Here is a 113,745-nt window from a genome sequence, read left to right on the forward strand (position 1 = left end):
AAGGTCGCGCTGCTGGAGGACCGGCTGCGGGCGGCCGAGGAACGGCTGCGCGGGCGCGAGGCGGAGGTCGTCCACGCGCTGCGGCGGGCCACCGAGCAGGCCGCCGCGCACGCCCTCCCGACGGCCCTGCCCGCCCTGGACGGCCTGGAGGAGGCGTTGCGCGCCGCCGAGACCGCCGCCGCCGTACGTCACGAGCGCCACGCCGACACCCGCACCGCCCACGAGCTGGCCGCGTACGCCGCCGAGACCGCCCGCGAGTACGAGGACCTGGCGGTACGCGCCGTCGAACGAGCGGAGGAGGCGGCGGCGTCGGCCATCAGCCTGGCCGAACGCCTGTCCGCCATCGAACGCGCCGTAAGCTCCGCCGGTGAACCCTCAGCTGGTTCCGCCGTCGAACGCGCGGCGAGGCCCACCGGGGATTCTGCGGCCGGTTCTGGCATTGAACGTGCGGCGGGGCCCGCTGGGGTTTCCGCCGCCGATTCCGCCGTCGAACGTGCAGCAAGGCCCACCGGGGAACCCGCAGTCAGGCCCGTCGTCGAACGTGCAGCAAGGCCCACCGGGGAACCCGCAGTCAGGCCCGCCGTCGTACGTGCAGCGAGGTCCACCGGGGAATCCGTAGCCGGGCACGCCGCCGAACGTGCAGCGAGGCTCGCGGGGGGATCTGCGCCCAAGCTCGCTGCCGAACCCACTACGAACCCCGCTGAGGACCCTGCCGCCGGCTTCGCCGTCGGAGCCACTGCAAGCGCGGCCGGGGACCCCGCCGCCGGGTCCAGGGGCGAGTCCGCCGTCGGCTCCGCGGACGACGCCGGCCGCCTGCGGGTGCTCGAACAGCTTCATGACGTCCAAGCCGCACACCGCTCCTCCCGCCGCCTCGTCAAGTCGCTCAACGAGGGCCTGGCCCGTCTCAACGCCCGCCTCGGCCGCCTCCAGGGCGAGCTGGCCGCGGCCGAGGAGAAGCACGCCGGGGCGGAACACGCGTACGACGCGGCCCGCGCGCGCCTCCACCGCCTCACCTCCGGCCACCTCCCGTACGACGCCGCGCTGCCGCCCGAAGCAACCTCGGACCCCGCCGGTACGCCGGTCGAGGCGGCCCGGCGCCTGGCCGAACACCTCGCCGCGGTGCCGTACGAGCCGCGCCACCTCCGCGAGGCCGAGACCCGCCTGCGGGACGCCGTCCACCACGCCAGGGAGGCCCTGGCCCACCGGGCGACCCTGGAGCTGGTCTGCGACGACGACGTCCAGGTGCTCACCGCGAGCACCGGCGGCGCGCGGACCGGCGTGGCGGCGCTCGCCGACACACTGCGCGCCGAGCGGGACGCGCGCCGGTCGGGCAGCGGCCAGGTGGAGCGGGACCTGTTCGACCGCATGCTCAGCGGCAGCGCCCGCCGGCACCTGGCCGACCGCATCAGGCAGGCGACCGCCCTGGTCGAGGACATGAACCGGCGTCTGGCACGAGTCCGCACCGCCTCCCGGCTCGCGGTCCGGCTGTCCTGGCAGGTGGACCCGGCCCAGCCCGCGACCACCAGGAACGCCCGCGACCTGCTGCTGCGCGACCCGGCCGACCTGGACGAGGCGGCCCGCGAGACCCTGTACGCCTTCTTCCGCGACCGGGTGGAGGAGGCCCGGGCCGACGACTCCCCGGCGAGCTGCTGGGAGGACCAGCTCGCGACGGTCCTCGACTACACCTCATGGCACCGGTTCACCGTCCGGCTCGACCGCGGCGACGGCCAGGGCTGGCAGGACCTCACCAGGAAGCTGCACGGCGCGCTGTCAGGCGGGGAGAAGGCGATCGCGCTGCACCTGCCGCTGTTCGCCGCCGTGGCCGCGCACTACCAGACCGACCCGGGCTGCCCCCGGTTCATCCTGCTGGACGAGGTGTTCGTGGGCGTGGACCGGACGAACCGCGGCCAGGTCTTCGAACTGCTGGTGGACCTGGGGCTGGACCTCGTGCTGACCTCCGATCACGAATGGTGCGAATATCGCGAGCTCGACGGGATCGCCGTCCACCAGCTCATCACCGGCGACGGCGACGACGCCGTGACGACGGCCCGCTTCGTCTGGAACGGCCACCGCACCGCCCCCACCGATCCCAGCCGGCCGTCAGGAACACCTGGTCCCGGCCCGGACGCCGGCGTTCAGCCCGGGGGATCAGGGTGAGTGGTCAGCCGGGTGGCCCAGGGCGGGTCGGCGCCGGGGACTGAGCAGGTCAGGGCGGCTACGCGGGCTGCGAACGTCGCCGCCTCCGCCGCCGTCCCCAGGTCCAGGCCGTCCAGTCGCCCGCCGAGGTGGCCGCCGGCGTGCAGGTGGTGCAGGAGGCCGGCGGTGAAGGAGTCGCCCGCGCCGACCGTGTCCACGACCTCGACCTCGGGGGCGGGCACGGTGGTGCGCTCGCCGTCCAGCGAGACCAGGGCACCCGCGGCCCCCCGGGTGACGATCACCAGGCGGGCACCCGCCTCGTGCCAGGTGTCGCAGGCGTGTTCCTGGGACACCTCGGGCATCAGGAACTCCAGGTCGTCGTCGCTGAGTCTGAGGACGTCCGCCCACGAACACCAGCGCGCCACCTGGTAGTCGTCCTTCGCGGCGAGGCTGGGGCGGACGTTCGGGTCGATCGAGATCGTGGCGTGCGCGGACGCGGCCCGCGCGAACTCCTCGACCGCCGCCCGCCCCGGGGCCCGGACCAGGGCGAGCGATCCGGTGTGCAGGCAGGCGACGGCGCCGCGCCTGGCCGGGGTCAGCTCGTCCCGGCTCCACTGCCAGTCGGCGGCGCCCTCGGCGTAGAAGGTGTAGTCGGCGCGTCCGTCCGCGTCGAGGGCGGCGATGGCGAGCGCGCTCGGCTCGGCGGCCTCGACGCAGCCCGACAGGTCCACGCCCGAGGCCGCCAGATGCCCGCGGAACAGGTCGCCGAAGACGTCGCCGGAGAGGCGGCCGAGGAAGCGCGCCGGGGTGCCGAGCCGGGCCAGCGCCACGGCGGTGTTGGCGGGGCCGCCCCCCGGCAGCACCCGCAGCTCCAGGCCGCGCCCGCCGCCGTCGATGGAGGCGGAGGGGCGGGTGGTGAAGGCGTCTGCGACGCACTCACCCAGGACAGCGATCATCGGGCTGCCTTTCTCACCGGCTAGTGGCGCAGGCCCGTGAACAGGTCCTCCTCGTGGATGGGGGTCCGCACCTTGGACAGCACCCGCTCGAACGCCTCGTGCGAGAACGCCCGCTGCTGGGTCTCCTCCGGCATGCGCAGCAAGAAGATGTTCTCGCCCTGGCTCTCGTGCGCCCGCAGCGCCTTGAGCTTGCGCTCGGTGTAGGGGGCCACGTCGACGACCGTGGTGACCCGCTCGTCGGGGGTGCCGAAGTCGTCGGGGACCTCGAAGTCGCCCACGTCCATGCCGCTGTCGCGCATCAGCTCGAACATCTGCTTCATCGCCGAGCGCGGCATCGCCGTGTAGTAGAACTTGTCGGGGATGCCGGTCGACTCGACGGCCGCCACGGTGATCCGGTGCGTCTGCACGTGGTCGGGGTGACCGTAACCGCCGCCGCCCGTCTCGTCGTACGTCACCACGACCTGCGGCCGGTAGCGCTCGATCAGGGCGGCCAGCCGGCCCGCCGCCTCCTCCACCGGGACGTTGGCGAACGCGTCGGGGTGCCCGTTGCCCGCCCATCCGTCCATGCCGGAGTCGCGGTAGCCGAGCAGCTCCAGGTGGTCGACGCCCAGGTGGGCGACCGATTCGCGCAGCTCGGCCAGGCGGCGGGCGGCCACCGCCGCGTCGTCGTGGCCGTCCTCGCCCGGTTTGACGCCGCCGTCACCGTCGCCTTGCTCACCGTTGGTGCAGGTGACCAGGACGGTGCGGACGCCCTCCTCGGTGTAGCGGGCCAGGATGCCGCCGGTGCTGAGGCATTCGTCGTCGGGGTGGGCGTGGACGACCATGAGCGTGAGTTCCCGATCCATGGGCCGAAACCCTACCCGGCCCCACCGACATTCCCGGCCCGGCGCTCCCGGCCCAGAGACCCCGCCCGTCCCGCCCCAAGCCGGGGCGAGACGGGGCCAACGGGGGTTATCGGGCGTTGAGCAGGTCGGTGACGTTGGCGGCGCGGAGCATCGCCGGGGTGAGCAGGCGGGCGCGGTGCTCCGGGACGCCGCCGGCGCGGGCGGCGGCCGTGAGCGCCGTGCCCAGCCAGGCGGCGTCGAGGGCGCGGCCGTCCGGGCGGCGGATCAGCGGCTCGCCCGCCGGCCGGCTGGCGCACAGGACGCGCAGCAACGGGCGGGCCAGCGGCGTCACCAGGAAGGCGGCGACGTCGTCCCGTCCGTGGTTGACGGTGACGACGGCCGGCTGCCCCACGGTGCCGTCGGGCACGGTGCGCACGTCCTGCCGGGTCAGCCCGGCCAGGGCCTCCACGGCGGCGCCGGTCAGCTCCAGCAGCGCGACGGCCGCCGCCTCCGCGGTGCGGCCGTCCGCCGCGAGGCGGGCGACGCCCTCCCGGAGCAGCCGCCGCTCCTCCGGGGTGACCGCGTGACCGTCGCCCTGGCGGGCCGGCCTGGCCGGCGCGGCGCCGGCGACCTGGTTGTGCCGGACGACGCCGCAGCGCCAGGCGTAGGTGTAGAACGACAGCAGGGCGGCCCGCTTGCGGCTGACCGTCTTGCTGGTCAGCGGCCTGCCGGGGCTTCGGGGGACGCCGCCGGTGCGGGCGGCCTCGCAGAACGCCTCCAGATGGGCGCCGGTGACGGCCAGGAGCTCGACGCCCGGCTCGGCCACCTGCAGCCAGCGCAGGAACGACGCCACCACCTGCAGGGCCACCTGGCGGGCGGCGGCGGACGGCTTGTCGCACAGCCAGGCGGACACCGTACGGCGGGCGAGCGGGTCGAGGGCGTCCACCAGGTCCACGTCGGCGCCGGGCACCTGGCCGCCGTCCTTGGGGCGGCGGCGCGGCCGGAGGCCGGGGATCTGCCCGACGCTCCCCGGCGCGGCGTCCTCCGCCCGGCCGCTGTCCGGGGTCGCGGCCGGTAAGCGGTGGTCGTGCGGCGCGGGGCCGGCGTCCGGCGGCGACGGCGTGATCGGCGCCGTCGCCGCGGCCGGCGTCACGGGCGAGGCCGGCGTGACGCGGGGGACCCCGCGTACGGTCTCCCGTCGCGGCAGGCCGCTCTCCCGGCGGACCGGGGCGTCCTGCTCATCAGCGGAAGCGGGGGAGGAGCTGGTGAGGGGATCGCCTTCGCGCATGGTCAGCATGTGATCGGCACCGGCCGGGTACGCGCCCTAAGGGCACGACCGGGTGGGGCGTCGGCGACGGCGGGCGTCCATGGGCACGGCACGAGCATCACGGGGGTGGCCGTCGCGGCGGCACGGCGAGCGCGACGACCCGAGCCTGGCAGACCGATCATGATCTCGATCTTCTCACGAACGCCGCCACGTGAAGACCTCCACGGCCCCGGGAGTCCCTTGCGAATCGGCGGTCACACGCCTTGCTCCTGAGTCATGACTCAGTCGAACGGCCCGGTCAGAGTGCGCGGGCGAGCTCGCCGGCCCGCGTCCGCGCGGCCGCCGCCGCGGCCCGGTCGCCGAACGCCTCGGCCACGGCCGCCTGCTTCAGCCAGTTGTACGGGCTGCACGGCCGCACCTCGATCCGCTCGCTGACCAGCGTCCGGGCGACGTCCCGCGCCCCGGCCCGCAGCGCCGCCTCCAGCAGCGTCCGCTGCACGGCGTCGCGCTGGGCGTGGCTGCCGCCGAACTCGTTGACCCGGTGCCGGATCGGGTACAGTAGGTCGAGCGCCGCCCGGTGGTCGCCGCGCCCGAACGCGACGAGCGCCCGGCACACCGGCAGCCCCACCCGCAGCGTCATGTCCACGTTGGTCACGCCGGGACGGGCCTCGGCCACGTACGCCTCCCGCGAGGCGATCAGCTTGTCCGCCTCGCCCAGCCGCCCCGCGCCCACGTACGCCATGACCGCGTGCATGTCGTTGAAGGCGTAGAACGGCTCGGCCACCCGCGCCGGCCAGGCGTCGGCCAGCGCCCGCCACCGCTCGGGCTGCTCCGACCCCTCCAGGTGGAGCCGCCACAGCAGGGCGGCGGCGTCCAGCAGCTCCAGGCACGACTGCCCGTCGGCCAGCGCCGCGTCGTAGATCGCCAGCACCCGCGGCACGTCCCCTGCCTCCAGCGCGAACAGGCAGTAGTGCCACCAGGCGTGCACGTTGAGGAACGTCCCCGTCGACCAGTCGGGCACCCGTGCGTCCAGATAGCGCAGCCCGTCGCCGAAGCGGCCGCGCATCTCGTACGTGTGCGTGACGGCGTGGATCGCCCACACGTCGCGCCGGTCGAGCTCGACCGCCCGCAGCCCGACCTCCTCCGCCCGGTCGTAGTGCCCGGCCTCCTCCAGCCCGAAGGCGTACATGCCGAGCACCTGCCCGTAGTGCGGGTCGCCGGGACCCCAGGCGGTGAGCGCGCCGCCGACGCGGTCGCGCAGCGAGCGGGCGTCGCCGGTGAAGAAGTCGACGTGGTGCCCGGCGATCAGCGCCAGCGCGTCGCGCGGATGCTCGGCGGTGATCTCGGCGAGCAGCGCCCCGCAGGTCAGGAAGTCGCCGTCGAGCAGCGCCCGCACGGCCGCGAGATGGGCCCGCTCGCGCGGCGGCAGGGACCTCCCGCCGGCGCGCCGGAGGAAGGCGTGGAAACGCACCCGCGCCGTCCGCGCGTCCTCGGCCTCGGTGGTCAGCAGCCCGAGATAGGCGGCGAGCACGTGGCCCATGGGGAAGTCGGGCGACTCCTCCAGCGCCGCGTTCGCCTCGGCGTCGACCTCGGCCCGGAAGTGCAGCAGCTCGTCGATCGCGCGGTCGTAGTGGCGGGCCGCGGCGGCGCTCGCCCCGCTCATGGCGAGTCCGTGCTGGTCGGTCCTCACCTGATCATCGTAACGACGACGCCGCCCGATACCGAGGTCTGCAACGCCGTTTCCGGGGCATCTCGTACGTCCTCCGAACCCCCCTGGAGGAATGATGAGCACGGCGGGACAAGAAGTACGCGGCGCGGCGCGGAGAGCGGCCCGCCACCCCGTCATGGACGTCGCGACGCGGATCGGCCTGGCCTGCCGCGGCGTGCTGTACGCGCTGGTCGGCGCGGTGGCGGTGCAGGTCGGCCTGGGCGAGCGGTCGAAGGAGGCCGACAAGGCGGGCGCCATCGAGGCGGTCGCCGAGCTGCCCTTCGGCGCGGGACTGCTGTGGATCATGATGGTCGGGTTCGTGGCGCTGGCGCTGTGGCAGATCTCGGAGGCGCTGTTCGGGGGCGGCGAGACGATCGAGCGGGCCGAGGCGGTCGCCAGGGTCGCGGTGTACGCGCTGGTCGTGGTCAGCCTGATCAGCGTGCTGACGAAGGGGAAGGCGTCGTCCGACGACGAGAAGTCCCGCGACATCACGGCGACGCTGCTCGGGCTGCCCGGCGGGCCGGTGATCGTGGGCGCGATCGGGCTCGGACTGGTCGTGCTCGGCGGCTACTGGGTGCGCCAGGGGCTCGTCAAGGGGTTCAGGAAGGAGCTGGACCGGGCGGGCATGCCCGCGCCCGCCCGTGCCGTCATGGACCACCTCGGCCTCGGCGGGTTCGTCGCCAGGGGCGCGGTCGCCGCGCTGGCCGGGATCCTCGTCTGCCGGGCGGCGGTCACGTTCGACCCGGACGAGGCGGGCGGCATCGACGCGGCGCTGCGCGAGTTCGCCGGCACGCCCGCCGGGCCGTGGCTGCTCGTGGTGGTGGCGCTGGGGCTGCTGCTGTTCGCGGCGTACTGCTTCGGTGAGGCGCGCTGGCGTCGCACGTGAGCCGGGTCAGCGCCGGCGGCGGGCCCGCTCGGCGAGCACCGCGCGGGCCGTGCCGGGGTCGTCGCAGAACGCGCCGTCGATCCCCGCGTCCAGCAGCTTGGCCAGCCAGCCCGTGACGTCGCCGATCGCCCGCGGGTGGGCGGGGCTCGCCGGGTCGCCCGCCCGGTGGTCGGCCGGGAGCTGGGAGTTCTCGCCGCGTACCGTCCACACGTGCACGTCGAGGCCGTGGCGGTGGGCGTCGGCGACGAGCGTCGTGGGCGGCAGCGTCCGGCCGTCGGCGTCGCGCGGCACCACGTGCCGGGTGTCGACGCCGATGCCGTCGGCGTACCCGGCGATCTCGCGCAGGCCGTCCGGCGTCACCAGGTCCTTCGAGGAGCGGGGGTCGCCGGCGGCGACCCAGTCGTAGGGCGCGCCGTCGTACGCCACGAGCTGGATCAGCGGCAGCTCCGTCCTGGCGCGCAGCTCGCGCAGGTTCGCCGTCTCGAACGACTGGATGTAGGCCGCGCGCACCCGGTGCCGGCCGAGCACCTCCAGCAGCGGCTCCTCCAGCGGCAACCCGATGGAGGCGAAGTACGTCGGATGCTTGGTCTCCGGGTACACCCCGACGCCCGCCCGCAGCGCGAGCCGCACGACCTCCTCGAACGTCGGGATCTCCGCGAGCCCGTCGAACGCCGTGTTGCCCGGCCGCAGCTCCGGCACCCGCTCCTTGGCGCGCAGCGTCTTCAGCTCCGCCAGCGTGAAGTCCTCGGTGAACCAGCCGGTGACAGGCCGGCCGTCGATGGTCCTGGTGGTGCGCCGGTCGGCGAACTCGGGCCGCGCGGCCACGTCCGTCGTGCCGGAGATCTCGTTCTCGTGCCTGGCCACCAGCACGTGGTCCTTGGTGGCGACCAGGTCGGGCTCGATGTAGTCGGCGCCGAGGGCGATGGCGGTCTCGTACGACATGAGGGTGTGCTCGGGCCGGTGGGCGCTCGCGCCCCGGTGCCCGATCACGACTGGCTCGTGGCGGCCGCGCTCGGCCGCGGCGGGCGGTGTCTGGGTCACGAGGGCGACCGTACCGCCGCGCGGCGCGCTCGAGTGTCAGGCGGGCAAGGGGATCTCGTCCGTGACGCCGTCCGGCCAGGTGATCACGTCGTCCTTGACCACCGGCGGCTCGCCCCCCGAGCCGCCCTCGCCCAGCAGCAGCGCGGCGGTGTACCAGCGGCCGGGCTCGGCCGGGCCCGGGGTGGCGCACCACGGGACCAGCGTGCGCCGGGCGAGCGGCGTGGCCGCGACCGCGATGCCCTCCTCCGTCAGCCCGGGGCCGCCGGCCACCCGGGTCGCGGGCCCGCCCTCGGGCGCGGGCCACCCCCCGAGACGCAGCCGCCCGCCCGGCCCGTCAGCCCGCCCGCCCGGCTCGTCAGCCCGGGCGTCCGATGCGGAGGTCCGGGCGTTCGATGCGGAGGTCCGGGCGTCCGATGCGGAGGCACGGGTGTCCGATGCGGAGGTCGGGGCGTCCCGCTCGGCGGGGAGGCGGGCGAAGCGGACCTCCCAGGCGCCGCGCACCGCCGAGACGACCTCCACCTCCGGTCCGTCGCGCAGCTCGCCGCCCGGCCGGCTGTACCCGTGGTCCGGGCCGGGGCCCTGCTCGCCCCAGCGGGCCCGCCACCGCGACGAGCCGACCAGCGTCCCTGACGGCAGCGCGGACACCGGCCCCGCCGCGAACCCCGTCCGGTGGGAGGCCCGCCCGTCCTCGTCCAGCACCGCCACCGACTGGTCGAGCGGATCGCCGGACAGCAGCGGGAAGGTGGCCGTGGAGTAGCCGAGCCGGGCGTAGAGCGGCGCGTCGGCGAGGCGCGCGCCCGGCCGCGCGTGGTCGGTGCCGTGGTTGACGACCCGGACGATCCCGTCCGCCCGCGTCCCGCTGACCAGCCAGCCGGGGGCCCGTACCACTCGCGTGAAGTCGCCGGTCTCGACCGGCAGCGGCTCCTCGACGGCCGTCCACACCGGATGCCCGGCCGGCAGCGACAGCCCCAGCAGGCCCTTCGCCGCCCAGTACGGCGAGCCGGGCCCCGAGTAGTCCTGCGCGATCCCGCGCCACGGCCCGTGCCAGCCGAGGGTGAGGACCCCGTCGCGGTCCGGCGCGCCGCGCTCGGCGAAGTGCCGCACGATGCCCGACGCGGCCCGGCGCAGCAGCCCGGGGGAGCCGACCCCGGCCCGCGCCCCCGCCCAGAACGGCGCCGCCGCGGCGAACCGGTAGGTCAGGCTGCGCCCCTGGATAAGCGGCGAGCCGTCGGCGCCCACCAGGTGCACGGCGTCGTCGAGGAAGCGCTCCAGCCGGGCCAGGTACGCCGGATCGGGGTCGCGGCCGGCCATCTCGCTCCACAGCAGCGGGTACAGGTGCAGCGCCCACCCGTTGTAGTGGTCGTAGGAGCGCTCGGGGCCGTCGGCGTACCAGCCGTCGGCGCGCTCGAACGTGCGGGCCAGGGCGAGCCCCGCCTCGATGTCCTCCTCCGCGTACGGCCCGCCCACGGAGGCCAGGAACTGCTCGGTGACGATCTGGAACCAGACCCAGTTGATCGGCGGGTAGGCGGCGCCGACCGCGGGCGCCAGCCAGTCCACCACCTGCTCGCGCATCCGCGCCGGCAGTAGGTCCCACAGCCACGGCCGGGTCAGGTGCAGCACCAGCGCGACGGAGGCGGCCTCCACCTTGGCCTGGTCGTGCTCGTCCAGCCGGGGCCACCGCTCGGGCGAGGCCGGGTCCACGCCGGCGGCCAGGCCCTCGGCGTACCACTCCATGAGGCCGAGCGGGTCGCGCCCGTCCTCGCCGGCGACGCGGAACCCGGCGGCGAGGAACGTGCGGGCGAAGCCCTCCAGGGCGTCGACGTCGGGGCCGTACCCGCCGGGCGGCCCGGGGAAGGCGACGCGGGCGTGCGCGGGGGAGGCGTGGGCGCGGGCGGCGAGGAGCAGGCGGTCGGCGAGGGCGGCCCAGTGCTCCCTGGTCCAGCCGGTGTAGGGGGAGATCACCCGTCCAGCAAACACGGGTATGCCGTTCGTCGACAAGAATTGACCGCTCGCCGTAAAGATCCGCCGCGTCCGCAATACGGCATACAGTATGTTGCGCGTGGCAGGATTCCTCAGCCGGTCCCGGACCGTCGCCGACCCCTCCTGGAGCCGCTGGCTCGTGCCGCCCGCGGCGCTCTCGGTGCACCTGGCCATCGGCCAGGCGTACGCGTGGAGCGTGTTCAAACCCCCGCTGGAGTCCGCGCTCGGGCTCTCCGGCACGCAGAGCGCGCTGCCGTTCCAGCTCGGCATCGTCATGCTCGGCCTCTCGGCCGCCTTCGGCGGCACGCTGGTGGAGCGCAACGGGCCGCGCTGGGCCATGTTCGTCTCGATGACCTGCTTCTCCTCCGGCTTCCTGCTCTCCGCGCTGGGCGTGGCCACCCGGCAGTACTGGCTGGTGGTGCTCGGCTACGGCGTCGTCGGCGGGATCGGGCTCGGCATCGGCTACATCTCACCGGTCTCCACGCTGATCAAGTGGTTCCCCGACCGGCCCGGCATGGCGACCGGCATCGCGATCATGGGGTTCGGCGGGGGAGCGCTCATCGCCTCGCCGTGGTCGGCGCAGATGCTCGGCGCGTTCGGCGCGGACACCGGCGGGATCGCGCTGACGTTCCTCGTCCACGGCGTGGCCTACGCGGCGTTCATGACCATGGGCGTGCTGCTGGTCCGCGTGCCGCCCGAGGGCTGGCACCCGCGCGGCTGGACCCCGCCCGCCCCGGGCCGCCGCCCGCTGGTCACCGACGCCGACGTCTCGGCCCGCAACGCCATCCGCACCCCGCAGTTCTTCTGCCTGTGGGTGGTGCTGTGCTGCAACGTCACCGCGGGCATCGGCATCCTGGAGAAGGCCGCGCCGATGATCACTGACTTCTTCGCGGGCACGCCCGCCGCCGTCGCGGCCGGGGCGGCGGCCGGGTTCGTGGCGCTGCTGTCGCTGGCGAACATGACCGGCCGCTTCGTCTGGTCCTCCACCTCCGACCTCATCGGGCGCAAGAACGTCTACCGCGTCTACCTGGGCGCGGGGGCGCTGCTGTACCTCGTCATCGCGCTGGCGGGGGCCTCGTCCAAGCCGGTGTTCATCGTGTGCGCGCTCGGCATCCTGTCCTTCTACGGCGGCGGCTTCGCGACCGTTCCCGCGTACCTGAAGGACCTGTTCGGCACCTACCAGGTGGGCGCCATCCACGGCCGGCTGCTCACGGCCTGGTCCACGGCGGGCGTGCTGGGGCCGCTCATCGTCAACGCGGTCGCCGACGCCGGCGAGGCCGCCGGCCGCTCAGGACCCGCCCTCTACACCACCTCGCTGTACGTCATGATCGGCCTGCTCGCGGTCGGCTTCCTCGCCAACGAGCTGATCCGGCCCGTGGCGGACAAGTACCACGAGCACCCGTCCCGGGGGACGGTCACGGAGGAGAAGGGACAGACCGTATGAGCAGGCGCACGGCGCTCATGGCGGTGGCGTGGGCCTGGGTCGGCCTGCCCTTCGCCTACGGCATCTACAACCTGCTGCTCAAGCTCGCCCAGCTCTTCGCCTGAGCGGTCATCCGCTCTGCCGGGCCGCCGCGAACAGGTGGGCCTCGCCGCCGGGGCGGGCGACGAGCTGCAGGCCGACCGGCAGCCCGTCCACGAGCCCGGCCGGGACGGTCAGCGCCGGACGGCCGAGCACGTTCCACGGGCTGGTCATGGCCAGCAGCGCCGCGCGCACCTGGATCGGCTCGCCGCCGAGCTCGGTCTCCCGCGTGCCGATCGGCGGGGCGAGGATCGGGACGGTCGGCGTCGCCAGCACGTCGTACGGGCCGAACAGGGCCTCGGCGTGCTCCTCCAGCTCCCGCCGGGCCTCCATCCCCCGGACGTAGCGCCAGGCGGGCAGCTCGGCGGCCACCCGGAGGCGGTCGAGCACCTCCGGGTCGAACAGGCCGGGCGCCGAGGCCAGCCGGCCGGCGTGCACGGCCGCCGTCTCGCCGCTCTGGACCGCCAGGTACGTCTCACGGAACAGCTCCAGGACCTCCGGCGCCATCCGCGCCTCGCCCGCGACCGGCCCCGCGGCGGCCCGCGCGGCCTCGGCCACCCGCGGATCGGTCGGGAAAAGACTGTCCGGCTCCAGCCACCCCACCCGGACCTCGCCCACCGTCTCCGAGAGCCCGGAAGCGGTCAGGGCTTCGTAGGCGAGCCGGCAGCAGGACGCGGTGGCGGCGAGGACGCCGACGTGGTCGAGCGTGCGCGAGAGCGGGAAGACGCCGTCCGCCGGGATCGCGCCGTAGGCGGGCTTGAACCCGGCCGCCCCGCACAGGGCGGCGGGGATGCGGACCGAGCCGCCGGTGTCGGTGCCGAGCGCCAGCGGGACCAGCCCCGCCGCCACGGCCGCGCCGCTGCCCGCGCTGGAGCCGCCCGTCATGCGGGACGGGTCCCACGGGTTGCGGGCGGGCCCGCCGGCGGAGCGGTCGCCGGTCGGCCCGTACGCGAACTCGTGGGTGGTGGTCGTGCCCACGACGACCGCCCCGGCCCGCCGCAGCAGGGCCACGCAGGCCGCGTCCTCGTCCGCCACATGGCCGGCGAAGTGCCGCGACCCCATCGTCACCCGCAGCCTGGCGATCATGATGAGGTCCTTCACGCCCGCCGGGATGCCGTGCAGCGGCCCCCGGTCGATCCCGGCCGCCAGCTCCTCGTCGGCCCGCCGGGCCGCCTTCGCCGCCCCGGCGGCGTCCACGGTGACGAAGGCGTTGAGCTCGGAGCCGGCGATCGCGTCGAGCGCGAGCGCGGTCAGCTCGGCCGAGGTGGTGAGCCCGGAGCGCAGGTCGCGCCCCAGGCCGTCGAGGGTGCGTCCCGTGAAGGGGCCGGGAGAGGGGCCAAGGGAGGGGCCAAGGGAGGGGATCGTCATGGTGCCATTGTCGTACGACCAGGTCAGCGGCCCAGCCGGTGGGCGAGGCGGTCCAGCGAGGTGTTGATGGCGATGAAGATCGCCGCGATGAGGATCGCGGCCGGGATGACGTTGGAGAAGTTCGCGGCGATGCCGTTCAGCCCCCGGTCCACCAGCTCGTCGTAGCCGACGATGAGCCCGAGCGCCGAGTCCTTCAGCAGCACGATGAACTGGCTGACCAGCGCGGGCAGCATCACCCGCACGCCCTGCGGCAGCAGCACCAGCCGCATGACCTGGTTCTTGCGCATGCCGACCGCGTACGCCGCCTCCCGCTGCCCCTTCGGCAGGCTCAGCACCCCGGCCCGGATGATCTCCGCGATCACCGACCCGTTGTAGAGCGTGAGCCCGAAGACCACCGCGGCGAACGCCGAGATGTTCACCCCAATGACCATGTACGAGCCGAAGAACGCGAAGAAGATCAGCAGCAGCAGCGGCACCGACCTGAAGAACTCCACCACTGCGGCCGCCGGCACCCGGATCCAGGCGTGCTCCGACATCCTCGCCACCGCGAAGACCAGCCCGAACAGCCCGGCCAGCAGCACCCCGGCGACGGCCGCGCCGAGCGTCCCGGCCAGGCCGGGCAGGATGAAGGTGGCCCACACGTCGCCGCGCAGCAGCGGCAGCCACTTGTCGGCGGCCCACTGGTCCTTCTCGTCGAAGCGCACGTACACGACGTAGGCGAGGGCGAGCAGGACGAGCGTGACCGCCCCGGCCAGGGCGCGGTTGCGGCGCACGCCGCGCGGGCCGGGAGGCTCGTAGAGGTTGGCGTAGCTCATCGGGCCACCGCCATCCGCCGCGACAGCCAGCCGAACAGCAGGCCCATCGGCAGGCACAGCAGCACGAACCCGGCGGCGAAGCCGAGGAAGATCTCGATCACCTGGTCCCCGTACGTCTCGATCATCTCGCGCATCCGCACCGACGCCTCGCTCACGCCCACCACCAGGGCGATCGTGGTGTTCTTGGTCAGCGCGATGAGGATGCTGCCGAGCGGCGCCACCACCGCGCGGAACGCCTGTGGCAGCGTGATCAGCCGGAGCGTCTTGACGAACCCGAGCCCGAGCGAGCGGGCCGCCTCGGCCTGCCCGACGGGCACCGTGTTCAGCCCGGAGCGCAGCGCCTCGCACACGAACGCCGAGGTGTAGGCGGTCAGCCCGATGCAGGCGAGCCAGAAGTTGTTGGTCGCGATGTCGTCGGACAGCTCCACGCCCAGGTTCGCGCCGACGCCGAGGCCGGTGAACAGCAGCACCAGCGTGAGCGGGGTGTTGCGGGCCACCGACACGTACGTGCCCGCCGCCGCCCGCAGCGCGGCGAGCGGCGCGACCCGCATGGCGGTCAGCAGCGTCCCCAGCACGAGGGAGCCGAGCGCGCTGACCGCCGTCAGCCTGATCGTCATCCAGAACGCGGCGAGGATCGTCCCGCCTTCGGTCAGCAGGGCTTCCATACGATCAGTACCGCTCCAGCTGCGGCGCCTGCGGGACGGCGAAGCCGGAGGCGCCGACGCTGGCCTGCAGCGCCTTGGTCCAGCTCCCGTCGGCGAACATCTTCTCCAGCGCGTCGTTGACCGCCTTGCGGCCGGCCGTGTCGTCCTTCTTCAGCCCGATGCCGTACTTCTCGGTGCTGAACGGCTTGCCGACCACCTTGAGCTTGCCGTTGTGCTGCGCCGCGTAGCCGGCCAGGATGACATTGTCGGTGGTGATGGCGTCGAGCTGGCCGCCGAGCACCCGGTCCACGCACGCCGAGTACGTCCGCTCCTCCTGGAGCTGCACCTCCTTGGCGTACTCCGCCTTGACCTTCTGGGCGGGGGTGGAGCCGGCGACCGAGCACAGCTTCTTGCCGTTCAGCGTCTCCGGCCCGGTCAGCGAGGAGTCGTCGGCCCGGACCAGCAGGTCCTGCCCGGCCACGAAGTACGGCCCGGCGAAGGACACCTTCTGCTTGCGGGCGTCGGTGATCGAGTACGTCGCCACGACCAGGTCCACCTGGCCCTGCTCGATGAACGCCTCCCGGTTGGCCGACACCGTCTCCTTGAAGGTGATGCCGTCGGGCTCGACGCCGAGCTGCTTGGCGACGTACTTGGCGACCTCGACGTCGAAGCCGGTGAACGCGCCGTCGGGGGTGCGCAGACCCAGCCCCGGCTGGTCCGCCTTGACCCCGATGACGAGCTTCTTCTCGTTCTTCGCCTTGTCCACCACGGAGTCGTAGCTGTCCTGACCGCCGCCGCAGGCGGTCGCGAGGGCCATGACGGCGAACACCGCGTAGAGGGACCTTCCGAACATGACGTGCGCTCCTTTAGTGCGTGAGGATCTTGGCGAGGAAGGACTGGGCGCGCTCGCTGCCGGGCGCTGTGAAGAATCCGTCAGGGGTGTCCTGCTCGACGATCTCGCCGTCGGCCATGAAGACCACCCGGTCGGCGGCCCGCCGGGCGAAGCCCATCTCGTGGGTGACGACGACCATGGTCATGCCGTCGCGGGCGAGCGCCGTCATGACCTCCAGGACCTCGTTGACCATCTCGGGGTCGAGCGCCGAGGTGGGCTCGTCGAAGAGGATCACCTTCGGGTCCATGGCCAGGGCCCGGGCGATCGCCACCCGCTGCTGCTGGCCGCCGGAGAGCTGGGCGGGGTACTTGGCGGCCTGGGCGCCGATCCCCACCCGGTCGAGCAGTTCGCGGGCCTTGCGCTCGGCGGCGTCCTTCGGCCTCTTCAGCACGTGCACCTGGCCCAGGACGACGTTGTCCAGGACCGTCTTGTGCGCGAAGAGGTTGAAGGACTGGAAGACCATGCCGACCTCGGCCCGCAGCCGGGCCAGGGCCTTGCCCTCGGCCGGCAGCGGAGTGCCGTCCACGCTGATCGTGCCCGAGTCGATGGTCTCCAGCCGGTTGATGGCGCGGCACAGGGTGGACTTGCCCGCCCCGGACGGGCCGATGATCACCACGACCTCGCCCTTGGAGACCGTCAGATCGACGTCCCTCAGCACGTGGTGGTCGCCGAAGCGTTTGTTGACCCGGTCCAGGACGATCAGGGCCTCCTGTGTCATGCGTCACGCTCCTTGTCTCGGTCCGCGATGGCGTAACCGTAGGAGCCGCGTGTCGCCAGGAAGGGCTTGTGATCGTTCTGCTCAGGAATCGGGCCGGGTCGTGATCCAGCGGGCCGACGGCTTGGAGCTCTCCGAGGTGGCCCCGGACACGCCGATCGTGTCCCGGTAGGCGCGCTCCCACTCGCCGCCGGCCAGCCAGCGGGCGATCAGGCCGTTGAGGTAGTCGCGGAAGGCCAGGTCGTCCTTGCGGACGCCGATCCCGTACGGCTCGCGCCCGAACGGCTTGCCGACCAGCCGCAGCGCGTCGGGATGCTGCGCCTGGAGGCCGAGCAGGATCGTGTCGTCGGTGCTGAGCGCGTCCACGCGGCCGGACAGCAGGGCCGGCACGCACACGCTGTAGGTGTCGACGATCTCCAGGCGGGCCCCGGACACCTCGGCACGCAGCCGGTCAGCGGAGGTGGAGCCGATCGCCGTGCAGACGGTCCTGCCGTCGAGGTCGGCCACGCCGCGGATGCGGGTGTCGGCCGCCCGGACGAGCAGGTCCTGGCCCGCGTAGTAGTACGGGTCGGTGAAGGTCACCAGGCGGGCGCGGGCCGGGGTGATCGAGTAGGTGGCGACGACCAGGTCCACGATGCCCTGGGAGATGAAGTTCTCCCGCTCGCGCGTGACGGTCTCGACGAAGCGGATGTTGCGCTCGCTGCCGGTGAGGTCGCGGGCCACCAGCCGGGCGATCTCGGCGTCGAAGCCGATGATCCGCCCGGTGGCGGGGTCCTTGTAGCCGAACATGGGCTGGTCGAACTTGATGCCGACGACGAGGACGCCGCGGTCCCTGATGCGGGCCATGGTCGAGCCCTCGGGGAACGGGTCGGCCTGCCCGCAGCCCGCCGGCACCAGGCACAGCACGAGGCACAGCAGCGCGGCCAGCGCATTCCTCGAACTGGTCATCTGGCCCGTCATCTAGCGCGGTAACGGTGCTGGGGCCGGCCGGTGGGACCGTACCTCGGCCTGGTCTCCACCAGGCCCCGGTCGACCAGGTGCTCCAGGTAGCGGCGGGCGGTGGCGCGGCTGACGCCGATGCTGGCGGCCAGCTCGTGCGCGGAGACGTCCTCCGCGACCTCGGCGAGCGCGTCCAGCACGGCCTGCTCGGTGGCCGCGGAGATGCTCTTCGGGCGGAACGGCTGGTCGGTGTGGAGCGAGCGGAAGATGCGGTCGATCTCCTGCTGCTCGGCGAAGCGGCCGCTCGCCTCCAGTTGCTCGGCCGTGGCCGCGTAGCGCAGCAGCGTCTGCTCCAGGGTGCCGGTGCGGGTGGGCTTGACCAGGTAGTACAGGGCGCCGCGCTGGATGGCGGCGCGCACGGTCGCCGACTCCTTGCGGCCGGAGATGACGATCACGTCCGCGGGCGGCTGCTCGGGGCGTCTCAGCCGGTGCGCCACCTCCAGCCCGGGGAGGTCGGGCAGGTGCAGGTCGAGCAGGATCAGGCGCGGCGCGAAACGGGCGGCGGCGGCGAGCGCCGCGTGGCCGCTGTGGGCGATCCCCACGACCCTGAACCCGAGCACCCGGTTGACCTGCGCCTGCAAGGCGGCCGTCACGACCGGGTCGTCGTCCACGATGAGTACGGTGATGTCCCTGGACTGAGGCACCGCACGCTCCTCGCTCCATCTGACAGAGGTTCAGTGCAGCTTAGGTGGCTTTTGCTAATAAAGATCGACTTTAGCGCATTCTGCTCAAGTTGATCCTCCCACCGGCGGCTGATCCCTCCTAGTCTGGAGCCGGGTGATCGGGAGGAGACGGACGCCGGTGAGATGGCTGCTCGCGGTGACGGCCCTGTGGACACTGCTCGGCCTGCTGCCCTTGGCGCTGCTGACCTCCTCCAGCATCAGCCTCTCCGAGCAGGCGATGAGCAACGAGGTCAGCGACCGGGTCAAGACCACCGCCTCGGTGAGCCGGGTCGTCGTGGAGCAGCAGATGGGCTCGCTCAAGCAGCTCGTCGTGGCCTTCGCCGAGCAGCCCCGCGTCCGCGAGGCCGTCAAGCACACCGGCGCCGAGACCCTGCGCGGCTACCTCGCCGAGCTCAAACGCAGCCGCGACGACGGCGTCAGCGGCGTCATCCTCACCTCGCCCGAGGGCGAGATGCTGGGCGCCGAGCCGCCGAGCGCCCTGCCCCAGGACATCGGCAACTCCGACTGGTACCGCGCGGTGCGCGACCGCCGGCAGGCACACGTCTCGCAGGCGTACACGCCGACCATGCGGGACGTCTCCCGCGCCGTCGCCGTCGCCGCGCCCATCCCCAGCGCCGACGGCGAGCGCATGCTCGGCATCCTCACCGTCGTCTACAGCCTGGACGCCATCCAGCGCTTCGCCGAGGAGGCCGCCGAGGCCCAGAACATCCGGCTGCTCATCACCGACCGGGCCGGCGTGCTCGTCGCCGACCCCGGCAGGAAGCTGTACGCCCTCACCTCGCTGCGCGAGGACCCGCGCGTGGACGCGGCGCTGGCCGGCCGCACCTGGAACGGCAGCTTCCGCGGCATCGACGGCACCGTCCTGTCGGCCTCCGAGCCCATCCCCAGCATCGGCTGGACGGTGACCGCCGAGGTGTCGGCGTCCGAGGCGCTGGCCAGCGCCGAGCAGCTGCGCGGCACCGTCGTCACCGTCGCCGGCCTGCTCGCCCTGCTCATCCTCATCGGACTCGGCATCCAGATCCACTCCACCCGCGGCCGCCGCCGCGCCCAGGCCACGCTCGCCCGCTACGCCGCCGAGCTGGCCGCCGCCAGGGACGAGGCGGTCAGCGCCTCCAGCGCCAAGTCCGAGTTCCTGGCCAAGATCAGCCACGAGATCCGCACCCCGATCAACGGCGTGCTCGGCATGAACTCCCTGCTCATGGGCACCCGCCTGGACGAGGAGCAGCGCCACTACGCCACCACCGCCCAGGAGTCCGCGCAGAACGTGCTGCGCCTGCTCGACGACTTCCTCGACCTGTCCAGGATCGAGGCCGGGCACCTCCAGGTGGAGGAGGCCCCGTTCGACCTGCCGCGCCTGTGCGACGAGGTGGTGGCGCCGCTCGCGCCGCTCGCCTACGAGCAGGGGCTCTGGCTGACGCTCCGCCTCGACGAGAACGTGCCCCGCCAGGTCGCCGGCGACCCCGCGCGGCTGCGGCAGATCCTGGTGAACCTGGTCGGCAACGCGCTGAAGTTCACCGTCCAGGGCGGCGTGGACCTGCACGTCTCCCTGGAGGAGGGCGAGCCGGGCGAGCCGCGGGTGACGCTGCGCTTCGCCGTCTCCGACACCGGCGTCGGCGTCCCGCCGGACGACCGCGAGCGGGTCTTCGGCGTCTTCCGCCAGGTCGACTCGCCCATCACCCGCCGCACCGGCGGCAGCGGCCTCGGCCTCGCCATCGCCAGGCAGCTCACCGAGCTGATGGGCGGCGAGATCGGGCTCGACAGCGTGGAGGGCGTCGGCAGCCGGTTCTGGGTGCGGCTGCCGATGGACGTGCTCACCTGGTCGGAGCCGGGAGCCGGGGCGCTGCAGGGGCGGCGGGCCCTCGTCGCCGACGCCCGCCCCGAGGACCGGGCGCTCGCCGGGCGCTACCTGTCCGAGGCCGGGCTCGCCGTCCAGGAGACCAGGGACGCCCGCTCGGCGCTGGTGCAACTGCGCACCGCGGCGGCCGGCGGCGGGCCGTACGAGCTGGCCGTCGTCGCCCTCGACCTCGGCGCCGAGGGGAGCGGCTCGCTCGCGCACGCCATCCTCAGCGACCCGCTGCTCCAGAGCACCAGCGTGGTCGTGGTCGTCACGCCCGGCCGGGCGCGCTTCGCCTGGCCGGCCGCCGCCGGCGAACGGGCCGTGCAGTCGATCACCCGGCCGCTGAGCCGCCGCCGCCTGCTCGCCGCCGTCGAGAACGCCCTCGGCGTCGCGGAAGGCTGCCCCGGGGAGCCGCGCGAGCTCGTCCAGGACCCGGCGGCGGAGCCCGGCGGCGTACGCATCCTGGTCGCCGAGGACGACGAGGTCAGCCGCCAGGTCGCCATGCTCGTCCTGCGCCAGGCCGGGCACGAGGTGGACACCGTGGACGACGGCGCGCAGGCCGTGCGGGCCGTCCTGACCGGCGGCTACGACCTGGTGTTCATGGACTGCCAGCTTCCCGTGCTCGACGGCCTCGCCGCCACCGCCGAGATCCGGCGGCGCGAGGAGGCGCGCACCCCCATCATCGCCATGACCGCCGCCGCCATGCCGGACGACCGCGTCCGCTGCCTGGAGGCCGGCATGGACGACCACCTGGCCAAACCGGTGGACTGGCCCCGGGTGCTGGCCAGGGTCCCCGAATGGGCCGCCTACGGCAGCCTGCCGCCGGAGCTGGCCGGGCTGTCGCCCGAGGCGGTCGCGGACGTGGCGCAGGCGTACCTCGCGACCGCGCGGCGCACCTTCGAGGACCTGCGCGCCGCCGCCGACGCCGGCGACCACGCGCGGCTGGAGGCGCTGGCGCACCGGCTCAAGGGGAGCTGCGCCACCGTGGGCGCCACCCGTGAGGCCGAGCTGTGCCGGCGGGTCGAGGACCTGGCGCGGGCCGGCGCCGTCGAGCGGGAGGCCGTCGAGGAGCTGGACGAGCTGCTCAAGGAGACGCCCCAGTGGATGCTCGGCTGAGCGGCGTCAGTTGCCGCAGCCGTCGCAGCAGTCACAACACTTGCAGCAGTTGCAGCAGTTGCCCACCTCGCAGCAGCTCCCGTCGCCGAAGTAGCAGCGGTCCTCGCACGGGCGGCCGGCCCTCCTGCTCCAGCGCGGACGCCAGATCCCGCAGGTGAAGAACGTCGCGACGCCCGCCGCCGACTTCCTGATCCAGCCCGGCCGCTCGTAGGAGGCGGTCTCGGCGAAGGCGCGGTCCACGGCCCGCCGCACCTCGGTGACCAGCAGCGCGTCCACCAGGTGCCGGTCCTCGAACGCGGCCTCGCGCAGCGCCAGCTCCAGCCCGTGGGCCGCGTCCTCGCACAGCCGCCGCGCCTCCCGCTCCGGGGTCGCGGTGACGGTCAGCGGGTTGAACGCGCCCCGCGCCTCGTCCTCCGCGCGGTCCTCGACCGCGTCCAGCAGGTGCGCGAGGCGGCCGAAGAAGCGGCCCGCCTCGGCCAGCGCGGCCGCGTTGCCCGGCCGCCCGGCCAGCTCCGCGGTGTACGCGAACGCCGCCGCCACCGCCTCCTCCGTGGGCGCGGTCAGCGTGAGGACGCCCGTCGAGGGCCCGGCGGAGCGTTCCACGTCGAGCTGGCGGTCCACGGTGGCGGTCAGCGCGGCGGCGTCGAAGCCCACCCCGGCCGCCAGCCTGGCCCCGCCCTCCTGCCAGCGGGCCGCCAGCCTCCGCCGGGCCGCCACCGTGCCGAACGCGGCCTCGCCGTCGGCCACGTGGTCGCGCAGCTTGCCCGCGGCCAGCACCAGCGAGACCGCCGCCGCCAGCCGGGCGCCGCCCGCCCGCGCGTCCACCACCTCGGCCGGGCGGAACCCGCGCAGCGCGCACGGCCCAGCCGTCCGGCGCGGCGCCGTTCCGGACGGGAGCTGGGCCTCGGCCAGCACGGACACGACCAGCGTGTCGTAGTTGGTGGCCAGCCGCGCGCCGTGACCCTCCCCGTCACGTAACGTCAGGCACAACCCGCACAGGTGCGCCCGCCACGCCTGCATCAAGGACGGGCAGCCGTGCGCCGCGCACGGGCGGAGAATTCCGAACACAAGACCTCACTCAGGGGATGACGATTCCGGCTGGCGCGCATCGTAGGGCCTGCCACCGCTCCCCGACATCCCCACCATGGGGGTTTACCGCCATCGAAGTCGGCGGTCCGCCACCATGGCCGCGGCCCCGCCCGCCCGCCTAGCGTGAGGCGGCGTGATCAGACTGACGGGACTGAGCAAACGGTACGGCGACCGCCTCGCCCTCGACGACCTGACCCTCGACGTGCGGCCCGGCGCGGTGACCGGCTTCCTCGGGCCGAACGGCGCGGGCAAGTCGACCACCATGCGGCTGATCCTGGGCCTCGACCGGCCCACGGCGGGCGCCGCGCTCATCGGCGGCGTCCCGTACCGGCGGATCAGGAACCCCCTCCGCACCGTCGGCGCGCTGCTGGACGCGCGGGCCCTGCACCCGGCCCGCTCCGGCCACGCCCACCTGGTGGCGCTGGCGCGCAGCAACGGCATCCCGCGCGGGCGGGTCGGCGAGGTGCTGGAGGCCGTCGGCCTGGAAGGCGCGGCCCACCGCAGGGCCGGGGCACTGTCGCTGGGCATGAGCCAGCGGCTCGGCATCGCCGCGGCGCTGCTCGGCGACCCCGGGGTGCTGCTGTTCGACGAGCCCGTCAACGGCCTCGACCCGGACGGGGTGCGGTGGGTGCGCGGGCTCATGCGCTCGCTCGCCGCCGAGGGCCGCACGGTGTTCGTCTCCAGCCACCTCATGAGCGAGATGCAGCTCACCGCCGACCATCTGGTGGTGATCGGCAAGGGCCGGCTCATCGCCGACGCGCCGCTCGCGGAGGTCATCGCGGGCAGCTCGCTGACGGCCGTGGTCGTCCGCACCCCGCACGCGCGAGAGCTGGCCGCCCGGCTGCGCGCCGCCGGGATCGAGGTGACCAGGACCGGCGAGAACGAGCTGGTCGCGACCGGCGCGCCCGTCGAACGCGTCGGCGACCTGGCGCACGAGGCCGGCGTCAGGCTGCACGGGCTGCGGGTCAGGGAGGCGTCACTGGAGCAGGCCTACCACGAGCTGACCGAGGGCGACGTCGAGTACGGCGCGGGAAGGAGAGGCGCATGAGCGCGACGACGGAACGGGACGCCGGGAGCGTGCGCGTCCTGTGGCAGGCCGCCGGCGCCGAATGGGCGAAGTTGTGGTCGGTGCGGTCCACGTGGTGGTGCCTGGCGGCGGCGTTCGCCCTCATGGTGCTGGCCGCCGTGACCCTCGGCGGCGCGTCCGCCACCGAGGCGCTGCGCTCGGACGGGCCGGCCGCGGCGCCCGTGGCGGCCAGTGAGGCGGCCGTGTCGGCCACGTCGTTCGCCCAGTTCGCCCTGGTGGCGCTGGCCATGCTGACGATCACCGCCGAGTACGCCTCCGGCTCGATCCGGGTCACCCTCCAGGCCGTCCCCGTACGCGGGGTGATGCTGGCCGCCAAGGCGCTGGTGCTCGCGCCCGTGATGGCCGCCACCGGCGTGCTGTCGGGCGCGGCGGCCACCGCGGCCGTGTACGCGCTGCTGTCGCTCGACGTGTTCGGCGGCCTGGTCGTGCTGCCGGCCGGCGAACTCGTGCGTGACCTGGCCGGCATCGGGGTGTACTTCGCGCTGATCGCGGTGCTCACCCTCGGCGCCGGGGCGGCCCTGCGCAGCGCGGCCGGGACGCTGACCGTCGTGTTCATGCTGCTCATGGGGCTGCCGCTGCTGCTGATGATGACCGGCAGCGGGCCGGCGGTGGCGATGTCGCTGCGGATGCCGCTGTTCGCGGGGCTGGCGTTCATGGGCAGCACGGACAACATGACCGGGGGGCCGATCCCGTACCCGGCGGGGGAGGGCCTGGCCTGGCTCCTGGCCTGGACGGCGGCGGTCCTCGCGGCCGGCCACGCGGTCCTGCGCCGCCGTGACGCCTAGACTGCGCCGGGGCCGTACCCGTGAAGCGAGGGAGTGAGCAGGTGACGGAGGGCGCGCGCACGGCCGGCCGGCCTTCCCCGGCGCGGGCGCCCGTCGGGGTGCTGCTCGGCACGGTCACGGGCGTCGCCGGGCTGGCGCTGATCTGCCTGGGCTGGCCCGCGCTCCTCGTCCCCGCCGCCCGTCCCGCCGCAGGGCGGGTCGTCGCGCGGCTGGCGGCGCTCGAACGCGCGCGGCTCGCCCGCTGGTACGGCCACGAGAGCGCAGGGGAGGGCGGGCTCGGGTTCGTCGCCGCGCGGGCCCTGGTCGGCGCGCTCGCCGGGTACGCCTGCTTCAACGCGCTGTTCCTCGCCGTCCTGCTGCTGCTCGGCGGGCTGTGGGACCTCGTGCTCGGCGGCTCGGAGCCGGTGCCGGTCACCCTGCCCGGCGTACGCGTCGTGACCAGCAGCGGCGCGCTCGGCCTGACCGCCGGGCTGGCCGCGCTCACCCTGACCGCCCTGCTGACCCTGGCCGCCGCCGCGCTCGACCGGGCCGTCGCGGCCCGCTTCCTCGGCCCCGACCGCCAGGAACGGCTGCGCCGGCGGGTGGCCGAGCTGACCGCGTCACGTACGGGCATCGTCAGAGCGGTGGACGACGAGCGCCGCCGCATCGAGCGGGACCTGCACGACGGCGTCCAGCAACGCGGCGTCGCCCTCGCCATGCTCCTCGGCCGCGCCCGCCACCAGATCGCCTCGGACGGGGCCGGCCGGGCTCGTGTCGCCGAGCTGATCGACCAGGCCTACACCGAGTCGCGCCGGCTCCTCGACGAGCTGCGCGGCGTGGCCTGGCGCATCTACCCGACGGCCCTGGACGAGCTGGGGCTGCGGGCCGCGCTCGACGGCGCCGCCGAGCGGGCCGGCGTGCCGGTCACCGTCCACTACGGGCTGGCCGGACGGCCGGTCTCCGAGGTCGAGACCGCGCTGTACTTCGTGGCCCGCGAGGCGATCACCAACGCGGTCAAGCACGCCGCCGCCCATGACATCCTGGTGGTGCTGAGCGAGGACGAGCGGACGGTGAGCGTGGCCATCTCTGACGACGGCAGGGGCGGCGCCGACCCGGCGGGCGGCGGGCTGTCCGGCCTGGCCCGGCGGGTGCGGGCCCTCGACGGCGAGCTGAGCGTGCACAGCCCGCCCGGCGGCCCGACGAGGATCATCGCCACGCTGCCCAAGGCGCCCCCGTGCGACTGATCCTGGCCGACGACTCCGTGCTGCTGCGCGAGGGGCTGACGCGGCTGCTCGACGAGGCCGGCCACGAGGTGGTCGCCGCCGTCGCCGACGCGCCCGCGCTGCTCGACGCCGTCGAGCGGCACCGTCCCGACGTGGCCGTGATCGACGTGCGCATGCCGCCCACCCACCGCGACGAGGGGCTGCGAGCCGCCCTGGAGATCCGCGAGCGCCACCCGGAGATCGGCGTGCTCGTCCTGTCCCAGTACGTCGAGCAGCACTCCGCCGCCCGGCTCCTCGCCGGCTCCACCGAAGGGCTCGGCTACCTGCTGAAGGACAGGGTCTCCGAGGTGGCCGAGTTCCTCGACGCGCTGGAGCGGGTCCGGGCCGGCGGCACGGCACTGGACCCGGAGGTCGTACGCAGCCTCCTGGCCCGCGCCACCCGCGCCGACCCGCTGAGCCGGCTCAGCCCGCGCGAGGCCGAGGTGCTGCGCCACCTCGCCGAGGGCCTGACCAACGCCGCCGTCGCCGAGCGCCTGCACGTGTCGCTCAGCACCGTCGAAAAGCACGTCAACGCCGTCATGGACAAGCTCGACCTGCCCCGCGACCCCGGCTACAGCCGCCGGGTGCTCGCCGTCCTGCGCTACCTCGGCGCCTGAGGACCGCTTGTAACATCCGGTGCCGCCCGGCGAAACATCCCTCTCCTACCCTCCGCCGCATGGCGGGCTACAGAGAGGCGATGGCATGGGCTGGCGCTTGAAGGTCTCGCACGTGACGCACGTGGAGTACGACGGCGAGGCGCACTCCTCCTACAACGAGGTCAGGATGACCCCGGCGCACAACGTGCTCTCCAGCCGGGTCACCGTGACCCCGTCCGTCCCCGTCTTCACCTACGAGGACTACTGGGGGACGAAGGTGACCTCGTTCGACGTGATGGAGCCGCACACGTCGCTGACGGTCGAGGCCGTCAGCAGGGTCGAGACGGGCGGGCCGCCCCGGCGCGTGGCGGCCGGTTACGACCCGTCGCTGAAGGAGCTGCTGCGCTCGACCCCGATGACCGCGGTCGGCCCCGAGCTGGAGGAGCTGGCCAGGGTCCAGGCGCTCGGACGCGACCCGCACGCGACGGCCGGGGCGATCTGCGAGATGGTGACGGCACGGGTGGCGTGCCTGCCGGGCGCGGGCGGCGCGCGTACCTCCGCGCAGGAGGCGTGGGACCTCGGCAAGGGCGCCTGCCAGGACCTGGCGCACCTGACGGCGGGCCTGCTGCGCGCCGCCGGGCTGCCCGCCCGCTACGTCTCCGGCTACCTGCACCCGCGGCCCGCCGCCGAGGTCGGCGAGCCGGTGGACGGGCAGAGTCACGCCTGGGTGGAATACTGGGCCGGGCAGTGGCTGCCGCTCGACCCGGCCGGCCGCGGCCACGTCGGCGAGGCGCACGTCGTGGTCGCCCGCGGCCGTGACTACTCCGACGTGCCGCCGCTCAAGGGCGTCCACCGGGGCCCGGCCGGCAGCCGCCAGGAGATCACGGTGACCCTCACCCGGCTCGCCCCCGCCTGACTGCGCACCGCCTCAACGTCTTCTCAACACCGCTCCCCGCATGCTGGCCCCAGCCCCGCCGGGGAGCGGGGGAGCGGCGTCGAGGAGGCCACCATGACCGGCAGGATCGCGAACGAATGGGCGAGCGGGACCGCCAGCGGGCTCACGGGCGGGTTCGGGGGCGGGCCCACCGGAGGGTCCACGGGCAGGCTCGGGCGCGGGTCCACCGGCGGGCTCTTCGGTGGGTCCACCGGCGGGCCCACCGGAGGGTCCACGGGCGGGCTCGGGCGCGGGTCCACCGGCGGGCTCTTCGGTGGGTCCACCGGCGAGCCCGCCGGCGGGTCCGCGGGCGGGTTCTCCGGCGGGCTCGCGGCGGAGTTGCGGCGCTGCCTGGCCGAGTGGTCGCGGCGGACGGGGATCGCCGTCGAGACGTGGGCCCTGCCTGCGGGCGACGTCCCGCCGCGGGCCGCCCGCGCCGTGCCGGCCGCGCTCCGCGAGGCCCTGACGCTGGCCGGACGCGAGACGGCGGCGGTCTCGCTCGTGTCGGTCGCGGTGACCAGCGGCGATCGCGGCCTGCGCATGACGGTCAGCGACAACGGCGCGGGCCTGCCCGTGGATGAGCGTGGGCCGGAGGTCACGGCCATGCGGGCCGCCTTCGCCGCGGCGGGCGGCACGATCTCGGTGCACGCGGTGCCCGGCGAGGGCACGACCGTCACCGGCGTGTTGCCTCCGCGGTGACCCGGACGCCGCGGTCCGTGAGCGCCGTGGCACGGGCGCGGCCGCTGGTGAGGACGACGGCGAGGGCGGCGAGCAGGAGCCAGGCGGTGGTCAGCGCGATGAGCCACGGCCAGCCCGCGCGCCCGTACACCACGCTGCCCACGGTGCCGCCCGCGCCGCTGCCCAGGTAGTAGCAGAGGGTGTAGAGCCCGGCGGCCCGCCCCCGGGTGCGGGGCGACGCCTGCGCGGTCACCCAGGCGTTGGCGATGGCGTGCGCCGCGAAGAACCCGGCCGTCAGCACGGCGAACCCCAGGGCGATCATCGGCAGCGCCGGGTGCAGGGTCAGCGCCGACCCCGCGACGGTGACGAGCAGCGCGGTCACCAGCGCCGCCGTCCGCCCGAAGCGCCCCGCCAGCCGCCCGGCCGCCGCCGACGACACGGTGCCCATCGCGTACGACAGGAACACCAGGGACGCCGCGGCGGGGGCGAGCGACAGCGGCGGCGCCGCCAGCCGGAACCCGGCCGCGTTGTAGAGCGCCACGAACGCCCCCATGGCCAGCGCCCCCACCGCACAGGGCACCCACACCCCAACCCCAAGCGCCCCCCGAGCCCCACCCGCAGAACGCTCCTGCCGGGCGCCCGCGCCCGCGCCTGCGTCCGTGCCCGCGCCCGTGCCCGTGCCCGTGCCCGTGCCTGCGCCCGTGCCCGTGCCTGCGCCCGTGCCCGTGCCTGCGCCCGTGCCCGTGCCTGTGCCCGCGCTCGTGCCTGTGCCCGCGCTCGTGCCTGTGCCTGTGCCCGCGCCTGTGCCTGTGCCTGTGCTCGTGCCTGCGCCCGCGGCCGTGCTCGCGCCCTTCCCCACTCCCGTGTCCGTCCTCGGGAGGGTCAGGGCCGCGAACAGGGCGCAGGCCAGCGCCACCGCCGCCACCACGGCCAGGGACCCGTGCCAGCCCAGAGGCGCGGCGGCGAAACCGGTGCCGAGCCGGCCGAGCATGCCGCCCACCGAGTTCCCGGCGATCATCGCGCCGACCGCCGCCGCGAGCCGCTTCGTCCCCAGCGCGTCCGCCAGGTACGCCGCCGCCACCCCCGCGAACCCGGCGATCGCCACCCCCTGCACGGCCCGCATGCCGAGCAGCACGGGGAACGTCGGCGCGAGCGGCAGCAGCAGCCCGAGCACCGCCGACACGAGCACCGACCACACGATCACCCGCCGCCGCCCGACCCGCTCGGCCAGCGCCGCGACCGGCAGCACCGCGACGGCGAGCGCCCCCGTGGCCACGCCGACGGCCAGCGACGCGCTCCCGGGGTCCAGCCGGAACCCCTCGGCGAGCTGCGGCAGCACCGGCTGCGGCGCGTAGAGCAGCGCGAACGACGACAGCCCGCCCGCCGCGACGGCCGCGCTGACCCGCCGCGTCCCGCCGGCGCCCGGTGTCCCGGCCACGCCCGGCGTCCCGGCCGCGCCCGGCGTGCTGCCGCCGGGCGCGGCGTCGTTCTGAACCTGCTGCCGCTCGCGAAGAACCATGCCGTCAACGCTAAGCAAAGCTAATAAATGCGTCCAATACCGCGATGGCCGATAATTCATACCGTGACGCATGAATCGCCCGACGCCGCCGACGACCGGCTCGCCGCCCACCTGGCGCCCGCGCTCGCCCTGCTCGCCGCCGTCGGCGAGACCGGCCACGTGACCCGCGCCGCCGAACAGCTCGGCATCCCGCAGCCCACCGCCAGCCGCCGCCTCGCCGCCCTGTCCGACCTGGTCGGCGCGCCGCTGCTGCTCCCGTCCGGCCGCGGCATCCGGCTGACCAGGGCGGGCCGTACGCTGGCCGCCGCCTCCGGCCGCGCGCTCGGCGCGCTCGCCACGGCCGCCCGCGAGGTGCGGGAGGAGATCGACCCGGCCAGCGGGCGCGTCGTCCTCGGCTTCCTGCACCTGCTCGGCCGCACGCTCGTGCCGTCGCTCATCCGGCGCTTCCGCGAGCGCAACCCCGGCGTGCGCTTCAGCCTGGCGCAGGGCTCGCGCCAGGACATGCTGCGCGCCCTCCGCGAGGGCGACATCGACCTGGTCTTCGTCGCCCCCATGCCGCTCGGCGACCCCGACCTCGCCGGACGGCCGCTCGCCGACCAGGAGCTGGTGCTGGCCGTACCCCCGGGCCACCGCCTCGCCGGGCGGGCTCGGGTGCGGGCGGCGGAGCTGGAGGGGGAGGAACTGGTGACGCTGGAGCACGGGTACGGACTCCGCCAGATCACCGACGACCTGTGCGCGGCGGCCGGGTTCGAGCCTCGCATCGCCTTCGAGGGCCAGGAGTCGGAGACCGTCCGCGGCCTGGTGGCAGCGGGCCTCGGCGTGGCCATCCTCCCCCGCACCGACCCCGGCCCGGCGGCACTCCCGCGCACCGGCCCTGGCCGGGCCGCGCCGTCACGGAGCGACCCGGGGCCCGCCGTCGCCGGGGTCGTGGAGGTTCCTCTGTCGCCGTCGTTGTTCCGGACGATCGGGGTGTGCTGGGTGGCGGGGGAGCGCCTGACCCCCGCCGCCCGCGCCTTCCGTGACCACGCCTGTGCCGCGCCCCTGGACCTCGGCCCGGGGTTCCGCCCGCCCACCGTCCCGGGCACGGCAGACTGACCCCATGACGCATGAGACCTCGGCGATCGCCCATGGCTCGCACGACGGGGACGCGGGCGTGCCGGGCTCGCTGGCGAGGGTGCTCGCCGACGTGACCGCCGAGCGGGCCGCGCAGGACGCCAGGTTCGGCATGCAGCAGCTGCCCGACGGCACCGGCGGCGCCGACGCGGCCGCCCGCGCCGCCGCGGCCTGCGACGAGACGGACGCCGCGGACCGCGCCGGCACGCTCACCTGGCGGCACATCCTGGCCGAGGAGGTGCTGGAGGCGTTCGCCGAGACCGATCCCGACCGGCTGCGCGCCGAGCTGGTCCAGGTCGCGGCCGTCGCCGTCAAGTGGATGCAGGCCATCGACCGCCGCCCGTGACGGGAGCAGACCTCAGAACGCCTCGCGCAGCTCCCGCTTCAGCACCTTGCCCGAGGCGTTCTTCGGCAGCGCCGCCACGAACGTCACCCGCTTCGGCGTCTTGAACGGCGCCAGCCGCTCCCGCAGGAACGCGACCAGCTCCTCCTCGGTGACCGAGGCCCCGTCGCGCACCACCACGGCCGCGGTCACCGCCTCGATCCACCGCTCGTCCGGCACCCCGAACACGGCCGCCTCCGCCACCGCCGGATGCTGGTAGATGGCCTCCTCGACCTCGCGGCTCGCCACGTTCTCGCCGCCGGTCTTGATCATGTCCTTCTTGCGGTCCACCACGGACAGGTAGCCGTCGGCGTCCATCACGCCGAGGTCGCCGCTGTGGAACCAGCCGCCGCGGAACGCCTCGGCGGTCTTGTCCGGGTCGTTCCAGTAGCCGAGCATGGCGTGCGGGCTGCGGTGCACGATCTCGCCCACCACGCCGGGCGGCACCGGCCGGTCCTCGTCGTCGACGATCCTCGTCTCGACGTTCAGCGCGGGCCGGCCCGCCGAGCCGAGCCGGGTGAGCTGCTCGTCGGGGCCGAGGATGGTGGCGACCGGGGCCATCTCGGTCTGGCCGTAGAAGTTGAACAGCCGCACCTGGGGCAGCCGGGCCGCGATCTCCTTCAGCACCTCCACCGGCATGATGGAGGCGCCGTAGTAGCCCTTGCGCAGCGACGACAGGTCGCGCCGGTCGAAGTCGGGGTGGCGCAGCAGGCCGATCCAGACCGTCGGCGGGCAGAACAGCTTGGTCGCCCGCTCGGCCTCCACGGCGGCCAGGATCGCGCCGGGGTCGGCGCCGGGCAGCACGATGTTGGTGGCCCCGAGGTAGATGCCGGGCGTCAGGAAGCAGTGGAGCTGGGCGCAGTGGTAGAGCGGCAGGGCGTGCACCTCGACGTCGTCGTGGCGCATCTCGCCGTCCACGACGCAGGTGACGTACTGGGCGATGAGGCCGCGGCTGGACAGCGTCGCGCCCTTGGGCCGCGACTCGGTGCCGCTGGTGTACATGAGCTGGATCGGGTCGTCGTCGGCGATCTCGGCGGCCGGCTCGCCGTCGTCGTCGTGCGCGGCCCACTCGTCGAAGGGCTCCCACCCCGCGTACGAGCCGATGACCCCGCGCACCCGTACCCGCTCGCCCGCCGCCGCGGCGGCCACCGGGGCCAGCGCCTCCTCCACGAGCAGCCCGATCGCGCCGGAGTGCTCCAGGATGTAGCCGACCTCGTCGGACTTCAGCATGAAGTTGATCGGCACGGAGACGGCCCCCAGCCGGGCCAGCGCGAAGTACGCCATCACGAACGCGTCGTTGTTGTGGCTGAGCACGGCGAACCTGTCGCCCTTGCCGACGCCGCGCGCGGCCAGGGCGTTGGCCACCCGGTTCACGGCCCGGTCGAGGTCGGCGTAGCTGTGCCGCCGGTCGCCGTGCACGAGCGCGGTCTTGGCGGGGTGACGGGCGGCCGAGCGCCGCAGCAGGTCACCGATGGCATGCTGGCGAGTGGTCAAGGGGCACCCCTCAATGAGCAGAACGATGTTCGGTGATCCTAACCCCGCGACACCGTGAACGGCGCGAGCTCGCCCAGCCCCCGCACCGACAGCCGGTTGACCTCCCGCAGCCGGAAGGCCCGGTCGCCCTCCAGCTCCTCGGCCATCTCGGGCCCGGCCAGGATCGTTCCAGGGAGCGCCAGCGCGGTCAGCCGGCTGGCCAGGTTGACCGTGGTGCCGAACACGTCGCCCATCCGCCAGATCACCGGCCCGGTGGCGAGGCCCACCCGCAGCTCCGGCATGCCCTTGGCGCGCGGGTGCTCCACCAGCCGCAGCGCGATCTCGGCCACCACGTGCGCCTTGTCGGCCACGAACAGCACCGAGTCGCCGAGCGTCTTGACCACCCGCCCGCCGCCGGAGGTGACGATGTCGGCCGAGGTGCCCTCGAACCTGTCGATCAGCCGGGCCAGCTCGCTGCCGGTGATCTGCCTGCTCAGCCGGGTGAAGGCCACCAGGTCGGCGAAGCCCACCGACAGGCGTACCGCGCTCATGTCCTGCTCGGCGATGCGGCCGGCGGCCGCCGCGAGCTGCCGCTGCCAGGCGTAGACCAGCAGCCGCGCGAGCTCGGGCACCACCTTCTCGGCCCGCCGCCGCCAGGCCCGCGGCCGGTCGGCGAGCGGCACCCCGGCCTGGTCCAGCTCCTCCACGCCCAGCTCGGCCTGCGACTCGGCGAGGCGGGCCGTGGCCCGGCCGAGCGAGCGGGCCATCAGCAGCACGTGCTCCTCGTCGTAGAGTCCGGAGCTGACCATGCCGATCATGGTCTTCAGCGCCTCGACGTCGGAGTCGGTGAACTCGACGGCGTCGTCGGCCACGTTCGCGAAGCCGAGGGCGCGCCAGAACCGCCGCGCGCGATAGACCGGAACCCCCGCCATCTCGGCGACCTGGTGGCTGGTGTATCGGCGCGGCTCGCGCAGAAACGCCTCAATCAGCCCGTCCCCATCCACGCGCCCCACGGGGGAAACATAACACCCTGTGGGGCAAATCACTCCAGAAGCGCCCTTAGGGCGGCGCGTTCCTCGGCCGGAAGGTGGCCCGCGTAGTAGTCGTACATCGACTGCCGGGTCAGCCGGGCGGCCAGCGGGCCGTCGCCGGCGCGCAGGGCGGCGATGACGTCCTCGTGGTGGGCGACGCCGCGGCGCATCAGCGCCTCCCGGTCCGGCGCCCGCGCGAGCCGGTCCTCGACGAGGCCGGCCATGACGGCGCGGACCACGTCCGTGCAGACCTGGATGAGCTTGTTGCCGCCGGCCCGCGCCACAGCGTCGTGGAAGGCGGCGTCGGCCGCGCCGAAAGCGGCCGCATCGGCGGCGTCGGCCGCCTTCATGTCGTCCACCGCCGCCGCCATCTCCGCCAGGTGCTCCTCGGTGCGCAGGCGCGCGGCGAGCAGCACCGCCGTCGCGTCCAGCACCATCCGGAACTGCACCAGCTCGCCCAGCGACAGCTCCGACACCCGGGCCAGCGTGGTCATCGACTTCTTCAGCACGACGGGGGAGAACGGCAGCACCTCCGCGCCGTTGGGGTCGCCGGGGCGCGAGCGGACCAGGCCGCGCGCCTGCAGCACCCGCAGCGCCTCGCGCACCGTGGAGCGGCCGACCGAGAACTGCACCATCAGCTCCCGCTCGCTCGGCAGCCGCTCGCCCGGGGTCAGCGCCCCGCTCTCCACGGCCTCCTCGATCTGCTCCACGACCCGCTCGTACGCCCGCACGGCGCGCACCGGCTCGAACCGCGGACCACCCATGGACGCCCCCTTGACCCGAACCGCCGCACACTGGCAGTGTGCGTAGCCTACTGGTCAGACCAGTGCACTAGCCAGGAGGCGGCAAGACATGAGGCGCATCGGGATCTGGATCGCCGTGGGCGGTCTCCTGCTGGGCACCGCCGCGTGCGGCGGCGGCTCCGGAGGCGGTCCGGGCGCCGGGGGCACGCCCAAGGCCGCGTCGCTGTCGGTCGGCGCCGTCGCCGAGCCCGCGAACCTGGACTTCACCTCCACCGAAGGCGCCGCGATCCCGCAGGCGCTGCTCGTCAACGTGTACGAGGGCCTGGTCAAGCTCGACCAGAACGGGAAGATCGTCCCCCTGCTGGCCGAGAAGTGGGACGTCTCCGGCGACCGCAGGACCTACACCTTCACCCTGCGCCCCGGCGTGAAGTTCAGCAGCGGCGCCCCGTTCACCGCCGACGACGTGGTCTTCTCCCTCGACCGGGTCAGGACCGACTGGAAGCTCAAGATCAAGGCCCAGCTCGACGTCGTCGACAAGGTCGAGAAGAAGGACGACACGACCGCCGTCGTCACGCTCAAGCGCCCCAGCAACGGCTTCCTGTACGCGATGGCGACCAGGCTCGGCGCGATGTTCAGCCGCACCGGCGTCGCCGACCTGCCCAACAAGCCCGTCGGCACCGGCCCGTACGTGCTCGGCGCCTGGCGGCGCGGCGACTCCATCCGGCTCGACGCCAACCCCGCATACTGGGGGACGAAGCCGGCCCTGTCGTCGGTCACGCTGAAGTACTTCAAGGACGCCACGGCGATGAACAACGCGCTGCTCACCGGCGGCATCGACGTCATCTCCAGCGTCCAGGCCCCCGAGTCGCTGCAGCAGTTCGCCGACCCGAACCGCTTCCAGGTCATCGAGGGCACCACCAACGGCGAGGTCGTGCTGTCGATGAACAACGGCCGCCCGCCCTTCGACGACAAGAGCGTGCGCCAGGCCGTCCGGCACGCCATCGACCACAAGGCGCTGCTCGACACCGCCTGGGCCGGGCGCGGCCAGCTCATCGGCTCGATGACGCCGCCCACCGACCCCTGGTACGAGGACCGCACCGGCGACTACCCCTACGACCCGGCCAAGGCCAGGCAACTGCTCGGCGGCAAGACCTACACCGTCAAGATGCGCATCCCCAACCTGCCGTACGCGGTGGCGAGCGCCCAGGTCGTCAAGTCGCAGCTCGCGCAGGTGGGCATCACGGCCGACATCGAGCCGCTGGAGTTCCCCGCCCGCTGGCTCGACCAGGTGTTCACCAAGGGCGACTACGACCTGTCGATCATCAACCACGTCGAGCCCCGTGACATGGGCATCTTCGCCGACAAGTCCTACTATTTCCGCTACGACAACCCCGAGTTCGGCAAGCTCCTCGCCGCCGCCGACGAGGGGACCGAGCAGGAGCAGACCGACGCGCTCAAGCAGGCCGCCAAGCTGCTGTCCGACGACGCCGCCGCCGACTGGCTCTTCCTGTTCCCCAACCTGATCGTGGCCAAGAAGGGCGTCACCGGCCTGCCGCAGAACGCCATCGCCGAGTCCTTCGACTTCACCGCGCTCGCCAAGCAGTGACCCCCGCATGACCCTCTACCTGGTCAAACGCCTGGCGGTGCTGGTGGCGAGCACCGCCGTGGCGGGGGTCGTCGTCTTCGCCTTCATGGCGCTGCTGCCCGGCGACCCGGCCGAGATCGCCCTCGGCGTCAACGCCACCCCGGAGGCCGTCGCCGAGCTGCGCGCGTGGTTCGGCACCGACCGGCCGCCGGTGACGCAGTTCCTCGACTGGTTCGGCGGCCTCGCCCAGGGCGACTTCGGCGTCTCCTACGTCACCAGCGCCCCCATCGGCCCGCAGATCTCCGACCGGCTCGGCGTGACCGCCGTGCTCGTGCTCGGCGGCATGGCCGTCGCGCTGGCCGTCGCGGTGCCGCTCGGCACGTACGCCGCCGTCCACCACCGCGACCCGCTCGGCGCGGCCGTCAGCGCGCTCAGCCAGGTCGGCATCGCCGTCCCCGCGTTCCTCGCCGGCATCCTGCTGGTGTTCGTCTTCGCCGTGCAGGCCCAGGCGCTGCCCTCCGGCGGCTACGTCCCGCTCGCCGAGGACCCGGGGGAGTGGCTGCGGAGCCTGCTGCTGCCGTGGCTGTCGCTCGGCCTGGTGCAGGGCGCCGTACTGACCCGGTACGTGCGCAGCGCCGTCCTCGACGTGCTGCGCGAGGACTACCTGCGCACCGCCCGCGCCAAGGGCCGCGGCCGCACCGGCGCGCTGTGGCGGCACGGCCTGCGCAACGCCTCCGTCCCCGTCGTCACCGTGCTCGGGCTGCAACTGGCCACGCTGCTCATCGGCGCGGTCGTGGTCGAGCGGGTCTTCGTCATCCCCGGGCTCGGCGACCTGCTGCTCAACGGCGTCGCCGGGCGCGACCTGCTGCTCGTCCAGGGCGTGGTGATGGTGCTGGTGGCGGCCGTGCTGCTGATCAACTTCGTGGTGGACGTCGCCTACCACCTGCTCGACCCGAGGCTGCGATGAAGACGGCTGCGATGAAGAGGGCCGCGATGAAGAGGGCCGCGACGAGAGGGCTGCCATGAGAGGCCGGCTCAACGCGGGGCTCGTCGCCGGCGGCGCGCTCGTCGCCGTCGTGGTGCTGACCGCGCTGGTGTCGTTCGTGTGGACGCCGTACGACCCCACCCTCGTCGACGCCGCGGCCAAGCTGCACGAGCCCGGCGGCGGCCACCTCCTCGGCGCCGACAAGTTCGGCCGCGACACGCTCAGCCAGCTCATGGTCGGCGCCCGCACCACCCTCTATGTCGGCGTCGTCGCCGTCGGCATCGCCGCGCTGCTCGGCACCCCGCTCGGCGTGCTCGCCGGGATGACGCCGCGCGGCTGGCTGTCGGAGCTGGTCATGCGGGTCAACGACCTCGTCTTCGCCTTCCCCGCGCTGCTGCTGGCCGTCATGCTCGGCGCGGTGTACGGGGCCGGGACGCTCACCGCGATGATCGCCATCGGGGTGGCCACGGTGCCCGCCTTCGCCCGGGTGGCCCGCGCCGCCACGCTCCAGGTCATGGTCACCGACTACGTGCTCGCCGCCCGCGCCGCAGGCCGCCGCGCCGGCGCCGTCGCGCTGCGGCACGTGCTGCCGAACATCTCCTCCGTGCTCATCGTCCAGGCGTCGGTGTCGTTCGCCATCGCCATCCTGGCCGAGGCGGCGCTGTCGTTCCTCGGCTTCGGCACCCGCCCGCCCACCCCCTCCTGGGGACGGATGCTCCAGGAGTCGCAGGAGCTGCTGTTCTCCACCCCGCGCCTCGCGCTGTGGCCCGGCCTGGCCATCGCGCTCGCCGTGCTCGGCTTCAACCTGCTCGGCGACGGCCTGCGCGACTTCCTCGACCCCAAGCTGAGGAGGATCCGTGCTGACGGTTGACGGGCTCACGGTTGACGGGCTCGGCGTACGGGCCGGCGACACCGACCTGGTGCATGAGGTGTCGTTCTCGATCGGGCCGGGCGAGCGGGTCGGGCTGATCGGCGAGTCAGGCTCCGGCAAGTCGCTGACCGCACTGTCGCTCATGGGCCTGCTGCCCGAAGGCGTCACCGCCACCGGGCGGGCCACGCTCGCCGGGCACGACCTGATCGGCGTGCCGGAGAGCCGCCTCAAGCGGCTGCGCGGCCGGGACCTGTCGATGGTCTTCCAGGAGCCCATGACCGCGCTCAACCCGCTCATGCGGGTCGGCGCCCAGGTCGCCGAGGTCATGACCCTGCACGGCCGGGGCCGCCGCGAGGCCCGCGCCCGCGCCGTCGAGCTCCTCGAACGGGTGCGGCTGCCCGAGCCCGCGCAGCTCGCCCGCGCCTACCCCCACCAGCTCTCCGGCGGGCAGCGCCAGCGCGTCATGCTCGCCATCGCCCTCGCCAACGAGCCCGCGCTGCTCATCTGCGACGAGCCCACCACCGCGCTCGACGTCACCGTGCAGAAGCGGATGCTCGACCTCATCGCCGAGGTCGCGCCCGCGCTGCTGTTCATCACCCACGACCTCGCCGTGGTCGCCGCCGTCTGCGAGCGGGTCCTCGTCATGTACGGCGGCCGCGTCGTCGAGTCCGGCCCCATCCGCGAGGTGTTCACCCGGCCCCGCCACCGCTACACCGAAGGGCTGCTGGCCGCCTCCCGGCTCACCCCGCGCGGCACCCGCCTGCCCACCATCAGCGGCAGCGTCCCCGCGGCCGGGCACTTCCCCGGCGGCTGCGTGTTCAGGAACCGCTGCCCGCACGCCGACGCGCTCTGCGAGACGGTCCCCGCGCTGACAGGAGAAGGCCATGCCCACGCATGCCGGCACCCCGCGGGCTGACCGTCCCGGCGAGCCCCTGATCGAGGCCCGCGGGCTGAGCCGCGTCTACCGCCGCCCCCGCACCTCGCTGCTGCGGCCGGGCGCCGCCGTCCACGCCTTGCGCGACGTCTCGCTGACCGTAGCCAAGGGCGAGCGGTACGGCATCGTCGGCGAGTCAGGCTCCGGCAAGTCCACCCTGCTGCGCCTGCTGTGCGCGCTCGACCGGCCCACCGCCGGCACCATCGCCTTCGACGGCCGGCCGGTCACCGGCCGGCCCGAGCGCGACCTGCGCTTCCTGCGGGAGAACCTGCAGATCGTCTTCCAGGACCCGATGAGCTCGCTCGACCCCCGGATGCGGGTGCGCGACCTCGTCGCCGAGCCGCTCGTCGCCCTCGGCCTGCCCGTCGGCGGGCGGGTCGCCGAGCTGCTGGACGCGGTCGGCCTGCCCGCCGGGGCCGCCGACCGCTACCCGCACCAGTTCTCCGGCGGGCAGCGCCAGCGCATCGCCATCGCCCGCGCCCTCGCGCCCCGCCCGAAGGCGCTGGTCGCCGACGAGCCCGTCAGCGCACTGGACGTCTCCGTACGCGGGCAGATACTCAACCTGCTGGCCGACCTCGTCGACGAGCTCGGACTGACGCTCGTGTTCGTCTCGCACGACCTGTCCGTGGTGCGCCACGTGTGCGAGACGGTCGCGGTCATGCACCACGGCGAGATCGTCGAGAGCGGGCCGGTGGACGACGTGTGGGCCGCGCCCGCGCACCCCTACACGCGGGCGCTGCTGGAGGCCGTACCGACGCTGGAGGATCTGACGTGATCGAGGTGGATGCCGCCGGAGTGGTGGAGTTCACGCGGGAGCTGGTGCGCGTCCCCAGCACCAACGACCCGGGGCGGCGCGAGCGGGCCGCCGCCGAGCTGGTCGCCGAGCGGATGCGTTCGTGGGGCTGGGAGCCCGCCTGGTACGAGGTGGAGCCCGACCGGCCCAACGTGGTGGCCGTGGTCGAGGGCGGCGGCGGCGAAGGGCCGACGCTGATGTTCGAGGGCCACACCGACGTCGTCACCGAGGGCGACCTGTCGGAGTGGACCGTCGACCCGTTCGGCGGCGAGCTGCGCGACGGCCGGCTGTGGGGGAGGGGCAGCGCCGACATGAAGTCCGGCCTGGCCGCCACGCTGTACGCCACCCGCGCCCTGCAGCTCGCCGGACCGTTCCCCGGCCGGATCAAGGTGTGCGCGCTGGCCGACGAGGAAGGGCTCATGATCGGCGCCCACCACTTCGTCGCCGAAGGGCTCGCCGCCGACGTGGACGGCGCCATCGTCGCCGAGCCCGAGGCCGGCGAGATCTGCGCCGTCGCCAAGGGCGCGCTGCGGCTGCGCGTGGACCTCACCGGCAAGATGGCGCACGGCGCGATGCCGCAGCACGGCCGCAACCCGATCGCCGCCGCGGGGCCGCTGCTCGTGGGGCTCGCCGAGCTGCAGGAGGAGCTGCAGCGCCGGCACCCGGCCCACGTGCACCTCGGCGAGGTGTACGTCACGCCGACCGTGCTGCGGGCCGGCTCGGACGAGCAGGTCAACGTCATCCCCGCCACCGCGTCCGTCTTCGTGGACGTGCGGACGGTGCCCGGCGTCGGGCACCGGGACGTCGCCGGCCGGGTGGCCGCGCTCGCCGCCCGCTCCGTCCGCTCTGTCCGCGACGGGATCGCCGCCGAGGTGTCGGTGCTGGTGGACCGGCCGCCCGTGGACGTGCCCGTGACCGACCCGGTGGTGGCCGCGCTGGCCGCCGCCCACCGGACGGTCACGGGGGAGGAGCCGGTGTACGGCGGGGTGCCCGGCTCGACCGACGGCACCGTGCTCACGCACTGGGGCGGCGTCCCGTCGGTCGTGTACGGGCCGGGCGGCAAGTGGATCGCCCACCAGGCCGACGAGTACGTGGAGGTCGAGGAGATCGTCCGCTGCACCCGCGTCTTCGCCGAGGCCGCCCGCCGCTTCCTCACGGGCGACCACTGACGCGCTCGGTTCGCCCGGTCCCGGTCGGGGCGGTCTCGGTTTGGGGCGGTCCCAGTTGGGGCGGTCTCAGTTGGGCGGGTCGAAACGGCCGTCCACGGCGGTCCAGCCGCCGTCCACGTACAGCACCGAGCCGGTGACGAAGCTGGCCGCGTCGCCGGCCAGGTAGACCACGGCCCCGGCGATCTCCTCCGCCGACGCCCATCGGCCGAGCGCGGACTTGGCGGCGTAGGCGGCGTACCAGTCGGGGTGGTCCTTGATCTGGCGGGTCAGCGGCGTCTCGACGACGCCGGGCGCGACGGCGTTGACGCGCACGCCGTACGGGCCGAACTCGGCGGCGGCCGTCCGCAGCAGCTGCACCAGGCCCGCCTTCGTGGCCGCGTACGCGCTCTGCCCCGGCTCGGTCACCGACGCGCGGATGGACGCGAACCCGATGATCGAGCCGCGCCGCCGCTCCACCATGCCCGCGCCGAAGGCCCGTACGACGTCGAACGACCCCCGCAGGTTGAGCCCCACCACCCGGTCGAACTCCTCGCCGGTGTAGTCGAGCAGCCGCTTGCGCACGTTCGTGGCGGCGGTGAACACCAGCACGTCGGCCGGCTCCTCGGCGGCGGCCGACCGTACGGCGTCGGGGTCGAGCACGTCCAGCAGCCGCGCGGCGCCCCCGCAGGCGGCGGCGCTCTCCTGGGCGGCGTCCAGGTCGCGGTCCGCGCAGACGACGGACGCGCCGTGCGCGGCCAGCGCCAGCGCCGCCTCCCTGCCGATGCCGCTGCCCGCCCCGATCACCACGGCACGCCGCCCGTCCAGGCGGAACAGCCCCTCATATCCCATGAGGGCACCTTAACCACTGGTCTGACCAGTGCACCAGGCTGTCCACCGGCCGGGTGCCGGAAACTGTCGGTGCCGCCCGGCAGGATGACCCGCATGCAACAGCCTGACACCGCGGCGTTCTGGGACGCCGCCGCCGACACGTTCGACGACGAGGCGGACCACGGCCTGCGCGACCCCCGCGTCCGTGCTGCCTGGGCCGCCCGCCTGGCCGCCTGGCTGCCGCCGGGGGACGGGCGGCTCGACGCGCTCGACCTCGGGTGCGGCACGGGGTCGCTGTCGCTGCTGCTGGCCGAGGCGGGTCACCGCGTGACGGGCGTCGATCTCGCGCCGCGCATGGTGGAGCGGGCGCGGGCCAAGCTCGCGGGCACCGGCGCCGTCGTGACGGTGGGCGACGCCGCCGCGCCCCCTGTGGGGGAGCGGCGCTTCGACGTGGTGCTGTCCCGTCACCTCGTCTGGGCCCTGCCCCGGCCGGAGGAGGCGCTGGCCCGCTGGGCGGGCCTGCTGCGCCCCGGCGGCCGGCTCGTCCTCGTCGAGGGCCGCTGGAACACGGTGCCCCGGCGCGAGGACACGCCCTGGGACGGCGGGATCGCGGCGGCCGACCTGGTGGCCGCGCTGCGACGGCTCCCCGTCCCGCTGGCGGACGTCCACGTCGAGCCGCTCACCGACCCGCTGCTGTGGGGCAAGGAGATCACCGACGAGCGCTACACGGTGACGGCGACCCGAGCGGACGCGTAGAGGCGCGTCCGGGGAAGGCGGGTGGGGGGAGACGGGATCGGGAGGCGGGTGCGGTGATACGGCATCGGGAGGCGGAGCCGGGGGCGGCGTGGTCAAGGGGCGGCAGGGTGCCGGTGTTCGGGGCGTAGTTCGTACTCGACCTCGCCCTGCTCCGCGCCCTCGATCGGATCCGGCCAGTCCTCGAAGAACGTCCGCACGAGCCGCATCCCGCACTTCTCCATGACCCGCCGCGACCGCACGTTGACCGCCATCGTCTGCGCGAACACCCGCCGCGCCCCCAGCTCGTCGAACGCCCTGTCGATGAGCGCCAGCGAGCCCTCCGTCGCGTACCCCTTCCCCCAGGCCGCGCGGTGCAGCCGGTAGCCCAGCTCGAGCTCGTCCGCCGGCCCGCCCTCGGGCGGGCGCAGGTGGAACCAGCCGATGAAGCCGCCCGACGCCTTCTCGACCGCCGCGAGGAAGCCGCCACGGACGAACCGCGGCAGGGTCTCCCCGAGGATCCGCTCGCGCGGCACCGGCTTGCCGCCGTTGAGGTGCCGCATGACCTCGGCGTCGTTGTGCAGGGCGATCAGCTGCTCGGCGTCGGCGGCGGTGAAGGGCCGCAGGACCAGCCGCGAAGTCTCCAGAGGGGCGTCCACCGGCCACACGGTAGCGACCGCCATGTCCGGTTCTCGACTGATTTAAGCGACCGGCTGCCCGCCTTTCCCGTACGGCCGCGCTGGTGCACTGTGGGAGCAGGCACCCGCAGTCGTCCGAGCCCCTCGGGGAGGAACCGCTCATGCAGGCGAACGTCGGTGACATCTTGCTCGTGCACGGCAACGTCGTCGGCCAGGCCGACCGCAAGGCCGTGATCGTGGAGGTACGCGGCCCCGGCGGCGCGCCGCCCTACGTCGTACGCTTCGGCGACGGCCACACGCAGTTCGTCTACCCGGGCCCCGACGCGGTGGTCCTGCCGGGCGAGCCGTCCGGCTGACCCGGCGGCGGCCCGGCGAGGGAGCGCAGCGCCTGCGCGGCGTCGCGTCCCGACGCCGCCGCGACCTGCGTGCCCTCGGCGTCGCGGGCGATGGCGACGATCAGCCCGCCCACCGGGTCGAGGGCCAGCGTGACCGTGTGGCCGCCGGCGAGCAGCGCGTCGGCGTCCGGGCCGCGCGGCGCGGCGGGCGGCTCCAGCAGCAGGCGGGCCGCGACCAGCGCCGCGACGGGGGTGCGGCGGCGGACGAGGAGCACGGGCTCGTCGTCGTACGGGTCGGCCACCTGGCGGACGAGGTCGCCGAGCTTCGAGCGGGCCGTCGACAGCGGCACGACCGGCAGCCCGCTCAGGACGCCGGCCACCCGCGACAGCGGCACCAGCGCCGCCCACTCCCAGCGCTCGCGGGTGATCAGGGTGACCTGGCCGTTCTTGGCGGCGTCGACGAGCGAGCCCCAGCGGGCGCGCGCGTCCTCGACGGCGACCGGCGTGCCGAGGCGGGCCACGAGCTCCTCGTACGAGGGCCGCTTCAGGTTGATCATCGGTGAATCGTAAGGCTCCTTACAGAAGTTCGCCAACCCGCCAGGGCGTTGACGGTGCCGGAGCCCGCCGCCTAAACTCATCAACCAGTGAATTCTGGGTGAGGAGCACCCCATGCGCAGGAATCCCGCCGCGGTCGTCAGCGCACTCTTCTTCGCCGCCGCACCCGGCACCGTCGCCGCCCTCGGGCCGTATCTCGTCGGCGGCTGGCGGACGCACGAGCCGTTCCCCGGACCGATCATGGTCCCGCTCCGGGTGGCGGGGGCGATCCTGGTCGCGGCCGGGCTGGCGGTGCTGGTGCACGCCTTCGTCCGCTTCGTCGTGGAGGGGCTCGGCACGCCGATGCCGGTCGCGCCGCCCGAGCGGCTGGTCGTCGGCGGGCTGTACCGGTACGTCCGCAACCCGATGTACGTCGCGATCCTGACCGCGATCATCGGCCAGGCCATGGTCTTCGGCGATCGCGGCCTGCTGTTCTACGCCGTCGCCGTGGCCCTGGCCGTGTGGTCCTTCGTGCACTGGTACGAGGAGCCGGACCTGCGCAGGCGATTCGGGGCGGCGTACGACGACTATCGCGCGCACGTGCCGGGCTGGTGGCCGCGGCTGCGCCCGTTCCGTCCCTGATGCCGGCTCAGGGGAGGGACCGGCCGATGCGGAGGCGGAGCCGGTCGCCGTGGCGGGCGGCCTCGCGCACGCTCCACAGCTGCTCGGCGACCACCGTCCCCTGGGACGTCATGTAGCCGCCCACCCGCAGCACCGGGCGTCCGGCGTCGTCGTGCAGGAGCTGCGCCCGTGCCTCGGTGTCGTCGCCGAAGACGACGAGGAAGTCGTCGGTGCCCGCGGGGGCGTCCAGGATGAGGTCGGGAGACAGGTGGGAGTGGGGGACCGCGATGACGTACTGGCTGGCGTATTCGCTCACGAGGAGAGCCCCTACCCACGCGGGCGCGGACAAGGCGTCTCACCAGCCGGGGGCGGGATACCGCTTTCCTGGCTTATGGGGTGAAATATCACCATCGTTCTGTCAGTTAGGGGAGCATCTGTGCCACTGTTCGATCTGCCGCTCGACGAGCTTCGCGACTACCGTCCCGACCGCGACGAGCCCGCCGACTTCGACGACTTCTGGGCCCGCACGCTGGCCGAGGCCGGGCAGCACGACCTGGCGGCCACCTACACCCCCTACGACCTGCCCCTCGCCGGCGTCGAGGTGTACGAGGTGTCGTTCGCGGGCTGGGGCGGCCACCGCATCAACGGCTGGTTCCTGCTGCCGCGCGGCGCCGAGGGCCCGGTGCCGTGCGTCATGCACTACATCGGCTACAGCGGCGGGCGCGGCTTCCCGAAGGACCACCTGCTGTGGCCCACGGCCGGGTACGCGGTGTTCGTCATGGAGACCCGCGGCCACGGCGGCGCCAACGTCGGCAGCCCCGGCACCACGCCCGACCCGCACGGCGGCGCGAACCCGCAGGCCCCCGGCATGATGACCCGGGGCATCCTCGACCCCGAGGACTACTACTACCGGCGGGTGTTCACCGACGCGGTCCGGGCCGTGGACGCCGCGCTGGAGCACCCGGCGGTGGACGGGAGCCGGATCGTCGTCTCCGGCGGCAGCCAGGGCGGCGGCATCGCGCAGGCCACGGCCGCGCTGCACCCGGCGGTCAGGGCGGCGCTGGTGGACGTGCCGTTCCTGACCCACTTCCGGCGGGCGGTCGAGATCACCGGGAAGGATCCGTACCAGGAGCTGGTCCGCTTCATGGCCACCCGCAGGGACAGCGCCGAGCAGGTCTTCCGGACCCTGGCGTACTTCGACGGGATGAACTTCGCGGCGCGGGGCCGGGTGCCCGCGCTCTACTCGGTGGCGCTGATGGACGACGTGTGCCCGCCGTCCACGGTCTTTGCCGCCTACAACCACTGGCAGGGGCCGAAGGAGATCGTCGTGTGGCCCTGGAACAACCACGAGGGCGGCGGCGGGTACCAGAGCGAGGAGCAGGTCCGCTACCTGCACAAGCTGCTGACCACCGGCTGAGCCGGCTAAGCGATGCGCGTGGGGTCGCCCCCCGCCGGGCCGCGGCTCAAGGAGCCCGGCGGGGGCGCGCCTCACACGGCCTGCTCGGTGACCAGGAACGACACACTGCCCTGGTCGTCCGCTCCGGCGTCGAGAGATTTGTCGTCCAGCACGGTCGCGGCCACGGGGTCGAGATAGACCCTGGCGCCCTCGGACTCCACGACCGCGTCCGCCGGCTCCGGCGCGGTGGCCAGTGACAGGGTGAGCGCGTTGGCGCCCTCACCCTCCGACGAGATGCGGATCCCACTCTGGGTGGGCTCCGGAGCGGTCGCGGTGAGATCGCGGATCGCCTGGGCTGCGTTGGCTGTCAGGGTGAGCACTACGGCTCCTCCTCACGGTCGACGTTCAGGAGTCAGCCACCCTTCCCCCTCTGTCCGGGCTCAACCATCCCGGTCCGCTTCTTTACCCAGAACCCGCGACGGCGGCGCGGACGACGAGCCGCGAGCCGCGTGGGTCAAGCGGCGCCTCCGCCCCGTCCCCCCTTGGTTGAAGGTAGGACGCCCAAAAAGCTTGAAAAGCGGGTAAAAGTTTCACCCGAAGGTTCAACGATACCGTTGAAGTCATGACAACTGGCATCAAGGACGTCACCCACCCCCTCGACGCGGCCTCCGTCATGGCCCTGCTCCCGAACCGCCCCCGCGTGCTCGCCCTCGGCGAGCCCACCCACCTGGAGGAGACCCTCCTCGACGTACGCAACGAGCTGTTCAGGCAGCTCGTCGAGCGGGAGGGCTACCGCGCGATCGCGCTGGAGACCGACTGCCTGCGCGGCCTGGTCGTGGACGACCACGTCACCTCGGGCGCCGGCACCCTCGACGAGGTCATGGAGCGCGGCTTCAGCCACGAGTGGGGCGCCCTGGAGGGCAACCGCGAGCTGGTCCGCTGGATGCGCGAGCACAACGCCGGCCGGCCGGCGGCCGAGCAGGTGCGCTTCACCGCCTTCGACAGCCCGACGGAGATCACCCACGCGGAGAGCCCCCGGCAGGCGCTCATGGCGCTGCACGGCTATCTCGCGTCCCACGTGGAGGCCGTCCTGCTCCCGTGCACCGCCGGCACCCTCGACCGGCTGCTCGGCGCCGACGAGCGCTGGAGCGACCAGGCCGCCATGCGCGACCCCTCGCGGTCGGTGGGCCGCTCGGCCGAGGCCGCGGAGCTGCGGCTGCTCGCCGACGACCTGGTGGCGCTGCTCGACGCGCAGACGCCGCACCTGCTCGCCGCGACCGCGCGGGACGACTGGGACCGGGCCCGCCTGTACGGCAGGGCGGCCGTCGGCCTGCTGCGCTACCACGCGCACCTGGCCGGCACGGGACCGGGGAGGATGGTGGGCCTGCTGGCCACGCGGTCCGCCGTGATGGCCGCCAACCTCCTCGCCTTCGCCGAGCGCCGCCCCACCTTCGTCTTCTCCCACAACCTGCACCTCACGCCGACGGCGGGCACGATGCGGATGGAACAGGGCCCGGTGCGGTGGTGGAGCGCGGGCGCGCTCGTCCGCGCCCGCCTCGGCGCCGACTACGCCGCCCTCGCCATCGCCGTCGGCACGATCCGCCACCGCGGCGTGGACACCCCGCCGGCCGGCACGGTCGAAGGGCTGCTGCACGCCGTCCCGGAGGACCGCTTCCTGGTGGACCCGCGCGGCCTGGCCGCCGCCCTCGCCGGCGAGCCGCCCGTGGTCAGGGAGTCTCCGTACTTCGGCTACTTCCCTCTGGACCCGGCCCATCTGGACCTGATCGACGGGCTGGCCTTCGTCAGGGACCTGCCGGGAGAGTGACGCCGGGGACGCGCCGGGCGGCGCAATACGGCGACGTGACGGCATGGGCGGTTACTGTGCGTAGTGGATCAGTGTCGCCATCGTCATAGGAATGCTCATGCGTACTCGCCGCCTGACACTTTTGCTGGCCGCCGCCGCCCTCGCCGGGTGCGCGACCGCACCCACGAACACCGCGGGGGTGGCGCCGCAGACCACCGCCCCGCCGTCCGAACTGGACCAGACCTGGTTGCGCACCATCCACCAGGGCAACATGGCCGAGATCCAGGCCGGCCGCCTGGCGGAGGGCAAGGGCACCACCAAGCAGGTGAAGTCGATCGGCAAGATGCTGGTCGACGACCACACCGCGCTGGACGAGAAGGTCACCCAGCTCGCCGGCCGGCTCGGCGTCGACCTGCCAGGCTCGCCCACCGCCGCCCAGAAGGAACTGTCGAACAAACTGCGCGCGGACACCGGCGCCGACTTCGACCAGGACTTCCTGGCCGGGATGACGAAGTCCCACGTCGCCGCGATCAGGATCACCAAGCAGGAGATCGACAAGGGCACCTCGCCGGAGGTCGTGGCGCTGGCGAAGGAGGCCGATCCCCAGCTCCAGAAGCACCTGGAGGCGCTGCGCAAGGCGCACGGCGGCTGATCCGCCGGCGCTCGAAGGAAAGGCCGTGGGCCGGGCGCGTCGCGTCCGGCCCACGCGGCGTGGAACCGGACAGAAAACCATTGCCCAAAAGGTGTGGTTTTGTGGCGATATGGGGTATCTGTCCAGTTCGATGCAAGGGGCGCCACATCAGGGGGTAGGTCGTGGCCACGCAGACGGAGATCCGCACGCTGCTGGAGTGCCACGTCGTCGGCTGCGACGGCGAGCCGCTCGGCAGGGTGGGACAGGTCTATCTCAACGACCGCACCGGCCGCGCGGAGTGGGTGACCGTGTGCAGCGGATTTCTCGGCATGCGGCAGACTTTCGTGCCGCTCGCCAGCAGCAGCCGTACGGGTGACGAAATCACCGTCGCTTTCGACGGCGCGAAAGTCAGGGCCGCGCCGCACGTCGCCGTGGACGGTCTGCTGACCGCGAGAGAGGAAATCCTGCTGCACCGCCATTACGGAATGGGTACGGCCGTTCCCGCGCCGCGAACGGGCGACCACGACCGGCTCGACCTGGACACCTGACCGCCGCGCCGACCGCTCGAAAAAGGCCGGGAAAAGGCCAGGAAAAGGTCAGGTCGCGGCGTAGAGCTCGATTTCGTTGAGCATCGCGCACGACGGCCCGATTTCCCGGTCGCAATCGTCGGAACGGTCCACCACGATTTTCACGTGCCGGCCTTTCGCGGCGATCGCCTCATGACGCAGCGCGTAATCCGTACGGTCGTGAATGGTGAGCACCGGCTTGCCCCACGCCCGCCCGTCGCGCGAGACGTACACGCGGGCTCCGGCCGGATGCCCCGGGCGCAGGCTCAGCCCGGCCATGGTGAAGCGGTACTGCCGGTCCAGGTGCAGCACGTACTCGCCGGGGCCGCCCGCGGCGACCGCGCTCGACCAGTAGCCGGTGCTGCCGTCGAGGGCGGCCTCGGGACGGGTGTGCGGTCGGCCGCGGCCGGTCCAGCGCATGGTGGTGGCGATTTTCAGGTCGCCGCGCCGGAGCAGTCCGGCCAGGTCCAGGCGACCGGGCGCGGGCGGGGCGACGTCGTAGAGGCCGCGCTTGATCGCGTACCAGCCGCCCTGCTCGAAGCGGCCGTGCGCGGGGCAGGCCGTCTCGTCGAGCGAGTGGTCCGGCCGCACCCCGGCGATCTTGCAGTTGTCGAACACCTGGATCAGCCGGTGCGGCCCGAGCGCCGCGACGCCGGTGTAGCCGGACGAGCCGTGGGCGTCCCACACGCCGTCCCGGTTGTGGTAGGTCACGCGCGGCTGCTGCCACTCCTGCCCGAGGCCGTCGCGGGAGACGGCCAGCCAATTGTCCGGCCGGCCCGCGCTCAGCACGAGCGTCCCGCCCGGCATGAGCAGCAGCCGCGGCGCGACGCCGCGCACCACGCAGTCCGCCCCGGCGAAGCGCAGCCCGGCCGGCGGTGTCCAGGTCCGGCCGCCGTCGGTCGAGCGGGCCTGGCTCAGCGTCGCGTACGTCCCGCCGTCACGGCGGATCACCGCCAGCAGGCTGCCGTCCATGACCTGCGCCAGCGCGGCCTCGGTGTAGGCGTACCCGGCCTCCTCCGGGCGGGCGATCACGCCGCGCCGCTCGAAGGTGCGGCCGCCGTCGGCGCTGGCGTACACCTCGGCCTGGTACGCCCCGGTGTCCCGGTAGCGGGTGTAGACGGTGATCAGGATCGTGCCGTCGGCGAGCTGCACCGGCGTGCCGTGCGCGGCCCCGCCGGACAGCAGCTCGTCCGGGGTGCGCAGGGTCGCCGCCGAGCGCAGCCAGTCCTCGCCGTCGTCGGCGGCGTCCGAGGTCAGCACCCCCAGCCGCGCCGTGTGCGGCCCGGTCCGCTTCTGGTAGTACTCGGTGGCGAAGTAGCTCCCGTCCAGCAGCTCGATCGGCGACTCGCGCAGCGGCGTGGCCGCCGACGGGCCGAACGTGACGCCGCCGTCGGTGGACACGGCGGCCTCGCTGGTGAGGGTGACGACCTTGTCGACGTTCGTGGTGAACGTGGTGATCACCTTCTGCGCGGGCCGGCCGTCCGGCCCGGCGACGTCGAGGACGGACACGTTCGGGAAGCCCGCGAAGTCCAGCCGCTCCAGGTCGCTCGGCTCCCGCCGGGCGGGCGGCGGATTGGGATGAATCCAGCCGAGTGAGGAAGCAGTGGCGATCAGGTTAGGAGGGGACACCTGGGAGTCGTCGGGCAGCGCGCAGTAGCCGCCCCCCGCCTGCGGCGAGCCCGTCGTGACGGGCAACGCCGAGGTGGCGACCACGGCCGCGACCACGGCTCTGGGCACCGGCATGTTTGCGCTCCTCGTCCTGTCGTCCTGGCTTACGCCCTGGTTCGGACTCTAGATCACCGATCATCGGCAACCCGGGATTCACCTGCGCGAACGCGCCGTCGCGTCGCGCTTTCCGCGTCTGCGCCGCCGCAAACATACTGGATGCGTAAAGTGCCAGTTGACAGAAAAGCTCGTCATGCCCACGATCAGAGCGGCACTATTAAGTGTGAATTTACAGAGCTTCGATTCGGCCCGCGGGTCAGGAGGTGGCCTCAGATGAGCGTCGAGCCAAGGGCGGAAGTGGCCCCCCAGCGAATGCCGCCTCTCTGGGACGGCACGGCGCCGCTGGCGCCCGAGACGGCGGCGCAGCAACGCGTCGTCCACCGCATCTGCGCCCGGGTCGCCCCCGAGGGCGTGGAGATCGGCGTCGGCGAGCTGCCGCCCGGCGGCCTGCAGGTGTGGATCGACACCCCGGTGCCGCCCGCCGAGCATGAGGCGTGGGTGCTGCACCACCGCATGGCCCGCGAGGTGTCGCTGGTCGGCTGGCACTGCGACGCCGACCAGGACCGGCTGCTGGTGCTCGGCTGGAGCGCCGCCTGCCTGCACAACCGGGTACGCCTGCTGCAGAGCGGCCTGCGCCGCCTGACCGGCTTCGAGCAGACCGCCCAGCGGGCCGTCCAGCTCGAAGGCCGCGACCCCGGCGACGGGTCCGCCGCCGAGATCGTCGCCGCCACCTGCGCCTCGATCGAACGCCGGCTGCGCTGGCCCGAGCGGCTGGCCGAGCTCCGCGGCTACGAGCGCAGCTCCGGCCTGCCCCACCTGCAGCTCCTGCTGGCCCAGGTCATCGGCCTGGAGGCCAAGGTCGCCGCCGCCTGCGAGGAGCACCTCGTCATGGCGCGCGTGCTCGCCGGCGCGGTGTGCGAGCACCACGCCCGCCACGGCGACCTGCGCCGCGCCCAGCGCGAGGTGCTGGCCGAGACCCGTCGCTGGGTGCACGCCAGCTCCATGATCCGCGGCTCGGCCGCCCGGCCCGGCACCCCTGGCGCCGGACGTCCCCACATGGGGCTGGCGGAGCGCCGGATCGCCGCGAGCGTCATCAACCACGGCGTCATCGACGGCGTCATCGACGGCGTCATCGACAACGGCGCACCGCGGGCCACCCCCGCGGCCGTCGCCGCCGCTCCTCTGGCCGGATACGCCGGCCACGAGGAGGGCGCAGGCTGACCCAGACGCCGCTCGACGGCGAGCGGCCACCCCGGAAGAACCCCGCCCACATCCGGTAGGAAAGGCCCCGTCATGCGAACCCCCCCGCACCTGCCCGGACCCGCCAGGCCCGACGTCCCCGCCCCCCGCGACGCGCACGACCCCCGCGACTCCCGTGACCTCCACGACTCCGGTCACGGTGTCCCGCGCCCCCGCCGTCACCCCTACGCCCTGCGCGAGTTCCCCGTGCAGGCCCCGCAGCCGGCGCTGATCCCCGCGCCCGACCTGTTCGCCGAGCAGCGCCTGCTCGAGATCAGGGACATGTCCCACCAGGCCATCGGCTCCATCGACGACCTGCTCCAGCACACCGCCTGAGAGGAACGGAAGGACGACCATGCAGGAGCTAACGCGAGTCGAGCTGATGCCGCGTGACGTCGGAGGTCACCAGCCACGCTCCATCACCGGCACCGAGTCCCCGCGCACCCTCGACCAGGTCCGCGCCCTCGTCCGCGCCGCCGGCGCCACCCGGCACCGCCTCTACCCGATCAGCACCGGCCGCAACTGGGGCATGGGCTCGGGGATGCCGGTCACCGACGACAACGTCGTCGTCGACCTCAGCGGCATGAACCGCATCCGCGGCATCGACCTGGAGACCGGCTTCGCGGTCATCGAGCCCGGCGTGACGCAGCGGCAGCTCGCCGAGGCGCTGCGCGACACCCCGTGGATGCTGAACGTCACCAACTCCTGTGCCGACACCTCCGTGGTGGGCAACGCCCTCGACCGCGGCGACGGCACCTTCCGCTCCCGTGTCCACGACGTGGCCGGCCTCGAGGCCGTGCTCGCCGACGGCAGCGTGGTCACCACCGGCGGGCTCGACCCGGCCGGCCGCTACCACGGCAGGGTCGCCGGGCCCGACCTCACGGCCGCGTTCGTCCAGCACAACCTCGGCATCGTCACCGCCATGGCGATCGCCCTGGTGCCCCGCCCCGAGTCCATCGGCATGGTGTACGGCCGGCTGCCGCGCCACCAGGCCGCGGTCGCGCTGGAGGCGGTGGCCGGGTTCGTCCGCCGCGGCAACCCCGCCGACGGCATGCTCCGCGTACGCGAGCTGGCCCTCACCCCGTCCCACGGCGACTTCACGCTGCCCGCCGGCGTCGACCTGGACCGCTTCGCCGTCATGGGGCCGCTGCTCGGCACCGCCGCCGCGGTCGAGCTGGCCGAGGAGCTGCTGCGCAAGGCGCTCGCCGAGGTCGAGGGCTCCGAGGAGCTGCTCGTGGTGGACCCGACCGAGGTCAAGCCGGACGACCCGCTCTACGCCAGGGCCCTCATGTCGCAGGGCATCCCCACCTGCGCGGGCGTACGCAAGGCGCTCGGCGTCGCCTCCTGCGAGCAGGTGGACGCGACCGGGCTCGGCTTCCTCGCCCTGATGCCGCTGATGCCGACCGACGCCCGCAAGACCGTGCACATCGTGAACGCCCTGCAGAGCGCCGTGGACGCCCACTCCACCGCCCTCATGGCCGAGTGGAACGTCGTCGGCCGGCACCTGGCCAACGGCGTCATCCAGATCTTCTTCGACCGCTCCCGCCCGGACGGCGCCTACCGCGCCCACCAGCTCCGCAACGACGGCAACTGCGTGCTGCGCGGCAACGGCTGCGCCATCTACCGCTCCGACATCGACCACGCCGCCGCCGACGTCTGGTCCGAGACCAGCACCGCCAGCCTCGGCATGCTCCACCGGCTCAAGACGGCGCTCGACCCCGACGGCCTGCTCTCGCCCGGCCGCTACGGCGCCTGAACCACGCGAAACCCGCACATACCCGCACCACGAACCCGCCCATCCCGCCGGCCCACGCGGCCGGCGAGGACCACTGATAGTACGTTGGAGGTGACCACGTGCGTTCGTCACCGGCACGGGGGACGAGCACGGCCGTCCTGAGCCGCCGTCAGGGAGTCATGCTGCGCCTGGTCGGCGCGGGCGTCATGCTGACCGTGATGGCCGACACCACGGCCACCACCCTGGCCGTCGGCGTGCTGCGCTACACACCGGCAGGGGCCGGCATGCCCCTCGGCGACCTCGTCTGGCTGACCAGCGCGGCGTTCATCCCGATCGCGGCGCTGCTGGCCACGGCCGGCCGCTGGGCCGACCTGTTCGGCCGCCGCCGGGTGCTGGCCGTCGGGCTGGTGGTGTTCGTGCTGGGCGGCATCGCCACGGTGACCGCCGACTCCTGGTCGTTCGTCCTCGCGGCGCGGGCCGTCCAGGGCGCGGGCGCCGCCGCGATGATCCCCGCCAGCCTCGGGCTGCTGCTCGGCGAGCTGCCGGAGAGCGAGCGGCGCGGCGCGATCGCGCTGTGGAGCTCGGCCTCCGGGCTGGGCTGCCTGCTCATGCAGGCGGGCGGCGGCTGGCTGGCCGCCGCCGTGGACTGGCGGATGCTGTTCGTGCCCGACGTCGTCATCGGCGTCGTGCTCCTCGTCGCCTGCCTCGCGCTGCCCTCCGGCAAGCGGGCCGGCGCGCGCGGCCTGCCGGACGTGCTCGGCGCGTGGCTGCTGGCGGCCGGCATCGCGGTCATCGTCCTCGCCATCTCCAAGGCCATGGCCTGGGGCACGGACGTGGCGTGGCTGGGGCTGGCCGCGGTCCTGCTGATCGGCGGGGCGCTCGCCCAGGCCCGCCACCACCGGCTGCCCGCCATCGACCTCGCGCTGTGGCGCCGGCCCAGGTTCGTCTGGGGCTGGCTGGCCACCTGGGGGTTCGGCGCGCTGTCGTACGGGCTGCTGACCGTGCAGCCGCTGTACCTGCTCCACCTCGGCTACCCCATGCTGGAGGTGGCCATGTGGCTGACGCCCACGTCGGTCGCGGTCGTCGTGACGAGCTACCTGGCCGGAAAGCTCGTCAAGCACATCGGCCCGTACGGGCTCATCTACGCCGGGTCGCTGCTCTGCGGCGGCGCGTGCGTGCTCGTCCTGACCCAGGTCGGCCCCACCGTGTGGGGCCTGATCGCCAGCGTGGTCGTGGGCATGGGCGTGGGCGCGCTCGCGCCCGGCACCTCGGTGGCCACCACCCTGGCCGCCCGCCCCCACCAGTACGCCTCCGCCGTCGGCGCGGCCACCATGGCCCGCATGGTGGGCGGGGCCGTCGGCGTCGCCGTGGTCTCGCTCGTCATCGACCACCCGGCGCTGATCGGCGGGTTCGGCGGCCTGGCCGGCGCGATCGCGATCTGCGTCGCCATCTCGGTGCTCACCGGCGCCCTCGCCCTCACCAAGATCACCCGGGTCCGGACCGACCCCGGCGACGTCATGGTGAAGGTGCCGCGCCGGATGCTGCTGGAGCTGCGCATGACCCTCGCCACCGTGGCGGCGGAGGCCGACGCGCTGCTGCCCGCCGAGACCCGCGCCCTGCCCATGGACCCGCACGCCGGTTCGCCCGCCGGCTCGCCCGCCGTCGCTCACGTCAACTCACCCGCCAACCCGCCCGTCCGCGCCGTCCCGCGGCCACGCGCGGCCGATTCCGGCCCGCTCGCGAGCACCCGCGGGAATCCGAACTAGATCCAGAACCACCGAAAGGGCTCCTCGTCATGGCAACCACATCGTGCGACGTAGCCATCGTCGGCGCCGGGCTCGGCGGCTGTTTCCTCGCCCTGCTCCTCCGCCGCCGCGGGCAGAACGTCGTCGTCATCGAACAGGGACCGTCCATCCCCAGCGCGGGCGCGGACTTCCTCAAGCCCCCGGGACTGCGGGTGCTGGCCCGGCACGGGCTGGCGGACCTCGTCGGACGCCATGGCCTCAGGCGCGACCACGTCCGCTACTACCACGACGGCGACCCGATCCAGGACTGCCGCTTCCCCGACGGCGGCTTCCTCATCCGCCCCTACCGGGAGCTGGTCGAGCTCATCTACACCTGCTGCGTGATGGAGGGCGTGGAGTTCTGGTTCGGCGCCGAGATCGGCGACCTCGCCGTCGGCGGGGGAGGAGTGGAGGAGCTGACGCTCGCCGACGGCCGCCGGCTGCGGGCCGGGGTCGTCGTGGGCGCGGACGGCACGAAGTCCCTGGTGCGCCGGGCGCTCGGCATCGAGCAGGTCACGCTGCCGTACGAGCGGCTCATCATGCGCGTCGCCACGGTGCCGCTGACCGAGAGCGTCGCCCGGCTCAACCGGCTCTACTTCAGCTCCGACGGCTGGCTCGCCTACTTCTACCCGCTCGGCCCCGAGCAGGCCAGGGTGTTCGTCGGCCTGCCCCCTGAGTGCGACGAGGAGGTCTTCCAGGACGGTGTCCCCACCCTCGTGGACGAGCTGAAGAAGTTCGTCTCCGAGAGCTCCGACGCCTTCGACAGCCTCCAGTCCGCCGCGTGGCAGCGGATCAAGGTCTCGGCCATGCGGGTCGCCGCCTACCACCGCGGCAACGCCGCCCTGCTGGGCTCGGCCGCGTTCGCCTGCCACCCCATGACCGGGATGGGCATGAGCTACACGCTGCGGGACGCGGAGATCCTGGCCGAGGTCATCTGCGCGGCCGGCGGCGACCCCGCGGAGCTGGACCGGCTGATGCACGCCCGCTACGAGCCGCGCGGGAACGCCCACCGCCAGCTCATCGACTACGGCGACGCCCTCGCCGCCACCTTCCACGACCGTGACGCCTATCTCGCCGCGTTCCGCGAGGACCTGCACACGCGGGGGGAGGCCGCCGAGCCCGCCCGGCCCGCGCTGCAGCTCATCTGACGTCCAGAGCCGCGCCCCCGCCGCCCGCCATTCCCACAACCGATGAAGGCCGCCCGAAAGTGGGCAGCCCGATCACCCAGGCGGCGGGGGCGTCGTCACGCCCGCCCCGCTCCCGGCCTCGTCAGGAGGTGATGACCAGCTCGGTGCCGTCGAGGTCCTCGCGCACCTCGTGCCCGGCGCGGACCAGGACGGTGCGCAGCGCGAGCCGGACCGCCGAACGGACCGTGGCGTACTTCACCAGGCGGTCGGCGTCGCCGCCCCACGTCACGATCACCCCGCGCGCCGGATCGTGCCAGACGCCGAGCCCGCCGTCCGCCGACAGCAGGGACGGCTCGACGGTGAAACCGGCCTCCGCCAGCTCCCGGCGGACCAGGAGCTCCAGGTCGGGGCCCGCGTTCGAGGCGTCGTTCATGAACAAGCGTTGCCCCCCTCCGCCCGGCCGCGAACGCGCGAGAAGGCCACTGTTCCGCAGGAGAATGCGGGTTGTGTCTCCCGCGTCATCAACGAAGGGGACCGGCGGGGACAGCGAGAGGGGACGGGGAGAGGGGATGGGGATGCGGGTCGCGGCGGCCAGGCGGCTGGCGGGCAGGTGGGTGCGTGAGGAGGGCGCCGCGCTGCCGGGTTTCGGCGGCGCGTTCCTGACCGGCTCGACGTTGTGGGCGGACCCGTCCGACGAGCTGCCCGCGACCTCCGACGTGGACGTCATGGTGATCGCCGACCCGCCCGTCAGGATCGGCAAGTTCCGCTACGAGGGCGTCCTGCTGGAGGTCTCCGCCATCCCCGGGATCGGCGGCGCCCGCGAGGTGCTCGGCGACTACCATCTGGCCGGCAACCTGCACCTGCCCGGCGTCCTCGCCGACCCCACCGGGCGCCTGGAACGGCTGCACCGGCTGGTCGCCCGCGGCTTCGCCGAACGCCGCTGGGTCCTCGCCCGCTGCGAGGACGCTCTGGCCAGGATCCGCGACCGGCTCGGCGGCCTCGACGCCGCCGCGCCGCTGCCCGCGCAGGTCATGGCGTGGCTGTTCGGCACCGGGGTGACCGCGCACGTGCCGCTCGTGGCCGCGCTGCGCAATCCCACCGTACGCAGGCGGTACGCCGCCGTGCGCGACCTGCTCGCCGAGCACGGCCGCCTCGACCTGCACGAGGAGCTGCTGGAGCTGCTGGGCTGCGCCGAGCTGAGCCCCGCGAGGGTGTCGCGGCACCTGAGCGTGCTGGAGGCCGTCTTCGACGCGGCCGCGGAGGCGGACGCCCCCGACTACCCGTTCGCCTCCGACCTCACGCCCGCCGCCCGGCCGGTGGCCGTCGACGGCGGCCGGGAGCTCGTGGCCCGTGGCCTGCACCGCGAGGCGGTCTTCTGGCTGGCCGCGACCTACGCCCGCTGCCTGGCCAAGCGGGCCGCGGCCGGGCTGAGCGGATATGAGGACGGGCTGCTGGAGCTGCTGGACGACCTGGGGGCGGGCACGCCCGCCGACCGCCGCCGCCGCGCCGACCGCGTCCTCGCCTTCCTGCCCGCCCTGCGGCGGGCGGCCGTCTCCCTGATCCCGCCGGGCGCCCCGGCCTGACGTCAGGGGCGGACGACCAGGCCGAGCGCCGTGGCGACGGCCGTCGCCTGCACCGGGTCGATGATCGCGCCCTTGAGCGTGACGTCGGCGGGGTCGAGCCCGCCGAGGTCGCTGCCGCGCAGGTCGCACTTGGTGAGGTCGGCGCCGCGCAGCCACGCGCCCGACAGGTCGCAGCGCCGCAGCGCCGCGCCCTCCAGCCGGGCGCCGCCGAGGTCGGCCTCGCGCAGCCGTACGTCCTCGATCGTGCTGCGGCGCAGGTCCGCGCCCTGGAGCTGCACGTACGACCAGTCGCCGCCGCTGATCTTCAGCAGCCCGAAGGTGCAGCCGTCGAAGACGCTGCCGGTCATCTTGCAGCCGGTGAACGTCGCGTCGAAGAACGAGCAGCCGGCGAACAGGCAGGTGAGGAAGCGCGCGTCGGTGTGCTCGGAGACGTTGAAGCGCACGTTGCCGAACGTGCACTCCTCGAAGGAGGAGCCGCGGTCGATCAGCTCCGTCAGATCCACGTCCTGGAACAGGACGCGCCGGAAATCAGCTCTCGTGATTTCCGGCGCGTCCCAGTCGTCCGCGCCGATGGTGCGTTCGATGGGGAAGGCCGCTCGTCTGGTGCCCATGCGGACAAAGCTAGCCGATCAGGCCCGTTTCGCGATCGCCGTGATGAACGGCTGCACGAGCTTGGCCGCCAGCGGGCCGAACGCCGCCAGGATGAGCACGTACGCCGCCGCCAGCGCCCCCAGGTCGGGGTGCGCGCCCGCGCCGACCGCGAGGCCGGCGATGACGATGTTGAACTCACCGCGCGGGATGAGCGCGATGCCCGCCCGCGCCTGGCCGGCCTTGCCGATGCCCGCCCGGCGGGCCGCGTAGATGCCGGTGAGCAGCTTGGTGATCATGCTGACCAGCGCCAGCAGCGCGGCCAGCCCGGCCACCGGCAGGATCTTCGCCGGGTCGGTCTGGAGGCCGAAGAAGACGAAGAACACCGCGGCGAACAGGTCGCGCAGCGGCGCGAGCAGCGCCTGCGCGTCCTCGGCCAGCTCGCCCGACAGCGCGATCCCGACGAGGAACGCGCCCACCGCCGCCGACACCTGCAGCTGCTGGGCCAGACCGGCCACCAGCAGCGCCAGCCCGACCACCTTCAGCAGCAGCACCTCGGAGTTCGGGCTGGATACGAACGCCTCGATGAGCCGCCCGAACTTCAGCGCCACGATCAGCACGATGCTGACCGTGATGAGCGCGATGCCCACCGCGATGGCGCCGTTGAGCAGGCTGAGACCGGCCAGCATGGTGGTCAGCACCGGCAGGTAGATCGCCATCGTCAGGTCCTCGAAGACCAGCAGCGACAGCACGGTCGGTGTCTCGCGGTTACCGATCCAGCCGAGGTCCGACAGCACCTTCGCGGTGATGCCGGATGAGGTGGCGTAGGTGACGCCGGCCATCGCCACCGCGGCGACCGGTCCCCAGCCGAGCAGCAGCGCGCAGATCGCGCCCGGCGCCGCGTTGAGCACCAGGTCCACGATGCCGGCGCGGGCGTTGCCGGTGAGGCTGGTCATCAACTCGTCGGCGTTGTACTCCAGGCCCAGTGTGAGCAGCAGGAGCACCACGCCGAGCTCGGCGCCGACGGAGATGAACTCCTCGCTGGTCGCGAGGGGCAGCACCCCGCCGGTGCCGAACGCCACACCGGCGATCAGATAGAGAGGGATGGGGGAGATGCCGACCCGCAGCGCCAGCGCGCCGAGGACGCCGAGACCGAGAAGGACCGCTCCGAATTCGAGGAAGAGGATGGCGGTTTCGTGCAACCCGCGCCCCTACCCTCGGGCCAGGATGTCGGCCACCTCGGCGGTGCTGTCCTCGCTGCCCACGACCACCACGACGTCACCCGTACGGAACACGAAGTCCGGTCCGGGGCTGGCGAACACCTGGCCGCTGCGGACCACGGCCACGATGGAGGCGCTGGTCCGGGTGCGCACCCGGGCGTCTCCCATGGGCCGGCCCGCGTACGGGGAGTCGTCCGGGATCGGGAGCTGGACGCTGACCAGGCCCTCCACCTGCTGGTGCAGGGCGTTGAGCCGTTGCACGATGCGCGGGGCGCCGAGCAGCTCGGCCAGGGCGTCGGCCTCCTCGTCGTTCAGCTTCACCGTCTGGCAGGCGCGGTCGGGGTCGTCCTTGTCGTAGATCACCAGGTCCCGGCGCCCGGTGCGGTGGGAGACGACTCCCACGCGCTGGCCGGTCCGGGTGGTGAAGTCGTGTCTGAGTCCGATCCCCGGCAGCGCTGTTTGCTCGACCTCCACCTGTCCCACCCGTTCGAAAGCATAAAATTTCCGGACAACCTTACCAGTGGCACGTTACCTGTCCTTCACCCTCTTTTGGGACCGCTCACCTGCGACACCCCTCCGTACGCTCGCCGCTGGCAGGAGGCGGGGGCGGCATGGAAAGCTGGGAGTGACCGCCCGAACACCGTGATCAGGCCGCACCACCGGCCGGAGCGCGCAGAAACCGGACCGCCCACGACCGGACTGCGCTGACACGACCGAGAAAGCCGACGCCCATGCCGACCGCCTCACCCCCGATCCGGCTGGTGCTGGTCGAGGATCACGCCATGGTCGCGGAGGCCATCGACCTGGCCCTGGGCCGCGCCGACGGCATCGCCGTGGTCGCCCACGCCGGCACGATCGCCGCCGCCCTGACCGAGACGGCGAGGACACAGCCCGACGTGGTGGTGCTCGACCGCCGGCTGCCCGACGGCGACGGCATCGCGGCCGTCGGCCGCCTCACCGCCGCCGCGCCGCGGGCCCGGGTGCTGGTGCTGACCGGCGAGGCCAACGCCTCCGTGGCCGCCCGCGTGGTGCAGTCCGGCGCCGCCGGGCTGCTGGTGAAGTCCTCGCGGCTGGACGAGCTGGAGTCGGCCGTACGCGAGGTCGCCGCGGGCGGGGCGGTGTTCCCGCCGGGCCTGCTGCCCGGCCTGCTCGACCGGCTCACCGGACGGTCCGGCCATCTGGGGGCCCGGCTCACCGCCCGCGAACGCGAGACGCTGCTGCTCCTGGCCGAGGGCGCCAGCATCGGCGAGATCAGTGAACGCCTCGGCGTGGCCAGGAACACCGCCCGCAACCACGTCCAGCACGTGCTGGGGAAACTGGGCGCCCGCTCCAAGCTGGAGGCGGTCGCCGTCGCCCGCCGCGAAGGGCTGCTGGACTGACGCGCCGGTGCCGTCGTGCGGTGGCGCAGTGCGGTGCCGTCGCGCGGTGCGGTCGCGCGGTGCCGTCGTGCGGCGGCGAGGGCGGTAAGGTCGGGGGGTACGAGCGGGCGGCGCACGCCGTCCCGCCGCTAGGCCCGTCCCGCCGGCGCCTGACCCCGACCCCCTGAGCCCCGACCCCTGATCCCGCGCCGGCCGCGGGTGACCGGTCCTGGTTCCCGACCGGCCGTGGGAGGCTGCCTCCTCATGCCCGCGCGCGACCGCCCCGCCGAGGACATGCGGCTGCTCGTCCAGAGCATCCGCGACTGCGCCATCTTCATGCTCGACCCGCTGGGCCGCATCGTCAGCTGGAACGCCGGCGCCCAGCGCATCAAGGGCTACGCCGCCGAGGAGATCATCGGCAGGCACTTCTCGGTCTTCTACCCCTCCGAGGACGTCACGGCGGGCCGCCCGGCCACCGAGCTGACGGTCGCCGCCGCCGACGGCCAATGGGAGGAGGAGGGCTGGCGGGTCCGCAAGGACGGCACCCGCTTCTGGGCCGGCGTCGTCATCACCGCCCTGCGCGACGAGCACGGCGGCCTGCGTGGCTTCGGCAAGGTCACCCGCGACCTCACCGAGCGGCGCAGCATGGCCCGCGCCCTGGACGAGCGCGGCATGCTGCTGGCCCGCCTCATCGAGGCCCAGGAACGGGAGCGCCGCCGCATCGCCAACGACGTGCACGGCGACACCATCCAGTCCATGGTCGCCGTCGGCATGCGGCTGCGCCTGCTGGAGTCCCGGTTGCGGGACGCGCCGCTGCCCCGCGAGTACGCCGACGCGGTGCACGGCATCGACGAGGCCGTCGACGCCGCCGCCGACCGGCTGCGCGAGCTCGCCTTCCGGCTGCGCCCGCCGGAGGAGGGCCTGGTGGCGAGCCTGGCCGCGTACATGGAGACAGTCATGGCGGGCACCGGCGTGCGGTGCGAGCTGAGGCACGACCTCGACGCCGAGCCGCCGGCCGAGGCCGCCATCACCGTCTTCCGCGTCTGCCAGGAGGCGCTGACGAACGTGGCCAGGCACGCCGGCGCGTCCTCCGTCACGGTGTCGCTGGTCTCGCTGGACCGGGGCGTGCACGTACGGGTCCGCGACGACGGCGTGGGCCTGGCCAGGCCCGGCGGTCAGGCCGGGCACTTCGGGCTGGTCGAGATGCGCGAGCGCGCCGAGACGGCCGGCGGCTGGTGGGACATCAAGGGCGAGCGGGGCGCGGGCACCACGGTCGAGTTCTGGGTGCCCGCCGTGCCCCGCAGGCTGCCCTAGCGCGGCCGGAGGCTCAGCGGGCGTTCGCGGCGCACCAGCCGGCCCACGTGGTGGCGCCCTTGTTGAGCTGCTTGGCGTGGAAGGAGCTCCAGGAGTTCTCGCTGGCGCCCGGCGCGCCGGGGGTGCTCCGGTAGAGCGGGTGGTTCTTGTCGACCTCGGCGCGGATCCACGGCTCGACGTCGGCGTAGGAGTTCAGCGACCAGCTGCGGGCGTGGTAGGTGAGCTGGCCGCGCACCTCGCTCTCGGCCAGGCACATGAACGGCGCCCACGGGCTCGTCCGGCTCCAGGCGATCTTCGTCTTCATCGCGCCCGAGGGCACCTTGCCCGGCACGGCGCGGGCGGCCACCTCGCGGTCGTCGACGAAGAAGTCGAACATCTCCTGGGCCGCGTACACGCCGCCCACCAGGCCGAACTTCTCGCCGAGCGTGCTGCCGAAGTCGGTGCGCACCGGGATGTCGCTGGTCCAGACGGTCTCGTCGTGCAGTTGGCGGGTGGGCGGGCCGGCGTAGGACGGGGTGACGTCGAACGGGCCGAAGTTCACCGTGTCGTTGTTGATGGGGACGACCGGATAGGTCTTGAGGTCGACCGGGTTCTTCCACTCCCGCAGGATCTTCGTCGGGTCGGTGGGGTCGGTGTAGAAGACGATCTCGCGGGAGAGCTGGTAGAGCTTGGTGGTGCCGGGCTCACGGTAGAGGCGGCGGATGTTGTAGCCCTCGATGCCGAACAGCTTCTGGCCGTGCCGCAGCCCCGGCTCCAGGGCGTTGCCCTCGATGTTGGCGTAGACGCTGCCGGAGATCCGGAAGACCATGTCCTTGCCGTCGGGGCGGCCGAACGTCTGGAGGGACAGCAGCGCGTTCTTGTCGGTGACCGTCTTGAAGACCGGGCCCGGCAGCGTCGGGTCGGTCGTCCTGCCCGCCGCGGCCGCCGATCCGGGGGCGGTGAGGGCGAGGAACAGCGCGGCCAGGGCGACCGGCGCGGTCAGACGGCGTTTCGGCATGGGGGTGCTCCGCTGGTAGGGGGTTCGGACCGCCAATTGTGATCACGAACGCGCCGACGCTGTCCACCCGAGCGGACGTTTCCATGATCGCCGGCGGGATCAGCCCTGGGAACCGCCGGAGATCAGGGCGAGCGCCTGGCTGGCGATCTCCCACTCCTCGTCCGTCGGGACGACCAGCACCGGCACCTCCGCGCCCGCGGGGGAGACGGCCCGCTCGCCGTCCCCGGCCGCGTTGAGCGCGGGGTCCACGGCGATGCCGAGCCGGTCGAGCCCGGCCAGCGCCTCGGCGCGGGTCGCGGCGTCGTGCTCGCCCACGCCGCCGGTGAACACGACGGCGTCCACCCGGCCGAGCAGCGCGTAGTAGGCGCCGACGTACTTGCGGATGCGCCGGGTGTAGATCCGCAGCGCCAGGCGGGCCTCGTCGTCGTCGCGGGCGCGTACTTCCCGCATGTCGAGCGTGCCGGTCAGCGCGAGCAGGCCGCCGCGGCGGCTGAGGTCCTGCTCGACCCGCTGCGGGTCGGCGCCGGAGGTGCGGGCGAGGTAGCCGGTGAGCCCCGGGTCCACGTCGCCGGAGCGGGTGCCCATGACCAGCCCCTCCAGCGGGGTCAGGCCCATGGAGGTGTCGACGCTGCGCCCGCCGGAGATCGCGGTGGCGCTGGCGCCGTTGCCCAGGTGCAGCACGATCAGGTTGAGCTCGGCGAGGTCGCGGCCGAGCACGGCGGCGGCGCGGCGCGAGACGTAGGCGCAGGAGGTGCCGTGGAAGCCGAAGCGCCGCACGCCCAGCTCCTCGCGCCAGTCGCGCGGCACCGCGTACGTGTACGCCTCCGGCGGCAGCGTCCGGTGGAAGGCCGTGTCGAACACCGCCACCTGCGGCACGGAGGGGAACGCCTTGCGCGCCAGCCGGATGCCGGCCAGGTTGACCGGGTTGTGCAGCGGCGCGAGCGGGGCCAGCTCCTCGATCACGGACACCACCTCGTCGTCCACGAGCACCGGCCTGTCGAAGCGCACGCCGCCGTGCACGACGCGGTGCCCGACCGCGACCGGGTCCAGCGCGGGACCGGCCGCGGCGAAGGCCGCCATCATCGCCTCCAGGCCGTCGCCGTGGTCGGGGAAGGGCCGCTCCCGCACGTACGGCGGCCCGTCCCCGGCGTGGTGGGTGAGCCGCCCCGACCGCTCGCCGATGCGCTCGATCAGCCCTCTGGCCGGGCGCTCGTGGGTCCGGACGTCCACCAGCTCGTACTTGATCGATGAGGATCCCGTGTTCAGGACGAGAATGTGGCCGGCCATGTCCAGGAGCTTATTTCGCCGGGGTCCTCGCCGTGCTCGCGGGTGTAGGCGCGGGCGTGCAGCCGGGCGTCGCTCATCCGCTGACGCAGGTGGGCGGCCTTGGATCCGAGTCCGGGGACGCGGTCGATGACGTCCATGACGAGGTGGTAGCGGTCGATGTCGTTGAGCATCGCCATGTCGAACGGCGTGGTGGTGGTGCCCTCCTCCTTGTAGCCGCGCACGTGGATGTTGTCGTGGCCGTGGCGGCGGTAGGTGAGCTGGTGGATCAGCGACGGGTAGCCGTGGAAGTCGAAGATGATCGGCTTGTCGACGGTGAACAGGGTGTCGAACTCGGCGTCCGGCATGCCGTGCGGGTGTTCCGACGGCGGCTGGAGCCGCATGAGGTCCACGACGTTGATGACCCGGACCCGGAGCTGGGGCAGGTGCTCACGCAGCAGCGCGGCGGCGGCCAGGGTCTCCTGCGTGGGGACGTCGCCCGCGCAGGCGAGCACGACGTCGGGCTCGCTGCCGTCGTCGGTGGAGGCCCACGGCAGGATGCCGAGGCCGCGGGTGTTGTGGGCGATGGCCTCGTCCATGGTGAACAGGTCGAGCACCGGCTGCTTGCCGGCCACGATGACATTGACGTAGTCGCGTGAGCGCAGGCAGTGGTCGGCCACGGAGAGCAGCGTGTTGGCGTCCGGCGGCAGGTAGACGCGCACCACCGACGCCTTCTTGTTGACCACCACGTCGAGGAAGCCGGGGTCCTGGTGGCTGAAGCCGTTGTGGTCCTGCCGCCACACGTGCGACGACAGCAGGTACGTCAGCGACGCCACAGGACGCCGCCACGGGATCTTCTGCGCGGTCTCCAGCCACTTGGCGTGCTGGTTGAACATGGCGTCCACGATGTGGATGAACGCCTCGTAGCAGTTGAACAGCCCGTGCCGCCCGGTCAGCAGGTAGCCCTCCAGCCAGCCCTGGCACAGGTGCTCCGACAGCACCTCCATCACCCGGCCGCCCGCGCCCAGGTTCTCGTCGGTGGGCAGCAGCTCGGCGTCCCAGGCGCGGTCGGTGACCTCGAAGACGGCCTGCAGCCGGTTGGAGGCGGTCTCGTCGGGCCCCATGAGCCGGAACGTGCTCGGGTTCGCGGCGATCACGTCGCGCAGGAACGTCCCGAGGACGCGGGTCGGCTCGGTCTGCTGGTCGGCGGGCGCCTTGACCTCGACCGCGTACTTGCGGAAGTCGGGCAGGCGCAGCGGCTCCAGCAGCTCGCCGCCGTTGGTGTGCGGGTTGGCGCTCATCCGCCGGGGCCCTTCCGGGACCGTCGCGACGATCTCCTCGACCGGCCGGCCGTCCGGCCCGAACAGCTCCTCCGGCCGGTAGGAGCGCATCCACTCCTCCAGCATGGCGAGGTGCGAGGGGTTCTCCCGTACGGTGGCGAGCGGCACCTGATGGGCCCGCCAGGTGCCCTCGACGGGCTTGCCGTCCACCTCCTGCGGCCCGGTCCAGCCCTTCGGCGTGCGCAGGATGATCATCGGCAGCCGCGGCGCGTCGCCGGCCTTGTAGGCGGCCATCTCCTCCCAGCAGAGGTCGAGGGTGGCGGCCATCTCCTCGTGGTCGGGGCCCACCAGGTGGGGGCGGTAACCGTAGCCCTCCATGAGCTTGGTCAGCTCGTCGTACGGGATGCGGGCGAGGATCGTCGGGTTGGCGATCTTGTAGCCGTTGAGGTGCAGGATCGGCAGGACGACGCCGTCGCGGCGGCGGTCCAGGAACTTGTTGGAGTGCCAGCTCGCGGCGAGGGGGCCGGTCTCGGCCTCGCCGTCGCCGATCACGCACGCCACCACCAGGTCGGGGTTGTCGAAGGCGGCTCCGTAGGCGTGGGCCAGCGCGTAGCCCAGCTCGCCGCCCTCGTGGATCGAGCCCGGCGTCTCGGGCGCCACATGGCTGGGGACGCCCCCGGGGAAGGAGAACTGCCGGAACAACGCCTTCATGCCCCGTACGTCCTGGGTGATGTCGGGGTAGCGCTCGGTGTAGGTCCCCTCCAGCCAGGCGTGGGCCACCGCCGCCGGGCCGCCGTGCCCCGGGCCGGCGATGTAGATCATGTCCTGGTCCCGCTCCTTGATCACCCGGTTCAGGTGGGCGAAGCAGAAGTTCAGGCCCGGCGTGGTGCCCCAGTGGCCGAGCAGGCGGGGCTTGATGTGCTCCGGCCGCAGAGGTTCGGCGAGCAGGGGGTTGTCCAGCAGGTAGATCTGCCCGACCGACAGGTAGTTGGCCGCGCGCCAGTACGCGTCGATGTGCTCCATGCCTCTCCCCCTTCCTCCGTGGACGGCGCTGAACCCCGGCAGGGGGAGGAATTCGACTTTCCCACTGGGGACGCAAAGACACGGCTCCGCCGTGCGCGGAATCATTCTCGATGGGTACGGGGTTGCGGGACGATGGACCAGAACCTGATCGTTTCGCCGCGTTCAGCGGTGCGAGGAGGAGACACGTGGACGGCGACATCACCCAGAGCCAGGAGTGGGCGGCGCTGGGCAAGCACCAGGAGGAGCTGGCCGGCAGGCACCTGCGCGAGCTGTTCGCGGAGGATCCCGGCCGGGCCGAGCGCATGACGGTGACCGCCGGCGACCTCTACCTCGACTACGCCAAGCACCGCGCCACCGGGCGGACCGTCGAGCTGCTGGCGGCCCTGGCCGAGCGGGCGGGCCTGCGCGACCGGATCGAGGCCATGTTCGGCGGCGAGCACATCAACGTCAGCGAGGACCGCGCCGTGCTGCACGTCGCGCTGCGGATGCCGCGCGAGGCCGAGCTGGTGGTCGACGGCCAGGACGTCCCGGCCGACGTGCACGCCGTGCTCGACAGGATGAGCGCCTTCGCCGACCGGGTGCGGGGCAAGGAGTGGAAGGGCGCCACGGGCAAGCCCATCGAGACCGTCGTCAACATCGGCATCGGCGGCTCCGACCTCGGCCCCGCGATGGCCTACGAGGCGCTGCGCGACTACGCCGACGCCGGCGTGGCCGCCCGCTTCGTCTCCAACATCGACCCGGCCGACATCGTCGGCAACCTGCGCGACCTCGACCCCGAGACCACGCTGTTCGTGGTCAGCTCCAAGACCTTCACCACGCTGGAGACCCTCACCAACGCCCGCGTCGCGCGCAGCTGGCTGGTCGGCGCGCTCGGCGACGACGCGGTGGCCAAGCACTTCGTCGCGGTCTCCACCAACGCCGCCAAGGTGGCCGAGTTCGGCATCGACACCGCCAACATGTTCGGCTTCTGGGACTGGGTGGGCGGCCGCTACTCCTACGACGGGGCCATCGGGCTGTCGCTCATGATCGCCATCGGGCCGGAGCGCTTCCGCGAGATGCTCGCCGGGTTCCGCACCATGGACGAGCACTTCCGCAGCGCGCCCTTCGACCGGAACATGCCGGTGATCATGGGCATGCTCGGCATCTGGTACACCGACTTCTTCGACGCCGAGACCCGCGCCGTCCTGCCCTACAGCCAGCGCCTGCACCGCTTCCCCGCCTACCTCCAGCAGCTCACCATGGAGTCCAACGGCAAGTCGGTGCGGGCCGACGGCACCCCGGTCACCGCGCAGACCGGCGAGATCTTCTGGGGCGAGCCGGGCACCAACGGCCAGCACGCCTTCTACCAGCTCCTCCACCAGGGCACCCGGCTCGTGCCCGCCGACTTCATCGGCTTCGCCGAGCCCTACGAGGACCGCGAGGGCATGCACGACCAGCTCACCGCCAACCTGCTGGCGCAGACCTCGGCGCTGGCGTTCGGCAAGACGGCCGAGGAGATCGCGGCCGAGGGCACCGCGGCCGAGATCGTCCCGCACAAGGTCATGCCGGGCAACCGGCCGACCTCCACGATCCTCGCGCCGAAGCTCACCCCGTCCACGCTGGGGCAGCTCGTCGCCCTCTACGAGCACATCGTGTTCGTCGAGGGCACCGTCTGGGGCATCGACTCCTTCGACCAGTGGGGCGTCGAGCTGGGCAAGAAGATGGCCTCCGACCTCGCCCCCGCCCTCACCTCCGAGGAGCCGCCGACCAGCTTCCCCGACCCCTCGACCGAGCGCCTGGTCCGCCGCTACCGCGAGCTGCGCGGCCGGCGCGCGTAGTCGCCCGGCGGCTTCTGGGCGAGGATGTCCCCATGGACATCATGGAGTTGGTCGAACGGTCCAAGGACGCCGCCACCGTCCGGCGCGTCTTCGGCGAGCCGATCCAGCACGGCGACGTCGTCGTCATCCCCGTCGCCCGGGTCGTCCAGGGCGGCGGGGCCGGGCAGGGGCAGGGCAGGAAGGACAAGGAGGAGGGCGGCGGGAGCGGCCTCGGCTTCGGCCACGGCGCCACGCCCGCCGGGGTCTACGTCGTCAAGAACGGCGAGGTGAAGTGGCATCCCGCCGTGGACGTCAACCGGATCGTCCTCGGCGGCCAGTTCGTCGCCGTCGTGCTGCTGCTGACCGTGCGCGCCATACTCAAACCCCTCCTCCGCCGCCGCCGTCGACACTGACCCCGGCCCGGGGCCCGAGGGGCGCGGGCTCAGGTCCCTGAGGGGCGCGGGCTCAGGTCAGGGTGACGCCGAGGACGTGGCCGAGGCCGAAGGTGACGGTGGCCGCGCCGACGCCGAGCGCGAGCTGCCGCAGGCCGCCCACCCACCAGGGCCGCGCCGTCATCGCCGCCACCGCCGAGCCGAACCCGAACAGCCCGAGCACGCTCAGCACCACGGCGAGCGTCAGCCCGGAGGCCCCGAACAGGAACGGCGCCAGCGGCACCAGCGCCCCCAGGGAGAAGGCGAGGAACGACGAGGCCGCCGCCAGGTACGGCGAGGGCAGGTCGTCGGGGTCCACCCCCAGCTCCTCGCGCACGTGCACGCGCAGCGCCTGCTCGGGGTCGGCCGACAGGCCGTCGGCCACCCGGCGGGCGAGGTCCGGGTCGAGGCCGCGCGACTCGTAGAGCGCGGCCAGCTCGGCGCGCTCACCCTCAGGGTTGCGGGCCAGCTCACGCCGCTCGACGGCGATCTCCGCCCGCATCAGCTCGGTCTGCGACTTCACGGAGGTGTACTCCCCGGCCGCCATGGAGAACGCCCCGGCGGCCAGCCCGGCGAACCCGGCCAGCACCGCGGCCTTCCCGCCGCTGCCTGCCGCGCCCACCACGCCGGCGATCAGCGCGAAGTTGGACACCAGCCCGTCCATCGCCCCGAACACCGCCGGACGCAGCCAGCCACCGGTCACGTCGCGGTGCGTGTGGTGCTGCTCGGGGGAGCGCGGCTCGGCGAGCTCGATGGTCATGGAAATCCTCCACTTACGGATGCTCTTGTCCAAGAATTTAAGGTTCTGCGACAAGATCCGCAACGAAGGAAAGGCTAGCCTGACCTGCGGAAAAACCGCTCCGCCAGGTGTTCGTCACGCCACGTGACCGGCCGGATGCGTGAAGATCCCCGCGGTACGGGACCGCGGGGACGGTGACCGAAGGGCCCGGCAGGTGACCAGGCTCGGCAACCGATCGGCTCCGGCGACCAGATCGGCCCCGGCTACCCATAGGGCCCCGCGACCGATCGGCCTTGGCTACCCATCGGCCTTGGCTACCCATCGGCCCTGGCGACCGATCGGCCCCGGCTACCCATAGGGCCCCGCGACCGATCGGCTTTGGCTACCCATCGGCCTTGGCTACCCATCGGCCCTGGCGACCGATCGGCCCCGGCTACCCATAGGGCCCCGCGACCGATCGGCTTTGGCTACCCATCGGCCTTGGCTACCCATCGGCCCTGGCGACCGATCGGCCCCGGCAGGGCGATCGGGACCGGTGGCCGATCAGGCGTGAACCGCCGCCTGCGGAGCGGCCTCGGCCTCCGCGAGCCTGCCGGCCGGGGCCTCGTAGGCCGGGGTGGTGCCGTGCATCATGGCCGCGCAGTCCGCGATCGTCTCCTCCAGCAGCCGCCGCAGCAGCGCGTCCGGGTCGGTGACGCACGCCTGCACGATCCCCACGACCGCGAGCTGGACCGCGTTCGGGGCGGCGTACCTGCGGAAGCCCTTCTCGGTGATCTTGGCGGCCCGGCTGAAGCGCCTGGCCTGCTCGCTCGCGTGCGGGACCTCGTCCAGCGCCCGCCGGCTCGCCTCGCTCAGCCGGCCGGGCGGCGCGCCGTCCAGCCTGGCGAGCATCTCCTCGGCCGCCAGCACCGACACCGCCAGCGCGAGCTGGCGCTCGGCCGCGGCCACCGGCAGCGCCGTCGTGGCGCAGCGCAGCGCGATCCGCGCGTCCACGCGCAGGTCGTCACTGGTCAGCCCGATGATCGACGGGACGAGGGGGACCAGCGCGGCCCGGTTCTCGTCGTTGACGTTGTCGTTGACCAGACGGGCGAGTGCGGCCAGCAACGGGTGCGTGCAGGCCGGATGGTCGCTCCAGCGTTCCCCGGCAAGGTAGGAGGCCAGTTCCATGAAGCAGGCACCGCGTTTCGGGTTGCGATGTCTGCCGCGGGACAGGACCGGCATGTGCTCAAGGTGTTTGTCCACGGGTGCTCCACTGCTCCACGCGATCGCCGTCTTTCCAGTCTGCGCCGTGAGTCCCGGCATTTCCAGCGATCTGTTGAGGACGTGTGCCTTTCGTCCGTTCATGCGCCCGCTGCCCGGAGCCGGAACGGCGAAACGTTCTCAGGGCGTGACGAAGACGGCCACCGTACGTCCCGGCACGGTGAGCGTCCCGCTCGCCCGGTCGAACGCCGACCCGCGGACCACCGGATCCGCCGAGGCCGCCAGCACCGGATGCAGCGCGGGCTCCTGCCCGGCCGGCGCCGTCACCGGCAGCGCCAGCTCGTACGGGGTCGCGTTGAGCACCGCCGTCACCGCGCTCCAGCGCGGATCGATCCCGGCCGTGTCCACGTGCATGACGATGACGCCGTCCGGCGCGGCGGGGAACGACAGCCGCCGCCGCACCTCCTCGCCCGACCCGAGCGCGAACGCCGGCGTCGAGGAGCGGATCCGCAGCAGCTCCCCGAACCGGGCGCGGGCCGCGCCGATCGCCTCGCAGCCCGGCCGCAGCGCAGGATCGGCCAGCAGCGGCCGGGCGTACGGCCAGCGCACCTCGTTGTCGGCCCGCGGCGGCAGGCCACCGCCGAACCCGTTGCCCAGCGAGCAGTCCCACAGCAGCCGGTTGAACCAGTCGCCGGAGTCGTAGGAGTTGCGGTCGAAGGACTTCGAGCGCAGCCGCTCGCTGCCCGCGTGCACGAACGCCGCCCCCTGCGACAGCAGCGGCACGGCCAGCGACAGCACCTGCATGCGCACCCGGTCCGCCATGGGGGTCCCCGGCGCCAGCTTGTACGCCAGCGCGTCGTACAGCGTCTCGTTGTCGTGCGCGTCCACGTAGATCACGCTCTCGCCAGGGTCGCGGGCGTATCCGGCGGGGGCGCCGTTGTGGCGGATCTCCCCGCCCGTCCGGCCGCACGGCAGCACGTAGTCGCGCAGGCTGCCCGTCAGGCCGATCCTGATGAGGTCGGTGCAATGGGCGAGCCGCGCCCGCTGCTGCTCCTGGTCGCCGTTGGCGGGGCTGCCGTTGGGCGCGCCGGCCAGCCCGGAGCCGAAGCCCTGCGCCCGCGGGTCGGCGTCGAACGGCCCGCCGCCCCGCACCGCGTCCCGTGGGGCATCGGCGAACGTGGCGACGCCGGTGCCGGCCATGCCCTCCTTCGTGGCCTGCGCGAAACGGGCGCCGTCGGCGATCTCGCCGAAGTTCCAGCCCTCGCCGTACAGGATGATCGAGCGGCCGTCCACGCCGTCGGCCTCGGGGGTGAGCGCGTCGAGCGCGCGGCGTACGGCCAGGATGTTGTCCTTCGGATGGTGGCCCATGAGGTCGAACCGGAACCCGTCGATCTTGTACTGCCTGGCCCAGGTGACGATCGAGTCCACCACGAGCCGGCCCATCATCCGGTGCTCGGGGGCGGTGTTGGCGCAGCAGGTCGAGGTGGCCACCGTGCCGTCGGCCAGCAGGCGGTGGTAGTAGCCGGGCACGATCGGGCCGAGCACCGACTCCGTGTGGGTGTGGTTGTAGACCACGTCCATGACCACGCGCAGCCCGGCCCGGTTGAGCGCGGCGACCATGGCGCGGAACTGGCGGATCCGGTCGTCGGGGTCGGTCGCGTACGAACCCTCCGGCACCGTGTAGTGCAGCGGGTCGTAGCCCCAGTTGAAGGAGTCGGTGGCCGCGGTGCGGGCCACGCACTCCTGCTGCCGCTCGGAGTCGGGCGGCAGGGCCGCCAGGTCGCAGTCCGGCTCGACGCGGTCCTCGCGGCGCTCGGGCACCGTGGCCAGGTCGAAGACCGGCAGCAGGTGCACGTGGGTCACGCCGTCGGCGGCGAGGGCCCGCAGCTCGCGCGTCCCGTCCGAGTCGCGGGTGAAGGCCGCGTACGTGCCGCGCAGCTCCTCGGGGACGGTGGCGTCGGAGGCGGAGAAGTCGCGCACGTGCAGCTCGTAGATCACGGCCCGGTGCGGCGGCACGGGGGCGGGCTTGGCCAGCGCGTCCCAGCCGGGCGGTTTGCAGGCGGCCGCGTCGAGCCGGACGAGACGGCTCCGCACGCCGTCGGGGGCCGTGGCCAGGCTGTACGGGTCCGTGACCTCGCGGGTCACCATCCGGCCGGCGGCGGGGGAGTAGACGGTGACGAGGAAGGTGTAGTCGCGGCCCATCCACGACGGCCGGCCGTGCGCGGACCAGACGCCGGTCGCGTCGTCGCGGCGCATGCGGTGGACGGTGCGCCTGCCGCCCTTGCCGTACAGGGCCAGCTCGACCTTCCCGGCGGTGGGCGCCCAGAGGGCGAGGCGCGGACGCAGACGGCCGGAGGGGCCGAGCGGGGCGGTGGCGGCTGCGGCGTACAGGTCGTCGATGACGCCGGGAAGCTGCACGCCCGTCGCCGCGACCAGCCTGCCCTCCTCGTCCCTGGCCACCGCCGCCACCTGCCCGCGCAGGGCCTCGGGGACGAGGGCGGCGTCGCGCGGATCCACCTTGAGCGCGGTGTACCCGGCCAGATGCGGCCACGCGCGACGCTGCTCATCGGTCAACTCACCCGCCGAGAGCCGCAGAACCCCCGCCTCGCCCGCATGGTCGCGTAGGTTGTCGAAGGCGAGGGCGGCACCGGGGCTGAACACCAGAGCGTGGCGCAGCGAACCGGGCACCTCCCAAAGGACGGTCTCCCGGTCGATCCAGTGCGCCAGACAGTGCCGCAGATCGACATCGGGCGCCGGCGGCCGCGGCAGGACGTGCCCCACCACCCCCGCCACCCGCCACACCTCATGCCCGACGAGCCCCGTCTCCACCGTCCACCACCCAGCGGCCCCGTCGCCGCCGGCGGCTTCATGGGAAGAGGACTGGCTGCCACCCGCCCCATGTCCACCAGCGGCCTCCTCGGAGGGGAGCTGGCCCAGGGCGACCGGGCTGGACGGAGGGTGGTCGTGGTCCGGCCCCGGCTCGCCGCCTGGGGCGGCCTGGTCGGACGAGGGGTGGTTGCCACGGGCCCCACGTCTGCCACTCTGCGCGGTCTCACCCGCAGGGGGGCAGTCGCGGTCCGGCCCATGCCCGCCGCCTTGCACCACCTCGCCCGAAGAAGGAGGCACGGTGTAGCGGAGGGTCCGGGTGTCGGGCGGGAGCGGGACGTGAAAGATCGCGCCGAAGGAGTCCCAGCCCGAGGGGCGTATGGGATCGCCGTCCGCGGGCCTCAGCGTCAGCCCGTCATGCTGGTCGTCCGGCGCGCGGTAGTGGAGCACCACCACGCCGTCCGCGGCGGCCCGGGTCGGGTGGAGGAGGGGGGAGCCCGCGTCCACGTACGCCTCCGGCTGCTCGGCCGGGACGATCCGCAGGTCGGGGCCGGGGTCCTTGACCGGGCCCGCGTGGACCACGAAGTGCAGGGCGGCGGCCGGGTCCCGCAGCGGCACCCGCCACCACGCCCCGAAGGAGTCCACGCCGTCCGGGAGACGGGGCCGCGCCCAGTCGGTGAGCGCGGCTTCGGCGACCGCCTCGCCCCACAGGTGCAGGCCCCAGCCGTCGTACGCGCCGTCCGGCCGCCGGTAGTGGATCACGGCGTGCCCGTCGGCGGCGGCCCGCGAGCCGAACACCTCGTCCCGGCCCTCGTCCAGCCAGATCTCGGGATTCCACGCGGGATCGACGAGGTGCCCGCCGCCGTCGGTGGTGTCGCCGCGGTGGGGGAGCACGCCGACGCGGCGGGCGCCCGGCGGCAGCGGGATCCAGGCGAAGCGCCCGTAGGCGTCCTCGCCCGCCAGCGGGACCGGCGCGTCCCACGCGACTGGCTCCGCCACGTCGCCCCACACGTGCAGCCCCCAGCCGTCGGGGTCGGCGCGTCGGTAGTGCACCACCAGCAGGTCCTTCATCTCTGTCTTGCTTACGCGATTTCCACCCGGCCGGCCAGGCTCCCCACGCCACCACCCCTGCAAATCTTTCGGGAAATTTCAGAAATGTAGGGCCCTGCCGATGTAACAACTTGCAGAATCCTGACGAACGCCCCTACCCGAGCGCCTCACGTCGGCGTACCCTCCGGCTGACTCCACCTCCGATCGACCTGTGAGGAGAAGGACATGCGACGTCTCTTACCTGCCGGAACCGTCCTTGCGAGCCTGACGCTGGCGGTCGCCGCGTGCGGCGGAGGCGGGGGAGGGGGCGAGCCGGCCGCACCGGCAGCCTCCGTGGCCGACCCCGCGAAGATCACCGGCGAGGTGACCTGGTGGGACACGACCCGGCCCGACAGCGAGGGCCCCACGTTCCAGGCCCTCATCAAGGAGTTCGAGACCGCCTATCCCGGCATCAAGGTCAAATATGTGAACGTGCCGTCGGACCAGGCGCAGAACCAGTTCCAGACCGCCGCCCAGGCGGGCAGCGGCGCGCCCGACGTGATCCGCTCCGAGGTGGCCTGGACCTCGCAGTTCGCCTCGCTCGGCTACCTGCAGCCGCTGGACGGCAGCCGGGCGGTGGACCAGCCCGGCGACTTCCTGCCCGGCCCGTCGAGCAGCACCAAGTACAACGGCAAGACCTACGCCGTCCCCCAGGTGACCGACACCCTCGCGCTCATCTACAACAAGCGGCTGCTCAAGGAGGCCGGCCACGAGGAGCCGCCGAAGACCGTCGCCGAGCTGAAGCAGACCGCGCTCGACGTCAAGGCCAAGACGGGCGCGCAGGGGCTCGCGCTCAACGTCGACTCCTACTTCCTGCTCCCCTTCATGTACGGCGAGGGCGGCGACCTGCTCGACGTCCAGAACAAGAAGATCGTCGTCGACTCCCCGGCGAACGTGCAGGCCATGCAGACCGTCGCCGACCTCATCAGCTCCGGCGCGGCCGCGAAGCCCGCGACCACGGAGAGCTACGCCAACGCCATGACCGCCCTGAAAGAGGGCAAGGCCGCGATGATCTACAACGGCCCGTGGGCGCTGTCGGAGATCTACCAGGGCAAGGAGTTCCAGGACAAGGCGAACCTCGGCATCGCCCCCGTGCCGGCCGGCTCGGTCAAGGCCGGGGCCCCCACGGGCGGCTGGAACCTGGCGATCTACGCGGGTTCGAAGAACATCCCGGCAGCCTACGAGTTCGTCCGCTTCATGACGACGGCGAAGGCCCAGGCGAAGATCGCCAAGGAGATCAGTCTGCTGCCCACCCGCACCTCCGCCTACGCCGACCCGGACGTCCAGGGCAACCAGGACGTGGCCGTGTTCAAGCCGATCATGGACACCGCGGTCGCGCGGCCGTGGATCCCGGAGGGCGGCCAGCTCTTCCAGCCGCTGCTGGAGGGCTACCAGGACCTCGTCGGCGGCAAGTCGGCCCCCGCGGACATGCTCAAGAAGGTGAGCGAGCAGTACCACGGGATCATGAAGGACTGGAGCTGACCGGTGGCGGTCTCCACCAGGAACGCGACGGCCGCGGGCGCCCGCGGCCGCCGCCGTGCCGGGCCCGGCCCGCTGCGGCGCTCCTTCGGGACCCACTGGTACGCCTGGGCGATGGTCGCGCCGGTGCTGGCCGTGATGCTGGTGCTGATCGGCTGGCCGCTCGCGCGCGGGGTGTACCTGTCGCTGACCGACGCCACCGAGGCCAACATCGGCCGCACCATCGGCGTCAACGTCATCCCGTCCACGTACGAGTTCGTCGGCCTGGACAACTACCTGCGCATCCTCACCAGCGACCTGTTCTGGGACAAGCTCCTCTGGACGGTGATCTGGACGGTCGCCTGCGTCGCCCTGCACTACGGCGTCGGCCTGGCCCTCGCCGTCATGCTCAACAGGAAGCTGCGCTTCCGTTCCGTCTACCGGGTGCTGCTGATCCTGCCGTGGGCGGTGCCGGCGTTCGTGGCCGCCTTCGTCTGGCGCTACCTCTACAACAGCGACTACGGCGTGATCAACGGCATGCTGAAGCTGGCCGGGCTCGGCCCGGTCGGCTGGCTCGACGACCCGGTCACGGCGAAGGTCGCGGTGATCGCCGTCAACGTGTGGATCGGCGTGCCGTTCATGATGGTGGCCCTGCTCGGCGGCCTGCAGTCGATCCCGGCCGAGCTGTACGAGGCCGCCGAGGTGGACGGCGCGGGCCCCTGGCAGCGTTTCCGCGCGATCACGCTGCCCGGCCTGCGCCAGGTGTCGTCCACGGTGATCCTGCTCGGGACCATCTGGACGTTCAACATGTTCCCCATCATCTTCCTCGTCACCCGGGGCGGCCCCGGCAGCGAGACGGAGATCCTCGTCACCTACGCCTTCCGCGAGGCGTTCACCGGGATCCGCGACTACTCCGGCTCGGCCGCCTGGGGCGTGATCATCCTGCTCATGCTGGTCGTGCTCGCCGCCGGCTACAGAAGGACGCTGCGTTCGCAAGGAGATCCCTGGTGACCACGTACGGACCCGGGGGCCGGCCGCGCGGCGAGCGCGGCGCCCTCGCCTCGATCGGCCTGCACGCGGGCCTGCTGATCGCGGTGGCGATCAGCCTGTTCCCCGTCGTGTGGCTGGTGCTGACCTCGCTGAAGCCGCGCGACGGCTGGCTGTCGAGCGAGCTGCGCCTGTTCGACGACTCCTCGCTGGACAACTACGCCCGGGTGCTGACCGCGACCGAGTTCCCGCGCTGGCTGCTCAACAGCGTGCTGACCGCCGGACTCACCATGGTCGCCGGGGTCCTGCTGGCCGCCACCACCGGGTACGCCGTCAGCCGCTTCCGCTTCCCCGGTCACCGGGGCGTGATGTGGCTGCTGCTGGTCACCCAGATGTTCCCCGTCGCGATCCTCATCGTCCCGCTGTACAACCTGATGGCCGGGCTCGGCCTGCTCAACCAGATCCCGGGGCTGGTCATCGCGTACATGACGATCGCGGTGCCGTTCTGCGCCTGGATGATGAAGAGCTACTTCGACACCGTGCCGATCGAGATCGACCAGGCGGGGCTGGTGGACGGGCTGACGCCGTTCGGGGTGTTCCGGCGGGTGGTGCTGCCGCTGGCCAGGCCCGGCATCGCGGTGACCGCGTTCTACTGCTTCATGACCGCCTGGGGCGAGGTCGGCTACGCCACGGTGTTCATGTCGCAGGAGGACAAGCGCACGCTCGGCGTGGGCCTGCAGCAGTTCGTCGGCCAGCACTGGTCGGACTGGGGGCTGATGACCGCCTCGGCGGTGCTCATCGCCATCCCGGCCGGCGCGGTCTTCCTGCTGGTGCAGCGGCACCTCGTCACCGGCCTCACGGCCGGCGCCACGAAGTCGTAAACCCTCCTTGCATAACGTCATGGAATAGTCACTGTACGTGAAAGCGCCAGTACAGGATGCTGGTGCCATGGACGGCTTCCTCGACGACACCTGCGGCGGCCTCACGGAGCTGCGCGTGCACGGCGTGCACGGCACGCCGCCGCAGACCACCCTGCACCACCCCCATCCCTGGCGGGTGGCCGGCGACGGCGTCACGGGCTTCTACCGGCGCTGGTGGCCCGAGGGCCGCCCGGCCGGCGGCGACGCCGACGTGCCCGGCGTGCGCCGCCGGGAGGCCTACGCCTGGGGCGGGCTCACCTCCGGCGGCCGGGCGCTCGCCCTGTGGCTGCCGCTGCTGCCGTTCTCGCTGGTCAACCTGGCCTACTTCATGCTGCCCAGGCCGTCGCGCGGCAGGTGGCTGCGCCGCCTCACCGAGGCCGGGCTGCGGCTGTTCGCGCTGCTGCTGACCGGCACGCTGGTCGGCGCGGTCACCCGGGCGAGCGTCGACCTGTTCGGCTGGCAGTGCACCGCGCCCGGCCGCGCCTGCACCCTCGGCGGCGCGCCCGCGTTCGCGCGCTGGCTGGCCGAGACGCAGGCCGGGGAGCCGTCGCGGCGGCTGGCCGTCGCCGCGCTCGCGCCGCTGCTGGTCGTCGCGCTGCTGTGGTGGCTCGGGCGGCGCACCTGGCAGCGCGACGAGCAGACCGTCGTCCCGCCCGGCGGCGGGCCGCACTCGCCGATCCCCCTGGCCCGGCCGCGCCTGTGGCACGGCGGCGCGCCGGTGTGGCGGCTGCGCGTGGTGCACGTCTCCTTCGCGGCCGCCTCGGTCGGGCTCGCGGTGGCCGGGCCGTTCGCCGCCACCCGGGCCGGGCTCGCGCTGACCGTCGCCAACGCCGCCGTCCAGGTCGCCGCCGCGGCGCTGGTCGTGCTGCCGTCGATCGCCCGCCGCCTCGACCCGCACACCGGCGCCACCGCTCCGGCCTGGCTCACCTGGTCGTGCCGGGGGCTGCGGGCGGCCGCCGCGCTGACGCTGGCCGCCACCGGCTGCGCCGCCCTCGCCGGCCTCGGGCCGGGAGCGGCCGGGCGGCAACTCCCCGGCATCGGCGCCGGCGCGCTCCAGCAGGCCCTCGTCCTCGGACTCGGCCTGATCCTGCTGGCCGCCGTCGCCGCGCTCGCCATCTTGGACCGGCCACGCGGCCACGACCCCGCCGAGCGGCGCGCACTCGGTGAGCTCGCCGTCATGGACCAGCCGCGCGGCCACGACCCGAGCAAGGGCCGGGGGCTCGCCGTCGAGGACCGGCCGCGCGACCACGACCTCGTCGAGCGGCGGGCGCTCGGTGGGCTGGGCGCCTGGGTGGCTCTCATGCTCGCCGCGGGCATGGCCAACGTCCTGGCGCTCGGCCTGCTGTTCTGGACCGCCGGCTACCTCGGCGAGCCCGGCGCGCCGGACTCGCCCGCGCCGCCGGCGGTCATGCTCTTCCTCGACGACACGATCTGGTGGCGGGCCGCGCTGGTGCCGCTGCTCGCGCTCGCCGCGCTCGCCGTCGCCGCCGTCCTGTGGCGGGCCGGCCGCACCGAGCGCGACCGGCTGGCGAAGCGGCTGGCCCACTACTACGGCGAGCGCCACGCGCCGGCGGTGGCCGCCCTCTGGAGCTGCGCCGCGCTCACCGACCGCGCCGGGCTCGTGCTGGGCGTGCTGACCGGCGTCGGGGTGGCCGGGGTCACGGCGGCGACCGTGCTCGGCCAGTTCGGGCTGATCGCGCCGGTGGGCGGCCTCGCCGGGGCGCTGTCGTCGGCAGGGAGCTGGGCGCTGGTCGCCGTCGGAGTGGGGCTGGTGCTCATCGGGCGGCGCGCCTACCGCGACGGCCGGCTGCGCAGGACGGTCGGCATCCTGTGGGACGTCTCGACCTTCTGGCCGCGCGCCGTCCACCCGCTCGGCCCGCCCTGCTACGCCGAGCGCGTCGTCCCCGAGCTGGTGGCGCGGGTGGGCCGGCTGGCCCGCACCGACCAGGACCAGGTGATCGTCTCCGGCCACAGCCAGGGCAGCGTCATCGCCGCCGCGGTGGTGCTGCAGCTCAAGCCCGAGCTGCGGCGGCGGGTCGCGCTGCTCACCCACGGCTCGCCGCTGCGCCGCCTGTACGCGGCCTTCTTCCCCGCCTGGTTCGGCGCCGAGGGGCTGGCGGCGGTCCGGGCCGCGGTGCCCTGGCACAACCTCTACCGGCTGAGCGACCCCATCGGCGGGCCGGTCTTCCGGCGGCTCGACCCGTTCGCCGCCGCCTCCCACGGCCCGGTGAGCGACGACCCGGTGGACCGCCACTGCTGGGACCCGCGCCGGCCGGCGCTCGGCGAGCCGCTGCCGGAGGCCCGCCGGCACTCCGACTACTGGCTCGAACCGTCCTACGACGTGGCCTTCGACCGGCTGGTCCGGATCAAGGCGCCCGCGTGAGCGCACCTCCCAAGATCTGAAATTTTCTTTTAGTTCACCCTTCGGTCTTGAAAGTTATATCCGCGAGCGATTGAGTTCGGTCGTGCAGACCCTCCGAATGCTGGCCGCCGCCGCGCTCGCGTTAAGCCCTCTGGCCTTGACCGCCGCGCCCGCGCAGGCCGACCCCGCGCCACCCGTGGAGGACGCCCTCCAGGCGTCGTCCTATCCGCCCCCGTCCACGCTGCTGTCCCGGGCCGCCGCCGAACAGCGGCGGCTGGAGACCGCCAAGCGCACCCGCCCGGTCGCGCCCGGCATCTCGCTCACCTCGTTCGACACCTACGACGAGCTTGGCTGGCTGCGCGCCGACGCCATCACCGCCGAACTCGGCGGCGGCACCGGCGGCAACCGGGCCGACTACGTCTTCTCCGGCGAGGTGACCAAGACCGAGCCGCTGTCCGGCCCGGCCGGCCGCAGCCGCGCCGTCGCCGCCGTCAACGGCGACTTCTTCGACATCAACAACTCCGGCGCCGCCCAGGGCATCGGCGTCCAGAACGGCACGCTCGTCCAGTCGCCCGTCGCCGGGCACGAGAACGCGGTCGCCATCACCGGCGACGGCGTCGGCCGCGTGCTCAAGATGTACTTCGAGGGCACCGCGACCCCGGCCGGCGGCTCGCCGATCAAGCTCACCCAGTTCAACCAGCTCGTGCAGCGCGACGGGACCGGCCTGTTCACGCCGCTCTGGGGCTCCCACACGCGGGCCCGCGCCGTCGAGGGCGCCACCGCCGTCGCCGAGGCCGTCCTGGTGGACGGCGTCGTCACCGAGGTACGCACCGCCGCGGGCGACGGGCCGATCCCGGCCGGCACCACCGTCCTGCTCGGCCGCGACGCCGGGGCCGCCGCCGTGGCCGCGCTCAAGGCCGGCGACCGCGTGGACGTCGCGTACCGGCCCAAGCCGGACGACGGCGGCGCCGTCCAGGCCGCCGTGGGCGGCAACTGGGTGCTGGTCAAGGACGGCGTCGTCCAGAACAGCACCGACCAGGCCGCCCACCCGCGCACCGCCGTCGGCTTCTCCGCCGACGGCCGTACGATGCACCTGCTCACCGTGGACGGCCGGCAGGCCGACAGCCGCGGCGTCACGCTCAACGAGCTGGCCGCCATGATGGCCGACCTCGGCGCCGCGAACGCGCTCAACCTCGACGGCGGCGGCTCCTCCACGATGCTCGCCCGCGAGCCGGGCTCGGCCGCCGTGCAGGTCGAGAACAGCCCCTCCGACGGCGGCGAGCGGCACGTGCCGAACGGCCTGGCCCTGTACGCGCCCGAGGGCAGCGGCAAGCTGAAGGGCTTCTGGCTGGAGACCGCGAGCGACCCGGCCAAGGCCCCCGGCGTCGGCCCCGTCGCGGGCGGCCGCCCCGACCGCGTCTTCCCCGGCCTCACCAGGAAGCTCACCGCCGCCGGCTACGACGAGACCTACGGCCCCGCCGCCGGCACGCCGTCCTGGCGGGCCCAGCCCGCCGTGCACGGCGTGGTCCGCGACGGCAGGTTCCACGCCCTCGTCCCCGGCCAGACCACCGTCACCGCCTCGCGCGGCGCCGCCAAGGGCACCATCGAGCTGACCGTGCTCCAGCCGCTGGAGCGGCTCGGCGTCACCGCCGACCGGCTCGGCATCTCCGGCGCCGACGGCACCGCCACGTTCGGCGTCGTCGGCTACGACCGCAACGGCAACTCCGCCCCCGTCGAGCCCGCCGACCTCACCCTCGACTACGACCGCGCCCTGCTGGAGGTCACCCCCGCCGAGCACGGCTACTTCACCGTCAAGGCGAAGAAGACCACCGGCTCCGGGCTGATCACCGCCAAGGTCGGCAAGATCACCACCGCTGTGCCGGTGACCGTCGGGTTCGAGGAGAAGCCGGTCGCCGACTTCGAGGACGCGGCCACGTGGACGTTCGCCGCGGCCCGCGCCACCGGCTCGCTGTCGGCCGCCCCCGGGCGGAGCGGCAACGCGCTGAAGCTGTCCTACGACTTCACCACCTCCACCGCCACCCGCGCCGCCTACGCCAGCCCGCCGCAGCGGATCGTGGTGGACGGGCAGCCCCAGGCGTTCGGGCTGTGGATCCACTCCACCGGCAAGGGCGAGTGGCCGAGCCTGGAGTTCTACGACGCGCTCGGGCAGTCGCAGATCCTGCGCGGCCCGTACATGACGTGGACCGGCTGGCAGTACGTCGAGTTCGCCGTGCCCGCGGGCGTCAACTACCCGCTCAAGCTGCGGCGCTTCTACGTCGCCGAGACCAAGGCGGACGCCAAATACACCAACGAGATCCTCATCGACGGGCTCGTCGCCAAGGTGCCGCCGACCGTGACCGCGCCGGCCGCGCCCAAGGTCGCCGACCCCGTGGTCAAGGCGTCGGTGGCGGAGATGCCGTGGCGCTTCGCGGTCATGTCCGACGCGCAGTTCGTCGCCAGGGACCCCGACAGCGACATCGTGAAGAACGCCCGCCGCACGCTGCGCGAGATCAAGGCCGCCCGGCCGGACTTCCTCGTCATCAACGGCGACCTGGTGGACGAGGCGTCGCCGGAGGACTTCGCGCTGGCCAAGCGGGTGCTGGACGAGGAGCTGGGCGGCGCGCTGCCCTACTACTACGTCCCCGGCAACCACGAGGTCATGGGCGGCGCCATCGCCAACTTCACGAACGCGTTCGGGGCGACGTACCGGACGTTCGACCACAAGGGCACCCGGTTCATCACGCTGGACACCTCCAGGCTCACCCTGCGGGGCGGCGGCTACGACCAGGTCGCGGCGCTGCGCGCCGAGCTGGACAAGGCCGCGAAGGACGGCTCCGTGGGCTCGGTCGCGGTGCTGTTCCACGTGCCGCCGCGCGACCCCACGCCCGGCAAGGGCAGCCAGCTCGGCGACCGCAAGGAGGCCGCGCTGGTCGAGGGCTGGCTCGCCGACTTCCAGCGCGAGACCGGCAAGGGTGCCGCCTACATCGGGGGGCACGTGGGCACCTTCCACGCCTCGCACGTGGACGCGGTCCCGTACTTCATCAACGGCAACTCCGGCAAGAACCCCGCCACCGCGGCCGACGACGGCGGGTTCACCGGCTGGTCGCTGTGGGGCGTCGACCCGGTCACCCGGGCCGAGGCCGAGCACGTGCGGCGCAACTGGTTCGTGGACGCGCCCGCCTGGATCGGCGCGCAGGTCCAGCCGCACGTGGACGAGCTCGTCCTCACCGCGCCCGGCAGCGTCGCGGTCGGCGCGCCCGCGCAGGTGAGCGCCGTGGTCAAGCAGGGGACGCGGACCGTGCCCGCCGCCTACCCGGCGTCGGCGTCGTGGTCCGGCTCGCCGAACCTGCACGTCGGGGCGCGTGGCGCGGCCAAGCCGTGGCACGTCGCCGTCCTCGACCCGGCCACCGGGACGCTGACCGCGCTGCGCAAGGGGCAGGTCACGGTCGCCGTCACGGTCAACGGCGTCACCCGCCAGGCCACGGTGTCCCTCACCGCCAAGGCCGCCGCCTGACGCACCGCACCCTCCGCCGAGCCCCCGCCCGCCAGGCGGGGGCTCGGCCCACGGGGAAGCCGGCGACTGCCCGGAACGTCCGTGACGTTCTAGGCTCGCGTCGATGGAACTCGTGACTTTCGCCCCCGGTTCCGGGCTGCTCGCCCCGCGCGCGGCCCTCCGCTCCGACGCCCCCTCCCTCGACCTCAACGGCATGTGGCGCTTCCGACTGTCGCCCTCGGCCGACGTGCCCGAGGACTTCGCCGACCCCGGCTACGACGACTCCGGCTGGGCCGAGCTGCCGGTGCCGTCGCACTGGCCGCTCCACGGCCACGGCGCCCCCGCCTACACCAACGTCGTCTACCCGTTCCCCGTCGATCCGCCGTACGTGCCGGACGAGAACCCCACCGGCGACCACCGCCGCGTCTTCGACCTGCCCGAGGGCTGGAGCGGCGGCCGGCTGCGGTTCGAGGGGGCCGACTCCTTGGCCCGGGTCTGGCTCAACGGGCACGAGCTGGGCTTCTGGACCGGCAGCCGGCTGCCCGCCGAGTTCGACGCGGGCCCGTGGCTGCGTCCAGGACGCAACGTGCTGGCCGTGCGGGTGCACCAGTGGTCGGCCGCCAGCTACCTGGAGGACCAGGACATGTGGTGGCTGCCCGGCATCTTCCGCGACGTCACGCTCACCCGCTCGGCGGCCGACGTGTTCGTGCACGCCACGCACGACGGCCGGCTCAGCTTCGACGGGCCCGGCGGCCGGCTCGACCTGCCCGAGCTCGGCGTCGCCGGGCTGGAGCCCGGCGTCGAGGTCCGGGTCGCCGCCGAGCCGTGGACGGCCGAGACCCCACGCCTGTACGACGCCACCGTCACCTTCCCCGAGGAGACCGTACGGCTGCGCGTCGGCTTCCGCACCGTCTCCATCGAGGACGGCGTGCTGCTCGCCAACGGCCGCCCGTTACTGCTCAAGGGCGTCAACCGGCACGAGTTCGACCCCCGCCGGGGCCGCGCCGTCACTCACGAAACCATGCGCGAGGACGTGCTGCTGATGAAACGGCACAACGTCAACGCCGTCCGCACCAGCCACTACCCGCCCCACCCCGCCTTCCTCGACCTGTGCGACGAGCTGGGCCTGTGGGTGATCGACGAGTGCGACCTGGAGACGCACGGCTTCGAACGGGTCGGCTGGCGCGGCAACCCCACCGACGACCCCCGCTACGAGGCCGCCCTGCTCGACCGCATGCGCCGCATGGTCGAACGGGACAAGAACCACCCGAGCGTCGTCATGTGGTCGCTCGGCAACGAGGCCGGCGTCGGCCGCAACCTCGGCGTCATGGCCGCCTGGACGCGCGAGCGCGACCCGTCCAGGCCCCTCCACTACGAGGGCGACCGCTCGTGCGCCCACACCGACGTCTACTCCCGCATGTACGCCTCCCACGCCGAGGTCGAGGCCATCGGCCGCGGCGAGGAGGACCCGCTCGACGACCCCGCACTGGACGCGCGGCGGCGCGCGATGCCGTTCCTGCAGTGCGAGTACGCCCACGCCATGGGCAACGGGCCCGGCGGGCTGGCGGAGTACCAGGAGCTGTTCGAGCGCTACCCGAGGCTCGCGGGCGGGTTCGTCTGGGAGTGGATCGATCACGGGATCGAGCATCCCGCCCACGGGTACGCCTACGGCGGCGACTTCGGCGAGCCCCTGCACGACGGCAACTTCGTCATCGACGGGCTCGTCTTCCCCGACCGTACGCCCTCGCCGGGCCTGCTCGACCTGAAGAAGGCGTTCGAGCCGGTCAGGATCACCTTCGCGGCGGAGGACGGGGTGGCCCGGGTCGTCAACGGGCACGGCTTCCGCGACCTGTCCCACCTGCGGTTCACCGCCACCGTCGAGATGGAGGGGGAGGTCGTCGCCGAGCACCCGCTGGAGGTGCCGCCGGACGGCGGCGAGGTGCGGCTGCCCGGCGCGGCGGCGGGACCGGGGGAACGCTGGCTGACCGTCCGCGCCCTGCTCGCCGCCGACCAGCCCTGGGCCCCCGCGGGCCACGAGGTCGCCTGGTCCCAGACCCGCCTCCCCTCGGACCCGCCGGCGCCGGCCGGGCGAACCGCCCCCACGCTCTCGGGCGCCGAGTTCGAGGATCGCAGCGGGCGGCTGACCCGGCTGTTCGGCGTGGAGGTGGAGGGGCCGCGGCTCGACCTGTGGCGGGCGCCCACCGACAACGACCGCTACAGCGGCCTCGAAGCCCGCTGGCGAGCCCTGGGCCTGCACCGCCTCACCCACCGCACGGACGCCGTCGAACGGGACGGCGGCACCCTGACCGTACGCACCCGCGTCGCCCCCGCCGCCGGCGACCTCGGGATGCGGGCGACCTACCGGTGGACCGCCACCGACGATGACGGCGCGCTGCTGCTGCGCGTGGACGTCGAGCCCGAGGGCGACTGGAGCGACCCGATCCCGCGCCTCGGCCTCACCATGACCCTGCCCGGCGCGGCCGTGGACCGGATCACCTGGTTCGGCCGCGGCCCCGGCGAGGCGTACCCCGACACCGGCCTCGCCGCCCGCGTCGGCCGCTGGAGCACCACCGTCGAGGAGTTGCAGACCCCGTACGTCCGCCCGCAGGAGAACGGCCACCGCGCCGACGTCCGCTGGGCCGACCTCGGCCCGTTCCGCGTCTCCGGCGAGCCGGTCTTCGGGCTGACCGCCCGCCGCTGGAGCACCGCCGAGCTGGCCGCCGCCCGGCACCGCCCCGACCTGACGCCCGGCGACCGCGTCCACCTGCACCTGGACCTCGCCCACCAGGGCATCGGCACGGCCACCTGCGGCCCAGGACCGCTGCCGCGCTACGACCTGTACGCCCGCCCGGCGACGTTCACGCTCCGCTTCACCCCGGCCTGAACCGGCCAGGGGGCCGGGCCCCGCCATGAACGGCGGGACCCGGCCCCAGCACCCAGGGGGAGTCAGACGGCGAGGATCGTGCCCGCGCCGACCGTCAGCCCGCCCTCGCGGACGGCGAACCCGAGCCCCGGCTCCAGCGCGACCGGCCGGCCCAGCTCGACCGCGACCTCGACGGTCTCGCCCGGCTCGGCGGGCCCGTCCAGGAGCAGCTCGCCGGGCACGTCCGTGGTCCGCAGGTAGAACTGCGGCCGGTACCCGGAGGCGATCGGCCGCCGCCGCCCGCCCTCCTCCGGCGTCAGGAGGTAGACGCGGGCGCGGAACGACGTACGCTCGCGCTGGCTGCCCGGCTCGGCCAGCACCATGCCGCGCCGCACCTGCTCGCGGCGGACCCCGCGCAGCAGCACGGCCGCGTTGTCGCCGGCCTCGCCCCGCTCCATCGTCTTGCCGAACGTCTCGACGCCCGTCACGACCGCCGTGAACCCGTCACCGAACCCGACGGCCTCGACCGTGTCGCCGACCCGCACCGAGCCGCGCTCGATGGCGCCGGTGACGACCGTGCCGCGGCCGGTGACCGTCAGCACGTTCTCGACCGGCATGAGGAACGGCGCGTCCACGTACCGGACCGGCACGGGGATGTGCTCGTCCACGGCCCGGAGCAGCGCCTCCACGGAGGCGGTCCAGACCGGGTCGCCCTCCAGCGCCCGCAGCCCGGACACCCGGACCATCGGCACGTCACGGTAGCCGTGCGCGGCCAGCAGGTCCTGCAGCTCCAGCTCGACCAGGTCGGTGAGCTCCGGGTCGGCGCCGTCGGCCTTGTTGACGGCCACGACCAGGTGCTCGACACCGACCCGCCGGGCCAGCAGCACGTGCTCGCGGGTCTGCGGCATGATGCCGTCGTGCGCGGACACGACGAGGATCGCGCCGTCGAGCTGCGCCGCCCCCGTGATCATGTTCTTCACGTAGTCGGCGTGGCCCGGCATGTCCACATGGGCGTAGTGGCGGGTGTCGGTCTCGTACTCGACGTGCGAGATGTTGATCGTGATGCCCCTGGATGCCTCCTCCGGGGTGCGGTCGATCCGCTCGAACGGCGTGTACGTCGCCTGCCCCCGCTCGGCCAGCACCTTCGTGATGGCCGCGGTCAGCGTGGTCTTGCCGTGGTCGACGTGCCCCATCGTGCCGATGTTGAGATGCGGCTTGTTGCGTACGTAGGCCTGCTTGGCCATGGTTCCTTCCTCGACTGCCCGGTGTGGTGTGTGACCCGTCCGAAGGGGCTGACGACCTCCCCCCGCCGGGTCACCTCGGGACTCACGGGAAGAGGTCAGCGCTCCAGGCCGCCGCGGGCACGCTCGCAGGCGCCCGGCAGTGCGGGCGTCACGGGGCGAACGTGCGGGAACATGAGGACCATGGTGCGGTGATCAGCACGTGACCGCAACGCATTATTCCCCCGAGGAGAGGACCCCCGCGTGGCCGACGTCATGGACCGCAGCAGGCTCGCTGAACTGATCGCCGCGTACGAGGTGCCCGGGTCGGCGCTGGCCTTTCTGCACCGCGGCGAGCTGACCGAGCTCGCGGCCGGCACGCTCAACGCCGCCACCGGCGTCGAGGCGACCCCCGACTCGCTCTTCCAGATCGGCTCGATCACCAAGGTGTGGACCGCGACCCTGCTCATGCTGCAGGCCGAGCGCGGCCGGCTCACCCTGGACACCCCGGTGCGCGAGGTGCTGCCGGACTTCCGGGTGGCCGACGAGGAGGTCAGCGCGGCGGTCACCGTCCGCCACCTGCTCACCCACACCAGCGGCATCGACGGCGACCTGTTCCTCGACACCGGCCGCGGCGACGACTGCGTGGCGAAGTACGTCGCCGCCTGCGCCGACCTGCCCCAGAACCACCCGCTCGGCGGCACCCAGTCCTACTGCAACGCCGGGTTCGTGATCGCCGGCCGGATGCTGGAGCGGCTGACCGGCAAGCGCTGGGACGACCTGGTCAGGGAGGAGCTCGCCGAGCCGCTCGGCCTCACCCACACCTGGACGCTGCCCGAGGACGTGCTCCGCTTCCGCGCCGCGACCGGCCATCTCGACGGCGGCGCGCCCGCCCCGCGCTGGGGCCTGATGCGGGCGATGGGCCCGGCCGGGCTCATCTGCGCCCGGCCCGCCGACGTCGTCGCCTTCGCCCGAGCCCACCTGGAGGGCGGTCTGCTCGCCGACCCGGCCGCGATGCGGGAGCCGCAGGTGGACATCCCCAACCCGCACACGCTGGGCCGCCAGTGGGGGATCGGCTGGGTCCTCGACGAGTGGGACGGCCACCGGGTGATCTCCCACGGCGGCAACACGATCGGCCAGCACGCCATGCTCTGGGCCGTCCCCGGCACCGGCACGATCGTGTGCGTCACCGCCAACGGCGGCCACTCCGGCGCGTTCACCCGGGCCGTCGCGACGGAGCTGTTCGCCCAGCTCGACGGCCTCACGGTGCCGCCCGCGCCCGAACCGCCCGCCACGCCGGTCGAGGTGGACGCCGCCCGCCACGCCGGCGTGTACGAGCGGACCGGCCACCGCATGACGGTGACCGCCCGCGACGGCGGCCTGCGGCTGCGCCTGGAGACCACGGGGGAGCTGGCCGACCTGGCCGAGCCCGAGGAGTTCGACCTGGTGGCCGTGGACGAGGTGACCTTCGTCGGCCGGCCGCGCGGCGGACCCGCCTGGGTGTCCGCCGTCTTCTACGAGCTGCCGGACGGCTCCCCGTACGTGCACTTCGGCGCCCGCGCCACCCCCAGGACGGCCTGAGCGCTCAGCGGGCGATCCACTCGGTGGAGGTGGTGACCTCCTTCAGCACCTCCGGCAGCGGCTCGACGCCGAGACCCGGCCCGGCCGGCACCTCCAGGTGCCCGTCCACCAGCTCGAACGGCTCGGTCACGTCGGTCGCGAAGTAGCGCCGCGACCCGGAGGTGTCGCCCGGCAGCGTGAAGCCCGGCAGCGCGGCGAGCGCCACGTTCGCCGCCCGGCCGAGGCCGGTCTCCAGCATGCCGCCGCACCACACCGCGACCCCGTGCGCCCGGCACAGGTCGTGCACCCGCCGCGCCTCCAGGTAGCCGCCGAGTCGGCCCGGCTTGATGTTGACGATCGAGCACGAGCCGAGCTCGATCGCGGCGGCGGCGTGCTCGGCCGACTCGATCGACTCGTCCAGGCAGATCGGCGTGCGCAGCCGGCGGGCCAGCCTGGCGTGCTGCACCAGGTCGTCGTTGGCGAGGGGCTGCTCGATGAGCAGCAGGTCGAAGGCGTCCAGCTTGGCCAGGCGGGGCGCGTCGGCCAGGGTGTAGGCGGCGTTGGCGTCGACCTGGAGCAGCACGTCGTCGCCGAAGCGCTCGCGCACCGCGCGCACCGGCTCGACGTCCCAGCCGGGCTCGATCTTCAGCTTGATCCGGACATAACCCTCGTCCAGGTAGCCCGCGACGGCGTCGAGCAGCCTCGGGATCGTGTCCATGATGCCGACCGACACCCCGCACGGCACCCGCGTGCGGGACGCGCCGAGGAACCCGGCGAACGACTCGCCCGACGCCCTGAGCTGCGCGTCGAGCACGGCGGTCTCCAGGGCCGCCTTGGCCATGCGGTGCCCCTTGATCGGATGGAGGGCGCGGCCGACGGCGTTGGCGTCCAGGTTCGCCGGCAGGGCGGGCAGCAGGAAGCGGCGGATCACGTCGGCGGCGCCGTCGACGTACTCGGGGGAGTAGAGCGGGTCGGACATGGCCACGCACTCGCCCCAGCCCTCGGCCTCCGGCGTCACGACCCGCACCAGCAGGACGTCGCGGGAGGTCTCGGTGCCGAACGAGGTACGGAACGGCGCCACCAGCGGCATCGCGATGCGCCGCAGCTCGACTCCAGTGATCTTCACGCTCTCTCCACAACGTAGTAGGTCCTGCCGCGGAACCCGGTCACGGCGCGGCCCTCGGCCATGAGCCCGCCGAGCACCTCGCGCACCGCGTGCCGCCAGGACTTGGCGGCGCCCGGGTCGGCGCCGCGCAGCCGCTCGATGTCGGCCGGCACCGCCACCAGCACCGTATCGGCGTCCGCGGACCCGGTGACGGGCCGCCCGCCCTCGTCGGCCAGCGCCACCACCGCGTCCCCCGTGTCACGGGCCGGGGCGGGGGAATCCTGGACGGGCCACTCGGTCAGCAGCCGGTCGGACTCGTCGCCGCGGTTGATCGCGTCGGCCATGACGCCGTAGAAGTCCGGCAGGTACGCGATCGGCCGCGCCCCCAGCTTGGCCAGGTTGAAGTGGGCGTTGCGGCGTACGAGGGGGTCGTAGGTCCAGGTGACGCGCTCCAGCCCGTGCTCGGCGGCCCAGCGCCGCTGGTGCAGCTTGAGCGCGTGCCCCGCGCCGGGCGCGACCGTGCCGGTGACGTGCGAGTGCAGCGCGGCCCCCGCCGCGAGGAACCCGACCGACGCCCCCACCAGCCGCTCGCCGTCGAACGCGCCGGCGGCGTACCCGCCGGCGTGCGTCAGCGCCCGCATCAGCTCCACCGTGACCGGCGGAGCTCCCGGCCCGAACCGCCAGATGGCCTCGAACAGCGCGTCGACCCGCTCGAACTCCGCGATCTCCCGCAGCTCCCTGACCTCGAACACCCGCAGCCGCCCCTTCCGCGCGGAACCAGCCCACCTGGGCTTTCATGGCGACGTTACGCCATGGGCGCGATGCGGACCCGGCGCGGGGCCTCCTGGCTGAGGCGGACCGCGTCGAGCGGCACCGTCACCTGCGGGGTGCGGTAGCGGCCGCCGGCGAAGCGGTCGGCGAGCGCCGCCCGCACCGCGGCGGCCGTCACGTGGCCGTCGAGCGAGCTGCGGCCGTCGCGGCCGATCTCGACCGCGCACGGGCCCGGCTGCGCGGCCAGCGCCAGCCCCGCCACCGCCGCCCCGGCGAGGGCGCCGAGGTCGTCGCCCGTCCAGCCGTAGTGCCACATCCCGGCCGCCATCACCGGTGCGGCCGGGCAGGAGCCCGGCTCGATGAGCACGACGTCCATGCCCCGGAAGAGCTGCCCGGCGATCTCCTCGGCCCCCCGGGCGACCCGGGTGCCGGCGCGCAGCCCCGGGAAGTGCGGCACCTGGCCGCCGACCGAGAAGATGAGCTTGATGCCCGGCTCCGACGGGCCGGGGCCGCTGTCGCGCCACCCGCAGGCGACGAGGTCGGCGGTGCCGGCCGACCTCCAGGTGCCGATGCGCAACATGAGGATTGACTACCCTTCGGAACGGCCGGTGACACACGGTCACGTCTAACGCAGGCTCCACACGTCGAGCCTGCGCAGCACCCGCGACACCACGGCCGGATCGGCGCGCGGGTCGCGGCGGGCCTCCAGCACCTCCTGGCGGGCGGCCGACAACATCTCGCCCTGCACCCGGCGGACCAGCCGGACGCGCTGCGCCCGCGCCTCGTACGCCTCCCGCCGCTCCTCCTCGCCCGCCTCCGGGCTGATCCGCGGCCCGAACCCCAGCATGCGCCGGTTGAGCTGCTCCAGCACGTCCTCGGGAAGGTCCTCGGCCTCGTCGATCTCCCGCAGCCGCCGCTTGGCCGCCTTGGCCGCGGCGTGCGCAAGCCGTTTCTCCAGCTCCCGCTCGGCCGCGGTGTCGGCCTGGACGCCGAGCCGCGACACCAGCCACGGCAGCGTCAGCCCCTGCACGACGAGCGTGACCAGGATGACCGCGAACGAGATGAACACGATCGCCGACCGCTCGGGGAACGGCCTGCCGTCGGCCAGCGTGAGCGGGATGGCCAGCGCGAGCGCCACCGACGCCACCCCGCGCATGCCCGCCCACCACATGACGACGGTCTCGCGCCAGCTCAGCGGGATCTCGCTGTCCTCGTGCCGCCGCCCCTCCGTCTTCTTCGCCACCCAGGCCGCCGGCAGCAGCCACAGCAGCCGGACCAGCACCACGGCCGCCACGACGGCGGCGCTCCAGCCGAGCAGCGGGCCGAGCCGGTCCGCCTCGATGCCGAGCACGGTGTGCAGCTCCAGCCCGATCAGCCCGAACGCCACGCCCGTCACCAGCGTCTCCACGACCTGCCAGAACGTACGGGCGGCGAACCTGCCCATCACGTCGTCGGCGTCGATGGTCCGGTCGGCGAGGAAGAAGGCGCTGGTCAGCACGGCCAGCACACCGGAGCCGTGCAGCTCGTCGGCCAGCGCGTAGCTGATGAACGGCACCAGCAGCGACAGCCCCACCTGCAGCGTCGCGTCGCCGAGCAGGTCCATCAGCTTCGAGCTCAGCCAGCCGAGCCCGAGCCCCACCAGCACGGCCACCACCGCCGACAGCGCGAACTCCGCCAGCGCCCCCGGCCAGGAGAAGGTGCCGGTCACGGCGGCTGCGATCGCCACGTGGTAGAGCACGATGGCGGTCACGTCGTTGAACAGGCCCTCGCCCTCCAGCAGCGCCACCATGCGCCGGGGCAGCCCGAGCCGGCCGGCCACCGCCGTCGCGGCGACCGGGTCGGGCGGCGCGACCAGCGCCCCGAGCGCCACGGCCGCGGCCAGCGGCAGGCCGGGCACGAGGGCGTGCGCGACCGCCGCCACCACCGCCGTCGTCACGAACACCAGCGCCACGGCCAGCAGGAAGATCGGCCGCCACTGGGCCGCGAACTGCCGCCACGACGTGCCCCGCGAGGCCGCGTACAGCAGCGGCGGCAGCAGCAGGGGCAGGACGATGCCGGGCGGCACGTTCACGTTGGGCACGAAGGGCAGGATCGCCATGAGGATGCCGAGCAGGGTCATCAGCACGGGGGCGGGCAGCCCCAGCCGGTCGCCGAGCGGGACGGTGATCAGCGCGCCCAGCAACACCAGCATGAGCAGCACGAACTGGTCCACCGCCACCCCCATGTGATCGACCGCGAACCAGCGTAGCCGAGCCGGGTCAGGCGAACAGGGCGGGCCCGTACCTCAGCACGATCAGCAGCGCCAGCGCGAGGAGCCAGATCGTCACGGCCAGCGCGTCGAGGTCGGCGGCGATGGCCCGGCGCAGCGCCCCCTGCGCGCGGGCGGGCAGGTACAGGTTGCCGTCGCGGATGTTCACGTGCGTCAGCGTGGACCAGACGAGCGTCGTCGAGACGGTCACCAGCAGGCACCACGGGCACAGCGCGCCGATGACGTACATCGACTGTGACAGCAGCCAGTACGCGAACACCAGCCCGAGCGTGTAGACCACCTGCGCCGCGCACATGAACCAGCGCGGGAAGCGCGCCCCGCCGAGCGCGGCCGTCGCGATCGTGATGACGACCGGCTCGCAGACCAGCCCGAGGAAGGCGTTGGGGAAGCCGAACAGGTGGGCCTGCCACGAGCTGCCGACCGTGCCGCAGCTCACCACGCTGTTGATGTCGCAGGACAGGTCGGCGGCCGGGTCGGCGGCCAGCCGCAGCGCGTCCACCGACAGCACGAACGACGCGGTCAGGCTGAGGCACGCCGACAGGAGCATGGTGCCGTAGAGCCAGCCGTTCGAGTGCCGCAACGCGTGCAACCGGGGGAGCACGCCGATCGTGGGGCTGGTCACCGGGCCGCCGCCGTCAGCGCCTCGGTGAGGGGTCCGGCGGTGTAAAGGTCGCCCTGGAACGCCTTCCCGTCGATCCGCACGGCCGGCGTGCCGGTGACGCCCGACGCGAACGCTGCCCGCGTCGCGGTGGCCGCCCACGCCTCGAAGGTCCGCTGCCCGAAGGCGGTCACCACGTCCGCGGGCACCCCGGCCCCGCGCGCCAGCTCGGCGATCCGCTCGTCGGTGAGCCCCTTGCCGCCCTCAGCGGGCTGGTAAGCGAACAGGGCCGCGCTGAACGCCAGGACCTTCCCCGGCGCGCGGTCGGCGACCGTGGCGACGGCGTTCGCGGCCCGCGTGGAGTAGCGGGTGCCGCTGCTCGCCTGGTCGAGGAAGGCCAGCGGGTGCAGCTCCAGCCGTACGGTTCCGGCCTCGACCAGCCGCGTCACCTCGGCGCCGTTGGCCGTCTCGAAGCGCCCGCAGAACGGGCACATGTAGTCGAGGTAGACCTCCAGTTTCACCGGCGCGTCGGCGCGGCCGAGCGCGAGCGCGCCGCCCGCCGTCGCGATGGCCGGGGCCGGGCCGGACCCCGCGGCGGGGGAGGACGTGCTCCCCGCCGCGTTCACGAGGGCGATCACGATCGCCACCACCAGTCCCGCGATGATCAGACCGCCGCCGATCGCGACCAGGTGGATCCGTCTCCTCCTGCGCCGCCCGGCGGCGGCGCGGGCCTCGCGCAGCTCGCGCGACCTGCTCCGTGCCTCGGTGCTCATGGCTGCCAGCCTCGGGCATCGGGGCGGGCGCGCACCTGGGCCGAAGGGTCCCGATCTTGAGGCCGTTGGTCCCGGATCGGGCGATCCGCGCTACCCCGTCACCGGTCGAGCACCTGGAGCGGCGGCGGCCCGCCGCTCAGCACCAGCGGCCCGGAGTCCGTACAGGCCACGACGTCCGCCACCCGGGCGCCGAACAGGTCGGGCACGTAGATCGCCGGCTCCAGGCAGAGCGTCATGCCGGCCGAGAGCGGCGTGTCCTCGCCCAGCCACGGCCCCTCCTCGGGGCCGAGGCCGACGCCGCGCCCGGCGTGCGCGGCGGCGAAGCGGCCGTAGCCGCTGGCGTCGATGACCTCGCCGACGGCCCGGGCGACGGCGCGGGCGGGCGCGGCCGGCCCGGCCGCCGCCAGCCCGGCCCGGTGGGCGGCCACCACCACCGTGTACATGGCCTCGAAGTCCTCCGGCGGCTCGGCGACCGCGAACACCCGCGCGACCTCCGCGCAATAGCCGCCCCACCGGCCGCACACCGACACCGCCAGCGCGTCCCCGGGGTTGATGACCCGGCCGCCCGGCAGATGCGCGGGCCTGGCCGTGTGCTCGCCGGCCGCCACGCGCAGCCCCAGCACCTCCTCGCAGCCCGACTCCAGCGCCAGCAGCCGCAGCCGGGCGGCCATCGCCCGCTCGGTCGCGCCGAACCAGGCCAGCTCGCGCGCCTGCCGCAGCACCTCCTCGGCCCGCAGCGCCGCCCGCTCCACGGCGGCCACCTCGTGCGGCTCCTTGCGCAGCCGCAGCGGCGCGAGCACCGCCGACGCGGGCACCAGCTCGGCCTCGATCGTCATGCCGAACAGCTCGCGCACCCGCATCTCCGGGTCCACCCCGACCCGCCGCGCGCCCGGGGGCACCAGCGCGGCCGGGTCGCCGGTCTCCATGGCCGTGTCCCCCGTCACGACGAGGAAACCGGCACCGTCCCGGCCGCCGAGGAAGCGGAAGTCCGGCGAGGGCCGCAGCACTAAGGCGTCCACCCCGGCCGCTGCCATCGCGGCGCGGGCGGCGGCCAGCCTGGCCGCCCGCCCGGCCTCCGGCAGCGGCGTCACTTCGGCTCGTGCAGCCAGCAGGCGACCGGCCCGAACGCCGGGTCCTCCTCCCGGCACCGGTCCATGACCAGCGGGCAGCGCGGATGGAAGCGGCATCCCGCGGGCGGCGCGGCCGGGTCGGGCACGTCGCCGGGCAGCTCCGCGGGCAGCACGCCCATCCCGTCGGGATGCGGGATGGCCGCGAGCAGCGCCTTCGTGTACGGGTGCCGCGGCTCGGCCCACACCTCCTCGGTGCGTCCGATCTCGACGATCCGCCCCAGGTACATGACGGCCACCCGGTCGGCGATCAGCCGCACCACGGACAGGTCGTGGCTGATGAACAGCAGCCCCGCGCCCGACTCCACGGCGAGGTCGCGCATGAGCCTGGCCACCTGCGCCTGCGCGGAGGCGTCCAGCGCCGAGATGGGCTCGTCGCCGATCAGCAGCCGCGGCCGGGCGGCCAGCGCCCGCGCGATCGCCACCCGCTGCCGCTGCCCGCCGGAGAACTCGTGCGGGTGCCGGCTCGCGAACTCGCGCGGCAGCCCCACCCGTTCCAGCAGGTCGGCGGGGGAGGTGGTGGTGTCCCCCGCGGTCCGCAGCCCGTCGGCGATCTGGTCGCCGACCCGGCGGCGCGGGTTCAGCGACGTGTACGGATCCTGGAACACCATCTGGACGCCGGTGTGCCGCCGCCGGCGCAGCCCGAGCGGCGTGACCGGTTCACCTTCGAAGGTGATCGACCCGCCGCTGACCGGGCCGAGCCCGCACACCGCCCGCGCCAGCGTGGACTTGCCGCACCCGGACTCGCCGACCAGCCCCACGACCTCGCCGGGGCCGACCCGCAGGCTCGCGCCCGCCACGGCACGCACCGGAGGCCGGCCGGAGGTGCGGTGCTCGACGACCAGGTCGTCCACCGTCAGCAGGGGAGCTGTCGTGGGCGCAGTCGTGGGCTGGGTGGTCATCGCACCTCCGCGTCGGGCAGGGACTCCAGCAGGGACCGGGTGTAGGGGTGCTCCGGCCTGCGCAGCACCCGGACGCGCGGCCCGGACTCCACGACCAGGCCGTCCTTCATCACGCTCACCTCGTCGGCGACCGCCGACATCACGCCGAGGTCGTGGGTGACCAGCAGCACCGCGAGGCCCAGCTCCTCGCACAGGCCGCGCAGCAGGCGCAGCACGCCGGCCTGCACGGTCACGTCGAGCGCGGTCGTCGGCTCGTCGGCGATCAGCACCTTCGGCGAGCACGCCAGCGCCACGGCGATGGCGATGCGCTGCCGCATGCCGCCGGAGAACTGGTGGGGATAGCGCCGGTACGCCTCCTCGGCGCCCGGGATGCGTACCTTGCCGAGCAGTTCGACGGCCCGCGCCCGCGCCTCGGCCTTGCCGAGCCCGAGGTGGTGGCGCATGTGCTCGGTGAGCTGCCGGCCGACGGTCAGCATGGGGTGCAGGCTGGTGGCCGGGTCCTGGAAGACCATGGCCACCTCGCCGCCGCGTACCTTGTTGAGCTCCTTGGGCGGCAGCGTCAGCAGGTCGCGCCCGCCGAGCCGGATCGCCCCGGTGGCGCGCGAGCCGTGCGGCAGCAGCCCCAGCACCGCGAGGCCCGTCATGGTCTTGCCCGACCCGCTCTCGCCGGCCAGGCCGTGCACCTTGCCGGGCTCCAGCCGCAGGTCCACGCCGCGCAGCACGTCCCGCCCGCCGATCGTCACCTTCAGCCCGGCGATGTCGAGTGCCGTCACAGCGCACGCTCCTTGATCGCACGAGCGGTACGCGGGTCGAGCGCGTCACGCAGGGTGTCGCCGAGGAAGTTGAACGCCAGCACCACCGTCAGGATCGCCAGTCCGGGGAACGTCGCCACCCACCAGCTGTCGAACACCTCGACGCCGGAGGCCACCATCGCCCCCCACTCAGGGGACGGCGGCTTGGCGCCGAGCCCCAGGAACGACAGGCCCGACAGCAGCAGCAGCGCCGTGCCGATGTCCAGGGTGGCCAGCACCAGCACGGGGCCGGTGATGTTCGGCAGCACGTCCACCCGCAGCGAGCGCCACACCGAGAAGCCCAGCAACCGCCCGCTCAGCACGAACTCCCGCTCGCGGATCCCCAGCACCAGCCCGCGCGTGACGCGGGCGTAGGAGGGCCAGGCGACGACGAGCACCGCCAGCACCGCGTTGGCGAGGCTCGCGCCGAGCGCGGCCGCCACCACCATGGCGAGGATCACCGTCGGGAACGCGAACACCAGGTCCGCCACCCGCATGATCGTCTCGTCGGCCCAGCGGCCGAAGTAGCCCGCGCAGGCGCCCAGCAGGCCGCCGATCGCCACCGACAGCACCACCAGCAGCAGCGTCAGCGGGATCGACACCCGCGCCCCGTAGAGGACGCGGCTGAGGATGTCGCGGCCGAGCTGGTCGGTGCCGAACCAGTGCCCGGGTCCCGGCGGGGCCAGCCTGGGCAGGTCCTGGGCGAGCGGGTCGTGCGGGGCCAGCAGCGGCGCGGCCAGCACCACGACCAGCCAGATCGCGGCCAGCACCGCGCCGCTGACGGCCAGCGGCTGCCGCCACGCCTCGGGCAGCCTCGCGAGGAGGCTCGCGCGTCTCATTGCAACCTCACTCGGGGGTCGATGACGCCGTACAGGACGTCCACGACCAGGTTGATGGCCAGGTAAACGACGCCCACGACCAGGCCGACGCCCATGACGGCGGGCAGGTCGAGGGTGGTCGCGCTCTTGTACGCGTACTGGCCGATGCCGGGCCAGGCGAAGATCGCCTCGACCAGCACCGTGCCGGACAGCAGGGAGCCGAAGGCGAGGCCCGCCACCGTGATGATCGGCACCAGGGCCGAGCGCAGCACGTAACGGAAGAGGATCACCCGGCCGGGCAGGCCCTTCGCGCGCGCGGCCCGCACGTAGTCCTGTCCCAGCACCTCCAGCACCGCCGAGCGGGTGAAGCGGGTGAGCAGGCCGATCGTGTAGAGCGCCAGCACCAGGGCGGGGGTGACCAGGTGCCCGGCGGCGGAGGCGAAGATGTCCCACCGGCCGGCGAGCAGCGCGTCCACCGTCTGCAGCCCGGTCACCGGCGGGGCCGAGCCGAGCGCCACGTCCACCCGGCCGCTGCCGGGCGTGATCTGCAGGCGGTAGAAGAACACGTAGAACGCCATCAGCGCCAGCCAGAACGTCGGCACCGAGATGCCGATGAGGCTGACCACGCGCAGCGTGTGGTCGGCGAGGCGGTCCCTGCGCAGCGCGGCGACCACGCCGAAGGCCACGCCCAGCACCAGCGACACCAGGATGGCCGCGCCGGCCAGCTCCAGCGTCGCCGGCACGAACTCGGCGAGGTCGGCGGCGACCGGCCGGTGGCTCTGCTGGCTGGTGCCGAAGTCGCCGTGCAGCAGGCCCTGCAGGTGCAGGAGGTACTGCTGCCAGAGCGGCTTGTCCAGGCCGTGCTCGGCCCGCCACTGCGCCACGATGGCCGGGTCGCCGAGCGCCCGCTGGCCCAGGTTGGCCGCCACGGGGTCGCCGGGCACCAGGTTCGTCAGCACGAACGTGACGAGCGTGATGCCCCAGGCCATGAGCACGGCGAGCAGCACCCGGCGCACGAGGAACCGGGCGAGCGGGGGCACCCGCCGCCCGGTCCGCTCGCGCGTCGCGTCCGGCTTCATCTACTTCGCGCCGAGGTCGGCGACGTCGACCGTCCACACCGGGTGGTACTCCAGCCCGGTCACCGACGCGGCGGTCACGATGTTCTGGCTCGCCTGGATGAGCGGGACGAACGGGCCGGCCGCGTTGAGCTTGTTCTGCATGTCGGCGTAGGCGCTCTTGCGGGCCTCGTCGCCGACCGCCTCGGCGGCCTTCACGCCGGCGGCCTCGATCTCCTTGGCCGCGCCTTCCTTCCAGCCGGCGCGCAGGCCGACCGTCTTGCCGGGCAGGAAGGCGAGGTAGTCGCTCGGGTCCGGGTAGTCAGGGCCCCAGTACCACAGGCCCATCTCCTCCTTGCCGTTGCGGTAGTTGTCGAGCGCGGTCGTCACCGGCGCGGGCTGCAGGTCCACCGTGATGCCGACCTCCTTGAGGTTGGCCTGGATGCGCTCGGCGAGCGGCTGGAACGACAGGCCGTTCACGGTCAGCTCGCTCGGGTACTCCAGCTTCACCGTGGGGTTCGACAGGCCGCTCGCGGCGAGCGCCGCCTTGGCGCCCTCGACGTCCCGCTTGGGGGCCTGCTCCGGCGGCAGCGCGCCGAGCAGCTGCGACGGGATGATGCCCGGCGCCTGCGTGGCGCCCTCGCCGGCCAGCTCCAGCAGGCCCGCGTAGTCGACGCCCTTGCGCACGGCCTCGACGAACTTGGGGTTCGGCGTGGTCTTGCTGATCGAGGAGTCCTGGTTGGCCAGCAGGAACAGCACGTTCGCCGAGGCGGTCTTCTTCACCTGCAGCGTCGAGGGCATGCCGGTGACCTGGTCGCCGGACAGGTTGAGCGCGATCTGGCTGTCGCCGCGCTGGACGTTCAGCTTCTGCGTGGAGGCCTCGACGTTGCGCAGCACGACCTTGTCGTAGGTCGGCTTGGTCCCGTAGTACTTGGGGTTCGCCTTGAGCGTGACCTGGCTGCTGACGTTGAACGACTCGATGGTGTACGGGCCCGACCCGGCGGAGCTGGAGTTCAGCCACTGCTCGGCCTTGTCCTGGGCGTCCGCGGTCGCGCCGTGCTCCTTGGCGAGCTTGCTGTTGAGGATGCCGAGCGCCGGGTTCGGCAGGATGTACGGCAGCGCCGGGTTGGCCGCCTTCGACGTCAGCGTGATCGTCGTGTCGTCGGTCTTGGCCACCTCGACGCCGTCCAGCAGGAACGACGGGGTGCCCTTCATGTCACGCACCCGGGTCAGCGAGAACACCACGTCGTCGGCGGTGACCGGCGAGCCGTCGGCGAAGGTCGAGCCCTGCTTGAGCTTCAGCGTCAGCGTCTTGCCGTCCTCGCTCAGCTCGTACGACTCGGCGAGCGCGGGCACCGGCTTGGTCACGTCGGCGCCGTCGAAGGTGAGCAGCGTCTCGTAGACGGCCTTGCCGACGATCAGGCCGGTCGGCTCGTACGTGCGGCCGGGGTCGGCGGTCTTCAGGTCGAAGGACGTGTCGATGACGAGCGTCTTGCCGCCACCGCCGCCGTCCGCGGGGGCCTGCGACGACGTGCCGCCGCTACCGCAGGCGGCGAGGGTCAGCGCACCGGCGAGCAGCACGGCCGCCTTCTGCGAGCGGGTCGCCATGGAGGTCCTCCAAGATCTGGACGTTCAGTTGAGAGATGCCGAGGATTGTGCGGCAGATCGTCCAGGTACTGTGCGGTCACTGAGACGTATATAAAGGTCAGTGAGGTAATGATGAGTGAAATTTCCAGAAATGGGCACAGCGGGAGCGGTCAGCCTGGACGGATCGGCATCGGTCTCGAGCTGGACGACATCCATTTGAAGATCCTTGAGATCCTGCGCGAGAACGGCAGGATCTCGGTCGCGGCGCTGGCCGAACGGGTCGGCATCTCCCGGGCCAACGCCTACACGCGCTTCGAGGCGCTGCGCGCGGACGGCGCGATCAAGCGCTTCACCGCGGAGATCGACCACGGGCGCGCCGGGCTCGGCATCACCGCCCTGATCTTCGTGACCGTACGCCAGCAGATGTGGAAGCAGTTCCGGGCCGAGCTGGCCCGGATGCCCGAGGTCGAATACTGCGCCATCACCACCGGCCAGCACGACGCCATGATCCAGGTGCGGGTGGCGGACGTCGCGGCCGTGCACACCATGGTCACCGACCGGCTGGCCAACATCCCGGCGGTGAAGGCCACCGAGACGGTGTTCATCCTGGACGAGGTGCTGCGGCGGCCGTACGTGCTGCCCGGCGACGGCCGCCAGGCCGCCCGGCAGGCACGCCGCCCGGCCCCCTCGGAGGAGCGGGACGACGTGCCGCTCGGCAAGATGCGCTTCGTCGGCGCCGCCGAGGGCCGGGCCGCCCTGCGCAAGGACGACTGAGCGTCTCCTAGCCGGCGAGTTCCCTGCACACACTGACGTGCGGCGTGTCGTCGCCGTCGAAGCTGAACTCCTCCACCAGGCGCAGCAGCCCGTCCTCGCCGGTCTCCAGGCGGCTGCTGCTCCGGCCGGCGGCCGTGCCGCCCGCCTTCAACGCGTGCACGTACGAGATCTGCACGTTCTCGCCCTCACGCGTGCCCACGAAGCGCCCCTGGATGACGGTGTCGCCCGTGTAGCTGCCCCACACCAGCCCGTCGGACTCCCAGTAGTGGAACTCCGTCGGGCTGTCCGGGTCCACCGCGCTCGCGGTCGAGCTCACCATCACGAATTTACGGTCGTTGAGATTCACGGACCCATGGTCCACACATTTCCGGGACATCACCGCGCCGCTGGACGAATGGTCAGCGCCTCCGGTCATGCAGGCCAATCCGTCCAGTGGCGGGGCCGCCCCGGCTCGCACCGACTCACGTTCGCACGCATTGCCACGGCTTTACCTTTCCGGGCCTCACGCCATCATTGCACGGTGTGATAGTAATGTGACACTGCGTATCCGGAGTTCTTCGGGAGATCATATGGTGGCGTACGCGCTCTCGATCCTCGCGGCGGGCGGTGTGGTGGTCCTCGCCGCGCTGCTGTTCCGCAAGGTCCGCCGGGCGGAGGACGACCGAGATCCCGGCGGCCCCTCCGCCGGTCACGCCGGATCGATGCTGTCGGCCCTGTTCCTGCTGGTGTTCGCCATCGCGATCATCGTGCCGTGGACCACCGCCGACGCCGCCCGGCAGAACACCCACGCCGAGAGCCAGGCCGCGATCAACGCCTACTGGGCCGCCGCCGCCCTGCCTCCCGACGACGCCCGCCAGGTCCGCTCCGCCCTGCGCGACTACATCACCTTCGTGGTCCGCGACGAGTGGCCCCTCATGGCCCAGGGCCACATGGACCCGGTCGGCGCCGCCCGGATGGACGCCCTGCGCGGCCGTGTCAGCGCCCTGAAGGTCAGCGGCACCGACCAGGAGGACGCCAAGACCGACCTGCTCGCCCACCTCGGCGCCGTCTCCAGCGCGCGGGCCCAGCGCGCCGCCGACGCCGCCGCCACGCCACCCGACGGCCTGCTGCTCCTGACCATCCTCACGGGGCTCGTGGTGCTCGTCTTCCCCTTCATGGCCGGGGCCCGGCCGCGCGGGCTCACCCTGCTGCCGTTGCTCGCCATGGGCGGCCTGCTCGGCTTCGGCGTCTACCTGACCTGGGACATCTCCCGCGCCTTCGACGGCCCGCTCGCGGTGGGGCCGCAGCCTTTCCAGGCGGCGCTGCAGGAGTTCGCCCGGATAGGCGGGAGCATGTGAGTACTGACGATCCGCAAGCCACCACCCCCCGTCCCGAACCACCGACCACCGACCGGCCCTCTGCCGAGGGGTCCGGCGCTGAAGGGCACGGCGTCGCGTCCCCGGACGAGGGGGGCCCGGTGGGGGGTGGGTACCGCGTCGCGTCGTTGACGCTGCTCGCCGTCGCGCTGCTCGGCGCCGCGGTCGCCGGCCCCGTGGTCGCCGACGAGGCGCGCTCCGGGGCGGCGCTCGCCGCGTACTCTCAGGTCTCGGCGCACCCGCCAGAGCTACCAGGCGGGCAGGCCCCGGGCGTGGGCCCGATGCACGCCGCCAGGGCGGCGGACGCCGGGGTGCAGGCGAGGAAGGTCCATGTCCGAGCTACGGCACCCGGCAACCGGGACGGCAAGGTCCCGGTCGGCGGCTCCGTGCCGGGTGTCCGGGGTGGCAAGGTCCCGGTCGGCGGCGCCGTGCCGGGTGGGCGCGGCGGCAAGGTCCCGGTCGGCGGTGCGGTGCCGGGGACGCGGGGCGACAAACTGCCTCGCGCCGGGGCGATGCCGCAGGTGAGGACGGGCAAGGTGCCCGACGGGAGATCCGTGCCCGGGGTGCGGGCGGGGAAGGTCCCGACGGGTGCAGCCGTGCGGGCCGGCAAGGTGTCGCGGGACGGGTCGGTGGCGGGGGTGCGGGTCGGCCAGGCGCCGGTTCCGCACGTGTCGATCGCCGGCCGTCCGCCGGGCGGGCGCCTCATCCCCAAGGTCACCGTGCCGGGGATGACGATCTACCCCAGGGCCGTGTGCGAGGGCAGCGTGCAGGTGGGGCAGTGCTCCCAGCGCGGCACGCCCCCTTCCACGCCCCGCCCGCCGGGCGCGCCGCCCGTCGTCCCGGCCCGCGCGTCGGTCCCGCCCACGCCCACGCCGACCCCGGAACCGACCCCGAGTCTCACCCCGCCGGCTCGCGTCAGGCAGGCCGCGGCCCCGCCGCAGGCCCGCCGCAAGAACCCGCTGGGCTCCGTCCTGGTCATGGTGGTCCTGGTCACCACGATCGCCTCCACCACCGCCGTGGCCTTCGGCGCCCGCCGCTGACCCCGCCGCCGCCCTCGCCGGTGGTGGCTCATGGCCGGCGCATGGCACACTGGCCGCCGCGCTGTCGTCGGTACGCGCGGGCGGGGGGAGAGGCCGTGGAGGAGCTGCTCGGGGGAAGCGTCAACCGGGTCGTCAGGGCCGGCGACACCGTACGCCGTCTGACCGGCCCCTGGACGCCGGCCGTGCACGCCCTGCTCGACCACCTGGCCGAGCGCGGCTTCACGGGCGCGCCCCGCGCCCACGGCGTCGACGAGCGGGGGCGGGAGATCCTCGACCACGTGCCCGGCGAGGTCCCCGACTACCCGCTGCCCGCGTGGGCGCTGGCGGACGACATGCTGGCGGGCGTCGCCAGGCTGCTGCGCGACTTCCACGACGCGACCGCCGGCTTCCCCGCGGATCCGGGACTGACCTGGTACTTCCCGGCAGTGAGCCCGGCTGAGGTCATCTGTCACGGCGACGTGGCCCCGTACAACTGCGTGTTCAGGGACGGGCGGCCGGTGGCGTTCATCGACTTCGACACCGCGCATCCCGGTCCGCGGGTCTGGGACGTGGCCTACGCCGCCTACCGTTTCGTCCCGATCTCCGATCCCCTCCAGCTGGACGGGCCCCCGGTGGACGGCCAGGCGCGCAGGCTGCGGCTGTTCGCGGACGCGTACGGGCTGGATCCCGCCGGGCGTGACGCGCTCATCGACACCGCGCGGGCCAGGCTCGCGCACCTCGTCCGGCACATGCGCGAGCAGGCCGCGGCCGGGCATCCCGGGTTCGCGAGCCACCTCGAACGCGGCGACGACCGCTTCTACCTGACCGACGACGAGCACCTCGCCCGGCACCGCGACACCTTCCGCCGGGCGTTGGGCGCCCCACCCCCGCGCTAGGGGTACCCGTAATCGTCATAAAGTGCATACCGCCGCGCGTGATCCTCTACCATCACACCTCGGACAGAGGGCCCGGCCCTGTGGTTCGGGAGAAGGAGAAGTGTGGCGGCTGAGTCCCCCGCTCCGCGGTCATGCGTCCCGCGACGACCGGTGCGGTGGCGTCCGGTCCTCGCCGCCGTCTGCGCCGGACTCCTCGCCGGGGCGCCCCCGGCGCAGGCCGAGCCGAAGCCGACGGTCAAGCAGCTCAAGAAGGAGCTGGCCGACCTGCAGAAGGACTCCGACCGGCTCATCACCGACTACTACAGCAGCCGCATCGCCCACCAGAAGGCGGACAAGGCCGAGAAGGCGGCCCGCGAGAAGCTGACCGCCGCCCAGGAGGTCTTCGACCGCCACTCCACCGAGCTGCGCGCGCTGGCCGTCGCCCACTACACCGGCGCCGAGCCGAACCAGACCGCCCTGCTCGTCTCCGGCCAGGCCCCCGAGACGCTGCTCAGCCGTCTGGCCCTCGTCCAGCATCTCGTCTCACTCCAGGACGCCAAGCTGCGCGGCTACGCCAAGGTCCGCGACGACCGGCAGCGGGCGCAGGAGGAGGCCACGGCCCGCGCGGAGGAGCTCGACCAGACGCTGGGCGAGCTGGAGGGGCGCAAGAAGAAGGCCGAGAAGCAGATCGAGCGCATCAAGGACAAGATCGACCAGCTCTACCGGGCGCCCGGCATGCGGCCCGACGGCACGTTCGTCCCGCAGCTCCCACAGGGGGCGGACAACATCACGCCGCGCATGGCGCTGGTCAGGCAGCTCGTGAAGGAACGCTTCGAGGTGCCGTTCGGGATCGGCTGCTACCGCGCCATCCAGGACGGCGGCGAGCACCCGCTCGGCCGGGCCTGCGACTTCATGCTGAGCCGCGGCGGCGCGCTGCCGTCGGCGGCCGAGCAGGCACGCGGCGACCAGATCGCCGCCTGGGCCATCAAGAACGCCCGCCGCCTCGGCATCATGTACGTGATCTACCGCCAGCGCATCTGGCACACACGCACGGGAGCCTGGCGCCCCATGTCCGACCGCGGCGGCACGACCGCCAACCACTACGACCACCCGCACATTTCCGTCTACTGATGCGTCAAGGACGGCCGCACTTCCGGGCGACGGAGAGACCTGTGCACCTCGGACCGATCATGGTTCGGGAGGAGGCGAAGACGGTCCTGATCCTGCCCCGCGTTCCAGGAACTGCATGTCCCCCTGGCACCTCGGCTCCTCGAAGTAGCCGGGGCACGTCCCTGCCCAAGGGGCGGGGACGCGCGGGCTTGGCTCGGTGAGGCCGGTGGGGTCAGTCGACGGTGACGTTGAAGGGGACGTCGTAGTAGCCGCCCGTTGTCTTGCCGGTTGCGACGTAGATGTTCCGGGCGGTGTCTCCGCACCTGGACGTGTTGTTGTCGATGAAGAGGGCGGCCTCCCAGATGGATGGCGAGCGTGGGGTGGCGACGGGCACGGTCTTGGCGGCGTTGATGTCCGAGTCGAGCTCGATGCAGTACTCGCCCGTGCCGATCTTGCGGACGTTGGTGACGCCGGTGGAGCGCACCACGGTTCCGTCGGCGTTGACCATCGCGGCGGCGCGCGTTTCAGGGGTGTACGCGCCGCCGATGGCGGCCAAGGCGGGGATGGCGGCCGCGAGCGCGACCCCTGCGACCAGCGCCGATGTGGCGATTACCGTGGTGGAGGCGGCGGAAGGCATGGTGTCTCCTGCGTGAACGTGAGCGGTTCGTGCGGAGGACGCCTCCCTCCACGCGTTTCGTAGTCATATGATCACAATAAGTTGGGGCAGGGGCGGACCGACACGGATCATTTGCTCCGACCTCCGTCTACCAGCGGCGAGCCATCACCGAACGGACAGGGGAATTGCGCCAGCGCGTCCGGCGGAACGGGTTCACACTGGCGGCATGCTCGCCATCCGCGCCCCCCGCCTGTTCGACGGCCGGGACCCGCACCGCGACCGCGTGGTGCTCGTCGAGAACGGCCGTGTCACCGCCGTCACCTTCGGCGACCCGCCGGAGGGCGCCGCCGTCGTGGAGCTGGGGGCGGACGTCACGTTGCTGCCCGGTCTCATCGACTGCCACGTCCACCTGGCCTTCGACGCGAGTCCCGACGTGCTCGGCGGGCTGGAGCGGCCGGGGCTAGCCGAGCGGATGCGGGAGGCCGCCAGGCGCGACCTCGCGGCGGGGGTCACCACCGTCCGTGATCTCGGTGACCGCGGATATCTGGCGTTGGAGCTCGGCATGGGGCTCGACGGGCCGGAGATCCTGGCCGCCGGGCCGCCCATCACCACGCCGCGCGGGCACTGCTGGTTCCTCGGCGGCGAGGCGGCGGGGGAGCGGGAGGTGCGGGCGGCGGTGCGCGAGCGGGCGGCCCGCGGCGCGCACGTCGTCAAGATGATGGTCACCGGCGGCGAGATGACGCCCGGGTCCCGCTCCCACCTCCTCCAGTACGGTCCCGCCGAGCTGAGGGCCGCCGCCGGCGAGGCGCACGCGCACGGGCTGCCGATCACCGGGCACGCGCACTGCGCGGCGGGCATCGCCGCCGCCCTGGACGCCGGGTTCGACTCGATCGAGCACTGCTCGTTCTTCACCGAGGACTTCTACGCGCTCGACCACGCGCTGATCCAGCGGCTGGCCGCGTCCGGCGTCGTCGCTTCGCTCACCGCGGGCGTCGCGCCGGGCGCCCCGCCGCCGCCTCCGCGCATCCAGGCCCGGTTGTCGGCCGCGCTGGAGGGGCTGAGCGTCATGTACGCCGCCGGGGTGCGCTTCGTCATCGGCACCGACGCGGGGGTCGGCCCGCCCAAGCCGCACGGCGTGCTGCCGCACGGGGCGGAGATGCTGGTCGGGGCCGGGTACGCGCCCGTGGACGTGCTGCGCGCGATCACCTCGGTCGCGGCGGTGACCTGTCACGTGGACGGGCGCAAGGGCATGATCGCACCCGGCCACGACGCCGATCTGCTGGTCGTCGCCGGCGATCCGCTCGACGACATCACGGCCCTGTGCCGTCCGCTCGCCGTCTACCGGATGGGCCGGCCGGTGCGCGGAGAGGGCTCCTGAGCCCGTGCGGAGGGCCGGTCCCCGGTCATCTCACGCGGCCGCGCGGCTTCAGCCGGATGCCGGGCAGGACGGGCGCGGGGAGCGGAGGGCCGTCGAACCCCTCGACGACGCCGAAGCCCTCGCCCTCCGCCCACTCCTTCCTGAAGGCCGCGATCTCGTCGTGCGAGCGGCCCACGAAGTTCCACCACATGACGATCTCCTCGCCGAACGGGGCGCCGCCGACGAGCAGCACCCGCCCGCGCCCGGACAGCCGCAGCCCGCCCCGCCCCGGCGGCAGGTACGCCAGCGGACCCCGTTCCAGGCCCTCGACCTCGCCGTCGAGCAGCAGCAGCCCGTGCTCGAACCCGGGATCGAGCGGCACCTCGCCCGTGCCGTCCACCGCGATCTCCGCGCCGGTCAGCGGGGTGCGGGCGGTGGCGGGGGAGACCGCCCCGCCCAGCGAACCCATGATCACCGTGGCGGCGAACCCGGGGCCCTCCAGCACCGGCAGCTCCGCGTGGTGCTCGAAGGAGGGCGCGTCGGCGCGGTGCTCCTCGGGCAGCGCGACCCACAGCTGCACCCCGTGCAGCGTCGTCTCGGCCGACTCCTCCGAGTGGGAGATGCCGCGGCCGGCGGTCATGAGGTTGAGCTGCCCGGGGCGTACCCGCTGGAGGCTGCCCAGGCTGTCGCGGTGCAGGACCTCGCCGGCGAGCAGCCAGGTGACGGTCTGCAGGCCGGTGTGCGGGTGGGGCGGCACGCGCATGGCCGTCACCTCGGGGCCGTAGGCGTCGAGGAAGCACCAGGCGCCGATCATGCGCCGGTGCACGCCGGGAAGGGTCCTGCTCACCGACATCGCGCGCGGCCCGCCCAGCGGCACCGCCCGCCCCTCCAGCAGCTCGCCGTCCGCGCCGGGCTCGGCGGCGCAGCGGATCTCCCGCGGCTCATGCTCCAGGTTGCTCACCCTCGCACTGTACGTCCGGCCGCGGGGGCCCGGTCAGCCCAGGGTCTCCCACCAGCCGTCCACCGCCGGGGCCTCGGCGGCGTCCACGAGCTCGCCGGGACGCGGCACGACGATGGAGACCTCACGCGCCTTGGCCTCCCGCCACAGCCGGTCCACCGGCTCCGCCCACGGGTGCAGCGCCAGCGTGAACGACGCCCAGTGCACCGGCAGCAGCAGCTTCCCGCCCAGGTCGAGGTGGGCGTTGACGGCCTCCTCCGGGTTCATGTGGATGTCCGGCCAGGCGGGACTGTAGGCGCCGATGGGCATGAGCGTCAGGTCGAACGGCCCGTGCGCCGCCCCGATGCCACGGTAGCCCTCGAAGTAGCCGGAGTCGCCCGCGTAGAACACCCGCCTGGCCGCGCCCGCCACCACCCACGACCCCCACAGGGTGTCGTTGCGGCGCAGGGACCGCCCCGAGAAGTGCCGGGCCGCCGTGGCGACGAAGCGCAGCCCCGCCACCTGGGCCTCCTCGTCCCAGTCGAGCTCGATGATCCGGTACGCCGGCACGCCCCACCGCTCCAGGTGCGCCCCGATGCCCAGGGGCACCAGGAACGGCGCCTTCTGCGTCCGGACGAGCGACTGGACGGTCGCCCGGTCCAGGTGGTCGTAGTGGTCGTGGGAGATCGCGATCGCGTCGACCTCCGGCAGGTCGCCGAGCTCGACCGGCAGCGGGTGGAGCCGCTTGGGGCCGACGAGCTGCGACGGCGAGACGCGCCGGCTCCACACCGGGTCGAACAGCACCCTCTTGCCCTCGATCTCGACCAGCGTCGAGGCGTGGCCGTACCAGACGGCGCGCACCCCGTCGGCGGGCGCCGGCCCGGCGGGCGGCACGCGCAGCGGCAGCGGGCCGGCCGGACGGCGCTCCTGCTTGTTCTTCGCCAGCTCGCCCAGCAGGCCCACCGGCGGGGTGTTCATCACATGGGTCGGCTCGGGCATCGAGTTGTAGAAGGAGCCGTCCCTGAACTGCTTCGAGCGCTGGATGCGCGCCGCACGCTCCGGGCCGGACTCCAGCGGACGCACCCCGAGCTCCGCCGGCACGTTGCGCACCACCCATCCGGCGGCCGCCAGGGCGGCGCCGCCCACGAGGATCCGCCGTGCCGTCCGCATTCCCGCCATCGCCCACACTCCCCTGGAAATCGGTACATTCGCGTATCCGGGACGGGGTCCCGGAGTTCCCCTCCGTACGATATATCGCGACGCTTCTTCGTGCGGCGGCCACCCCGCCGGGTCAGGGTTTCCCGTCGCCGCGGCCGGGGAACGGCCACGGGTTCGGGCGGCAGCGGCCCAGCGACTTCGACTGCTGCGTCATCACCGGGGCCGGCCGCCCGAGGCCCGGACAGGGCTCGTGGCCGTGGCCGAGGGCGTGCCCGACCTCGTGGCTGATGAGATAGCTGCGGTACGCGGCCAGATCGCCCCCGTACTGCGGGACGCCGACCGCCCAGCGCAGGGCGTTGATGATCGAGCGGCGGCCGTTCCAGCACGACAGCTCGCCGCCGGTGCGGAGGGGGCGGCACTGGCGGGTCGTCGTGCGGGGGCTCGACAGGGCCACCCGGACCCGTACCGGGCCGTGGTCCACCCGCTGGAAGCGGGCCCAGCCGCGGGCGTCGTTCAGTATGCGGTGCACCTGGGCGGCGAACTCGCGCGGCCCGAACGGCAGGCCCCGCTCCACCTCCACCAGGTAACGCACCGGCCGGCCCCGGCCCGGCCGCGGGGGTGCGCCGCCGGGGACGACGGCGTACGAGCCGGAGGCCGCGTACGGCACCTGGACCGCGGGCGGCTCCGTCCGCCGCGGGCGCACGGGCGGGCGCACAGGTGGGCGCGTGGGCGGCGGCACGGACCGGATCACCGGGCGGGACGGTGGCTCCGCGCCGCACCCGGCGGCGAGCAGCAGCCCGGCCAGCACGAACGGCGTCATCCACGGCGTCATCCACGGCGTCATCCACGGTGCGATGCGCGGCACCCCGGCCTCCCCACGAAACGCGACGGTGGGGAGGAAACCGATCATACGCTGGGCAAACGGACAGCCCCGGGGGAGGGTCGGCCCCGGCCGTCAGGGGCAGGGGGCGTAGGGCGTGAGGTCGATGGGCGGGGTCTCGCCGAGCGCGAGCGCCGCCGCGAGCCGGCCCGCGTACGGGCCCGCCGTCAGGCCGTACGCGCTGAGGCCCGTCGCCACCACCACCCGCGAGTTCAGCGGGCCGATCAGCGCCCGGCCCGGCGCGTACACCGGCCGCAGCCCCACCCGGGTCTCCGCCATCGTCGCCCCGGCCAGCCCCGGCGCGACCCGCAACCCCGCCTGCAGCACCTCCTCCAGGCCGCCCATCGTCACCCGGGGCGCGAACCCGACGTCCTCCACCGTCGCCCCGATCACCACCCGCGACCCGGGGAACCCCAGCAGGTAAGGCCCGTCGCTGGGCAGCACGATCGGCCACCACGCGGTGTCGACGCCTTCGAGGGTGGCGTGCAGGATCTGGCCCCGCCTCGGGAACACCGGCAGCTCCGCGCCGAGCGGCCGGCACACCTCGCCGGTCCACGCGCCGCCCGCCACGATCACGGCGTCCGCCTCCACCGCAACGCCCTCGTCGGCGAACACCCGGCCCGCGCCGGCGGCGACCGGCCGCACCGCCTCCGAGCCGTTCCCGGTCTGGGGGCCCGGTGTGGCCTCCGGTCCCCGCGCCGCCGCCGGGCCTCGCGGAGCGGCCTGCCGCCATGAGCCGGTCTCCTCGCTGCGGGCCTGGGCCGGCCCGCCGCCCGGCGTCCACGTCCGTCCTGCTTCCGCGGGCGTGCCCGCCGCCGCGTGGACGCGGACCTCGCCGTCGGGCGTGAGGGTCGCGGCCCCCGCGTGGATCCGCGCACCCCGGGCGACGGCGGCGTTCAGCAGCGCGCCGCGGACCGACCGACCGTCCACGCGGGCCGCGCCCGGCACGAGGAGCGCGCTCAGGGTGTCCGAGAGCGGCGGGAACAGCTCGGCCGGAGCCGCCACGTCCACGACCTCGCCCATCTCCGGGGCGTCGGCGTAGCGGCGCTGCAGCAGCGAGCGCACCGGCTCCAGCTCCGCCGGGTCCTCGGACACCAGCAGCGCGCCCACCTTGGCGTACCCGAAGTCCTCGCCCAGCTCCTCCACCAGCCCCGGATAGGCGCGGGCGCCCTCGCGGTTGAGCCGGTACCAGTCGTCGTCCTCCGGATGGTCCACCCACGGGCACACGATGCCCGCGCCCGCCTGCGTCGCCTCGCCCTGGTAGCCGCCGTCCACCACCGTCACGGACGCGCCCCGGCCGGTCAGGTAGTAGGCCGCCGCGGCTCCGACGATGCCGCCCCCGATCACCACAACACGCATACGGCCATGGTCGCAGCCCGCCGGACCTGGGGTGACGGCCGGGTCGCCGGATCGGCGCCGCCCCCTCATGGGCCCGGCCGCGTACGAGGACTAAGGTCGGCGCATGGACGCCGCCCTCACCAGGATCGACCTGCCCGCGCCCGTGCGGGCGGCCGCCTCCGACGGCGTCACCGTGTGGTGCGCCGACGCGCACGGCGTACGCGCCTACACGGCCGACGGCACGCCCCTCCCGCACGGCGAGGCCGAGGCTCTGCCGCGATTACGGTCGCTGGCCGCGGTGCCCGGCACGGTGGCGGGGACCGCGGGCGTTCCCGGCACGCTGGCGGAGACCGTCGTGGTGCCGCGTACGCTGGCGACCGCGCCCATCCCGGTGCCGCAGGCGCTCTCCGGCACGCTCGCCGCCACCGCGAAGGGCCGCGTCCACTGGCTCGCGCCGGACGGCGCGCCGATCGCCACTGCCCGCTGCCCCGGCCGGGTCATCGCCGGCGGCGGCGAGATCTGGGCGGTCTCCGGCGCGCGGGCGCGCAGGCTCACCGGCCCCGGCACGCTCGGCCCGCCGGTCGAACTGCCCGGCCTCGCCGCGTGCGCCGTGGAGGGCGAGCGCCTGTGGTGGACGTCCCGGCACGACGACGTCCTGCGCGGCGGGCCCAGGGACATCGACCTCGGCGACCTCGGACGGTACGGCGAGCGCGGCGGCATGACCGTCTGCGCGGGCTCGCTCTGGATCAGCGTCACGGGCGGGCTGCTGCGGATCTCGACCTGGTCGGGGGAGCCGGGGCGGTTCGTGGCCGCGCCCGCCGGGCCGGTGCCCTTCCTGGCCTGCGCGAACGGCACGCTCGTCGGCGGCGGGCACGAGCTGTTCACGCTG

Annotated in this window: 103 protein-coding genes (1 of these 103 only partly in view); 50 read left to right on the plus strand and 53 right to left on the minus strand. The window is 73.8% G+C overall.

The window, feature by feature from the left end:
* Nucleotides 1-2,157, plus strand: a 2,157-nt coding sequence (locus tag AC27IY_RS13860) for an SbcC/MukB-like Walker B domain-containing protein (RefSeq protein ID WP_487178178.1), incomplete at its 5' end; no start/stop codon positions are given.
* On the opposite strand, the gene AC27IY_RS13865 is transcribed toward AC27IY_RS13860, so the two are convergent.
* The 4 genes from AC27IY_RS13865 to AC27IY_RS13880 form a co-directional block, all read right to left on the minus strand.
* Complete coding sequence (locus tag AC27IY_RS13865; protein WP_487178179.1) at nt 2,136-3,092, minus strand: carbohydrate kinase family protein; 957 nt, start codon at nt 3,090-3,092, stop codon at nt 2,136-2,138. The two genes, AC27IY_RS13860 and AC27IY_RS13865, sit on opposite strands and share 22 nt — an antisense overlap.
* Before the next feature lie 20 nt (nt 3,093-3,112).
* Nucleotides 3,113-3,937, minus strand: a complete 825-nt coding sequence (locus tag AC27IY_RS13870; RefSeq protein WP_487178180.1) for a PIG-L family deacetylase — start codon at nt 3,935-3,937, stop codon at nt 3,113-3,115.
* A gap of 106 nt (nt 3,938-4,043) precedes the next feature.
* The gene (locus AC27IY_RS13875; protein WP_487178181.1) at nt 4,044-5,204 is read right to left on the minus strand and encodes a hypothetical protein; all 1,161 of its coding nucleotides are present in this window, start codon (nt 5,202-5,204) and stop codon (nt 4,044-4,046) included.
* A gap of 277 nt (nt 5,205-5,481) precedes the next feature.
* Entirely contained in the window at nt 5,482-6,873 is a 1,392-nt protein-coding gene (locus tag AC27IY_RS13880) for a tetratricopeptide repeat protein (RefSeq protein WP_487178182.1), read from the minus strand.
* 94 nt (nt 6,874-6,967) lie between these two features.
* Here AC27IY_RS13880 and AC27IY_RS13885 point away from each other — a divergent pair, with 94 nt between their 5' ends.
* On the plus strand, nt 6,968-7,777 hold the full coding sequence (locus tag AC27IY_RS13885) for a DUF1206 domain-containing protein (RefSeq protein WP_423471839.1): 810 nt from the start codon (nt 6,968-6,970) through the stop codon (nt 7,775-7,777).
* A 6-nt stretch (nt 7,778-7,783) separates the two neighbouring features.
* Here the strand turns inward: AC27IY_RS13885 and AC27IY_RS13890 are convergent, their stop codons facing one another.
* Together AC27IY_RS13890 and AC27IY_RS13895 are read right to left on the minus strand one after the other, a co-directional pair.
* Nucleotides 7,784-8,818, minus strand: a complete 1,035-nt coding sequence (locus AC27IY_RS13890) for a glycerophosphodiester phosphodiesterase (protein ID WP_487178183.1) — start codon at nt 8,816-8,818, stop codon at nt 7,784-7,786.
* Nucleotides 8,819-8,854: 36 nt separating this feature from the next.
* Nucleotides 8,855-10,780, minus strand: a complete 1,926-nt coding sequence (locus AC27IY_RS13895; RefSeq protein WP_487178184.1) for a DUF2264 domain-containing protein — start codon at nt 10,778-10,780, stop codon at nt 8,855-8,857.
* Between the two features lie 88 nt (nt 10,781-10,868).
* On the opposite strand from AC27IY_RS13895, the gene AC27IY_RS13900 reads away from it, so the two are divergent.
* Both AC27IY_RS13900 and AC27IY_RS13905 read left to right on the plus strand, forming a co-directional pair.
* Nucleotides 10,869-12,242, plus strand: coding sequence for an L-lactate MFS transporter (locus tag AC27IY_RS13900; RefSeq protein ID WP_423447555.1), 1,374 nt, complete (start codon nt 10,869-10,871; stop codon nt 12,240-12,242).
* Complete coding sequence (locus tag AC27IY_RS13905; RefSeq protein WP_423447553.1) at nt 12,239-12,346, plus strand: MFS transporter small subunit; 108 nt, start codon at nt 12,239-12,241, stop codon at nt 12,344-12,346. Before AC27IY_RS13900 ends, AC27IY_RS13905 begins: the two co-directional genes overlap by 4 nt.
* A gap of 4 nt (nt 12,347-12,350) precedes the next feature.
* Here the strand turns inward: AC27IY_RS13905 and AC27IY_RS13910 are convergent, their stop codons facing one another.
* The 7 genes from AC27IY_RS13910 to AC27IY_RS13940 all read right to left on the minus strand — a co-directional run bounded on the left by AC27IY_RS13910 (nt 12,351) and on the right by AC27IY_RS13940 (nt 18,397).
* Nucleotides 12,351-13,688 carry an amidase gene (locus tag AC27IY_RS13910; protein ID WP_487178185.1) on the minus strand — a complete coding sequence of 446 codons (1,338 nt, stop codon included), beginning with the start codon at nt 13,686-13,688 and terminating at the stop codon, nt 12,351-12,353.
* 23 nt (nt 13,689-13,711) lie between these two features.
* Nucleotides 13,712-14,503 (minus strand): amino acid ABC transporter permease, encoded by a 792-nt coding sequence (locus AC27IY_RS13915; RefSeq protein WP_423447549.1) that lies wholly within the window; start codon nt 14,501-14,503, stop codon nt 13,712-13,714.
* On the minus strand, nt 14,500-15,168 hold the full coding sequence (locus AC27IY_RS13920) for an amino acid ABC transporter permease (protein WP_344205946.1): 669 nt from the start codon (nt 15,166-15,168) through the stop codon (nt 14,500-14,502). Before AC27IY_RS13920 ends, AC27IY_RS13915 begins: the two co-directional genes overlap by 4 nt.
* Before the next feature lie 4 nt (nt 15,169-15,172).
* Entirely contained in the window at nt 15,173-16,000 is an 828-nt protein-coding gene (locus tag AC27IY_RS13925; RefSeq protein ID WP_423447546.1) for a glutamate ABC transporter substrate-binding protein, read from the minus strand.
* A 13-nt stretch (nt 16,001-16,013) separates the two neighbouring features.
* Nucleotides 16,014-16,757, minus strand: a complete 744-nt coding sequence (locus AC27IY_RS13930; protein WP_344205948.1) for an amino acid ABC transporter ATP-binding protein — start codon at nt 16,755-16,757, stop codon at nt 16,014-16,016.
* 81 nt (nt 16,758-16,838) lie between these two features.
* Nucleotides 16,839-17,702: a glutamate ABC transporter substrate-binding protein gene (locus AC27IY_RS13935; protein WP_487178187.1), complete on the minus strand. Its 864-nt coding sequence runs from the start codon at nt 17,700-17,702 to the stop codon at nt 16,839-16,841.
* A gap of 8 nt (nt 17,703-17,710) precedes the next feature.
* Nucleotides 17,711-18,397, minus strand: a complete 687-nt coding sequence (locus AC27IY_RS13940) for a response regulator (protein WP_344205950.1) — start codon at nt 18,395-18,397, stop codon at nt 17,711-17,713.
* A gap of 157 nt (nt 18,398-18,554) precedes the next feature.
* Here AC27IY_RS13940 and AC27IY_RS13945 point away from each other — a divergent pair, with 157 nt between their 5' ends.
* Complete coding sequence (locus tag AC27IY_RS13945; protein ID WP_423447543.1) at nt 18,555-21,389, plus strand: hybrid sensor histidine kinase/response regulator; 2,835 nt, start codon at nt 18,555-18,557, stop codon at nt 21,387-21,389.
* 6 nt (nt 21,390-21,395) lie between these two features.
* Here AC27IY_RS13945 and AC27IY_RS13950 read toward each other — a convergent pair whose 3' ends face one another.
* Nucleotides 21,396-22,457 (minus strand): DUF5685 family protein, encoded by a 1,062-nt coding sequence (locus AC27IY_RS13950; protein ID WP_487178189.1) that lies wholly within the window; start codon nt 22,455-22,457, stop codon nt 21,396-21,398.
* A 154-nt stretch (nt 22,458-22,611) separates the two neighbouring features.
* Between AC27IY_RS13950 and AC27IY_RS13955 the strand changes: the two genes are divergently transcribed.
* The 6 genes from AC27IY_RS13955 (at nt 22,612) to AC27IY_RS13980 (ending at nt 27,820) form a co-directional block, all read left to right on the plus strand.
* On the plus strand, nt 22,612-23,526 hold the full coding sequence (locus AC27IY_RS13955; protein ID WP_364456398.1) for an ATP-binding cassette domain-containing protein: 915 nt from the start codon (nt 22,612-22,614) through the stop codon (nt 23,524-23,526).
* The gene (locus tag AC27IY_RS13960) at nt 23,523-24,350 is read left to right on the plus strand and encodes an ABC transporter permease (RefSeq protein WP_487178190.1); all 828 of its coding nucleotides are present in this window, start codon (nt 23,523-23,525) and stop codon (nt 24,348-24,350) included. Before AC27IY_RS13955 ends, AC27IY_RS13960 begins: the two co-directional genes overlap by 4 nt.
* A 41-nt stretch (nt 24,351-24,391) precedes the next feature.
* Complete coding sequence (locus AC27IY_RS13965; protein ID WP_487178191.1) at nt 24,392-25,573, plus strand: sensor histidine kinase; 1,182 nt, start codon at nt 24,392-24,394, stop codon at nt 25,571-25,573.
* A complete protein-coding gene (locus AC27IY_RS13970; RefSeq protein ID WP_487178192.1) occupies nt 25,564-26,208 on the plus strand; it encodes a response regulator in 645 nt (214 codons plus the stop codon). The genes AC27IY_RS13965 and AC27IY_RS13970 overlap by 10 nt, the downstream gene beginning before the upstream one ends.
* Before the next feature lie 85 nt (nt 26,209-26,293).
* Nucleotides 26,294-27,103 carry a transglutaminase family protein gene (locus tag AC27IY_RS13975; protein ID WP_364456390.1) on the plus strand — a complete coding sequence of 270 codons (810 nt, stop codon included), beginning with the start codon at nt 26,294-26,296 and terminating at the stop codon, nt 27,101-27,103.
* A gap of 93 nt (nt 27,104-27,196) precedes the next feature.
* Nucleotides 27,197-27,820: a sensor histidine kinase gene (locus AC27IY_RS13980; protein WP_487178193.1), complete on the plus strand. Its 624-nt coding sequence runs from the start codon at nt 27,197-27,199 to the stop codon at nt 27,818-27,820.
* Here AC27IY_RS13980 and AC27IY_RS13985 read toward each other — a convergent pair.
* Complete coding sequence (locus AC27IY_RS13985) at nt 27,795-29,318, minus strand: MFS transporter (protein ID WP_487178194.1); 1,524 nt, start codon at nt 29,316-29,318, stop codon at nt 27,795-27,797. The genes AC27IY_RS13980 and AC27IY_RS13985 overlap by 26 nt on opposite strands.
* Before the next feature lie 63 nt (nt 29,319-29,381).
* Between AC27IY_RS13985 and AC27IY_RS13990 the strand changes: the two genes are divergently transcribed.
* Nucleotides 29,382-30,413, plus strand: a complete 1,032-nt coding sequence (locus AC27IY_RS13990; RefSeq protein ID WP_423447530.1) for a LysR family transcriptional regulator — start codon at nt 29,382-29,384, stop codon at nt 30,411-30,413.
* Nucleotides 30,414-30,417: 4 nt separating this feature from the next.
* Complete coding sequence (locus AC27IY_RS13995; RefSeq protein WP_487178195.1) at nt 30,418-30,777, plus strand: hypothetical protein; 360 nt, start codon at nt 30,418-30,420, stop codon at nt 30,775-30,777.
* Nucleotides 30,778-30,789: 12 nt separating this feature from the next.
* Here AC27IY_RS13995 and AC27IY_RS14000 read toward each other — a convergent pair whose 3' ends face one another.
* The 3 genes from AC27IY_RS14000 to AC27IY_RS14010 are packed head-to-tail and all read right to left on the minus strand — an operon-like array spanning nt 30,790 to nt 34,081.
* The gene (locus AC27IY_RS14000) at nt 30,790-32,307 is read right to left on the minus strand and encodes an acyl-CoA synthetase (protein ID WP_423471816.1); all 1,518 of its coding nucleotides are present in this window, start codon (nt 32,305-32,307) and stop codon (nt 30,790-30,792) included.
* A gap of 38 nt (nt 32,308-32,345) precedes the next feature.
* Nucleotides 32,346-33,299, minus strand: coding sequence for an adenylate/guanylate cyclase domain-containing protein (locus tag AC27IY_RS14005; RefSeq protein WP_344205966.1), 954 nt, complete (start codon nt 33,297-33,299; stop codon nt 32,346-32,348).
* A 29-nt stretch (nt 33,300-33,328) separates the two neighbouring features.
* Nucleotides 33,329-34,081, minus strand: a complete 753-nt coding sequence (locus tag AC27IY_RS14010; RefSeq protein WP_344205967.1) for a FadR/GntR family transcriptional regulator — start codon at nt 34,079-34,081, stop codon at nt 33,329-33,331.
* 88 nt (nt 34,082-34,169) lie between these two features.
* Here AC27IY_RS14010 and AC27IY_RS14015 point away from each other — a divergent pair, with 88 nt between their 5' ends.
* Genes AC27IY_RS14015 through AC27IY_RS14040 form a run of 6 tightly spaced genes read left to right on the plus strand, consistent with a single transcriptional unit; the run spans nt 34,170 to nt 40,397 of the window.
* On the plus strand, nt 34,170-35,666 hold the full coding sequence (locus AC27IY_RS14015; protein ID WP_487178196.1) for an ABC transporter substrate-binding protein: 1,497 nt from the start codon (nt 34,170-34,172) through the stop codon (nt 35,664-35,666).
* 7 nt (nt 35,667-35,673) lie between these two features.
* Complete coding sequence (locus AC27IY_RS14020) at nt 35,674-36,612, plus strand: ABC transporter permease (protein ID WP_487178197.1); 939 nt, start codon at nt 35,674-35,676, stop codon at nt 36,610-36,612.
* A gap of 55 nt (nt 36,613-36,667) precedes the next feature.
* Nucleotides 36,668-37,501: an ABC transporter permease gene (locus AC27IY_RS14025; protein ID WP_364456371.1), complete on the plus strand. Its 834-nt coding sequence runs from the start codon at nt 36,668-36,670 to the stop codon at nt 37,499-37,501.
* Nucleotides 37,488-38,417 (plus strand): ABC transporter ATP-binding protein, encoded by a 930-nt coding sequence (locus AC27IY_RS14030; protein ID WP_487178198.1) that lies wholly within the window; start codon nt 37,488-37,490, stop codon nt 38,415-38,417. Before AC27IY_RS14025 ends, AC27IY_RS14030 begins: the two co-directional genes overlap by 14 nt.
* Entirely contained in the window at nt 38,386-39,210 is an 825-nt protein-coding gene (locus AC27IY_RS14035; protein WP_364456367.1) for an ATP-binding cassette domain-containing protein, read from the plus strand. The genes AC27IY_RS14030 and AC27IY_RS14035 overlap by 32 nt, the downstream gene beginning before the upstream one ends.
* A complete protein-coding gene (locus AC27IY_RS14040; protein ID WP_487178199.1) occupies nt 39,207-40,397 on the plus strand; it encodes a M20 family metallopeptidase in 1,191 nt (396 codons plus the stop codon). Before AC27IY_RS14035 ends, AC27IY_RS14040 begins: the two co-directional genes overlap by 4 nt.
* A gap of 66 nt (nt 40,398-40,463) precedes the next feature.
* On the opposite strand, the gene AC27IY_RS14045 is transcribed toward AC27IY_RS14040, so the two are convergent.
* Nucleotides 40,464-41,225 carry an SDR family NAD(P)-dependent oxidoreductase gene (locus tag AC27IY_RS14045; RefSeq protein ID WP_329578875.1) on the minus strand — a complete coding sequence of 254 codons (762 nt, stop codon included), beginning with the start codon at nt 41,223-41,225 and terminating at the stop codon, nt 40,464-40,466.
* Between the two features lie 93 nt (nt 41,226-41,318).
* Here AC27IY_RS14045 and AC27IY_RS14050 point away from each other — a divergent pair, with 93 nt between their 5' ends.
* Complete coding sequence (locus tag AC27IY_RS14050; RefSeq protein ID WP_487178200.1) at nt 41,319-41,960, plus strand: class I SAM-dependent methyltransferase; 642 nt, start codon at nt 41,319-41,321, stop codon at nt 41,958-41,960.
* Between the two features lie 92 nt (nt 41,961-42,052).
* Here AC27IY_RS14050 and AC27IY_RS14055 read toward each other — a convergent pair whose 3' ends face one another.
* Complete coding sequence (locus AC27IY_RS14055; protein ID WP_487178201.1) at nt 42,053-42,619, minus strand: GNAT family N-acetyltransferase; 567 nt, start codon at nt 42,617-42,619, stop codon at nt 42,053-42,055.
* Nucleotides 42,620-42,735: 116 nt separating this feature from the next.
* Between AC27IY_RS14055 and AC27IY_RS14060 the strand changes: the two genes are divergently transcribed.
* A complete protein-coding gene (locus AC27IY_RS14060; RefSeq protein ID WP_487178202.1) occupies nt 42,736-42,930 on the plus strand; it encodes a DUF1918 domain-containing protein in 195 nt (64 codons plus the stop codon).
* Here AC27IY_RS14060 and AC27IY_RS14065 read toward each other — a convergent pair.
* Nucleotides 42,882-43,466, minus strand: a complete 585-nt coding sequence (locus AC27IY_RS14065; RefSeq protein ID WP_423447507.1) for a type II toxin-antitoxin system prevent-host-death family antitoxin — start codon at nt 43,464-43,466, stop codon at nt 42,882-42,884. The genes AC27IY_RS14060 and AC27IY_RS14065 overlap by 49 nt on opposite strands.
* A 112-nt stretch (nt 43,467-43,578) precedes the next feature.
* Here AC27IY_RS14065 and AC27IY_RS14070 point away from each other — a divergent pair, with 112 nt between their 5' ends.
* Nucleotides 43,579-44,085 carry a methyltransferase family protein gene (locus AC27IY_RS14070; RefSeq protein WP_423447505.1) on the plus strand — a complete coding sequence of 169 codons (507 nt, stop codon included), beginning with the start codon at nt 43,579-43,581 and terminating at the stop codon, nt 44,083-44,085.
* A 7-nt stretch (nt 44,086-44,092) separates the two neighbouring features.
* On the opposite strand, the gene AC27IY_RS14075 is transcribed toward AC27IY_RS14070, so the two are convergent.
* Nucleotides 44,093-44,380 carry a hypothetical protein gene (locus tag AC27IY_RS14075; protein ID WP_344205987.1) on the minus strand — a complete coding sequence of 96 codons (288 nt, stop codon included), beginning with the start codon at nt 44,378-44,380 and terminating at the stop codon, nt 44,093-44,095.
* Nucleotides 44,381-44,500: 120 nt separating this feature from the next.
* Here AC27IY_RS14075 and AC27IY_RS14080 point away from each other — a divergent pair, with 120 nt between their 5' ends.
* Nucleotides 44,501-45,481, plus strand: a complete 981-nt coding sequence (locus AC27IY_RS14080; protein WP_487178203.1) for an acetylxylan esterase — start codon at nt 44,501-44,503, stop codon at nt 45,479-45,481.
* A 71-nt stretch (nt 45,482-45,552) separates the two neighbouring features.
* On the opposite strand, the gene AC27IY_RS14085 is transcribed toward AC27IY_RS14080, so the two are convergent.
* A complete protein-coding gene (locus AC27IY_RS14085) occupies nt 45,553-45,840 on the minus strand; it encodes a HesB/IscA family protein (RefSeq protein ID WP_344205990.1) in 288 nt (95 codons plus the stop codon).
* Nucleotides 45,841-46,082: 242 nt separating this feature from the next.
* Here AC27IY_RS14085 and AC27IY_RS14090 point away from each other — a divergent pair, with 242 nt between their 5' ends.
* From AC27IY_RS14090 to AC27IY_RS14100, 3 genes are all read left to right on the plus strand, one after another.
* Nucleotides 46,083-47,285 (plus strand): erythromycin esterase family protein, encoded by a 1,203-nt coding sequence (locus tag AC27IY_RS14090; protein ID WP_487178204.1) that lies wholly within the window; start codon nt 46,083-46,085, stop codon nt 47,283-47,285.
* 91 nt (nt 47,286-47,376) lie between these two features.
* Nucleotides 47,377-47,916, plus strand: coding sequence for a DUF4142 domain-containing protein (locus AC27IY_RS14095; RefSeq protein WP_449954417.1), 540 nt, complete (start codon nt 47,377-47,379; stop codon nt 47,914-47,916).
* Between the two features lie 161 nt (nt 47,917-48,077).
* Entirely contained in the window at nt 48,078-48,443 is a 366-nt protein-coding gene (locus AC27IY_RS14100; protein WP_487178205.1) for a PRC-barrel domain-containing protein, read from the plus strand.
* A 48-nt stretch (nt 48,444-48,491) separates the two neighbouring features.
* On the opposite strand, the gene AC27IY_RS14105 is transcribed toward AC27IY_RS14100, so the two are convergent.
* A complete protein-coding gene (locus AC27IY_RS14105; RefSeq protein WP_487178206.1) occupies nt 48,492-50,204 on the minus strand; it encodes a sialidase family protein in 1,713 nt (570 codons plus the stop codon).
* A 255-nt stretch (nt 50,205-50,459) separates the two neighbouring features.
* Between AC27IY_RS14105 and AC27IY_RS14110 the strand changes: the two genes are divergently transcribed.
* The 5 genes from AC27IY_RS14110 (at nt 50,460) to AC27IY_RS14130 (ending at nt 56,092) form a co-directional block, all read left to right on the plus strand.
* Entirely contained in the window at nt 50,460-51,407 is a 948-nt protein-coding gene (locus tag AC27IY_RS14110) for a hypothetical protein (protein ID WP_487178207.1), read from the plus strand.
* Nucleotides 51,408-51,479: 72 nt separating this feature from the next.
* Nucleotides 51,480-51,761, plus strand: coding sequence for a hypothetical protein (locus AC27IY_RS14115; protein ID WP_344205998.1), 282 nt, complete (start codon nt 51,480-51,482; stop codon nt 51,759-51,761).
* Between the two features lie 19 nt (nt 51,762-51,780).
* Nucleotides 51,781-53,181: an FAD-binding oxidoreductase gene (locus tag AC27IY_RS14120; protein ID WP_364456341.1), complete on the plus strand. Its 1,401-nt coding sequence runs from the start codon at nt 51,781-51,783 to the stop codon at nt 53,179-53,181.
* A gap of 158 nt (nt 53,182-53,339) precedes the next feature.
* Entirely contained in the window at nt 53,340-54,926 is a 1,587-nt protein-coding gene (locus AC27IY_RS14125) for an MFS transporter (RefSeq protein ID WP_487178208.1), read from the plus strand.
* A gap of 29 nt (nt 54,927-54,955) precedes the next feature.
* On the plus strand, nt 54,956-56,092 hold the full coding sequence (locus AC27IY_RS14130) for an FAD-dependent oxidoreductase (protein WP_487178209.1): 1,137 nt from the start codon (nt 54,956-54,958) through the stop codon (nt 56,090-56,092).
* A gap of 121 nt (nt 56,093-56,213) precedes the next feature.
* Here the strand turns inward: AC27IY_RS14130 and AC27IY_RS14135 are convergent, their stop codons facing one another.
* The gene (locus AC27IY_RS14135) at nt 56,214-56,504 is read right to left on the minus strand and encodes a hypothetical protein (protein WP_344206004.1); all 291 of its coding nucleotides are present in this window, start codon (nt 56,502-56,504) and stop codon (nt 56,214-56,216) included.
* Between the two features lie 136 nt (nt 56,505-56,640).
* On the opposite strand from AC27IY_RS14135, the gene AC27IY_RS14140 reads away from it, so the two are divergent.
* Nucleotides 56,641-57,654: a hypothetical protein gene (locus AC27IY_RS14140; RefSeq protein WP_487178210.1), complete on the plus strand. Its 1,014-nt coding sequence runs from the start codon at nt 56,641-56,643 to the stop codon at nt 57,652-57,654.
* Nucleotides 57,655-57,656: 2 nt separating this feature from the next.
* Here AC27IY_RS14140 and AC27IY_RS14145 read toward each other — a convergent pair whose 3' ends face one another.
* Genes AC27IY_RS14145 through AC27IY_RS14155 form a run of 3 tightly spaced genes read right to left on the minus strand, consistent with a single transcriptional unit; the run spans nt 57,657 to nt 59,945 of the window.
* Entirely contained in the window at nt 57,657-58,265 is a 609-nt protein-coding gene (locus AC27IY_RS14145) for a pentapeptide repeat-containing protein (RefSeq protein WP_487178211.1), read from the minus strand.
* A gap of 18 nt (nt 58,266-58,283) precedes the next feature.
* Nucleotides 58,284-59,444 carry a cation:proton antiporter gene (locus AC27IY_RS14150; protein WP_344206009.1) on the minus strand — a complete coding sequence of 387 codons (1,161 nt, stop codon included), beginning with the start codon at nt 59,442-59,444 and terminating at the stop codon, nt 58,284-58,286.
* Between the two features lie 9 nt (nt 59,445-59,453).
* Nucleotides 59,454-59,945 (minus strand): cation:proton antiporter regulatory subunit, encoded by a 492-nt coding sequence (locus tag AC27IY_RS14155; RefSeq protein WP_371251790.1) that lies wholly within the window; start codon nt 59,943-59,945, stop codon nt 59,454-59,456.
* 248 nt (nt 59,946-60,193) lie between these two features.
* Here AC27IY_RS14155 and AC27IY_RS14160 point away from each other — a divergent pair, with 248 nt between their 5' ends.
* Together AC27IY_RS14160 and AC27IY_RS14165 are read left to right on the plus strand one after the other, a co-directional pair.
* Nucleotides 60,194-60,841, plus strand: coding sequence for a response regulator (locus AC27IY_RS14160; RefSeq protein WP_423447487.1), 648 nt, complete (start codon nt 60,194-60,196; stop codon nt 60,839-60,841).
* Between the two features lie 243 nt (nt 60,842-61,084).
* The gene (locus tag AC27IY_RS14165) at nt 61,085-62,134 is read left to right on the plus strand and encodes a PAS domain-containing sensor histidine kinase (protein WP_487178212.1); all 1,050 of its coding nucleotides are present in this window, start codon (nt 61,085-61,087) and stop codon (nt 62,132-62,134) included.
* Nucleotides 62,135-62,147: 13 nt separating this feature from the next.
* Here the strand turns inward: AC27IY_RS14165 and AC27IY_RS14170 are convergent, their stop codons facing one another.
* From AC27IY_RS14170 to AC27IY_RS14180, 3 genes are all read right to left on the minus strand, one after another.
* Nucleotides 62,148-63,131, minus strand: coding sequence for a DUF1838 family protein (locus AC27IY_RS14170; protein WP_487178213.1), 984 nt, complete (start codon nt 63,129-63,131; stop codon nt 62,148-62,150).
* Between the two features lie 99 nt (nt 63,132-63,230).
* The gene (locus tag AC27IY_RS14175) at nt 63,231-64,418 is read right to left on the minus strand and encodes an acetate/propionate family kinase (RefSeq protein ID WP_487178214.1); all 1,188 of its coding nucleotides are present in this window, start codon (nt 64,416-64,418) and stop codon (nt 63,231-63,233) included.
* Nucleotides 64,394-66,697: a phosphoketolase family protein gene (locus tag AC27IY_RS14180; RefSeq protein ID WP_449954381.1), complete on the minus strand. Its 2,304-nt coding sequence runs from the start codon at nt 66,695-66,697 to the stop codon at nt 64,394-64,396. The genes AC27IY_RS14175 and AC27IY_RS14180 overlap by 25 nt, the downstream gene beginning before the upstream one ends.
* Nucleotides 66,698-66,882: 185 nt before the next feature.
* On the opposite strand from AC27IY_RS14180, the gene pgi reads away from it, so the two are divergent.
* Together pgi and AC27IY_RS14190 are read left to right on the plus strand one after the other, a co-directional pair.
* The gene (gene pgi / locus AC27IY_RS14185) at nt 66,883-68,514 is read left to right on the plus strand and encodes a glucose-6-phosphate isomerase (protein WP_487178215.1); all 1,632 of its coding nucleotides are present in this window, start codon (nt 66,883-66,885) and stop codon (nt 68,512-68,514) included.
* Between the two features lie 32 nt (nt 68,515-68,546).
* Nucleotides 68,547-68,906 carry a spore germination protein GerW family protein gene (locus AC27IY_RS14190; protein ID WP_344206021.1) on the plus strand — a complete coding sequence of 120 codons (360 nt, stop codon included), beginning with the start codon at nt 68,547-68,549 and terminating at the stop codon, nt 68,904-68,906.
* Between the two features lie 52 nt (nt 68,907-68,958).
* On the opposite strand, the gene AC27IY_RS14195 is transcribed toward AC27IY_RS14190, so the two are convergent.
* The 3 genes from AC27IY_RS14195 to pulA all read right to left on the minus strand — a co-directional run bounded on the left by AC27IY_RS14195 (nt 68,959) and on the right by pulA (nt 74,760).
* Nucleotides 68,959-69,684, minus strand: a complete 726-nt coding sequence (locus AC27IY_RS14195) for a VIT1/CCC1 transporter family protein (RefSeq protein ID WP_487178216.1) — start codon at nt 69,682-69,684, stop codon at nt 68,959-68,961.
* Nucleotides 69,685-70,206: 522 nt separating this feature from the next.
* The gene (locus AC27IY_RS14200) at nt 70,207-70,905 is read right to left on the minus strand and encodes a hypothetical protein (protein ID WP_449954377.1); all 699 of its coding nucleotides are present in this window, start codon (nt 70,903-70,905) and stop codon (nt 70,207-70,209) included.
* Nucleotides 70,906-71,043: 138 nt separating this feature from the next.
* Entirely contained in the window at nt 71,044-74,760 is a 3,717-nt protein-coding gene (gene pulA / locus AC27IY_RS14205; protein ID WP_487178217.1) for a pullulanase-type alpha-1,6-glucosidase, read from the minus strand.
* Between the two features lie 204 nt (nt 74,761-74,964).
* Here pulA and AC27IY_RS14210 point away from each other — a divergent pair, with 204 nt between their 5' ends.
* From AC27IY_RS14210 to AC27IY_RS14235, 6 genes are all read left to right on the plus strand, one after another.
* Nucleotides 74,965-76,260: an extracellular solute-binding protein gene (locus tag AC27IY_RS14210; RefSeq protein WP_487178218.1), complete on the plus strand. Its 1,296-nt coding sequence runs from the start codon at nt 74,965-74,967 to the stop codon at nt 76,258-76,260.
* A 3-nt stretch (nt 76,261-76,263) separates the two neighbouring features.
* The gene (locus AC27IY_RS14215) at nt 76,264-77,247 is read left to right on the plus strand and encodes a carbohydrate ABC transporter permease (protein WP_487178219.1); all 984 of its coding nucleotides are present in this window, start codon (nt 76,264-76,266) and stop codon (nt 77,245-77,247) included.
* Nucleotides 77,244-78,104, plus strand: a complete 861-nt coding sequence (locus tag AC27IY_RS14220; RefSeq protein ID WP_344206029.1) for a sugar ABC transporter permease — start codon at nt 77,244-77,246, stop codon at nt 78,102-78,104. The genes AC27IY_RS14215 and AC27IY_RS14220 overlap by 4 nt, the downstream gene beginning before the upstream one ends.
* A 67-nt stretch (nt 78,105-78,171) precedes the next feature.
* Entirely contained in the window at nt 78,172-80,526 is a 2,355-nt protein-coding gene (locus tag AC27IY_RS14225; protein ID WP_487178220.1) for a hypothetical protein, read from the plus strand.
* An 82-nt stretch (nt 80,527-80,608) separates the two neighbouring features.
* The gene (locus tag AC27IY_RS14230) at nt 80,609-84,019 is read left to right on the plus strand and encodes a phosphodiester glycosidase family protein (protein ID WP_487178221.1); all 3,411 of its coding nucleotides are present in this window, start codon (nt 80,609-80,611) and stop codon (nt 84,017-84,019) included.
* Between the two features lie 103 nt (nt 84,020-84,122).
* Nucleotides 84,123-86,882 carry a glycoside hydrolase family 2 TIM barrel-domain containing protein gene (locus AC27IY_RS14235; protein WP_487178222.1) on the plus strand — a complete coding sequence of 920 codons (2,760 nt, stop codon included), beginning with the start codon at nt 84,123-84,125 and terminating at the stop codon, nt 86,880-86,882.
* A gap of 62 nt (nt 86,883-86,944) precedes the next feature.
* Here AC27IY_RS14235 and tuf read toward each other — a convergent pair whose 3' ends face one another.
* Complete coding sequence (gene tuf / locus AC27IY_RS14240; RefSeq protein WP_364456301.1) at nt 86,945-88,105, minus strand: elongation factor Tu; 1,161 nt, start codon at nt 88,103-88,105, stop codon at nt 86,945-86,947.
* Between the two features lie 240 nt (nt 88,106-88,345).
* Between tuf and AC27IY_RS14245 the strand changes: the two genes are divergently transcribed.
* Nucleotides 88,346-89,662, plus strand: coding sequence for a serine hydrolase domain-containing protein (locus tag AC27IY_RS14245; protein ID WP_487178223.1), 1,317 nt, complete (start codon nt 88,346-88,348; stop codon nt 89,660-89,662).
* Nucleotides 89,663-89,666: 4 nt separating this feature from the next.
* Here AC27IY_RS14245 and menC read toward each other — a convergent pair whose 3' ends face one another.
* From menC to AC27IY_RS14305, 12 genes are all read right to left on the minus strand, one after another.
* The gene (menC, locus tag AC27IY_RS14250) at nt 89,667-90,767 is read right to left on the minus strand and encodes an o-succinylbenzoate synthase (protein ID WP_449954352.1); all 1,101 of its coding nucleotides are present in this window, start codon (nt 90,765-90,767) and stop codon (nt 89,667-89,669) included.
* Nucleotides 90,764-91,498 (minus strand): GNAT family N-acetyltransferase, encoded by a 735-nt coding sequence (locus AC27IY_RS14255; protein WP_487178224.1) that lies wholly within the window; start codon nt 91,496-91,498, stop codon nt 90,764-90,766. The genes menC and AC27IY_RS14255 overlap by 4 nt, the downstream gene beginning before the upstream one ends.
* Before the next feature lie 53 nt (nt 91,499-91,551).
* Nucleotides 91,552-92,097, minus strand: a complete 546-nt coding sequence (locus AC27IY_RS14260) for an acyclic terpene utilization AtuA family protein (RefSeq protein WP_329578763.1) — start codon at nt 92,095-92,097, stop codon at nt 91,552-91,554.
* A gap of 45 nt (nt 92,098-92,142) precedes the next feature.
* On the minus strand, nt 92,143-93,729 hold the full coding sequence (locus tag AC27IY_RS14265) for a Na+/H+ antiporter (RefSeq protein ID WP_423447455.1): 1,587 nt from the start codon (nt 93,727-93,729) through the stop codon (nt 92,143-92,145).
* A gap of 46 nt (nt 93,730-93,775) precedes the next feature.
* Nucleotides 93,776-94,408: a vitamin K epoxide reductase family protein gene (locus tag AC27IY_RS14270; protein WP_487178225.1), complete on the minus strand. Its 633-nt coding sequence runs from the start codon at nt 94,406-94,408 to the stop codon at nt 93,776-93,778.
* Complete coding sequence (locus AC27IY_RS14275; RefSeq protein WP_487178226.1) at nt 94,405-95,157, minus strand: DsbA family protein; 753 nt, start codon at nt 95,155-95,157, stop codon at nt 94,405-94,407. The genes AC27IY_RS14270 and AC27IY_RS14275 overlap by 4 nt, the downstream gene beginning before the upstream one ends.
* A 98-nt stretch (nt 95,158-95,255) precedes the next feature.
* Nucleotides 95,256-96,248, minus strand: a complete 993-nt coding sequence (locus tag AC27IY_RS14280) for a M24 family metallopeptidase (protein ID WP_487178227.1) — start codon at nt 96,246-96,248, stop codon at nt 95,256-95,258.
* The gene (locus tag AC27IY_RS14285; RefSeq protein ID WP_487178228.1) at nt 96,245-97,186 is read right to left on the minus strand and encodes an ABC transporter ATP-binding protein; all 942 of its coding nucleotides are present in this window, start codon (nt 97,184-97,186) and stop codon (nt 96,245-96,247) included. Before AC27IY_RS14285 ends, AC27IY_RS14280 begins: the two co-directional genes overlap by 4 nt.
* Nucleotides 97,183-97,959 (minus strand): ABC transporter ATP-binding protein, encoded by a 777-nt coding sequence (locus tag AC27IY_RS14290; RefSeq protein WP_487178229.1) that lies wholly within the window; start codon nt 97,957-97,959, stop codon nt 97,183-97,185. The genes AC27IY_RS14285 and AC27IY_RS14290 overlap by 4 nt, the downstream gene beginning before the upstream one ends.
* Nucleotides 97,956-98,816 carry an ABC transporter permease gene (locus AC27IY_RS14295; protein WP_344206046.1) on the minus strand — a complete coding sequence of 287 codons (861 nt, stop codon included), beginning with the start codon at nt 98,814-98,816 and terminating at the stop codon, nt 97,956-97,958. Before AC27IY_RS14295 ends, AC27IY_RS14290 begins: the two co-directional genes overlap by 4 nt.
* The gene (locus AC27IY_RS14300; protein WP_344206048.1) at nt 98,813-99,874 is read right to left on the minus strand and encodes an ABC transporter permease; all 1,062 of its coding nucleotides are present in this window, start codon (nt 99,872-99,874) and stop codon (nt 98,813-98,815) included. Before AC27IY_RS14300 ends, AC27IY_RS14295 begins: the two co-directional genes overlap by 4 nt.
* Entirely contained in the window at nt 99,875-101,458 is a 1,584-nt protein-coding gene (locus AC27IY_RS14305; RefSeq protein ID WP_487178230.1) for an ABC transporter substrate-binding protein, read from the minus strand. It abuts the gene before it with no gap.
* Nucleotides 101,459-101,569: 111 nt separating this feature from the next.
* Here AC27IY_RS14305 and AC27IY_RS14310 point away from each other — a divergent pair, with 111 nt between their 5' ends.
* Nucleotides 101,570-102,211 (plus strand): Lrp/AsnC family transcriptional regulator, encoded by a 642-nt coding sequence (locus AC27IY_RS14310; protein ID WP_371251811.1) that lies wholly within the window; start codon nt 101,570-101,572, stop codon nt 102,209-102,211.
* Between the two features lie 7 nt (nt 102,212-102,218).
* Here AC27IY_RS14310 and AC27IY_RS14315 read toward each other — a convergent pair whose 3' ends face one another.
* Complete coding sequence (locus AC27IY_RS14315) at nt 102,219-102,557, minus strand: avidin-fold protein (RefSeq protein WP_344206051.1); 339 nt, start codon at nt 102,555-102,557, stop codon at nt 102,219-102,221.
* Nucleotides 102,558-102,780: 223 nt separating this feature from the next.
* On the opposite strand from AC27IY_RS14315, the gene AC27IY_RS14320 reads away from it, so the two are divergent.
* The 4 genes from AC27IY_RS14320 (at nt 102,781) to AC27IY_RS14335 (ending at nt 106,591) form a co-directional block, all read left to right on the plus strand.
* Complete coding sequence (locus AC27IY_RS14320; protein WP_487178231.1) at nt 102,781-103,548, plus strand: bestrophin-like domain; 768 nt, start codon at nt 102,781-102,783, stop codon at nt 103,546-103,548.
* A 119-nt stretch (nt 103,549-103,667) separates the two neighbouring features.
* Entirely contained in the window at nt 103,668-104,606 is a 939-nt protein-coding gene (locus tag AC27IY_RS14325; RefSeq protein WP_487178232.1) for a hypothetical protein, read from the plus strand.
* Nucleotides 104,607-104,701: 95 nt separating this feature from the next.
* Nucleotides 104,702-105,481 (plus strand): phosphotransferase enzyme family protein, encoded by a 780-nt coding sequence (locus AC27IY_RS14330; RefSeq protein WP_487178233.1) that lies wholly within the window; start codon nt 104,702-104,704, stop codon nt 105,479-105,481.
* 150 nt (nt 105,482-105,631) lie between these two features.
* Nucleotides 105,632-106,591, plus strand: a complete 960-nt coding sequence (locus AC27IY_RS14335) for a coiled-coil domain-containing protein (RefSeq protein WP_364456268.1) — start codon at nt 105,632-105,634, stop codon at nt 106,589-106,591.
* Between the two features lie 211 nt (nt 106,592-106,802).
* On the opposite strand, the gene AC27IY_RS14340 is transcribed toward AC27IY_RS14335, so the two are convergent.
* Nucleotides 106,803-107,207 (minus strand): hypothetical protein, encoded by a 405-nt coding sequence (locus AC27IY_RS14340; RefSeq protein WP_423447435.1) that lies wholly within the window; start codon nt 107,205-107,207, stop codon nt 106,803-106,805.
* 205 nt (nt 107,208-107,412) lie between these two features.
* Between AC27IY_RS14340 and AC27IY_RS14345 the strand changes: the two genes are divergently transcribed.
* Nucleotides 107,413-108,564 carry an amidohydrolase family protein gene (locus tag AC27IY_RS14345; protein WP_487178234.1) on the plus strand — a complete coding sequence of 384 codons (1,152 nt, stop codon included), beginning with the start codon at nt 107,413-107,415 and terminating at the stop codon, nt 108,562-108,564.
* A 25-nt stretch (nt 108,565-108,589) separates the two neighbouring features.
* Here the strand turns inward: AC27IY_RS14345 and AC27IY_RS14350 are convergent, their stop codons facing one another.
* From AC27IY_RS14350 to AC27IY_RS14365, 4 genes are all read right to left on the minus strand, one after another.
* Complete coding sequence (locus tag AC27IY_RS14350) at nt 108,590-109,504, minus strand: pirin family protein (RefSeq protein ID WP_344206062.1); 915 nt, start codon at nt 109,502-109,504, stop codon at nt 108,590-108,592.
* A gap of 33 nt (nt 109,505-109,537) precedes the next feature.
* Nucleotides 109,538-110,659: an MBL fold metallo-hydrolase gene (locus tag AC27IY_RS14355; RefSeq protein WP_344206064.1), complete on the minus strand. Its 1,122-nt coding sequence runs from the start codon at nt 110,657-110,659 to the stop codon at nt 109,538-109,540.
* Between the two features lie 112 nt (nt 110,660-110,771).
* Nucleotides 110,772-111,503 (minus strand): DUF3152 domain-containing protein, encoded by a 732-nt coding sequence (locus AC27IY_RS14360; protein ID WP_487178235.1) that lies wholly within the window; start codon nt 111,501-111,503, stop codon nt 110,772-110,774.
* Nucleotides 111,504-111,593: 90 nt separating this feature from the next.
* Complete coding sequence (locus tag AC27IY_RS14365) at nt 111,594-112,877, minus strand: NAD(P)/FAD-dependent oxidoreductase (protein WP_344206066.1); 1,284 nt, start codon at nt 112,875-112,877, stop codon at nt 111,594-111,596.
* Nucleotides 112,878-112,980: 103 nt separating this feature from the next.
* On the opposite strand from AC27IY_RS14365, the gene AC27IY_RS14370 reads away from it, so the two are divergent.
* Nucleotides 112,981-113,745, plus strand: partial view of a hypothetical protein gene (locus AC27IY_RS14370; protein WP_487178236.1) — the 5' portion only. The gene runs 135 nt beyond the window's last position; 765 of the gene's 900 nt are visible here — the first part of the coding sequence; the start codon lies at nt 112,981-112,983; the stop codon falls past the right edge of the window.

Source organism: Nonomuraea sp. B208 (assembly GCF_057536035.1).

Bases quoted from the DNA above. Each gene is read 5' to 3' on its own strand.
- AC27IY_RS13865 (WP_487178179.1), bottom strand. From the start codon at position 3,092: ATGATCGCTGTCCTGGGTGAGTGCGTCGCAGACGCCTTCACCACCCGC.
- AC27IY_RS13870 (WP_487178180.1), bottom strand. From the start codon at position 3,937: ATGGATCGGGAACTCACGCTCATGGTCGTCCACGCCCACCCCGACGAC.
- AC27IY_RS13875 (WP_487178181.1), bottom strand. From the start codon at position 5,204: ATGCGCGAAGGCGATCCCCTCACCAGCTCCTCCCCCGCTTCCGCTGAT.
- AC27IY_RS13885 (WP_423471839.1), top strand. From the start codon at position 6,968: ATGAGCACGGCGGGACAAGAAGTACGCGGCGCGGCGCGGAGAGCGGCC.
- AC27IY_RS13900 (WP_423447555.1), top strand. From the start codon at position 10,869: ATGTTGCGCGTGGCAGGATTCCTCAGCCGGTCCCGGACCGTCGCCGAC.
- AC27IY_RS13905 (WP_423447553.1), top strand. From the start codon at position 12,239: ATGAGCAGGCGCACGGCGCTCATGGCGGTGGCGTGGGCCTGGGTCGGC.
- AC27IY_RS13910 (WP_487178185.1), bottom strand. From the start codon at position 13,688: ATGACGATCCCCTCCCTTGGCCCCTCCCTTGGCCCCTCTCCCGGCCCC.
- AC27IY_RS13915 (WP_423447549.1), bottom strand. From the start codon at position 14,503: ATGAGCTACGCCAACCTCTACGAGCCTCCCGGCCCGCGCGGCGTGCGC.
- AC27IY_RS13920 (WP_344205946.1), bottom strand. From the start codon at position 15,168: ATGGAAGCCCTGCTGACCGAAGGCGGGACGATCCTCGCCGCGTTCTGG.
- AC27IY_RS13925 (WP_423447546.1), bottom strand. From the start codon at position 16,000: ATGTTCGGAAGGTCCCTCTACGCGGTGTTCGCCGTCATGGCCCTCGCG.
- AC27IY_RS13930 (WP_344205948.1), bottom strand. From the start codon at position 16,757: ATGACACAGGAGGCCCTGATCGTCCTGGACCGGGTCAACAAACGCTTC.
- AC27IY_RS13935 (WP_487178187.1), bottom strand. From the start codon at position 17,702: ATGACCAGTTCGAGGAATGCGCTGGCCGCGCTGCTGTGCCTCGTGCTG.
- AC27IY_RS13960 (WP_487178190.1), top strand. From the start codon at position 23,523: ATGAGCGCGACGACGGAACGGGACGCCGGGAGCGTGCGCGTCCTGTGG.
- AC27IY_RS13975 (WP_364456390.1), top strand. From the start codon at position 26,294: ATGGGCTGGCGCTTGAAGGTCTCGCACGTGACGCACGTGGAGTACGAC.
- AC27IY_RS13980 (WP_487178193.1), top strand. From the start codon at position 27,197: ATGACCGGCAGGATCGCGAACGAATGGGCGAGCGGGACCGCCAGCGGG.
- AC27IY_RS13985 (WP_487178194.1), bottom strand. From the start codon at position 29,318: ATGGTTCTTCGCGAGCGGCAGCAGGTTCAGAACGACGCCGCGCCCGGC.
- AC27IY_RS13995 (WP_487178195.1), top strand. From the start codon at position 30,418: ATGACGCATGAGACCTCGGCGATCGCCCATGGCTCGCACGACGGGGAC.
- AC27IY_RS14010 (WP_344205967.1), bottom strand. From the start codon at position 34,081: ATGGGTGGTCCGCGGTTCGAGCCGGTGCGCGCCGTGCGGGCGTACGAG.
- AC27IY_RS14015 (WP_487178196.1), top strand. From the start codon at position 34,170: ATGAGGCGCATCGGGATCTGGATCGCCGTGGGCGGTCTCCTGCTGGGC.
- AC27IY_RS14020 (WP_487178197.1), top strand. From the start codon at position 35,674: ATGACCCTCTACCTGGTCAAACGCCTGGCGGTGCTGGTGGCGAGCACC.
- AC27IY_RS14025 (WP_364456371.1), top strand. From the start codon at position 36,668: ATGAGAGGCCGGCTCAACGCGGGGCTCGTCGCCGGCGGCGCGCTCGTC.
- AC27IY_RS14035 (WP_364456367.1), top strand. From the start codon at position 38,386: ATGCCCACGCATGCCGGCACCCCGCGGGCTGACCGTCCCGGCGAGCCC.
- AC27IY_RS14045 (WP_329578875.1), bottom strand. From the start codon at position 41,225: ATGGGATATGAGGGGCTGTTCCGCCTGGACGGGCGGCGTGCCGTGGTG.
- AC27IY_RS14050 (WP_487178200.1), top strand. From the start codon at position 41,319: ATGCAACAGCCTGACACCGCGGCGTTCTGGGACGCCGCCGCCGACACG.
- AC27IY_RS14055 (WP_487178201.1), bottom strand. From the start codon at position 42,619: ATGGCGGTCGCTACCGTGTGGCCGGTGGACGCCCCTCTGGAGACTTCG.
- AC27IY_RS14060 (WP_487178202.1), top strand. From the start codon at position 42,736: ATGCAGGCGAACGTCGGTGACATCTTGCTCGTGCACGGCAACGTCGTC.
- AC27IY_RS14065 (WP_423447507.1), bottom strand. From the start codon at position 43,466: ATGATCAACCTGAAGCGGCCCTCGTACGAGGAGCTCGTGGCCCGCCTC.
- AC27IY_RS14070 (WP_423447505.1), top strand. From the start codon at position 43,579: ATGCGCAGGAATCCCGCCGCGGTCGTCAGCGCACTCTTCTTCGCCGCC.
- AC27IY_RS14090 (WP_487178204.1), top strand. From the start codon at position 46,083: ATGACAACTGGCATCAAGGACGTCACCCACCCCCTCGACGCGGCCTCC.
- AC27IY_RS14095 (WP_449954417.1), top strand. From the start codon at position 47,377: ATGCTCATGCGTACTCGCCGCCTGACACTTTTGCTGGCCGCCGCCGCC.
- AC27IY_RS14105 (WP_487178206.1), bottom strand. From the start codon at position 50,204: ATGCCGGTGCCCAGAGCCGTGGTCGCGGCCGTGGTCGCCACCTCGGCG.
- AC27IY_RS14110 (WP_487178207.1), top strand. From the start codon at position 50,460: ATGAGCGTCGAGCCAAGGGCGGAAGTGGCCCCCCAGCGAATGCCGCCT.
- AC27IY_RS14115 (WP_344205998.1), top strand. From the start codon at position 51,480: ATGCGAACCCCCCCGCACCTGCCCGGACCCGCCAGGCCCGACGTCCCC.
- AC27IY_RS14120 (WP_364456341.1), top strand. From the start codon at position 51,781: ATGCAGGAGCTAACGCGAGTCGAGCTGATGCCGCGTGACGTCGGAGGT.
- AC27IY_RS14125 (WP_487178208.1), top strand. From the start codon at position 53,340: ATGCTGCGCCTGGTCGGCGCGGGCGTCATGCTGACCGTGATGGCCGAC.
- AC27IY_RS14130 (WP_487178209.1), top strand. From the start codon at position 54,956: ATGGCAACCACATCGTGCGACGTAGCCATCGTCGGCGCCGGGCTCGGC.
- AC27IY_RS14135 (WP_344206004.1), bottom strand. From the start codon at position 56,504: ATGAACGACGCCTCGAACGCGGGCCCCGACCTGGAGCTCCTGGTCCGC.
- AC27IY_RS14140 (WP_487178210.1), top strand. From the start codon at position 56,641: ATGGGGATGCGGGTCGCGGCGGCCAGGCGGCTGGCGGGCAGGTGGGTG.
- AC27IY_RS14145 (WP_487178211.1), bottom strand. From the start codon at position 58,265: ATGGGCACCAGACGAGCGGCCTTCCCCATCGAACGCACCATCGGCGCG.
- AC27IY_RS14160 (WP_423447487.1), top strand. From the start codon at position 60,194: ATGCCGACCGCCTCACCCCCGATCCGGCTGGTGCTGGTCGAGGATCAC.
- AC27IY_RS14165 (WP_487178212.1), top strand. From the start codon at position 61,085: ATGCCCGCGCGCGACCGCCCCGCCGAGGACATGCGGCTGCTCGTCCAG.
- AC27IY_RS14170 (WP_487178213.1), bottom strand. From the start codon at position 63,131: ATGCCGAAACGCCGTCTGACCGCGCCGGTCGCCCTGGCCGCGCTGTTC.
- AC27IY_RS14175 (WP_487178214.1), bottom strand. From the start codon at position 64,418: ATGGCCGGCCACATTCTCGTCCTGAACACGGGATCCTCATCGATCAAG.
- AC27IY_RS14180 (WP_449954381.1), bottom strand. From the start codon at position 66,697: ATGGAGCACATCGACGCGTACTGGCGCGCGGCCAACTACCTGTCGGTC.
- AC27IY_RS14190 (WP_344206021.1), top strand. From the start codon at position 68,547: ATGGACATCATGGAGTTGGTCGAACGGTCCAAGGACGCCGCCACCGTC.
- AC27IY_RS14195 (WP_487178216.1), bottom strand. From the start codon at position 69,684: ATGACCATCGAGCTCGCCGAGCCGCGCTCCCCCGAGCAGCACCACACG.
- pulA (WP_487178217.1), bottom strand. From the start codon at position 74,760: ATGAAGGACCTGCTGGTGGTGCACTACCGACGCGCCGACCCCGACGGC.
- AC27IY_RS14210 (WP_487178218.1), top strand. From the start codon at position 74,965: ATGCGACGTCTCTTACCTGCCGGAACCGTCCTTGCGAGCCTGACGCTG.
- AC27IY_RS14225 (WP_487178220.1), top strand. From the start codon at position 78,172: ATGGACGGCTTCCTCGACGACACCTGCGGCGGCCTCACGGAGCTGCGC.
- AC27IY_RS14235 (WP_487178222.1), top strand. From the start codon at position 84,123: ATGGAACTCGTGACTTTCGCCCCCGGTTCCGGGCTGCTCGCCCCGCGC.
- tuf (WP_364456301.1), bottom strand. From the start codon at position 88,105: ATGGCCAAGCAGGCCTACGTACGCAACAAGCCGCATCTCAACATCGGC.
- AC27IY_RS14260 (WP_329578763.1), bottom strand. From the start codon at position 92,097: ATGTTGCGCATCGGCACCTGGAGGTCGGCCGGCACCGCCGACCTCGTC.
- AC27IY_RS14275 (WP_487178226.1), bottom strand. From the start codon at position 95,157: ATGAGCACCGAGGCACGGAGCAGGTCGCGCGAGCTGCGCGAGGCCCGC.
- AC27IY_RS14285 (WP_487178228.1), bottom strand. From the start codon at position 97,186: ATGACCACCCAGCCCACGACTGCGCCCACGACAGCTCCCCTGCTGACG.
- AC27IY_RS14295 (WP_344206046.1), bottom strand. From the start codon at position 98,816: ATGAGACGCGCGAGCCTCCTCGCGAGGCTGCCCGAGGCGTGGCGGCAG.
- AC27IY_RS14300 (WP_344206048.1), bottom strand. From the start codon at position 99,874: ATGAAGCCGGACGCGACGCGCGAGCGGACCGGGCGGCGGGTGCCCCCG.
- AC27IY_RS14305 (WP_487178230.1), bottom strand. From the start codon at position 101,458: ATGGCGACCCGCTCGCAGAAGGCGGCCGTGCTGCTCGCCGGTGCGCTG.
- AC27IY_RS14310 (WP_371251811.1), top strand. From the start codon at position 101,570: ATGAGTGAAATTTCCAGAAATGGGCACAGCGGGAGCGGTCAGCCTGGA.
- AC27IY_RS14320 (WP_487178231.1), top strand. From the start codon at position 102,781: ATGGTGGCGTACGCGCTCTCGATCCTCGCGGCGGGCGGTGTGGTGGTC.
- AC27IY_RS14340 (WP_423447435.1), bottom strand. From the start codon at position 107,207: ATGCCTTCCGCCGCCTCCACCACGGTAATCGCCACATCGGCGCTGGTC.
- AC27IY_RS14345 (WP_487178234.1), top strand. From the start codon at position 107,413: ATGCTCGCCATCCGCGCCCCCCGCCTGTTCGACGGCCGGGACCCGCAC.
- AC27IY_RS14355 (WP_344206064.1), bottom strand. From the start codon at position 110,659: ATGGCGGGAATGCGGACGGCACGGCGGATCCTCGTGGGCGGCGCCGCC.
- AC27IY_RS14365 (WP_344206066.1), bottom strand. From the start codon at position 112,877: ATGCGTGTTGTGGTGATCGGGGGCGGCATCGTCGGAGCCGCGGCGGCC.